We start from the raw sequence: 113,058 nt of genomic DNA, 5'->3' as shown, positions 1-113,058 counted from the left end.
TGCGGATTGTTGGCGATCAGCGCGTTGGCGGCGCGCAGCACGCGGTTGGAGCAGCGGTAGTTCTGCTCCAGCTTGATGATTTCCAGCGTGGGGTAATCGCGCCCCATCTGCTGCAGGTTTTCGGGATTGGCGCCGCGCCAGGCGTAGATCGACTGGTCATCGTCGCCGACGCAGGTGAAGTTGCCCTTCTCACCGGCCAGCTGCTTGAGCAGGCGGTACTGCGCGTCGTTGGTGTCCTGGCATTCGTCCACCAGCAGGTAGCCGATGCGCTCGCGCCAGGCCAGCGCGATCTCCGGGTTCTCTTCCAGGATCTGCACCGGCAGGCGGATCAGGTCGTCGAAGTCGACCGCATTGAACGCGGTCAGCCGCAGCTGGTAGCGCTCGTAGACGCTGGCCGCTTCCTTCTCGCGGTTGCTGCGCGCGGCGGCCATCGCCTGTTCGGGCGACAGGCCAGCGTTCTTCGCGCGCGACACCAGGTTCTTCATGTCCTCGATGTCATCGGGCTTGGCGCCGTACATCAGGTCCTTGATCTGCGCGGCGGCATCATCGGCATCGAAGATCGAGAAACCGCGCTTCAGGCCCACGGCGGCATGTTCGATCTGCAGGAACTTCAGGCCCAGCGCATGGAAGGTACAGATGGTCACCTCGTCGGCGTCCTGCTCGCGCAGGCGCTTGGCCACGCGCTCGCGCATTTCCTTGGCCGACTTGTTGGTGAAGGTGATCGCAGCGATGCGGCGGGCCGGGTAGCGGCCACAGCCGATCAGGTGGGCAATCTTCTCCACGATCACGCGCGTCTTGCCGCTGCCGGCGCCGGCGAGCACCAGCAACGGGCCTTCGACGTGCAGGACCGCGGCAGCTTGGGGAGGATTCAGACCGTGCATGGGGACAGGATTGTAGCGGGGTGCCGGCAGCCCCACCTGACTTGCATGGCGCCCGCCCGTAAGGTATTGAATCGGCACCGGAACACAGGAGCGTGGTCCATGTCCCCGACTGTCATCGCCCGTCCGCTTGCGGCCGCCCTGCTCGGCCTGCTGGCCCTGCCTGCGGCCGGGTCCGGCCCGCCGCCGCGCACGGATGCCTATGAAGCGATCGTGCTGCAGTCGCACGAGTTCCTCATCTACCATCCGGACCTGCGCTTCCGTGGGCTCGGCATGCAGGCCCGCGAACGGGGCCGCCACGAAGAAGCCCGCATCGACTTCCGCAATGCCGCGCGCTACGGCGACAAGCTGTCACAGGCAGCGCTGGCCGACATGCTCTGGAACGGGCAAGGCGGCCCGGCTGACCGCGCCCTGGGCTACGCGTGGATGGACCTGGCGGCCGAGCGCGGCACCGAGTGGCTGGTGGTGCAGCGCGAACGCTTCTGGGAGGCGCTGTCCGCCGACGAACGCGAGCGCGCGGTGCGCGAGGGCCGCGCGCTGTATGCCGAGTTCGGCGACCCGGCGGCGACGCCGCGGCTGGAACGTGAACTGCGCGCCGGCAGCATGCAGCAGACCGGCAGCCGCGCCGGCTGGAACGGCGCCATGCGCAGCCAGGGCCGTGGCGATGCCGGGCCGCGCGTGCTGCAACCGGAGAAGCACCAGCTGGCCCGTTACTGGGATCCGGTGGCCTACCGGCAATGGCAGGACGAGGCGTTGGCGAAGTCGGGGCGATGACGTTGGTTTTTTCCATGGCCATGGCCAGGAGGGCGATCATGAAGGCGAAACACGCTCCACTCTGCCTGTTGCTGCTTCTGTCGACGGCCGCTGCCGTCGCCGCAAAGGAATGTCCGGTTGAGGCCCCGCGACGGATTCCGCCCACCGTCCTGACCGGAGGGTTTTTCGATTCGCACCCGGACCTCTTCTGGCGAAGCATGGCCCAACGGGCCGAACAGGATAAACAGCCCGCCAGGGCCCTGGTCTACTACAAACGCTCGGCACGCTACGCCGACAAGTTCTCCCAGGCAATGGTGGCAAGGCTGTACCAGGAGGGTATCGGCACTGCGCCGGACCCGGTGATGGCCTACATCTGGATGGACCTGGCCGCCGAGCGCATGTACCACGACTTCCTGGTCCTGCGGGAACACTACTGGGCACGCCTTGATCCGCTGCAGCAGGCACAGGCGATCGAGCGCGGCCAACAGGTATACGCCGACTATGGCGACCGCGTAGCCAAGCCCCGCATGGAACGGGCGCTCAGCGACGGGCGCCGGCAGATCACCGGCAGCCGCGTCGGCTACGTGAGCTCGGCCCTGGTCGTCGTGCAGCGCCGCGGCGACGAGCAGGGCATCGCAACACCAGGCAACATCGTCTACGACAACGACTACTGGAAGGCCGCCGACTACTGGTGCCTGCAGGACAACTACTGGCGGCCAGCGCTTGCGCCCAGCATCGAGATCGGTGCACCGCAGCAGATCCGCGACGGCGGGCCGGGTGGCGACTAGAATTGGCCGATGGCCAAGCTCTACTTCTACTATTCGGCGATGAACGCCGGCAAGACCACCACTCTGCTGCAGAGCGCACACAACTACCGCGAGCGCGGCATGCGGGTGGCGATCCTGACCCCGCGCCTGGACGACCGCGCCGGCGCCGGCGTGGTCGCCTCGCGGATCGGCCTGCGCGCCGATGGCATGGCCTTCGACCGCGATACCGACCTGCAGCGCTGGGTGGAGCAGGATCTGGCGGCCAACGGCCCGATGGGCTGCGTGCTGGTGGACGAGGCGCAGTTCCTGACCCGGGCCCAGGTCTGGCAGCTCAGCGAGGTAGTCGACCAGCTGCGAATTCCGGTGCTGTGCTACGGGTTGCGTACCGACTTCCGCGGCGAGCTGTTCGAGGGCAGCCAGTACCTGCTGGCCTGGGCTGACGAGATGCAGGAAATCAAGACCATCTGCCACAGCGGCAAGAAGGCAACGATGACGGTACGCGTGGACGAACATGGCCATGCGGTGAAGGATGGCCCGCAGGTGGAGATCGGTGGCAACGACCGCTACGTGTCGGTCAGCCGTGCCGAGTTCAAGAAGATCACCCGCGGTGAAGGGCGGATCGATCCGGCGCAGGCGCCCCTGCCGCTGTAAGGGGTGTTCTTTTGCAGGGCTTGCAGCCCTGCACCCGCAGTAGTGCCGGCCGCTGGCCGGCAACAGCAACAGCAAGAGCTGGCATTGCGTGTGATGGCGGGGCGGTGTCGGAGTGCGGGGACGCTGCAAGTACGTCCCTGTAAGCTTGGCAGCTGCATCCATGCGGCTGACACCCCGCACTCCGACACCGCCCCACCTCTGACAGTTGGCCGCGGCTGTTGGTAGGTGTCGACCTTGGTCGACACATCTGTCAGATATCGAATGAAATTCCGGGGTCAGATCCGTTTTCCTTCGTAAAACGGATCTGACCCCATGAGCAATTCCGACAGATCGCGGAGGTCTGTCGAAGGCGGGGTGGGTCCGGTGGCGGGGGTGTTCGCGGCATGGATGCCGCGACCAAGCCCCCAGGGAAGGGTTTACGGCGTCTCCCGCCGCCGGACCCACCCCGCCTACCCTCAGGAAACCAGCTTCTGCTTCGGCTGTTGCTGTTGCTCTGGCCTCTGCAGGTGCAGGGCTGCAAGCCCTGCAAACCCAACCCTCTCTTAGTACAGCGTGCGCTCCGGCGCACCCGCCGGCGGCGGGGTGTACTGGTACAGCCAGGTTTCCGTAAGCGTCTTGCCGCCACTGCGCAGGAACAGGCGGATGTCGATCTGCTCGGTACTGCCTTCCGGCGGCACCAGGTCGAACATCGCGCGATAGCCGTTGATCTCGCGCAGCGGGCGCGCCGACACGATCTCGACCCGGCCACGGCTGGCTTCCACCACCGCCTCGACCTCACCCTTGTCGATCAGGCTGGCCAGCTCGCCCCCTTCGAAGTCCACCGCGAAGCGCCAGCTGAAGTACTCGCGCTTCTTGCCGACCACACCGCCCAGGCCGGTGCGGCTGGCCACGCAGTGCGCCAGCGGCGGGCGCGCCGGCGGTTCGGCGCCCCAGTACAGGCGGTAGCCGACCAGCAGCTCCTGGCCCGGCTGCGGCTTTTCCTTCGGGTTCCAGAACGCCACGATGTTGTCGAACGTCTCGTCCACGGTGGGAATCTCCACCAGCTGCACCGAGCCCTCGCCCCATTCGCCCTTCGGCTCCACCCACAGGCACGGGCGCTTCTCGTAGAACACGCCGTCGTCCTGGTAATGGTCGAAATTGCGGTCGCGCTGCAGCAGGCCGAAGCCGCGCGGGTTGCGGTCCACGAACATGTTGAAGCGCAGGTTGCGCGGGTTCAGCAGCGGCCGCCAGATCCATTCGCCAGCGCCGGTCCACAGCGACAGGCCATCGGTATCGTGGATCTCCGGGCGCCAGTCCCATGCCATGCGGCGGTCGTTCTCGCCCACCTGGTACATGCTGGTGCACGGTGCGATGCCGAGCCGCTCGATCGGCTTGCGCGGGTACAGCGCGCTGTCGATGTCCATCAGCAGCACGTCGCCATTGGTGATCGCGAAGCGATAGGCGCCAGCCACGCTGGGTGAATCCAGCAGGCCGTAGACCACGATCGTGTCCGAATCAGCCGATGGCTGTTCCAAGTAGTAGGCGATGAAATCCGGGAATTCCTCCGGCTTGCCCATCCCGGTGTCGATCGCCAGGCCGCGCGCGGACTGGCCGTACTGGCCTTCCTTGCCGACCGCGCGGAAGTAGCTGGCGCCGAGGAAGGCGGCGAAGTCGCGGTCAGTGTCCTTGCGGGTGTTCAGGCGGAAGCCGGCGAAGCCGAGGTCGGCCGGCAGCTCGCCATCCTTGATGCCGCTCTTGCCGTAGTTGAACGCCGCGCCGTCATAGGCCAGCTCCTGCGCCTTGCCGTCGACCACGTCGAACATGCGCACCGGCGAATGGAAGTACAGGCCCAGGTGGAAGAACTTGGCCTGGAACTTGCCGGGCTGGTCGGCCCACAGCGCATGGTCCTGGCGGTAGCCGATCGACTGGTACTGGTCCCAGTCCAGTCCTTCCAGACGGCCCGGCAGCACCCGCTTGTGGCTCTTGTAGGGCGCCTGCGCCAGCGCGCGCGCCTGGCCCTTCAGGGTGGCGAAGTCGAACGGTTGCGGCTGGCCGAGGCGGCGCAGGCCCATCTGGCCGCTCCTGCTGGCCGCGCACGCGGGCAGGGACGGCAGGCCGAATGCAGCCAGGGCGAGGGAGGCATTGCGGATGAAGTCGCGTCGTTGCATGCAGGCGCGTCAGGCACAGGGAGGAAGGTCGGCCATCATAGGCAGACAAACGTTAACGGGCAGCGGAGACGCGCCCTGCCCGTTCAGCTGCCGCTGGCTGCCGGCTCAGCGCTGGCAGTGGCTGCACCAGACGCTGGCGCGCTGGCCGATGGTGGCGTGCTTCAGCGCGCGGCCACAGTTCGGGCAGGGCAGCCCGTCACGGCCGTACACCAGCAGTTCCTGTTCGAAGTAGCCCGGCGCGCCATCGGGGCTGATGAAATCGCGCAGGGTGGTGCCGCCACGGGTGATGGCATAGCCCAGGATCTCCTTCACCGCGTCGGCCAGCCGCTGGTAGCGTTCGCGCGAGATCTTCCCAGCCTCGCGCAGCGGACTGATGCCGGCCTTGAACAGGCTCTCGGCGGCGTAGATGTTGCCCACGCCCACCACCACCGCCTGGTCCATCAGGAAGGTCTTCACCGGCGCACTGCGGCCACGGCTGCGCGCAAACAGGTAGTCGCCGTCGAATCCCTCGTCCAGTGGCTCCGGGCCCAGCCCCTGCAGCAGCGGGTGGATCTCACCGGCGGGCTGCCAGAGCAGGCTGCCGAATCGGCGCGGGTCGTTGAAGCGCAGCAGGCGGCCGTTGTCCAGACTGATATCCACATGGTCGTGGGCGCGCAGCGGTGTGTCACCGGGCAGCACGCGCAGGCTGCCGGACATGCCCAGGTGCAGCACCGCGCTGCCGATGGCGGTATCCATCAGCAGGTACTTGGCGCGCCGGCGGATGTCCTCGATGCGCTGCCCCGGCAGCAGCTCGGCCACTTCCGGTGGAATCGGCCAGCGCAGGTCGGCGCGGCGCAGGATCACGCCATGCACGCGGCGGCCCTGCAGGTGCGGCGCCAGGCCGCGGCGGGTGGTTTCGACTTCGGGCAGTTCAGGCATGCAGGGATTCTATCCCCGCTCTGCGGCCGGCACCTGGCCGTCGATGCCGGGGAATGATCCCCGGCATCGACCGGTGTCAGGCGCCCTGGCCGGCGCGCACAGGCTCCGCCGGAACCGGTGCCGCAGCGGCGGAACGGTCCGGGAACAGCGACGGCAGCGTTTCCACGAACCGGGCCAGGCACTGGTCGCTGTAGCGCTCGGCCGTCTGCTTGACCAACGCATAGTCGTCGGCCTGCCAGGCTTCCAGGGGTGCGGCCACCGGTGCGTCGACCTGGCACTGCACGCCTTCGCCACCGACCAGGCGCAACAGCTTGCGGGTATACGGGAAGCCGACGTGCTGGGTCTGGCGCAGCTCGTACTGGGTATCGGCATCGCCCAGTTCCTTGTAGATCAGGGTGAAGCCATCGGCGGTGATCTGCACCGGCCGTACCTCTGCCGGCACAGCGCCCGGATGCGCGGTGAAGTACTCGGCCAGGCGCATGCGCACCTGGTCCTGCAGGTAACCGAAGGCCGGGTTCGGAACGGTCTCCACCCGGGTTCCCTTCAGCTGGTCCTTCTTGAACGAGCTGCCGCCGAGCGTGCCGGAAAACAATGACACGGCAACCTGCGCGGCCACCAGCTTGCCGGTGGTGGAACGCTGCACCAGGCGCAGCGTCTTGTCGCCGACTGGCTGGCCATCCGCGCCCATCTGCAGCTTTACGCTCACCGGCACCCGGCTTTCCCAGGCAGGCAGCTCCGCCACGGCGGCGACAACGCCGGCATCAGCGGCGGGAACGTCTGCAGCCGTCGCCGTGTCGGACGGGGCGGTCGGGGGTGGCTCATTGGCCAGCACAGGCGAGGCGATGACGAGGCTGCCGAGCAGCGCGGCCGCCAGCAGGGGTGGGTTCGATTTCATGGGGGATCCTTGGGTCGTGTCGGGCCAGTGCAGGCGATTCCGTTCGGCATCGATCATCGCAATGGCACCGCACTCCCTTCCATGTCCTTCCCCCTACCGCGATCCATCGCGGTCGACATGCCAGATCGCCTTACCCGTGCGGATCGACCGGTACCCGGGATCGCGTCGAACCCACCATCGGCAGCACGCCGGGAATCTTTAGCGCGGAGGCGCCGCCAGTTCGCGCGCGTCCAGGAAACCATCACCGTTGGCATCCTGCTTGTGGAAGCGCTGCACGATCACCTGCCGCTGCTGCTCGCGGCTGATCGCCCTGCCCTTGCCACCGGGCAGCTCCTCGGCCGTCAGCACACCATCACCGTTGCGGTCCATGCGGTCGAAGGCATACAGCATCCACTGCACGTACTCGGCCTCGCTGACCCTGCCGTCGCCATCGCTGTCCATCCGCTGCAGATAGCTGGCGGTGTCGGTGACCTGGGCCAGCGCCGCGCCCGGCAGCAGTGCCGCCAGCAGAAGCCCGTACCCTGCCCTCACGCGCCCACCAGGCTGTAGCCCTTCAAGCGTGCGGCGTAGGCCTGCAACGCCGCGATACCGCTTTCCTCGGCCTCGCGGCACCACGCCTGCAACTGGTGCAGGCGCTCGGCGGCGTCGTGGCCTCGGGCTTCCAGCAACGCCGCCAGCCGCGCGCGGTACTCGACCAGGGTGCGGATGCGCGGGCGCTGTGCCACCCATGCGCTGAGCTGGGCACGGCTGTCCGGCTTCAGCCAGCGACCATCGTTGACCAGTCCACGGCGCAGCCGGCGCGGCAGCAGGCGGCGCAGCTTGGCTCCGGCCTGGGCGGCTTCCTCGCGCAGGGCCGGCATGAACACATTGCGCTGGTAGTCCGTCATCGCCTGGAACCGGTGCGACAGCAGCGCCTTCAGGGTCTCGGCATCGGGCACGGCGATGTTCGGACGCACGTCCATGGCCGGTGCCACCCGCAGCACCTTGGCCAGGCGCAGCGCCTGCAGCAGGCGGATCGCACTCCAGCCGATGTCGAATTCCCAGCGCCGCATCGCGAAGCGCGCCGAGCTGGGGAAGGCATGGTGGTTGTTGTGCAGCTCCTCGCCACCGATCCAGAACCCCCACGGCGTGAGATTGGTGGAGGTATCGGCAGACTCGTAGTTGCGGTAGCCCCACCAGTGGCCCAGGCCGTTGACCACACCGGCCGCCCAGAACGGGATCCATGCCATCTGGATCGCCCACAGGGCCACGCCGGGCAGGCCGAACAGCACGCTGTTGATCACCAGCAGCAGCACCGGGCCCAGCGTGGCGTGCGGGGTATACAGGTGGCGCTCGATCGCATCGTCCGGGGTACCGCGCCCGTACTGTTCGATGTCCGCGCGCATGCCGCGTGCCTCCCGGTACAGCTCCACGCCGTGCCAGAACACCCTGCCGATGCCGCGGGTGACCGGGCTGTGCGGGTCGTCCTCGGTCTCCACCTTGGCGTGGTGCTTGCGATGGATGGCCACCCACTCGCGGGTGATCATCGAGGTGGTCAGCCACAGCCAGAAACGGAACACGTGGGCCAGCGCCGGGTGGAAATCGACCCCGCGATGGGCCTGGCTGCGGTGCAGGTACAGGGTCACCGAGAAGATGGTGATCTGGGTGAAGACCAGCAGCACTGCCAGCATGGCCCACCACCCCAGGCCGAGCACACCACCTGTCAACAGGGACATCAGGGCATCAGGCATGACGGCTCTCCGGATCGACGCGGGGATGGCAGACATGATGGCCGCTTGCGTTGCAAACTGCATCCCTGCGGCGATGTATCGCATCGCCATCCGTGGCACCGTTCACAGTTGGGGACCTGAGTTGTCGAGCCTTGATCCACGCGCCAGCGCCATGACCGCCGCCCCGCCCGTCGCGGAGCTGCCCCCCTTGATCGAACTGGACCGCGCCACCGTGGTGCGCGGCCAGGTGAAGGTGCTGCACGGGCTCAGCCTGCGCATCGCGCAGGGCCAGCACACCGCCCTGCTCGGCCCCAACGGCTGCGGCAAATCCACCTTCATCAAGCTGATCACCCGCGAACTGTATCCACTGGCCCAGGGTGACGGCACGGTGGCGGTGAAGGTGCTGGGCCAGAACCGCTGGCAGGTGGACCGGCTGCGCTCGCAGCTGGGCATCGTCACCGGCGACCTCAGCAGCAACCTGGCCGACATGCCCGGCCTGACCGTGGAACAGGCGGTGCTGTCCGGCTTCTTCGCCAGCTACGTGGTGCCGGCCTTCCGCGAGGTGACCGCCGACATGCGTGCACGCGTCGGTGAAACGCTGGCGATGACCGGCGCCCTGACGCTGCGCGAGCGCGCCTATGCCGAGCTGTCGGCCGGCGAGACCCGCCGCGTGCTGATCGCCCGCGCGCTGGTCAATCGACCGCAGGCACTGCTGCTGGACGAACCCTCCACCGGGCTGGACCTGGTCGCCCGCGAGCAGCTGGTGGCGACCATGCGGGTGCTGGCGCAGCAGGGCATCACCCTGGTGCTGGTGACCCACCACATCGAAGAGATCATTCCCGAGATCGAGCGCGTGGTGCTGCTGCGCGATGGTCGCGTACTGGCCGACGGCACCCGCGCCGAGCTGCTGCGCAACGAACCGCTGTCGGCGGTGTTCGGCGGCGCGATCACCGTATGCGAGCAGGAAGGCCGGCTGACCGCGTACGCGGGGTGATCGACATGCCACTGTAGAGCCGAGCCGATGCTCGGCTGCTCCTGATCACGACAAACAGTAGCCGGGCATCGGCTCGGCTCTACAGGATGCAATGCAGCGGGCCGGATATCCCGGCCCGCCACCGCCGTGCTCAGAACCGCAACGCCAGCGCGCGCGACTCGATCGGTGCCATCCGGCTCTGGTCCTGCAGCTGCAGGTCGCGCAGTTCGTACGGCGCACCGAAACCGGCCGGCAATGCGGCCTGGTCGAACGGCAGCACCAGCTGGCCTGCACCGGGGCCATCGAACCACGCCGCCGCATGTGCCTGCGCGACCGGCTTCAACTGGCCATCGCGGGCCGTGGCGTACAGCGTGCCGCGTGCTTCGTAGCGGCCAGCGGCGGCCACCTGCAGCGGCAGTGCCACCTGGCGGCTGGACGGGTCCGGTGCCGCCTGGCCACTGAAGCGCGCGGTCGGCCGTGCCACCGCGAAAGCCACCTTGCCGTCGCGCAGCACGCCATCGGCCTGGGCGAACACCTGCAGTTCCCACAGCCCCTGCACGCTGCCGAGATCGGCGGGGATGCGCACCTGCGCGCGCAGGCTGCCGTCGGTGGTGCGCAGCAGGCGCTGCGGCCAGCTGCGGCCATCCGGTGCGACCAGCAGGGCTTCACCGCCCAGGCCGCCACGGCGCGATGCCAGCTGCGCGGTGGTGGCGCCGTCTTCCAGCAGGCGTGCCTGCAGCTGCACGTTGCCACCAGCCAGCACCTGCGCCTGGTTGGCCTGCACTTCCAGCCGCAGCGGGCTGTTCGGCTCAAGCACCTGCACCACATAGCGGCCCTGCGCCTGCGTGCTCTGCAGCGTGTACGCACCGGCCGAACTGGTCGCGCCGGTGCGCAGCATGCTGCTGCCATCACTCACCGGCATGCCGGCATCCTGCAGCGCGCGCGCATCGACACTGCGGGCCACGCTGCTGCGGCCGGCCGGGTCGCGCACCTGCAGGGTGTTGGCAGGCAGCGCGCGGGCACCTGCGGCCGGGCTCAGCTGGATCACCGCATCGGGCGCCGTCAGCGGCAGGTCCAGGCCGCGTTGCAGCTGCGTGCCATCGACCTGCTGCCAGTAGCTGCGGCTGACCGAGGCATACGGCGTGGCCGCCTGCAGCGGTTGTGCCGGGTCCAGCGCCCAGGCAAAGGACAGCGGCGCGTGCTCGCTTTCATCGGCGGGCAGCGGCGCGGCCACCAGTGCGGCAGGCACCTGATCGCCCGCGCGGGCGGCCTGCAGCGGCTGCGCGGCCTGCGCTGCGGAAAGGGACAGCACGGCCAGCAAAGCACTGGCCAGCAGGGTGGAATGGTTCGTCATGGTCATCTCCCTCACTGGTTCAGGTCGTTGCGCAGCAGGGTGCCGAGGCCGAAGCACTCGCGCCGGCTCTGGTTGTGGCTGAGTGGTTCGGCGCCCTGGGTGCGTGCCTTGTCGGTGAACCAGGTGGTGCCGGCAGCCTTCTGGCTGCTGCACTCCAGGAAGCCATCGGAGCAGGACGACAGCCAGTTCTGGGTGAACTCCAGGCCGACATTGGCGGCGTAGCCACCGCAGTAACTGTTGCTGTCCCACACCGCCGATTCCACATCGCTGCCGACCACCGCACGGAACGGTTTGGGCAGCGCCGGGCGACCGGCCGTGCCGTACAGGTTCTGCGCGTTGTAGGTGGCCATGCTTGCCACCTGCTGCTGGCGTACCGCGTCGTTCTTGTAGCCCAGCAGCCAGCCCAGCGACGTTTCGAAGGTATTGCCGTTGAGCACTGCATCGGCCAGCGGTGTACCGGCCGAGGACGGAGCCAGCGCATTGACCTTGCGCACCGTGCGGATGATCTTCGGATAGCGGCTGTCGTAGGTCGGGTTGGACAGGATCCAGCGCATGACGTTGCCGCCGTTGGAGTGGGTGATCACCACCAGCTGGGTGATGCCACGGCTGTCGATGAAGCCGGTCAGCTGGTTGGCCAGGCAACCGGCCGCTTCCGGTTTCCACATGTACTGGGTGAAGTCACAGTTGATGACGACGTAGTTGCTGCTGTTCGGCAGACCCTGGCGCACGGTGTCGATGATCGCCGGCTGCCAGTAGTCCTGGGTGGCATTGGTCTGCGCGCCGGTGCCATGCACGAAGGCCACGCCGACCACGTCGGCGGCCTGCGCCGGGGCGGTTGCCAGCCCGAGGAGCAGGGCCAGGACGGTACTTCCTGTTGCGGTGCTGCGCATCGCGTCTCTCCCTCTGTCAGTGGATCCCCCCGACCCGGCTGGAACTGGACGGCCTCTCGACCCCGTTGTGTCGATGCTCGCGGCGCAGGCGCGTGAAAGTCCGTGCGCTGCGCCCGGATTCAGGAGACTGACGACACTCGATGACGTTTTTCATACTGCCCCGATGACCATGCCGGGTCTGGCCGTATGACCGATGGCCACTGCGGTGTCGCATACGGGCTGCGATCATGACGCGATGTTTTTCCTCTGGAGCCGTCCATGTCGCTGATTTCCCACACCGCCCGCCCACTGCTCGGTCTCACCGTTGTCGCGGTCCTGGCTGGCTGCGCAGCCACCGCCAGCAAGCCGACCGCCGTCGAAGCCAACATCACCACCAAGGCGGTGGGCTATCTGGACACGAGCGCGGTTCCGGCCAGCCTGGACCTGGTGCCGGCACCACCGGCGGCCGGTTCGGCCGCCCTCGCCCTGGACGAACAGGTCAGCCGTGAAGCCCGCGCGCTGCGTGGCAGCCCGCGCTTCGCCCAGGCCGGCGTCGATGCGGAACTCGGCTTCCCCGAAGGCGCCAACCACTTCTCCTGCGCCGCCGACATCGACGTCGATGCAGTGAAGACCCCGGCGCTGTACCGACTGCTGGAGCGCAGCCGGATCGACGCCAGCGCCGCCACCAAGGCGGCCAAGAACCACTACCAGCGCCCGCGCCCGTTCATGGTCAACGGTGAGCCGACCTGCTCGCCGAAGGACGAGGACGGCCTGCGCAAGAACGGTTCCTATCCGTCCGGCCACACCTCGATCGGCTGGGCCTGGGCCCTGATCCTGTCGGAGATCGCGCCGGACCGCGCCGATGCCATCCAGGCCCGCGGCCGCAACTACGGCGAGAGCCGCCTGGTGTGCAACGTGCACTGGCAGAGCGACATCCTCGAAGGCCGCTTCATGGGCGCGGCCGCCGTGGCCCGCCTGCATGACAACGCTGCCTTCAACAAGGACCTGCTGGCCGCACGCAAGGAGATCGAGGCGGCGCGCAAGGCCGGTCGGCACTCCAGCCGCGACTGCGCCACCGAGAATGCGGTGCTGAAGGTGCGCCCGCAGAGCGCGCTGTAGGCCACGCCTCTGTAGAGCCGAGCCATGCTCGGCTCAGAGCAGCCGAGCGCAGGCTCGGCTCTACACGAAGCAGGAAACCAGAAGGGCCGGCATTGCGCCGGCCCTTCTGCATTGCATCAACGCAGCCACCGCATCAGAACTTCGCGGTGAACTCCACGCCCCAGGTACGCGGCTCGTTGAGGAAGCCGGTCAGGTTGTTGAAGTCGATCGCGCCGACCACGCGGGTCTGGTTGGTCAGGTTGCGACCGAACACCGCCACGTCGTACTGGCCGTAATCCCAGTTGTAGCCCAGGCGCAGGCCGCCTTCCAGCGAACTACGGCCGCGGAATTCCGGCGACTCGTAGATGAAGAAGTTCACCGCACTGCGGTAGGCCCAGTCGGTGTAGGCGTACAGCTCGCTGCCATCGCTGAGCGGGAAGCCCACGCGCAGGGTCGCGTTGTGGATCCACTTCGGCGCCTGCGGCAGCGGGTTGCCGTTCACCAGCGCATAGGTCTGGCCGTTGATCACCGTGGTCGGGTCGGTGATGGTGCAGCCACCGCCGCAGATCGCCACCGCCAGGTTCTTGTCCTTGATCTCGGTGTCGTTGTAGCTGCTGCCGAAGGTCAGCAGGACGTTGTCGGCCAGGTAGGCCTCCAGGTCCAGCTCGACGCCCTGGCCGATGGTCTTGTCGGCGTTGAGCAGGGTGGCGATGTTGTTGCTGCCGCCCACCGCGATCAGCTGCTGGCCATCGACGTTGTAGCGGAACACGCTCAGGCCCAGGCGCGCGCGGCGCTCGAACAGGTCGGCCTTGATGCCGGCCTCGTACGAGATCACCTTCTCCGAATCGGCCTGCGACAGGCCTGGCGCGAAGGCCAGGCGGCCCTGGATCGACGGCGCGCGGAAGCCCTTGGCCACACGGGCATAGGCGTTGATGTCGTCGGTCAGCTTGTAGACGCCGCTGAGGTCCCAGCTGACGTCGTTGACGTCGGTGTTGGCCAGGTACGGGCCACTGACCGGGGTGCCGAACGGAACGGCCTGCAGCACGCTGGCGCTGAAGTCCTTCTTGTCCTGGGTGTAGCGCACGCCGGCACGCAGCTTGAAGCGGTCGGTGACATCGAAGTCACCCGAGGCGAACACCGCCCAGGCCTTGTTGCGCTGGTTCTGCACCACGTGGCCGGTCTGCGGATTGCCCGGGGCCAGCGAGTCGTAGTTGAAGTTGTTGATGGTCACGTCTTCATCGAAGTAGAAGACGCCGGCCTGCCAGTCGAAGCGGCCCCACTCGTTGGACTCGATGCGGACTTCCTGCGTCCACTGGCGGTGATGCGGCAGGCCGTCAGCCGACTCCGACGAGAACGGAATCAGGCCGGGGCCGTAGTTGCCGGCGCCAAGGAACGCCGCGCCGTAGCCACCGTCAATGTCACCGCGGTTGAGCGATTCGGCGGTTTCGTAGCCGGTGATCGAGTGCAGCGTCACCGAGCCGAGGTTCCACTGCAGGCGCGCGCTGCCACCCCAGGTCTTCAGGTCGGAGAAGTTGACGCCGTCGTTGGCCACCTTGTCGCGGTCGAAGTTCTCGACCAGCGAGTTGCCACCCTTCTCGATGATGTTGGCGCGGAACAGGCGGGCGGTGCCATTGAGCTTGCGCTTGTGCAGGTTGAACAGCGCTTCGAAGTCATCGCCTTCGTACAGGAACTGCACGCGGCCGGCGGCTTCGTCATAGCCTTCGAAGCCACTGTTGGGAGCGCCGACGCGGGTGTTGTCGACCCAGTCATCGCGGCGCTGGTAGATCGCCGAGACGCGTGCCGACCAGCGATCGGTCAGCGGGCCGCCGTAGGCGCCCTGCACGTTCCAGCTGTTGTAGCTGCCGTAGCCGACGCGGATGTAGCCATCGGCATCCTGCGACGGACGCGCCGAATCGAATTTGACCACGCCGGCCGGGGTGTTGCGGCCGAACAGCGTGCCCTGCGGACCACGCAGCACTTCCACGTTGGCCAGGTCGAACAGCGGGAAGCCCTTCAGCAGCGGGCTTTCCTGCACCACGTCGTCGTACACCAGCGAAACCGGCTGCGACGCATTGAGGTCGAAGTCGGTGTTGCCCAGGCCGCGGATGTAGAAGCGCGGGAAGGCACGGCCGTAGGACGACTCGATGTTGAGGCTGGGCACGCGTGCGGCCAGGAAACGGATGTCATCGCCGGCCGAACCGAGCACATCCAGCTTCTCGCCCTGGATCGCGGAGAGCGCGACCGGCACGTCCTTGGCGTTCTCGACACGGCGCTGCGCGGTCACCTGCAGGGCGTCGAGGGCAACCGGATCCTTGGCAGCGGGGGTTTCCTGGGCGGCTGCTACCAGCGGCAGCAGGGCGGAAAGAGCGGCAACGAGGGGGCGCGCGACCGGAAATCGGCCACGGGAAGTGCGGGTCGGGGACATGGCGGTAGGCTGTGTTTGGAGGGGTGGTAAAACGGCGCTACCAGATAATTGTTGCAATACAGCACCTACGCCGCAAATGCCTGCCGTTCATGGCCCCGTCGCCGGCACCCCCGGGCGCTCGCTAGACTCGGGGTTTCCACGCGACGGACCCGCCGCCATGACCCAGTGGTACTTCCATGCCTCCGCCCAGGCCGAGCGAATCGGCCCGCTTGATGACGGGGCCGCACGCCGCTACGCCCAGGCCAATCCACGCGCCCTGGCATGGTGCCAGGGCATGAGCGGGTGGACGCCGATCGCCGAGGTGGCCGAGCTGCAGGCTCCAGCCCCGGGCATGCCCAACACACCGCCGCCGGTCCCGGTCGCCGCCGGCGCCAGCGGCCGCGCCGATGACATCGAGTTCCGCATCGTCGGCCATGAAATGCAGTTCGTGGAGCTCGAGCTCGACCCCGGCGAGAGCGCCATTGCCGAGGCCGGCGCCTTGATGTTCAAGGACGCCACGGTGCAGATGGACACGGTGTTTGGCGCTGCCAACGGTGACCAGGGCGGCTTCATGGGCAAGGTGATGGCCGCCGGCCGCCGTGTGCTGACCGGCGAGAGCCTGTTCGCCACCGTCTACACCCAGAGCGGCCATGGCAAGGGCAAGGTCGCCTTCGCCGCGCCCTACCCCGGCACGGTGCTGGCGATGAAACTGGACCAGCACGGCGGCCGCCTGATCTGCCAGAAGGACAGCTTCCTGGCCGGCGCGCGCGGCGTGCAGATCGGCGTCCAGTTCCAGCGCAGGATCATGACCGGCCTGTTCGGCGGCGAGGGCTTCATCATGCAGAAGCTGGAAGGCGACGGCTGGGTGTTCATCCACGCCGGTGGCTGCGTGATCGAGCGCGAGCTGGCCGCCGGCGAGCGCCTGGACGTGGATACCGGCTGCGTGGTGGCCTACCACTCCAGCGTGGACATGGACGTGCGCCGGGTGGCCGGCATCAAGAGCATGCTGTTCGGCGGCGAAGGCGTGTTCCTGGCCACGCTGACCGGCCCCGGCAAGGTCTGGCTTCAGTCGCTGCCGTTCTCGCGCCTGGCCGGCCGCATGTGGATGGCCGCACCGCAGGGCGGCGGCCAGAGCCGCGGCGAAGGCTCGGTGCTGGGCGGCCTGGGCCGGATGCTGGATGGTGACAACCGGTTCTGACCCACTCATTTGGTAGGTGCCAACCTTGGTTGGCACATTCCTTCAGCGCGCGACCAGGCATTTGTGCGGACCAAGGTCCGCACCCACCAGAAGCGATTCACGTTTTTTTTGCTGAATAGGGAGTTCCCCCCACCCTGCCCGCCCCGCCACGGCTTCGGTATGCTGGCGCCCTTTCCTGAATCCAGCGCCGCGAGCGCACTGCCGATGAGCCTGTTCCGCCCCCGCATGCTGCTGTCCGTCGCCCTGATCGGCCTGCTGGCCGGCTGCGGTGGCGACCCGGTCCGCCCCACGCCGCCGCCGGCGCCGACCGTGGTGCCGCAGGCCAAGCCGATCAGGATCGGCATCGCCCTCGGTGGCGGCGCGGCCAAGGGCTTCGCGCACATCGGCGTGATCAAGATGCTGGAAGCCAACGGCTTCGAGCCGGCCGTGGTCTCCGGCACCAGCGCCGGCAGCGTGGTCGGTGCGCTGTATGCCAGCGGCATGGACGCCTTCCAGATGCAGAGCAAGGCAGTCGCGCTGGACGAAGCCAGCATCCGCGACGTGCGCCTGTTCTCCGGTGGCCTGGTGCAGGGCCAGAAGCTGCAGGACTACGTCAACGAGCAGGTCGCCAACCGTCCCGCCGAGCGCCTGAAGAAACCGTTCGCCGCCGTTGCCACCCAGCTGGAAACGGGCGAGCGCGCGATCTTCGTGCGCGGCAACGTCGGCCAGGCGGTGCGCGCGTCGAGCAGCATCCCCGGTGTGTTCGAGCCGGTGAAGATCGGCGGCCGCAATTACATCGACGGCGGCGTGGTCAGCCCGGTGCCGGTGGATGCCGCGCGCCAGCTCGGCGCCGACTTCGTGATCGCCGTGGACATCTCCAGCAAGGCCAGCGGCAAGGCACCGACGGACATGCTGGGCATCGTCAACCAGTCCATCTCGATCATGGGCCAGCGCCTGGGCGAGCAGGAGCTGGCGCGCGCCGACATCGTCATCCGTCCGAAGGTACTGGACATCGGCGCCGCCGATTTCAGCCAGCGCGGCACCGCGATCCTGGAAGGCGAGAAGGCCGCAATGGCGGCCATGCCGCAGATCCGCGCGAAGATCCAGCAGTTGCAGCGCGCGCGCGCCGCCGCGGCGGCACCCGCGCCGGTGGCCGCACCAAAGTGCGAGGAAGCCTCGCGCCTGGGCAAGCTGATGGGCCGCAAGGACAAGTGCTGATCCATTGATGCCAGGCCACCGGGCACGCCTGGTGGCTGCTCAGGGCTCCAGCTGCGACAACGGCAACGCCTGGAAACCCTTCACCGTTCGCAGCACGAAGCTGGAATTGGCATCGGCCACGCCGCCGGCGTTGAGCAGCCGGTCCAGCAGGAAGTGCGAGAAGTGCTCCAGGTCGCGCACGTAGACGTGCAGCAGGTAGTCCATGTCGCCGGTCAGCGCATGGCAGGCCACCACCTCGTCCCACGCTTGCACGCTGTCCACGAAGTGGCCGATGGCGGCCTGGTCATGCTTTTCCAGCTGCACGCGCACGAAAGCCTGCAGGCCCAGGCGCAGCTGGCGCGGTTCCAGCCGCGCGCCATAGCCGACGATCACGCCCTCGCTTTCCAGCCGCTGCAGGCGGCGCAGGCAGGCCGAGGGCGAGAGGTTCACCCGTGTCGCCAGCTCGGCGTTGGTGGCGCGCCCATCCCGCTGGATTTCAGCCAGTAGACGTATATCCGTGCGATCGAACTGGACTTCTCCGGCCATTGTTGCCCCGCAACATGGTGAGTACGCAAGGATATTGCGCCAATAAGGCCAATCGACGCAACTTTTGCAACCCTGTTGCGCGCGCCCTGCCCTAGCATCGTGGGTATCCCGTCAAGGAGTGCCCCATGGACCTCGCCCAGCCCCGCCGCGTCGAACACCAGCAGACCGACAAGGGCTACGTGCCGGTGTATACCACCGCGCTCGTCGAGCAACCGTGGGACACCTACAGCGCCGACGACCACGCCACCTGGAGCACGCTGTACCAGCGCCAGCGCGAACTGCTGGTCGGCCGCGCCTGCCAGGAGTTCCTGGACGCGCAGGACGAGATGGGCATGAGCGCACACATGATTCCGCGCTTCGACCAGCTCAACGAAGTACTGGGCGCCGCCACCGGCTGGACCCTGGTCGGCGTTGAAGGCCTGCTGCCGGAACTGGATTTCTTCGACCACCTGGCCAACCGCCGTTTCCCGGTGACCTGGTGGATCCGTCGCCCGGACCAGATCGACTACATCGCCGAACCGGACCTGTTCCACGATCTGTTTGGCCACGTGCCGCTGCTGATGAACCCGGTGTTCGCCGACTACATGGAGGCGTACGGCCGTGGCGGCGTCAAGGCCCACGCGATCGGCCCGGATGCACTGCAGAACCTGACCCGCCTGTACTGGTACACGGTGGAGTTTGGCCTGATCGATACGCCCGACGGCCTGCGCATCTACGGCGCCGGCATCGTGTCGTCGAAGGGCGAGTCGCTGTACTCGCTGGAGTCGCCCGCGCCCAACCGCATCGGTTTCGACCTGCAGCGGATCATGCGCACCAAGTACCGCATCGACACCTTCCAGAAGACCTACTTCGTCATCGACAGCTTCGAACAGCTGATGCAGGCGACGTCGCCGGACTTCACCCCGATCTACGCGGCACTGGCCGACCAGGCGCATCTGCCGGCCGGTGATGTGCAGGACGACGACCGCGTGTTCCAGAAGGGCACGGGTGAAGGCTGGGCCGACGGCGGCGACGTGTAAGCGCGTAACGCACACCGCTTCGCAGTGGAAACGGCGCACCCTGGTGCGCCGTTTTCGTTGTTGCCTGCACCGTTCTGTCGCGACGGCGCAGGCGAGGGCAGGACACTCAGCCGTCCACGGCCCGGCAGGAACCGCGCACCATCAGCTGCGGATGCACGCTGGCCACAGCCGGCGCCTCCGGTACGTCGGTCTGCACCAGCATCGCGGCAGCCATGCGGCCGATGTCGGAGACGTGGCGGCGTACCGACGTCAGCGGCGGCCACAGGCGCGACGCCAGCGGGCTGTCGTCGTAGCTGACGATCGACAACTGCTGCGGCACCGCGATGCCCGCACGCAATGCCACCTGGTAGACGCCCGCGGCGATTTCGTCGTTGCCGGTGAAGATCGCACTGGGGCGTTGTCCGCCCATCAGCAGGCGTTCGGCGGCATGCACGCCGGACTCGAAGGTGTCGCCCGCTTCCAGCACGCGCTCGCCCGGCAGGGTCACGCCGACCTGGGCCAGCCGATCAAGGAAGCCGTGGGTCCGCTCGCGGGCAGCGCGCCGGTCACCGGGACCGGCAATCACCGCGATGTCGCGGTGGCCGAGCGAGAGCAGGTAGCCCGCAGCCGCCGCCGCACCATCGCGATCGTGGGTGACCACCGCCTGCACGTCTTCTTCCGACGCATGCGCGTTGATGCGGATGTGGCGGCAGTCGATCGCGTCGAGCATCTGCGCCAGCGCCATCGATTCGGAGGCGCGCGGGCCGAGGATCACGCCATGCAGTTTCTGCTGCTGCACGAAACGGCGCACGCCGTCCGCACAGTCCGGATCCTGGCTGTTGCACGGGTGCACCACCAGCTCATAGCCGGTGCCGCGCAGCGCTTCCAGCGCGCCGTGCTGCAGGTCGACAATGCATTGGGCGCCGGGGTCGTCATACACCAGGCCGATCAGGAAGGAGCGGCGGAACGCGAGTCCGCGCGCCAGCGGGTCGGGCACGTAACCGACCTCGCGCATCAACGCCTCGACCTTGTCGCGGGTGTCTTTGCGCACCAGCGGCGAGTTGTTGATGATTCTTGAAACCGTTTTCTTGGAAACTCCCGACAGTCGTGCGATGTCGTTGATCGTGGCAGCCTTGCCTTTCGATGCCGGCAACGCGGCATCGCTCATATTTCGCACTGACATGTATAGAACCAGGTAAGTCGGAGAATTCTAGCCTTGCACCCGTCGGATGCGAAGTTGCGGAACGTCGCAGCGGATCTGAATCGCGTCGTGTTCGACACGTTTTGCTGCGCGAGGTTCCCTTGTGATTGCTCTAGTGCCTCTGCATCTGAACCGTTCTTCTGCGCGTGTTCACCCTGAATGCGGACGCGACGCGCGCGAACGCCAACATTCCCTTAACCATGCTCCGCTACAGTCAGGTGCATGGACCTGCAGACCTCTCCGTTTCCGCCGTTCCGTGGCCGCGACCGGTTGATCGCTGCGGTCGACGCGGCGGTGACCGCCGGTGATGCCGGGCGCATCACCGCTGACCTGCAGCTGGCGCTGCAGGAAGCCATAACCGACAGCCGCATCGAATTGCCCGAATGCGTGCATCGGCCGGTCAGTGATCATTACGCGCGACGTCCGCTGTACCACAGCCGCGAACACGGCTACAGCGTGATCGCCATGAGCTGGGGCCCAGGGCAGGGCACGCCGCTGCACGACCACGATGCCATGTGGTGTGTGGAGGGAGTGTGGTTGGGCGAACTGGAGATCACCCGTTACGAGCTGCTGGAGCGCGCCGGCGAGCGCTGGCGTTTCCACCGCCACGCCACGCTGCGCGGAGGCTGCGGCAGTGCCGGCAGCCTGATCCCGCCGCACGAGTACCACACCCTGCGCAACGCCAGTGACGACGCATTGGCGATTTCTGTGCACGTGTACGAGTCGCAGATGGAGCGCTCGGCGGTGTTCGATCCGCTCGGTGGCGACTGGTACCAGCGCCGCATCCAGGCGCTGCAGGCCGACCCGGCCTGACCGGGGCAGGGCGGGGCGACGCTGCCAGCACCTTCGTGAGCCACGTGGCATCATGCGCCGCTGCGCTGCCGTACCCGGCGGCGATCCGCGATGCCCCGTCGGGCAAGGAGCAAGACCATGTCCAGCGCTGATCCGCGCCTGCGCGCGCTGTTGAAGCTGGCACCGGTGATCCCGGTGTACACCCCCGAAGATGTGAATGAAGCGGTCGACGTCGCCCAGGCACTGTTCCGCGGCGGCCTGCCGGTAATCGAGGTGACGCTGCGCACGCCGCAGGCGCTGGATGCGATCAAGGCGATGGTCGAGGCCGTGCCGGACGCGGTGATCGGTGCCGGCACCGTACTCGACGCCGCGCAGATGCAGGCAGCAAAGCAGGCCGGCGCGCGATTCGCGGTGTCCCCCGGTGCCACGCCGGCGTTGTATGCGGCCGCGCGTGATGCCGACCTGCCGTACCTGCCCGGTGCCGCCACCGCCTCGGACCTGATCCTGGGCCTGGAGCATGGCCAGGACACCTTCAAGTTCTTCCCGGCGGTACAGGCCGGCGGCGCCGCGCTACTGGCCGCCTGGCACGGTCCGTTCGCCGATGTGCGCTTCTGCCCGACCGGCGGCATCAGTGCGCAGACCGCGCCGCAGTTCCTGCATCTGCCCAACGTGCTGTGCGTCGGCGGTTCGTGGCTGACCACCCCGGCACTGCTGCAGACCCGCGACTGGGAGGCGATCGAACGCCTGGCCCGCGAGGCGTCCGTGCTGGCCAGCTGAACCTGCTCCGCGAATCTTCAAAGGTTTGATCGTGATCAAAGCGCCGGCCTCGTGCCGGCGTCATTCTGTGGGCAAGCGCACTACGGAGATCCGAACATGAATTCGACCATGAAGGGCGCTGTCGTGCGTGAGTTCGGCAAGCCACTGGTGATCGAGGAAGTCTCGGTACCACGCCCGGGGGCGGGCGAGGTACTGGTCAGGATCGAGGCCTGTGGCGTCTGCCACACCGACCTGCACGCCGCCGAGGGCGACTGGCCGGTGAAACCGAACCCGCCGTTCATCCCCGGCCACGAGGGCGTGGGGCACGTCGTGGCCGTGGGAGGCGGGGTAGGGCACGTCAAGGAAGGCGACAGGGTCGGCATCCCCTGGTTGTACTCGGCGTGTGGCCATTGCGAACACTGCCTGGGTGGCTGGGAAACGCTGTGCGAGACACAGCGCAATACCGGTTACTCGGTCAACGGCGGCTTCGCCGAGTACGCACTGGCCGATGCCAACTATGTCGGCCTGCTTCCGAAGGACGTGGGCTTCGTCGAGATCGCACCGGTGCTGTGCGCCGGCGTGACCGTCTACAAGGGCCTGAAGGTCACCGACACCAAGCCCGGCGACTGGGTGGCGATTTCCGGCATCGGTGGCCTGGGCCACATGGCGGTGCAGTACGCCCGTGCGATGGGCCTGAACGTGGCTGCGGTGGACGTGGACGACAACAAGCTGGCATTGGCCCGGCAGCTGGGTGCGCAGATCACCGTGAACGCGCGCACCACCGATCCGGCCGCCTTCCTCAGGAAGGAGATCGGCGGCGCGCACGGCGCCCTGGTCACGGCGGTCTCACCGAAGGCGTTCGAGCAGGCGCTGGGCATGGTCCGCCGTGGCGGCACCGTCTCGCTCAACGGACTGCCGCCCGGTAATTTCCCGCTGGACATCTTCGGCATGGTGCTCAACGGCATCACCGTGCGCGGCTCGATCGTCGGCACCCGGCTGGACCTGCAGGAGTCGCTGCAGTTCGCCGCCGAAGGCAAGGTCGCGGCCACGGTCAGCACCGACCGCCTGGAGAACATCAACGACGTGTTCGCGCGCATGCACGCGGGCACCATTGAGGGCCGCGTGGTACTCGACTTCGCCGCCTGACCGCCTGTGCATGGCCGTCGTCGCTCCGTCCCCCTCTCCCACGGACGCGGCGGCCATGCCGATTCATCGGTAGTGCCGGCCGCTGGCCGGCAAACCCCAGGCGGTTCGGTAGTGCCGGCCGCTGGCCGGCAACGCGGGCACTCTGTGGCCGCCGTACAATGCGCGCATGCCCGGCCTGCTCAAGACCCTGTTCCTGTCCATCGTCGCCCTGATCGGCGGCGTCCTGTCGCTTGCGCTGGTCAGCAGCGTCGCCAGCTGGCTGCCCCCGTTGCTGGGCCTGTCGCCGGACAACAACAGCGTGCAGCTGGGCTGGGACCTCACCTTCAGCGTTCTTGGTGGCATCGCGGGCGTTTCCTTTGCCACCTATTACGCCCCCTGCTGGCCGCGTTCGCATGGCTTCTCGATCTGGTCGCTGATCGCGCTGGGCTGTGGCTACGCGATGTGGACGGCCGGTGCGGATTTCCCGTTCTGGTTCGTCATTTCGCTGCTGGCATCGCTGCCGCTGCAACTGCTGGCCGGTTGGTGGTTCGGCCGGCGCGCCTCGCGCGACGCAGGGTAACGCCGCCTTTGTAGAGCCGAGCCCATGCTCGGCTTTCATGCACATCGACACAGGCAGCCGAGCATGGGCTCGGCTCTACAGGTCCATGCGCGGCAGCCTCTGCTTCAACTGCGCGATGCCCTGCCATGGGTCACTCTTCAGGCGTTGCGCCCTCGCCAGCGCCTTGCCCATGGGAAAGGCGTCGGCAGCACTGATACGCGCCAGTTCCTCCCAGCGCAGCGGCACTGCCACACCGGCGGAATCGCGCGCGCGCAGCGACCACGAGCACACGCTGGTGGCCCCTCGGGTGTTGCGCAACCAGTCGATGAAGATGACGCCACTGCGCTTGGCCTTGCTCATCGTCGCCACATAGCGATCAGGTTGCTCCTTTGCCATTGCCTGCGCAAAGGCCTCGCAGAACGCCTTCGCCTCGTCCCAGCCAGCCTTGGGCTGCAGCGGTACCACCACATGCAGCCCCTTGCCGCCAGACAGCCGCACGAAGCTCTCCAGGCCCACCTGCTGCAGACGATCACGCACATCACGCGCACCCGATTTCACCTGTGCCCAGCTGACGCCGTTGCCAGGATCGAGATCGAATACCAGTCGATCCGGATGCTCGGTGTCTGCTACGGTCGCACCCCACGGATGCAGCTCCAGCGTGTTCATCTGCACCAGCTGCAGCAGGCCCCGTGCGTCGTCGATATAGACGTAGTCCTCGCGGCCGCTCTTCTGCTGCAGGGGCACCGCGTGCACCGCGTCGCCCAGGCCGGGGCCATGATGCTTCTGGAAGAAACAGGCCTTGCCCACCCCATCGGGGCAGCGCAGCAATGACAGCGGCCGTCCGGCAATTTCGGGCAGGATCCAGCGCGCCATGCGCCGGTAATAGTCGGCCACGTCGCCTTTGCCCAGTCCCTGACCGGGAAACACCACCCGCTCCGGATGCGTGATCTGGACCTCACCCCCGGCTTCAGCAACTGCTGTTGCGTTGCTCATTCCCAGGTCCTCCTTCTGCTTGTCGCTGCGCAGCCGCTTGAAACTGGCCTGGCGCAGCAGGCCTTCCTTGCCCCAGCCACGGAACGCCACTTCCGCCACCGTCACCGGCTTCACCCAGCGCACGCTGGCGGCGCGGAACGGCACATGCGCCGGAAGCTGCAGCACGGGCGTCTTTACTGCCAGTGGCTGCAATGCCTTGAGCAGCGCGCGCAGGTTCTCGTCGTCGAAGCCGGTACCGACGCGGCCCACATAGCGCAGACCCTCCTTGTCCGGCGTTGCCAGCAACAATGATCCGAAACCCACCCGCGAGCCCCTGGGGGCCGTGTAGCCGACAATCACGAACTCGTCGGTGTCTTCGTGCTTCACCTTCACCCAGCTGCGCGCGCGGGTATTCACGTACGGGGCATCCACCTGCTTGCTGACGATGCCTTCGAATCCGGCCTGACCACTGGCATCGAACACCTGCGGGCCCTGGTCGATCACATGTTCGCTGAAGGCCAGGATGCCGGGCACGGGTCCGATGAGATCCTTCAGCAGCGCTTTGCGTTCCAGCAATGGCGCACGACTGATGTCCGCGTTGGCCACACCCGGAAGATCGAACACGATGTAGCGCAGCGGTTGCTTCGAGCTTCCATCGATCACGCGCTGCAACGCTGCGAAATCGCTGCGCCCTTCCTTGTCCAGCACCACCAGCTCACCGTCCAGGCGCGCATCGCGCACCGGCAGCGCCTGCACGGCCTGCACGACCTCGGGGAAGTCATCGGTCCAATCCAGGCCATTGCGGGAGCGGAGCTTCACCTCGCCGTCGTGCAGATCGGCCAGCAGGCGATAGCCGTCCCACTTGATCTCGTGCAGCCAACGCGCGCCGTCCGGCGCGCTGTCGCGATGATCGGTCAATTGCGGTTTGAACCCATGCGGGTAGGGCGTGTCACGTGCGCCGTCCAGTTTCAGCGCGCGCGCATGCCAGCGTGCATCGGCCTTGCGGGTAACCGTGCGTGCGGCGGGCACAGCACGCCCTGCCTTCCCCCCAGTGCGCTTCATCACGGTGGATGCGCGCTTGGGCACGTGCGCGTCCAGCAGATCGTCTGCTTCGGCATCGCGCGCCTGCTCGTCGTCGCGCTTGATCAGCAGCCACTGCACCTGGCGTCCCTTCATTGCCGTGCGCACCAGCTTCCAGCCACCGGCCAGGCGTTGTCCATGCAGTACGAAGTCGATCTTTCCAGCTGCCAGCGCCTGCAGTGGATCGCCTTCGCAGGCCCAGGTGCCCTGATCGAACACCTCCACGTGCCCCGCGCCGTAGTGGCCTTCGGGAATGTCGCCCTCGAAGCCAGCGTAGGACAACGGGTGATCTTCCACTTCCACGGCCAGCCGCTTCTCGCCGACGCGAAGCGAAGGACCTTTCGGCACCGCCCAGCTCTTCAGCACGCCGTCCATCTCAAGGCGGAAGTCATAGTGGCGCGAACTGGCATGATGCAGCTGGATGACGAAGGTTGGCCGCCGCTGCGGATCACCGCGTGCGGGTGTGTCGTCAGGCTCCGGCGTCTGCCCTGTGCCTCCGCCAAGCCGGCGCTTGCGCCGGTACTGGTGCAGCGACATGGTTCAACCTGCCTTGCGCCGTGGTGCGGCCTTCTTCGCAGCCTTCTTCGTTGTCTTCTTTGCGGCCTTCTTCACCGTCGACTTTGCAGCTGCCTTGCGCGTTGCGGCCTTCTTCGCCGGCGTGCGCTTGTTCGCATCCAGGCTCTTCTGCAGCAACGCCATGAAGTCGACAACGTTCGTTGTCGCATCCTCGTGTGGTGCGGGCTCATCTTCCACCCGCGTGGTGCCGCCCTTGGACTTGATGCGCTTGTTCAGCACCTGCTGCAGGCGCTCGCGGAATTCATCGTGGTAGTGCGATGGGTCCCAATCGCCGGACATCGACTCGATCAACTGCTCGGCCATCGCCGTTTCCTTGCTGGTGATGCGGTAGTCGGACAGCTTGCCGGCAGGCAGCTTGTAGTCCTCGGGATCCACCAGTTCCTGCGGATAGCGCAGGATCATCAGCACCAGCGCGTCCGCATGCGGCATCACCGCACACAGGTACTCGCGCGTGCGCACCACCACCCGGGCAATGCCTACCTTGCCGGTACTGCGCAGCGTTTCGCGCAGGAGCACGTAGCCCTTTTCGGCCTTCTTGCCGGGCACCAGCAGGTACGGCTTCTCGTAGTAGCGCGGGTCGATCTGCGCTGCGTCCACGAAGGATTCCACCTCCACCGCTTCGTGGCTTTCCGGCGCCGCCGAGCGGATGTCGCCTTCCTCCAGCACGACATAACTGCCCTTGTCGTACTCATAGGCTTTGACGATGTCCTTCCAGGGCACTTCCTCGCCGGTGTCGGCATTGACCCTTTCGAAACGGATCGGCTTGCGATCGCGCGAGTCGAGCATGCGGAACTGCAGGTCAACCTTGCGTTCGCCGGACATCAGCGACACCGGCACATTGAGCAGTCCGAAGGACAGCGTACCGGTCCAGATCGGGCGGGCCATGGACGCACCTTTGATGGGGCAGGGCACCCAGCTTCGGATGGGCGGTGTAAACCACCCGTGTCGATACCGTGCACGTGGGTTCCACGCAGGTGCGGTAGTGCCGGCCGCCGGCCAGCAGAGCTCGCGGCCTGAAGTGTCCTGGGGTTTCCGGCCAGCGGCCGGCACTACTGCAGCAACGGCCTCACCGCCGCCGCCGGAATATGGTCCAGCGCGCGCCAGGCGTCCTCCACCACCGGCCGCGCCTGCGACCAGCCCAGCCGCGACTGCCCGCGCATCTGTTCCCAGTGCTCGGCCAATTCCTCGCAGGTATCGGCAGCGTCGCCGCGCGGCCAGTCGGCAGCATGGGTTGTCAACGCGAAGGCATAGACCGGGCACAGGTCACGCCAGTTGCGATGACTTTGCCCGCGACGTTCCTCGTAGTCACTGAGCATGTACTGCAGATAGTCCTGGGCCACCGCCTGCGGATCCTCATGGCGGCGCGTGCGGCGCTGCGCGGTACGTTGGCCGAGCGGATCGAGCAGGGCGTTGAACACGGACGGTGCGGGTCGTTCAAGACGGGGCATGGCCGGCTCCTGCAGCGGGGGCGGGTGGGCAGGAATACGCGCGGTGCCGTTACCAGCGGGTGAGCGAGATGTTCATGACGCCAGGTTCGCGGCGGCTTTACCTGCGTCGCGGTGTAGTGGGAACCCCGAGCGCAGGTAGCCAGACCATGAGCCGAGAGACCTCCCGCGACCCGCTGCGCGCAAACCACCCGCCCATGCCGGGCGAGCAGCGCGGCAAACGCGATGCCGACAACGCCGACTACCGTGGCACCGGCGCACCGTTCTTCGATGCCGAGCACGGGAGCGACCATCTGCCGGTGAAGCACGAGGCTGAACAGGCGGCGCAGGACCGCAAGGATGGCGGTGACCGCCATCGCGGTGGCCAGGAAAGCCCGCTCAAGCGCCGCGAACGCAAGCAGCGCGCCAGCGACAACCAGGACGAAGCGCTGGAGGAGACCTTCCCGGCCAGCGACCCGACATCGCCGTTCGTGCCAGCCAAGGCCCCCGACTGACGGGTAGTGCCGGCCGCTGGCCGGCAACCTCCTGACGTCCTGCACGGCGCGATGCCGGCCAGCGGCCGGCACTACCCCTTCAACGCCACGACCATTGCAGGCCGACGTTGGCCCGCCGTCCCGGTCCCGGTTCGTAGAAGCGCCCGTTGCCATCGTTGACGATCACCGAGCCTATGTAGGCCTGGTCCAGCACGTTCTCCATCCGGGCGAAGGCGCGCAGCTCGCCACCCGGCAGGGCCCAGCGACGGCCGCCTTCCAGATGCAGCAGGGCGAAGCCGGGCGCGCGTTCGGTCGCCACGTCGTTGACTACGGTATCACTGCTGGCGGAGGCCTCCAGCGCCCACTGCCACTGGCCGGGCGACCATTGCAGCCGGGCAAAGGCCTGCTGGCGCGGTACCCCGGGCAGGCGGCTGCCGGCGGCAACCAGGGTGTTGGAGGTGAGGTACGGCGAACGCGCCTGCGCCTGCAGCCAGGTCCACGCCAGCTGCAGCTCCAGCTGCTCGGCCAGCGGCTGGCGATACTGCAGTTCCACACCCTGGCGGCGGGTGCGGCCGATGTTGCGATACGTGCTGCGACCGCCGATATTGCTGGCAACTGCCAGCTCATCGTCGGTATCTGCACGGAACAGGCTGACATCGAGCTGGGTTCCATCCTGTGCGTGCCACTTGCTGCCTAGCTCCAGGCTGCGGCTGCGGGCGGCCGCCAGATCCAGCGCCAGACCCGCCTGACCATCGGCGCGATACCCCAGCTCGTTGAAGGTGGGGGTCTCGAATCCACGCCCCACGGCGGCATGCAGGCGCCACTGCGGGCTGGCCTCGAAGCTGACGCCTGCCACCGGCGTGGTCGCCTGGTAGCGCCGGTGGCCACTGTCATCCGGGTTGCGGGTGGTGATGTAGCGATCGTCCGAGTCGAAACGCACCGCGCTGTGGCGCACCCCGGCCAGCAGCGACCAGCGCGGACTCCATTGCCACCAGGCTTGGGCGAACTGGTCCACGTTCTGCACGGTATCGATCTGGTCACGGCGCAGGCGCCCGCGCACCCCGAGGGCGCTGCCCACGAAGTTCTCGTAGCCGGTGCGGTGCTGGCGCTGGCGGTCGGCGCTGAGCCCGGCCACCAGGTCCAGCGGCCGGCCGGCGAGGTCGCCGTGCCAGCCCCAGCGCGCGTCCAGCCCGCCATACCCGCCCTGCAGATCGATCACGCCGCCGGCATGCAGCGGGCTGTTGGTCTGGGGTGCCGGCGGAATCGGCAGGTATTGGGTCACCGTGCGTTGGCCGGCATAGCCCATCAATTGCCAGCGCTGTGCCCCGGTCTCCCGGGTCCAGCGCAGGCCAGCCTGCTGCTGGCGCACCGATTTGCGGGTGTTGTACTGGTGCGCGACTGCCGTGGCCTGGCGCGGATCAGCCGCCACCTGGGCACGGCTCAGGCCCAGCGGATCCTGCGCATCGGGGGCATCCAGCGCATTGAGCAGCAGCTCCAGCCGCCCACCGCCCAGATCACCACCAATGCGTGCGTTGAGCGATTCGCGGCGCGCACGGCTGTGGTCCCGCCAGCCATCGGTGCGGAAGTGGTTGGCCGCGATGTTGTAGTCCAGCGCTGGGCCGGCACCCTTGAGCTGTGCGCCGACACTGAGCGTGTTGTCGGCGCCGGCATTCACGCGCAACCGCCACGGGTCACCGGCCTGGCCCTGCGCGCTCCAGACCTGCAGCACGCCACCGGAGGAATTGCCGTACAGCGCCGAGAACGGCCCGCGCAGCACCTCGATGCGCTCGGCGCCCAACAGGCTGGCATGCGACAGCTGGCCCTGGCCGTCAGGCATGGTGGCCGGCACGCCGTCGATCAGCACCCGCACCCCGCGCACGCCGAAGGTCGAGCGTGCGCCGAAGCCACGAATCGACAGCTGCGTGTCCTGGGCGAAGTTCTGCCGGTCACGTGCCAGCAGTCCGGGGACCCCGGCCAAGGCCTCAGACAGCTGCGCACCGGTGCCCGCGCGGCTGGCGTCGATCCAGACCGTGTCCTGGCTGGCCGGCAGCGCGAACGGATCGATGCCCGGCACCCGGGCGGCCTGTACCTGCACCGCAGGCAGGGCGGTGGGCGCAGGCTCGGCCACCGCCGTCCAAGGCGACAGCAGCAGGGCGGACAGCGGCAGGCAACGGCGTCGTGCGGCGGGATTCATGATTCAGGTTGATGGATCGGGCGGCAACGCACGCCATGGTACGGGGCCGCGGATGACGATGGCGGCGGCCAGCCCCGGCAGGCTTTGTTACGATGGGCTGTTTCCGGCCGAAAAGCCGCGGACCGCGTAGCGCACTTCCTCCCCCTTTCCGTCTACCGAACGAGTACCGCCGTGTCCTTCTTTGCAAACGTGGAACTGGTCCCAGGCGACCCGATCCTGGGCCTGACCGAGGCGTACAACGCCGACAGCCGCCCGACCAAGGTCAACCTGGGTGTGGGCATCTACTACGACGAGAGCGGCCGCATTCCGCTGCTGCGCGCCGTCAAGCAGATCGAGCAGCAGCTCGCCGCTGAAGCCAAACCGCGCGGCTACCTGCCGATCGATGGCCTGCCGGCGTACACGCAGGCGACGCGTGAGCTGGTGTTCGGCAAGGATTCGCCGCTGCTGGCCGCCGGCCGCGTGACCACCGCGCAGACCGTTGGTGGCAGCGGTGCGCTGCGCGTCGGCGCCGACGTGCTGAAGAAGCTGCTGCCGCACGCCACCGTTGCGCTGAGCAACCCGAGCTGGGAAAACCACCGTGCGGTGTTCAGCGCCGCCGGTTTCGAGGTGCTGGATTACACCTACTTCGACCCGGGCACCCATGGCGTCGATTTCGACGGCATGCTGGCCGACCTGGGCAAGCTGGAAGCCGGCACCGTGGTGCTGCTGCACGCCTGCTGCCACAACCCCACCGGCGCTGACCTCACGGTCACCCAGTGGAAGCAGGTCGCGCAACTGCTGAAGGACAAGCAGCTGTTCCCCTTCATCGACATGGCCTACCAGGGCTTCGACAAGGGCATCGAGCAGGACGGCGCAGCGGTGCGCATCATCGCCGAAGCCGGCATCGACAGCTTCATCGTCGCCAACTCGTACTCCAAGTCGTTCTCGCTGTATGGCGAGCGCGTGGGTGCGCTGTCGATGGTGGCGCCGACCGCCGCTGACGCCAAGGCCGTGCAATCGCAGGTCAAGCGCGTGATCCGCACCATCTACTCCAGCCCATCCACCCACGGCGCTGCACTGGTGGCCGGCGTGCTGACCAACCCGGAACTGCGTGCGATGTGGGAGCAGGAGCTGACCGAGATGCGCGAGCGCATCCACGCCCTGCGCCACGGCCTGGTCGAGAAGCTGGCCGCTGCCGGTGCACCGCAGTTCGGTTTCATCAACGAGCAGGCCGGCATGTTCTCCTACTCCGGCCTGAGCCGTGAGCAGGTCGAGCGCCTGCGCGACGAGTTCGGCATCTACGCCGTCGGCACCGGCCGTATCTGCGTGGCCGCGCTGAACCAGAACAACCTGGAATACGTCGCCAAGGCCGTGGCCACCGTCGCCAAGGGCTGAAGCAACGCTCCAGTAGCTTGAGGACAAAGGCGCCGAAAGGCGCCTTTGTTTTTTGCGCCCTGGTCTCTGTAGAGCCGAGCCTACGCTCGGCTTGTGCGGCATGAAGGACGAAGAGCAGCCGAGCGCGGGCTCGGCTCTACAGAAGGAAGGCGCCACGAGCGCAACGCATCTGGAAACGATTACGCCTTCCCGCGCTCACGCACGCCCCCGCCAGACGGGCGACAATAGGCGTTTTCCCGCTGCCGAGACCTGCCCGCTCATGTCCCGTACTTCGTTGACCCGCTTCCTGATCCAGGAACAGCACGCCGGCCGCATCAATGCCGACCTGCGCCAGCTGATCGCGGTCGTCGCCCGCGCCTGCACCAGCATCTCCATCGCCGTCAGCAAGGGCGCCCTCGGTGGCGTGCTCGGCGACGCCGGTACCGGCAACGTGCAGGGTGAAGCGCAGAAGAAGCTCGACGTCATCAGCAACGAGATCCTGCTCGAAGCCAACGCCTGGGGTGGCCACCTCGCCGCCTGCGCCTCGGAGGAAATGGACCACAGCCAGCCGGTGCCGGACATCTATCCCCGCGGTGATTTCCTGCTGCTGTTCGATCCCCTCGATGGCAGCTCCAACATCGACGTCAACGTCTCCGTCGGCACCATCTTCTCCGTGCTGCGCTGCCCGACCAATGTCGAGCTGCCGGGCGACGACGCCTTCCTGCAGCCGGGCAGCAAGCAGATCGCCGCCGGCTACTGCATCTACGGGCCCAGCACCCAGCTGGTGCTGACCGTCGGCCATGGCACCCACGCCTTCACCCTGGACCGCGAGAAGGGCGAGTTCGTGCTGACCACCGAGAACATGCAGATCCCGGCGACCACCCAGGAATTCGCGATCAACATGTCCAACCAGCGCCACTGGGAAGCGCCGATGCAGGCCTACGTCGGCGACCTGCTGGCGGGCAAGGAAGGCGTACGCGGCAAGAACTTCAACATGCGCTGGATCGCCAGCATGGTGGCCGACGTGCATCGCATCCTGACCCGCGGCGGCATCTTCATCTACCCGTGGGACAAGAAGGACCCGTCCAAGGCCGGCAAGCTGCGCCTGATGTACGAAGCCAACCCGATGGGCCTGCTGGTCGAGCAGGCCGGCGGTGCCGCCTGGACCGGCCGCGAGCGCATCCTCGACATCCAGCCCGACCAGCTGCACCAGCGCGTGCCGGTGTTCCTCGGTTCGCGCGAGGAAGTGGCCGAGGCCGTGCGCTACCACCACGCACACGACGACGCACAGGGCTGACAACCGATCGCCTGACAGCGGTCATGGCAGATCGATGACATGACCGTGGGGTGACACCGAGGGCGGCAAACGGCACCATCAAGCCGTTGCCGCCGAAGGAACGCACGCATGCACGAGCAGGGCCCGGTCGATTTCATCGAAGTCATCCACAACGCCGTCCCCAGCGAGGTCTGCGCGGCGATCGTCGAGCGCATGCGTGCGACGCGTGGCCTGCTGCCCGGTGCGGTGGGCAGTGGCGTGTTCCCGGAACTCAAGCACAGCAAGGATCTGCGCATCAGTGGCCTGGACGGCTGGCAGGATGTTGATCAGCAGCTGCAGATTGCGGTGTTCAACGGCCTGCTGACTTATCTACGCCGTTATCCACAGGCGTTGATCGCCCCACTGATGTTGCAGATCCAGGACAGCAACGGCCAACCGCGACGCCTGTCTGCCGAGGACTTCCCCGACATGCCGCAGCAGCAGCTGGCCGACCTGGCCCGCACCTGCCTGCGCCCGGGTGCGATCAACCTGCAGTGGTATGCGGCGGGCGAGGGCGGCTACCCGTACTGGCACTGCGAGCTGTACCCGAAAGATGCGCAGGCCGAGACCCTGCACCGGCATGTGCTGTGGACGCTGTACCTCAACGACGACTTTGACGAAGGTGAAACCGAGTTCCTGTTCCAGGGCCGCAAGATCGCGCCGCGTACCGGCAGCCTGCTGATCGCCCCGACGGCGTTCACCCACACCCATCGTGGCAACCGGCCGCAGGGTGGCGACAAGTTCATCGCGACGAGTTGGATCCTGTTCCAGAGTGCGCAGAAGTTGTTTGGAGGAGGGTGAAGCAAACTGGTCACTCGATGTTCTCAGCATCTTGTCCGGATCAAGAAGCGGGCCCCCGAGATCCTGTGCTGTCGTGCGGGCAGTTGGTGCTATCTCCTAAGGCAATCCGCTACTCGGGCTGCCCTCGCTGATAAGAGAATCTCCAGGGGCGTGCACGCCTTCCCAGGCGCCCACCTGACCCAGCGGTCTCCGGATGGCATTCAGTTCATAGCTGAGCTCGCGCATCTTGCAGTGGTCCTTCCAGCCCGCGGGGCTATCGAGATCAAAGCGTGCGTTGATGCGAAGCTGCATCAGATCATTGGATTTCCTGAGGATTTCGACGCTGCCTGAAACGGCCTTTCCGTAGCATCCAGTGCTGCCAGGTCTCAGGCTAAGGCCAGTGCTGTAGAACGCCCTGATATCACCCTCCGTCAAACTGAAGACATCGCCCTCCGCCAGATTCGGGGGAAGGATCAATGTCAGCTTCCTGTATCTTTCATTCTCAATCTTGGTCGCTGTGTACTCGCGCAATGCCACTACGACATTGTCGCCATCAACAATCCGATGGCACGCAAGTGAAATTTCCCTGTAGTCAGACCTTTCGCAGCCGGTCACATCAGAGTTGGCGTTAGACACGTAGAAGGCGCTGATCTTATGGCTACCAGGAAGCGACGCGCACGCGCTGCAGCTCAAGCCTAGAACAAGCGCAATCAACAATCTCGTTCGCACAGTCGCGCTCCCCAGAAACAACTACTTGTACGGTGCGAATTTTTTATATCGCTCGCGTCGTAACCACGGCGGTCGACACCGACCAGCTCGCCCGGAACCACCGGCTCAGAATCAGGGTCTCGGCTTCCTACCTGGCCTGATCAAGGTCTTGTGCATGACCCAGGCGATCCAGCCGCAGACCAATCCGATCCCCGCGACAATGATTTCCTCTTCCTCGAAGGCAGTTCCATTTAGCCCTTGATAGGCGACGAACGCGATTGCTCTCAATGACAGCAAAGCAAATAAACCAACAGGTACCCAAAGTAGAATCTTCATCACTCTCCAAATCGCGATCGCACAAACCAGTGCTGGACGACTGGCAATCCTGGATCTCTTTTCCTGCTTTTTCGCGGTGCCATAAGTTCCTCGCACAGTCGCCTTACCGCGGATGATGTACCCAGTGCCTTGAATCCGCCGCGAGCGGTCGTCCAGTCAGAAATGATTCTGACTGCCTTGGCTCTGTGATGCCCCAGGAGAGCTCCGCCACTCTTCAAGGCTGTCATGCCAGGACCTCCAGTCAGTGCTTTCTCAGCAATGGACCCGGACCACGGTCGAACGAACTCACCTCTACCGAGGGCGGCGGCGATAGAGAATCCCTCCCGCCATCAGACCAAAGAGGGCGACGCCGAAGCCCACGAGTTCTTCGTTCCCAAGCGCGTTTCCTGACATCAGCTTGGCAGTCGTCAGCAGAAGAAAGTTCAGTGGAAGCATCCAAAGGAACGCGATGCCGAGCCGGTGGATGATCTTCATTTCAGTTATCGCATTGTTCCAGATACATCGAAATAAGCCAGTATTGGGTAAAGGTTGATCCGCTCGATTATCTGGCAGGTCCAAAGGATCCCAAGAGGTTGCCGTTGCCGCCTTGCCAGGCACTGAGCTTCTCGACGGGGATCTCCTCGAGTTGACAGGTGAACTGGAGATAGAAGGAACGGTCCTCCTTTCGATAGCTGTTCCACCCAACAGCCGTCACTTTGACTTCGATCCGACTGTCGCCCTTGTGCGGCCGATGTAGTTCGATATCCGCTGAATCGGACAACCAGTAGTCTCCCTTGTGCGCGAAGCCCGCGCTGCCACTGCTCAGGCGTGCGCCGAGCACGGCCGGAATCCCTTCAGAGGACGGAGTGTATCCAGACAGGGTGCCGGTGACCTTGGTGAACTCTTGGGAATCCATCACGCCCGGTGATTCCGAGAACAGGCGAAGCAGAAGAAGGGTGTCGGTGCCCTTGCTGACCACCTGACCTGCATTTGCTGTCCACAAACGTTGTTCGAACTCGTCCAGGCCAGCCGGCATTTCAGTGACGACCGCGGCCTGCGGAACGACGATGCATTCGTGCAGGGCGCGGGCCTGGACTTGCAGGGTCGCAAGGCAGAGAAGAAGACCACTGGCACGGAAGCAGTGACTGCATTTCATCATGTACAACACCAGGCGATGCGGCAGGGTGTGGATTGTTACCGGTGGATCGCGCTGCGGTCCAGAGCCCTAGAACAGACTGCCCTGCGGCGACTCCTTCTTCGGCGGCAGCGGCTTCTGGAACCGGCTGCAATCCAGCTTCGGCCAATGGCTGTTCTGTGCATTGAAGCCCAGACGCTTGCGTGCCAGCTTGAACCGGTTGTTCAACAGATCGGCATACACGCCCTGGCCACGCATACGCGTGCCGAACTGGCTGTCGTAGTCCTTGCCGCCGCGCAGCTGCTGGATGGTGCTCATAACGTGCGCAGCGCGATCGGGATGGTGCGTATCCAGCCAGTCGCGGAACAGCGGTGCCACTTCCAGCGGCAGGCGCAGCAGCACGTAACCGGCGGTGCTCGCACCTGCGCCGTGCGCAGCCTCCAGCACGGCTTCCAGCTCGCTGTCGTTGATCCAGGGAATCACCGGCGCCACCATCACACCGACCGGAATGCCGGCGTCATGCAGGCGCTTCATCGCGCGCAGCCGTGCATGTGGCGCTGATGCACGCGGTTCCAGCTTCGCGGAAAGATGCGGGTCCAGCGAGGTCACCGAGAAGTGCACGCTGACCAGGTTCTCCGCGGCCAGCGGCGCGAGCAGATCGATGTCGCGCTCGACCAGTGCGTTCTTGGTGATCAGTGAGAACGGATGCCGGGTCTCCAGCATCACTTCAATCAGCTGGCGGGTCAGCTTGAACTTGCGTTCGATCGGCTGGTACGCATCGGTGTTGATGCCCAGTGCGATCGGCTGCGGCACATAGCCCGGTTTCGACAGTTCCTTGCGCAGCAGCTGCGGCGCATTGGTCTTGGCGAACAGCTTGGTCTCGAAGTCCAGCCCCGGCGACAGGTTCAGATAGGCATGCGAAGGGCGGGCGAAGCAGTACGAGCAGCCGTGCTCGCAACCGCGGTAGGGATTCACCGATTGACTGAAGCCGACGTCGGGCGAGTTGTTGCGGGTGATGATGCTGCGCGCGGTTTCGGCGCGTACTTCGGTGCGCAGGCGCGGGGCGAGGAACTCATCGCTTTCGTCGACCGCCCAGCCGTCGTCCACCGCCTCGCTGACGGTGCCTTCAAAGCGCCCGGCAAGGTGGGACGTGGAACCTCGGCCCTTGATCGCAATACCCATTGCGGCAGGGTACGTCGTGGCCGTCTCAATGGCTGCGACGGCCGCCTGAAGGGTTCAGGGCGAGGCTGAGCCGAGCATGGACTCGGCTCTACAGTTGATGCAGAGACCTTGTGGAGCCGAGCCTACGCTCGGCTGCAATGCATCAGAGCAGCGCCAGGTACCCGCGCACGGTGGCATCCAGCCCATCATACAGTGCCTCGCCGATCAGCGCGTGACCGATCGACACCTCCAGCACCTCCGGCACGTGGGCCAGGAAGTCGCGCAGGTTGTCCTGCGACAGGTCGTGGCCAGCATTGACACCCAGGCCGACGGCCTGCGCTCGTCGGGCAGCAGTTGCGAACAGCGCCAGCATCGCATCGGCATCGCCCGCCGCATGCGCCTCTGCATAGGGCCCGGTATACAGCTCGATGCGGTCCGCCCCCACCTCAGCTGCCTGCTCCAGCAATGGGTTGCCCGCGTCAACAAACAGGCTGACCCGACACCCCATGGCCTTCAGCGCAGCCACCAGCGGACGCAGGCGCTCGGCATCTCGTTCGAAGTCGAAACCGTGGTCGGAGGTGATCTGGCCGTCATCATCGGGGACCAGGGTGGCCTGCGCCGGACGGGTCTGTTCGCACAGCGGCAGCAGCCCCGGGTAGCCCTCGCGCGGCGGCGCGAACGGATTGCCTTCGATGTTGAATTCAACGCCACGCGCGCGGGTCAGCGTGGACAGGGCCAGCACGTCCTCGGCGGTGATATGCCGGCGGTCCGGCCGCGGATGCACGGTGATGCCATGCGCGCCGGCATCCAGGCAGGCCTGGGCGGCGCGCACCACGTCCGGTTCGGCGCCGCCGCGCGAATTGCGCAGGACGGCGATCTTGTTGACGTTGACGCTGAGCTGGGTCATGGAACGGGACTACTTGGAAAGAGGGGACGGGTCGTGGTCGTTGTGGTCGTCAGTGCGGCGGGCCTGGGCCTGTTCGCGCAGGCGGCGCAGCTCCTCGGCATCGATCAGCGTGGCCGGGTCGCGCTGCAGGTCACCGAAGCGGGCCACGTAGCGGCCGCGCACCCAGGCCAGCAGGAAGCCGAGCGCCGCCAGCAGGCACAGGGTCATCAACCCCGCGCTCGGGGTCTTCAGGGCGAAGGCAAAGCAGCCCAGCGCCAGCAGCAGGTACAACCAGTACATAGTCGGGCTCCCCGGATGATCGCCGCAGTGTAGCGCTGCGTCAGAGCAGCGGCGAGGCCAGCCGGGCGAAGGCCTCGGGCAGGCGGTGCAGCCACAGCGAGCGGCCGGCCTGGTCGTGCACCCGCGTGGAACGGTCGAATTCGCCCTGCAGCAGTTCGGCCAGTGCAGCGACGCGGTCACGGTCGCTGATCATCATCGACAGTTCGAAGTTCAGCCGGAAGCTGCGGTGGTCGAAGTTGGCGCTGCCGACGATGCAGACATCGTCGTCGGCGATGAACGCCTTGGTATGCAGCATGCGCGGGCCGTACTCGTAGATCTTCACGCCCGCGTGCAGCAGTTCGTCGAAGTAGGACCGTGCGGCCTGGGTGACGAACCAGGAGTCGCTCATCTTCGGCACCAGCAGGCGCACGTCCAGGCCGCCCAGCGCGGCCGAGGTCAGCGCCATCCTCGCTGCTTCACCGGGCACGAAGTAGGGCGTCACCAGCCACACGCGCTCGTGTGCTTCCTGGATCGCCGCCACGTGCAGGCGGTGGATGGTCTCCCAGCCCGAGTCGGGCCCGGACACCAGCACCTGGGCGCTGATCGATCCATCCGCACGCAGCGGCATGTCGGCCGGCCACAGGCGGGCGATGTCGAAACGCGAGTGGTCCTGGCCACTGGCATAGAGCCAGTCCTCGGCGAACACCAGCTGCAGGCTGCGCACCACGTGGCCGCGGATACGCATGTGCAGGTCGCGGTAAGCGTCGGGCCTGCGGCTCTCGTCTTCCTCGTCAGTGATGTTGATGCCGCCGGTGAAGGCGAGGCGACCGTCGACGATCACCAGCTTGCGGTGGGTGCGCAGGTTCAGCCACGGGCGCTTGAACGGCTTCAGCAGCTGTCGCGGATGGAACCAGATCGCTTCGCCGCCGGCGTCCAGCAGTGGCTGCAGGAAGCGCCGGGGCAGGGCGGAAGAGCCCACCGCATCCAGCAGCAGGCGCACCTGCACACCGGCCTGCGCACGTTCGACCAGGGCATCGCGCAGTGCGGTGCCGGCATGGTCGGGGTTGAAGATGTAGTACTCCAGGTGCACGTGGTCGCGCGCCTGCGCGATCGCGTCGAGCAGCGCGGCATAGGTGGCTGCGCCGTCGACCAGCCAGGTCACCTCGGTGGCACTGCTGGGCGCCAGTCCGGTGGTGGCCTGGGCAACCTTGGCCAGCTCGGTGCAGTCCGAATCGGGCGGGCAGACATCGCTGTAGTGCTCCATGCCCGAGCGTGCACGGCCACGACGCAGCCGTTGCCGCTTCACCTTCTGCGGCCCCAGCAGGTAGTAGATGAAGAGCCCGAGGTAGGGCAGCAGTGCCAGCGAAAGGATCCAGCTCAGCGTGGCCACCGGCTCGCGCTTCTGCAGCATGATCCAGCCCGCCAGCGCGAACAGGTAGAGCAGGTAGGCCACCGCCAGGATCGTGCCGAGGTGGGCGATGCCGTCGAGCCAATGGCGCAGGGAGTCGAAGAGGGCGAGCATCCGCCGATCATAGCGGCGCCTGCTGCCGGATGGGGTCGGATGGGCTCAGATCCCTTTCCTCAGGAAAAGGGATCTGACCCCAACCCGTGCGCCACGACGAGAACACAAAAAAACGCCCCTGTTTCCAGGGGCGTCTGCAGTCGCGTCATGACTGTTGTATTGCGGTGTAGCGTTTACTGCTGCACAAATCCGATCTTCTTCATCTGAGCATTCTTCGCGGCGGCCAGAACCTTGGCCATCACGTCGTACTCGGAATCCGGGCTGGCGTCGATGCGCAGTTCCGGCTGGTTGGTCGGGTCACGCTGGACCTCCTGCTCCATCCGCTGCTGCAGCTCGCTGGTATTGATCGGGCTGTTGTTCCACGAGACCTGGTTGCTGGCGTCGATCTTCAGCTCGATCGGCGGCGGCGGTTCGACCAGCTGCGGCGGTGGGTTGAGCACGCGCTGCGGCAGGTCCACGGCGATCGGGTACGTCATGATCGGCGCGGTCACGATGAAGATGATCAGCAGAACCAGCATCACGTCCACGAGGGGCGTGACGTTGATGTCTGCCATGGGGCCCTTGCCACCACCACTACTGAATGCCATGGCTTATTGCCCCTTTTCTTTGGTCGCAACGAAGCCGACGTCCAGCATGCCCTGTTCCTGCGCGACCTTGGTCAGGTCGTTGATGACGCGCATCTTGGTGGTGCGGTCACCACGCAGGTTCAGCGGCGGCTGCGGGGTCTGCTGTGCGGCGGTCGCCAAGCGGGACTCGAGAGTCTGCTTGTTGATTTCTTCGTCGTTCCAGTAGATCGAGCCGTCTTCCTTGACTGCCAGCGTGATCGGGTTCGGACGCTTTTCAGCATCTTCCGGCTTCTGGATCAGGTTGGCTTCCGGCAGATCCACCTTGACCTTGTGGGACATCAGGGGCGCCGTGATGATGAAGATGATCAGCAGCACCAGCATCACGTCCACGAGGGGCGTAACGTTGATGTCGGCCATGGGGCCGCCGCTGTTACCACTACTGAAAGCCATAACGGGCTCCGTCTAGATCTTGGTGACTACTTACTTCGTCGCTGGGTGACGCGCGCCGCAATTAGCGGACGCGCGAACCGGTGGCGAAGAAGTCGTGCAGGTCGTGCGCGAAGGTATCGAACTTGCTGATGGTCGCGCTGTTGATCTTGCTGAAGAAGTTGAAGGCGAACACGGCCGGGATTGCGACGAACAGACCGATCGCGGTCATGATCAGCGCTTCACCCACCGGGCCGGCAACGGCGTCGATCGAAGCGGAGCCGGTGGCACCGATCTTGATCAGCGCGCCGTAGATGCCCCACACGGTACCCAGCAGACCGACGAACGGAGCGGTCGCGCCGACGGTGGCCAGCAGGGTCATGCCCGACTGCAGCTTGTTGCTTTCGCGGGTGACGGCCTGGCGCAGAGCGCGGTCGACGAACTCCGAACGGCTCAGGTTCTCACCGACGCCGCCGGTAGCACCGCCTTCAGCGCGCTGGTGGTGGGCAGCGGCCTGGGCAGCGTCCAGGGCGATCTTCGAGAACGGCTCCGAAGCCGGCTGCTCTTCCATCGCACGGATGGCGTCCTGCGCGTTCGGGGTGTCCCAGAACAGGCTGACGACGCGGTCAGCGGCGCTCTTCAGGCGGGTGGCACGGAAGATGTTGATGACGGTCCAGTACCAGGACATGGCCGACATGGCGATCAGGGTCAGCAGCACGACCCAGGAAACCGCGAAATCACCCGGCTTGGTGGTCATTTCGTGGATCAGGTGCTCGAAGCCCATCTGCGACAGGGCGTTGGACGGATTGCCCCCGGCAGCAGCGGCGATGAAAATTTCCTGCAGCATGACGCTTACCTTTGTTGTGTGTGGTGATAAAGGGTGTAGCTAAGCTAAACAATCGAACCGGGAGCGGGGGTGGCCGGAGGGCCACCCGGACGCATCAGTTCAGCGCAAAGTTGACCGGGACGCGAACGCGACCTGCCGCCTTCTTACCGCCAGATTCAGCGGCGTTGAAGCGCCACTTGCGAGCTGCTTCCATCGCAGCACGGTCCAGGTCGCGGTTACGGCTGGACTTTTCCACCGTGACATTGGTGACGTTGCCGTTGGCATCGACATCAATGATCAGGATCACTTCGCCCTGGATGCCCGCGCGGAAGGCGGCCGGCGGATAGCGCGGCGGATTCATGGCCTTCGACGAGATGTCCACGCTGGCCTCGATCGAGGTCGGCGGAGCCGGCGGCGACGGGGGCGACGGCGGGGTGACGATATCGTTCGGGCGCGGCTCCGGCACGTCCACGACCGGCGCCTGCGGCGGCGGCGGTACGGGCGACGGCTTCGGCGGCGACAGATTCTTCACCGGCGGTGGCGGAGTATCCTGCGGCGGCGGCGGCGGCGGCGGCGGTGGGGGCGGCGGCGGCGCGTCGACGATGGTCACCATGACGTTGCGCTCCTTCTCCGCGACGGCCTTGGGAGCCACGGCGGGAATGAGGAGCATCATGAAGGCGGCCAGATGCAGGGCAATTACAAACGCGATGCCGACGATGCGAGGCCAGCTCAGCCCCTTGTCATCGGGTTGTTCGTACCGGTGAACGACTAGTTGTTCCGTCATGCGCCAAGAGCTCAATAGTGGGGCCGGAATCCCGGGGGCGGGATCCCTGATCAGCGGTGCATGACACCGCAGGAACCTCCAAGCTTATACCAATCCTGAGCGCCTGCGCATCAACTGAGCAGGCATTCAGGCGTTATTCCTACTTACTTCAGGTTGATGATTTTTTTGGCATCCGCCTGGTTCTTCACGCCCTTCGCCAGCGCCTGCTGGGCGGCCTGCTTGGCCTCGGGGACGCGACCTTCGGCATGCAGGACGCGTGCCAGGTTCAGGTAGGTCTCACCGTCCTTGGAGAGCGGGGCAGCCTTCTGCCACGCATCGATCGCCTGCGGCACTTGGTCGGAGTAGTAGTAGGACTGGGCCAGCGCCAGGTAGACCTGGTAATCCGGCTTCAGGATGCCCTTCTGCAACCCTTCGTTGATGACCGCGATGACGTCCTTTTCCTTGTTCTCGGTGTTGGCATAGATCGAGTACAGCTGCTTGTACTCGCGCTCTTCAGTGAGCTGGCCGCTGCTGCGCAGCTTGTCCATCACCGCGGCGGCCTTCGGCATCTGGTCAGCCTGCATGTACATGTTGGCCAGATTCAGCTGGGCCTTCTTGTCCGTCGGGTTCTTGGCCGCCAGCGCTTCTGCGGCCTGCACGGCCTCACCGGTCTGGCCGGCTTCGGACAGGGCCGCCATCAGCAGCTGGTTCCAGTTGTCCTTCGGCTCGGCGGCGCCGGCGATGGCCTGCTTCAGCACCGGGATCGCTTCCTGGTAGCGCTCCAGCTGGTACAGCGCCTGGCCCTTGGCGATCAGCTCTTCCGGCTTGGTCGACTTGCTCTCTGCGAAGTACTTGTCCAGGGTGGCCAGGCCTTCGGCGGTCTTGTCTTCCTGCAGCTGCAGCTGGCCCAGCATCAGCATCGACTGGAAGTGGCCGTTGTTGTCCAGGCCGTTGAACTGGATCACCTGCTTCAGATACGCGATGGCGCCCGGCACGTCGTCGGTCTGGTAGGCGGCCTGCGAGGCCAGCTGCGCGGCCAGCGACTTGTCGTACTCGTTGGAAGCGCTGTCGGCCAGGATCGCGTCAGCCTGTTCGCGCGTCTCCGGGAACTTTTCCTTGTTGTAGCTGTCGATCATTTTCTGCAGCTTGCTGCCCATCTTGGCCGAGGCCTTGGCGGTCGGCTCCTGGCGGGTCGCATTCGGGTACAGCGGTTCGGCCTTGGCCTGCTTGCTGCTACCGCCGCGGCTGCCACGGTCGGAGGAACGCGAGGACTGCGCAAAGGCATCGGTGACCACGGCGCCGGTCAGGGCGGTCGCGACGAGGACGGAAAGCACAGCTTTGTGGTTACGGAAAATCATCGTTCACCTCGATCGAACCGCCGGATAGCGGCAAAGTCGGACTGTCAGAAAAATCTGAGCCGCCAAACGTATCAGAAACAGATGGCGTGAGAAATCGTTTTATGTGCTGCAATACAGCATAGAACTGCGCACTCATCCGCACTTTGGCCGCAGCCCGGCCGCCTGCGCCTGCTGGTAGACCGGCGTCAGGCCCGGTGCATCACGTCGCAGCTCCTGGATCCGGTTGGCCGGATCGGGGTGGGTGGACAGCCATTGCGGGCTGCGACCGCCGCTGGCGGCCATCATGTTCTGCCACAGGTCCACGGCCTGGGCCGGGTTGAATCCAGCCTGCGCCATCAGCCGCTGGCCAATCACGTCTGCCTCGCTTTCCTGCGTGCGCGAACCCGGCAGCAGGAAGGCCGCCTGCGCGCCCATCCCACCCAGCTGGTTGACCGTGCTGGCGGCGCCATCGCCATAGGCGGCACCGGCCAGCGCGCCCAGCACGGCCAGGCCGGTCTGCGCGCCCATCTGCCGGGTGATGCGTTCTTCGTGGTGACGCGCGATGACATGGCCGATCTCATGGCCGATCACGGCAGCCAACTGGTCCTGGTTCTTGGCGACGGTGAAAATGCCGGTGTTCACGCCCACTTTTCCGCCGGGCAGGGCAAAGGCGTTCGGTTCCTTGTCGACGAACACGGCGGTCTCCCACCGTACGCCACGGTACTGAGGCGGCAACTGCGCGACCAACGCGTTGACCACGCACTGCACGTAGCCGTTCTGGCGGCCATCGGTGCTGATCTTCTCTTTCTGCTTGGTCTCGGCAAACGCCTGCGCGCCGAGCTGGTCAAGCTGTGCCTGCGATACGCCGCCCACCATCTGCCGTCTTCCGGTTGGCGAGGTGGTGGTCGCACAGGCACTGACCACGGTGGTGATGACTAGAGCCAGCAGCAGTTGTTTCATGGGTCCGCCCCCGTGTTCATGTGCGCAGTGTGTAGCGTACCTGCTTAATCTTTCGTCAAGCGGGCACGGCGTTACGTTGACCCCAGGAACACCATTGCGGCGAGCGCCACCGCGTTGTTCAGCGCATGCGCCGTGATCGCCGCCCACAGGGTGCCGGTGCGGCGGTACAGCCAGCAGAAGGCGGCACCCATGCCGCCGTAGACCAGCCACAGCTGCGCCATGCCCAGCAGCGAGTTCTTGCTGACACCGGGCACTTCATGGACCAGGGCGAACGCCAGGCTGCTGAGGATGAGGCCCAGCCAGGGGCGGCCGGCCTGCCACAGGCGCCCGAACAGGACACGACGGAACAGCAGCTCTTCGTAGGCGGGGGCGAGAACGACCGCAAACAGCACCAGGAACAACGGGAAGCGCGCGATCGCGCTCTGCATCAGTTCCACGTTGGTCGGCACCGGCTCGATGCCGAACTGCTTGGAAAGGAAGGCGACGCCGTTGCTGCCAACCACGATCAGCGTGGCCACCAGCAGGGTCCAGCCCCAGGTGGAAGGACGCTGCAGCGCCTGTCGCGAGGCCAGGCGTTCGCCGGCGTTCGCCGGGCGCCGCCAGAAGTACAGCAGCAGCGCGGCACCACCGGTGGCGATCAGGGCCATCAGGATCTGGGCCAGGGCCCCGGGCTGGCCCACTGCCGCGCCGGCGCTGTCAGGTGTGAGTGCACCGCCATTGGCCGCGACGTTGGCGCGGCTGACCACGATCGCACGGTAGAAGCCCCAGAACAGTCCGGTGACCATGCTCAGGCCGACCAGGGTGACGGCGGCGATGCCCAGGTCGATGAAGAAACCTGCCAACGGTGCCACGGCGCGCGGCGGGGTAGACGGCGGCGGAACCGGAGGCGGAGCGGCGGAGACCGGGGCGGATGCGGACATCAGGTACCTGCGTTCAAGGGACGAAGGCCGGTGCAGCTCCCCGCGCACCGGCCAGGTCCCGATTGTGTCAGATATCCAGGTTGGCGACCTTCAGCGCATTGTCTTCGATGAAGTCACGACGCGGTTCGACCACATCGCCCATCAGGGTGCTGAAGATCTGGTCGGCAGCGACCGCATCCTCGATGCGCACCTGCAGCAGGCGACGGGTCTCCGGGTTCACCGTGGTATCCCACAACTGCTCCGGATTCATTTCACCCAGACCCTTGAATCGCTGGATCTGGCGGCCGCGCTTGGCCTCCTCGAGCAGCCAGTTCTGCGCCTTCGCGAAGCTGTCGACTTCGATCGACTTGGCGCCGCGGGAAATCGTTGCACCTTCGCGCACCAGCCCGTGCAGCAGCTTGGAGGCCTGGTGGATCGCACGCAGTTCGCCACTTTCGAACGCCGACAGCGGCAGCACCTGGATGTGCTCCTCGCCCATGTGGCGACGGGTCACCAACACGGCGGCGGGGCGCTCCTCGTTGGCCTCCTGCAGTTCCAGGCTGAAACGCGGGCTGCCCAGGCTGCCCTGGTTGAGGCGCTTGGCCAGCGCATCCAGGCCTTCGCCTTCGCCCGCATTGCGCAGGCTGTCCATGTCCATCGGCACGAAATCGACCAGCGCTTCGAGCAGGTTGCGGTCATAGCGGTGGGCATTGCGTTCGATGGAATCGAGCGCGGCGGCATAGGCCAGCAGCAGCTTTTCCAGCGCCAGGCCTTCGATGCCCGGTTCGCCGGTGGCCGGCACCAGCGCGGCGTTTTCCACCGCACTGCTGGCCAGGTAACTGTCCAGCGCCGGGTCGTCCTTCAGGTACAGCTCCTGCTTGCCCTGCTTGATCTTGTACAGCGGCGGCAGGCCGATGTAGACATAACCGCGCTCGATCAGCTCCGGCATCTGACGGTAGAAGAAGGTCAGCAGCAGAGTGCGGATGTGGGCGCCGTCGACGTCGGCGTCGGTCATGATGATGATCTTGTGGTAACGCAGCTTGTCCGGGTTGTACTCGTCACGGCCGATGCCGGTGCCCAGGGCGGTGATCAGCGTACCCACCTGGTCGGAGGACAGCATGCGGTCGAAGCGTGCGCGTTCCACGTTGAGGATCTTGCCGCGCAGCGGCAGCACCGCCTGGTTCTTGCGGTTGCGGCCCTGCTTGGCCGAGCCACCCGCCGAGTCACCCTCGACGATGAACAGTTCGGACAGCGCCGGGTCCTTTTCCTGGCAGTCGGCCAGCTTGCCCGGCAGGCCGGCGATATCCAGCGCGCCCTTGCGGCGCGTCAGGTCGCGGGCCTTGCGCGCCGCTTCGCGTGCACGCGCAGCGTCGACGATCTTGCCGGCGATCGCCTTGGCTTCGTTCGGGTTTTCCTGCAGGAACTCTTCCAGGCGCGCGCCGAAGGCGTTTTCCACCGCCGGGCGCACGTCGGAGCTGACCAGTTTTTCCTTGGTCTGGCTGGAGAAGCTCGGGTCCGGCACCTTCACCGACAGCACCGCGATCATGCCTTCGCGCATGTCATCGCCGGTCAGGTTGATCTTGGCCTGCTTGGCGATGCCGTTCTGCTCGATGTAGTTGTTGAGCACACGGGTCAGCGCACCGCGGAAGCCGGCAAGGTGGGTGCCGCCGTCCTTCTGCGGAATGTTGTTGGTGAAGCAGTACATCGTCTCCTGGTAGGAGTCGGTCCACTGCAACGCCACATCCACGACGATGCCGTTGTGCTCGCCGGTGACCGAGATGACGTTCGGGTGCAGCGGGGTCTTCAGCTGGGCCAGATGCTCCACGAAGCTGCGGATGCCGCCTTCGTAGTGGAAGTCATCACGACGGCCATCGCCACGTTCGTCGGCAAGGACGATCTTGACGCCGGAGTTCAGGAACGACAGCTCGCGCAGGCGGCGAGCCAGGATGTCGTAGTGGAATTCCACGTTGTCGTGGAAGGCGACGGTCGACGGCCAGAAGCGCACGGTGGTGCCGCGCTTGGTGGTGGTTTCCAGCTTGGCCAGCGCGGTCACGGCGGCGCCGTTGCTGAATTCCTGCTGGTAGTGGAAGCCGTTCTGGAACACGTCCACCAGCAGCTTCTGCGACAGCGCGTTGACCACGCTGACGCCGACGCCGTGCAGGCCGCCGGACACCTTGTAGCTGTTGTCGTCGAACTTGCCGCCTGCGTGCAGGACGGTCATCACCACTTCGGCAGCCGACACTTCGCGACCGAGCTTGGCGCTCATCTGCTCGTGCTTGCCGGTCGGAATGCCGCGACCGTTGTCGGATACCGAAACCGAGCCATCGGCGTGGATCGTCACTGCAACGTGATCGGCGTGGCCGGCCAGCGCTTCGTCGATCGAGTTGTCGACAACCTCGAACACCATGTGGTGCAGACCGGTGCCGTCATGCACGTCGCCGATGTACATGCCGGGTCGCTTGCGGACAGCCTCCAGGCCTTCCAGGGCGGTGATGCTGTTGGCGTCGTAATTGCCGTTGTTTGCCGGGGTGTTCTGTTCGTCGCTCATTGCGCTTGCCGTAGGCTCCGCAGGTCGGCCACCGCTTGGAGCGATGCGCCGAGAATGAAAGGATTTCAACCCGAATTATACCAGCCGGGGTCGAGCGGCCCTGGTGTGCCCACTATGGCACAGCCACGATCTGTGCATGTTCCACGTGGAACCGGGCGATGTGGGTCAGTTCCTGCAGCGCCGCCGGCGTTTCGGTGGCGGTGATGAAGATCTGCGCCGGCCCACCGAGCAGGCGCTGCAGAACCCGCGCCTGGTGGGTGCGATCCAGCTCCGAGCCCAGATCGTCCAATGCGATCACCGGCCATTCGCCGCGCTGTTCCGCGTAGTCCTCGGCCTGCGCCAGCAGGCAGGCCAATGCCGTCAGCTTGGCCTGGCCGCGGGACAGCGCATCGCGACCCGGAATGCTGTGGAAATCCACGCTCCAGTCTGCCCGGTGCGGACCGACCGAGGTGTATCCGGCCTGGCGGTCACGTTCCCGGGCCAGAAGCAGCGCATCGGCCAGAGGGAGCTCGTGCCGACGCCAGCCCGGGCTGAGTTCCAGTGCCTGGATGCCGAGCTGCGGGGCCAGGCTGGAAGCCAGCGCCACGGTGCGCTGCTGCAGACGCTCCAGGTAGTGCTGCCGACGGCTGGTCAACGGTTCGCCGGCTTCAGCCAGTTCGTGATCCCAGGTATCCAGCATCCGCGACGGGCCACCTTGCTTGAGCAGGGCATTGCGCTGTTTCAGTGCCCGCGAATACCGGCGCCACAGGGACAGGAAATCAGGTTCCACGTGGAACAAGCCCCAATCGAGGAATCGGCGGCGGGGTTCACCACCACCGCTGACCAACGCATGGCTGCCTGGCTCGAATGTGACTACCGCAAGCGCTGCGCACAGATTGCCGAGCTGGGCCACGTCTTCGCCGTCCAGGCGCCCCTTCCAATCCTGACCACTGTGCCGCAGGCCGGCCTTTCGGCGGTGCGGCGGGTGATTGGCACGTTGTTCGTCCCATTCCACGAAGATTTCCAGCGCTTCCTGGCCCTGGCGCACCAATCCATCGCGGACACGACCACGGAAGCTGCGCCCATAGGCCATCAGGTGCAGGGCCTCGAGCACGCTGGTCTTGCCGGCACCGTTGTCGCCGGTCAGCAGGTTCAATCCCGGCTGGGGCGACAGCTCCACCGCATTGAAGCGACGCAGTTGGTGCAGGGCGAGGCGGCGGATAAGCATGGGGCGCGAAAGACCATCCGCACGGGGCGGCAGAGGGGCAGGGAATTCATCAGCTTACTGCATCGGTCAAGCCGGACGTGCCCGGCCAGCTATCCGGCCAGCTATGGAGCAGTTACCGCAGGTCTGCCTGCGCCCTGACCGCTGGTTCCACGTGGCGCTGTTTCCTCATCCCAGCAGATGCGGGTCTCGGCAAGCCCGGAAATCCTTCGATTCTGCGAAGGGTAGCGGGGGTGTGAGCCTTGGATTTCGCCGATTTCAGGCGATGCCGTGGACAGCGCTTGCCTCGTCGCCGACGAGTACCAGCGGATGAACCTGCAGATTCCTTGAAATCTACGGTCCCATGCCCTGGGCGGTTCCACAGATTTCAAAGAATTCAGACCGATCGTTCCACGCTGTCCACAGCTGCCCTGTATGACTTATACACAAGGTATGGGCAATCTGTGGATAAAAAAGCCCTTTTGCCATGCCTTCGAAACTATCCACAGGTTCCACCCCAGGCTGGGAGGCCGATATACAGGGGGTTTCAGGTGCATAAATTTCTTTTAAATCAGTCAGATAAGGTGTTTTTCCACGAGATCTGGCTCTACCATCACCACCATGCTTTAGATTTATACCCAGATTTAGAAGCTAGGCTTGCCCCAATCTGCATCGAATCTTCCCTGTGGACAGCGGCGTTTGCAGAGGGAAGTCCATCGCGCCGCGATGCAGGATCATCGGTCCCTGTCTGGCCAGATCTGGGGACAGGCGACGAGTATCGGTTCCTGCACCTGGACTTTCGATCAATCGCGACTCGTCATTGCTACGATCCAGCGATCCTGTTTTCAACGATCGAGACGAACATCCCGGAAAGGCAACGGATTTCAACCGAGCCCATCGACGGAAGTGACGTCGTCCGGAAAACCGCGTCTTCTCGATGCTCCACGTGGAACCTGCAAAAAAAACGCCCGGGAAGATCCCGGGCGTCGTTCGGTTCCACGTGGAACAGCAGCTGTCAGAGACGCAGCGGCATCACCACGTGGCGCGACTTCTCGCTGCTGGACTCACGTACAAGCGCCGAGGAGTTGGAATCGCGCAGCTGGATGATGACTTCCTCATCGCGCAGGGCGGAGAGGGCATCCAGCAGGTAGTTCACGTTGAAGCCAATGGCCAGGTCGCTGACCGTGGTATCCGCTTCGATCTCTTCCTGGGCTTCTTCCTGTTCCGGGTTGTGCGCGCTGATCTTCAGGTTGCCCGGCGAGACTTCCACGCGGATGCCGCGGTACTTCTCGTTGGACAGGATCGCGGCGCGCTGAAGCGAGGCGCGCAGCGCTTCGCGATCAACCTTCACTTCACGATCGGCACCGATCGGAATCACCGCTTCGTAGTCCGGGAAGCGGCCGTCGATCAGCTTCGAGGTAAAGGTGACATCGTCGCGCTTGACGCGCACGTGGCTGCGGCCGACTTCCAGCTCGATCTCGCGATCGCCGCTTTCCAGCAGGCGCTGCAGTTCGGTCACACCCTTGCGCGGCACGATGATCTGGCGCTTGGACCCGCTGGGCTTGGCCAGATCGGTTTCACACAGCGCCAGGCGGTGGCCGTCGGTGGCTACGGTACGCAGGGCATCGCCGCGCAGGTCGAACAGCAGGCCGTTGAGGTAGTAGCGCACGTCCTGCTGGGCCATCGCGAACGCGGTGCGCTCGATCAGCTCCTTCAGGGTCGCCTCACCGATGGCCACGCGCTCGGTGGCTTCCACTTCATCCACCGACGGGAAGTCGTTCGAAGGCAGCGTGGCCAGGGTGAAACGGCTGCGACCGGCCTGCACGGTGATCTTGTCTCCGGTCTGCGAGACGGTGATCCGGCTGCCGTCGGGCAGGGCGCGGATGATCTCGAACAGCTTGCGGGCGGGAATGGTGGTTTCGCCGTCCTGGGCATCTTCAACCGCGATCCGCGACACCATCTCCACTTCCAGGTCGGTACCGGTCAGCGACAGCTGGCCGTTCTGCACCTGGACCAGGAAATTGGCCAGAACCGGAAGGGTCTGGCGGCGTTCGACCACGTTGACGACCTGTGCCAACGGCTTGAGAAAGGCTTCGCGCTGCAGTGTGAAACGCATGTGGTTCCGTGCCCCTATGCTTTAAAAAATGTGGAATAAATCAAAAGCTTGGTGGTGCTGGTAGAGACAGAATCGCTGGAAAACAATACTAAGTCTTTGTAATTAAAGGTATTTCAGACCTCGAAACCCTCTGCATTACCGACCCCCAAGGGGTGGGGAAAGCTGTGGATAAATCTGGCGCGATTTCAAACGGCATTTTTATCCACAACGTGTCCCGCGCTTGCTACCGGATTCTGCACCGTTTTGTGCGATGACGCCTCATCGGCATCCGTGCATCATTCGCTCAGCTTCCGGATCAGCTTGTCCCAGTCCTCGCGGAGCTTGCCGTCGGTCTCCATCAGGGTCCGGATCTGGCGGCAGGCATGCAGCACCGTGGTGTGATCGCGACCGGCAAAGGCGTCGCCGATCTCGGGCAGGCTGTGCTCGGTCAGTTCCTTGGTCAGGGCCATGGCGACCTGGCGGGGACGGGCCAGCGAGCGGGTCCGACGCTTCGACAGCAGATCCTTGATCTGCAGGCCGTAGTAGTCGGCAACGGTTTTCTGGATGTTTGGAATGCTGATCGCCTGCTGCTGGGCGCGCAGCAGGTCACGCAGGGTTTCCTGGGCGAATTCGGTGGTGATCGCGCGGCCGGTGAAGTTGGCGCGGGCGGTCAGGGTATTCAGCGCGCCCTCGAGGTCGCGCACGTTGGAGCGCATCTTCTTGGCGATCAGGAACGCAACATCATCGGGAATCTCGGCACCGCGTTCGCGCGCCTTGGCCAGCACGATCGCGGCGCGGGTCTCGAAGTCCGGCGGTTCGATCGCGACCGACAGGCCCCAGGCAAGCCGCGACTTCAGGCGCGCTTCCAGGCCCTCGACTTCGCGCGGATAGCGGTCGCAGGTCAGGATGATCTGCTGCTTGCCATCGAACAACGCGTTGAAGGTGTGGAAGAACTCTTCCTGGGTGCGGTCCTTGCCGGCGAAGAACTGGATGTCATCGATCAGCAGCGCATCCACCTGCTGGAACTGGCGCTTGAACTGATCCATGGTCTTTTCCTGCAGGGCCCGGATCATCGCGCTGAAGAACTGTTCCGAACGCAGGTACAACACCTTTGCACCTGGATTGGCCTGGCGCATGGCGTTGCCGGCGGCGAACATCAGGTGGGTCTTGCCCAGGCCCGTGCCTCCGTACAGCAGCAGCGGGTTGTGCGCCCGGTCGCCCGGCTTCTGCGCTGCCTGGAAGGCGGCGGCCAGGCCCAGCTGGTTGCTGCGGCCTTCGACGAAGTTGGCGAACGTGTAGTGGCTGTCCAGATTGCCGGCGAAGGGCACCTGCGGTTCGCTGGACACATGCGCCGACGGCGTGGAAACCGGCGCGTTCTGCGCCTCCACAGGGCGCGGGCGCGAGCCGATTTCAAGAAAAACGTCGCTGAAACCGGCGAAATGCGCCAGCAGCTCGCGGATCCGGGCCAGGTACAGCTCGCGGACCTGGTCGACGATGAAGGCATTCGGTGCATACAGCACCAGGCTGTCCACGCGCAGATCGGCCTGCAGCGGCTTCAACCAGGTATGAACGTCTTCCGGCGGGAACTCCGCTTCGAGGCGCTCGAGACTACGGGACCAGGCATCCATCAGCAATAATCGTCCGGTGGCCGGGGCATGGACGCGACAAGGCGCCCAAACACAGGCCGGAAAGGGGGGAAATGGATGGCTCAGACTACCACCGAGCGCCCGCCTTCGGAATGCTTGTCCCCTACTTATTCACAAAAACATCCACAGCTATTGCACAGCCCGGTGAATTCGCGTAGCTGCCAGGGGTTGACGCGGGGTAGGGTACCTCTCTAGAATTTCCGGTTCTTTCCGTCCCATTCATACGAGAGGCCCCCAATGGCCACGAAGCGCACCTACCAGCCCAGCAACCTCAAGCGTAAGCGCGACCACGGCTTCCGTGCCCGTATGAAGACCGCTGACGGCCGCAAGATCCTGTCGCGTCGCCGCGCCAAGGGCCGCAAAGTCCTGAGCGCCTGATTGCCATGCCGCACCCCGCGGCAGACGCAATCCCTTCGACAGTGAATACTGCAGACCCGCGCAAGCGATTCCCTCGCTCTGCGCGGGTTCGCACGCGTGCCGAATATTCAACGGTCTTCAACGGCGCCCGCCGTGTGTCCGATCCGCTGATGACCCTGCACTGGCTGCCGGCTGACCGGCCGGCCAGGCTGGGTCTGGCGGTTTCCCGCAAGGTTGATCCGAACGCCGTGGGGCGTAACCGGATCAAGCGCGTCCTGCGCGACATCCTGCGTCAGATACGTACCGAAATCCAGCCAGGCGACTTCGTCGTCGTGGCGCGTAGTGCTGCGCGTTCCGCCAGCAACGACGAGATCCGCCAGGCCTTCCTGCGCCTGCTGCGTCGCCTGCGTGCATTGCCCGCGCCGGGCGTGGACGGCACAATGCCGCCGCCTGATGGCATCGCAACTCCTTCTTTGACCGAGCCGGCATCGCGTCCCGGCCCCGCCGAGCCTGTCCGCTGATGAACCAGACCCGCGTATTCCTCATTTTTGCCTGGCTGATGGTGGCCGTGCTGCTGTGGATGGAGTGGAGCCGTGAAAAGGCTGCTCCGACCCCGGCACCGACGACCACGTCGGCCCCGGCTGCTGCACAGAGTGTTCCGGGCGCGACCCCGGGCAGCATCCCCAGCGCGCAGGTCCCGGGTGCGCCGGGCCAGGCCGCTGTGCAGGCCCAGGCCAGCGCCACCCCGGCCAGCCAGCGCGTGACCGTCACCACCGACGTGCTGCGCCTGGTACTGGACGGCGGCCGTGTGCTCGATGCCGAGCTGCTGCAGTTCCCGCAGACCAAGGACGAAGGCAGCCCGCCGGTTCGCCTGCTGACCGAAGACCCCGCGCATCCGTACAGCGCGATCAGTGGCTGGGCCAGCGAAGACAAGAACACCCTGGTTCCCGGCGCTGACGGCTTCAGGCTGGTCGGTGATACCAAGGACTTCGTGCTGGCCAAGGGCCAGAACGAACTGCAGATCCCGTTCGTGTGGACCGCCGACAACGGCGTGACCATCAAGCGCACCCTGACCGTCTCGCGCAACGAGTACGCCGTGCGCTTCAAGGACGAAGTCAGCAATGCCGGCGCCGCACCGTGGAACGGCTACGTCTACCGCACCCTGGACCGCACCCCGACCATCCTGTCGCGGAGCATGACCAACCCGGATTCGTTCAGCTTCAACGGCGCCACCTGGTACGACAACGACAAGAAGTACCAGCGTCGTGCGTTCAAGGATTACCTGGACGACGGCGCACTGAACCAGAACATCACCGGCGGCTGGCTGGCGATGCTGCAGCATCACTTCTTCACCGCCTGGATCCCGCAGAAGGACCAGACCGCGCACTACGTGCTGTCGCAGGTGGCCGGTCGTGACCTGATTGAAGCGCGTGGCCCGGCCTTCACCGTGGCCCCGGGCCAGTCCACCAGCACCGAGGCCCGCCTGTGGGTCGGCCCGAAGCTGGTCAACCTGATCGCCAAGGAAGACGTGCCGGGCCTGGACCGCGTGGTCGACTACAGCCGCTTCTCGATGATGGCGGTGATCGGCCAGGGCCTGTTCTGGGTGCTGAACCAGGTGCACAAGCTGGTCGGCAACTGGGGCTGGGCGATCGTCGGCCTGGTGGTGCTGCTGAAGCTGGTGCTGTACCCGCTGTCGGCGACCCAGTACAAGAGCGGTGCCAAGATGCGCCGCTTCCAGCCGCGCATCGCGCAGCTGAAGGAACGCTATGGCGATGACCGCCAGAAGTTCCAGACCGCGATGATGGAGCTGTACAAGAAGGAAAAGATCAATCCGATGGGCGGCTGCCTGCCGATCCTCATCCAGATGCCGATCTTCTTCGCCCTGTACTGGGTGCTGGTGGAATCGGTCGAACTGCGCCAGGCGCCCTGGTTCGGCTGGATCCAGGACCTGACCGCACGCGATCCGTACTTCATCCTGCCGGTCATCAACGTGGCAGTGATGTGGTTCACCCAGAAGCTGACCCCGGCACCGGGCATGGACCCGATGCAGCAGAAGATGATGCAGTTCATGCCGCTGGTGTTCGGCGTCATGATGGCCTTCATGCCGTCCGGCCTGGTCCTGTACTGGGTGGTCAACGGCGGCCTGGGCCTGCTGCAGCAGTGGTGGATGACCAAGCGCCATGGCGGCGAGCCGGTTGCGGCCACCACCGCTCCGGCCCCGGTCAAGAAGAAGTAATCGGTAGAGCCGGCCGCTGGCCGGCTGACCCCAGCAAAAGCCCGCCGCAAGGCGGGCTTTTCGCATGCGGCGGTAGAATCACCGGCACACCGTTCCTCCCACCTTCGAGTCCGCCATGCCGCGTGCGTCGTCGTTCCGCCTGTTCCTGCCCTCGCTGTTGTTGACCCTGGTTGTTGCCGGTTGCGGCGACAAGGACGCGAAGGCGCCGGCGACCACCGTCACCCAGCCAAGCGCGCAGGCCGCGGCCGCCGCCGATCCGGCCGCCGCGCCGTTGCTGGCGGCGCTGCAGAAGCAGCTCGACGGCTACCGCCGGATCATCGTGCTGCTGGCAGACGAGGAACAGCAATCGGCCGCCGACCGCGGCACCTCCACGCGTGTGGGCCAGCAGCTGTTCCACGATGGCCTGGAACAGCGCACGGCGATCGCCGCGCAGTTCGACACCCTGCTGCGCGGCTCCAGCCCGCAGCGCTTCGCCACCCTCGGCACCGTGCTGGATTACATCGAGTCGGCGCCGGAACTGTTCGACGCCGACCGCCTGGCCTTCCGCGAAGTGCTGCGTGATCTGCATGAGCGGGTCGGCACTGATTCGTCGCTGCCGGCGGTCAAGCTGCACCAGCGCATCGGCGAGGACCTGGAGGCACTCGACGAGATCGAGCGAAACTACAACCAGGAACTGACCCGCATCTTCAGCCGCTTTGAGCGCACCCGTGCCATCGGGCTGAAGCGTGAGAAGTGGGACGACTACATCGCCCACCTGCACAAGGACTACAGCCGCGAAGCGATCCTGCGCGACTACGGCGTGATCGAGCCCTACCCGATGTCGATGAAGGACAGCGACCGCGAGATCTTCGGCCGCGACCTGCCGGCCAAGACCGTGGTGCTGACCTTCGACGATGGCCCGCACAAGGCCTATACCGATGAAGTGGTGGCCATCCTCAAGCGCTACGACGTGCCGGGCGTGTTCTTTGAAGTGGGCCGCAACCTTGGCAAGGTCGAGGCCGATGGCAAGGTCAGCCTCGGCCCGATGGCGAAGATCAGCCGCAACCTGATGGAAGAGGGCTATGCGGTCGGCAACCACAGCCTGACCCACGCTCAGCTGTCGCGCACCACCGGTGACGCGCTGCGCCAGCAGGTGCTCGACACCGACACGCTGCTGAAGGATGTCGACAGCAAGCGCGCGCCGCTGTTCCGTTTCCCGTATGGCGCGCGCAATGCCGAAGGCCTGCAGCTGCTCAACGAGGCCGGGCTGAAGTCGATCATGTGGAACATCGACTCGATGGACTGGGCCGACCCGGTACCGGAATCGATCGTGCAGCGCGTGCTAGACCAGGTGAACAAGGAACAGCGCGGCATCATCCTGTTCCACGACATCCACGATCGTGCGGTGAAGGCGCTGCCGCAGATCCTCGACCGGCTGATCGCCGATGGTTACCAGTTCGCCGGCTGGAACGGCCGTGACTTCACTGTCGCCCGTGCGCGCAAGGGTGAAGCCGGTGCCGCCACGGTCACCACCGGCTACGAGAAGTCCTGGGCGATCGTGGTCGGCATCGACAACTATGCCAAGTGGCCGAAGCTGGAGTACGCCAGCCACGACGCGCAGGCGGTGGCCGATACCCTGACCGGGCAGTTCGGCTTCCCGTCCTCGCAGGTGATCGTGCTGAAGAACGAGCAGGCGACCCGCAACAACATCCTCGCGGCCTTCCACGATCGCCTGGCAGATGACCGCACCGGCAAGAACGACCGCGTGTTCGTGTTCTTCGCCGGCCATGGCGCGACCCGCCAGCTCGCTTCCGGGCGCGACCTGGGCTACATCATTCCGGTCGATTCGGACCCGAAGGAATTCGCCACCGACGCCATCGCGATGACCGACATCCAGAACATTGCCGAGAGCATGCAGGCCAAGCATGTGATGTTCGTGATGGATGCCTGCTACAGCGGCCTGGGCCTGACCCGCGGTGGCCCGTCGTCGTCGTCGTTCCTGCGCGAGAACGCGCGTCGCAGCGCGCGGCAGATGCTGACCGCCGGTGGTGCCGACCAGCAGGTGGCCGATGCTGGCCCCAACGGCCACTCGGTGTTCACCTGGGTGCTGTTGCAGGCGCTGGCCGGCAAGGGCGACCTCAACGGCGACGGCCTGATCACCGGTACCGAGCTGGCCGCCTACGTGGCGCCGGCCGTATCGGCGGTCTCGCACCAGACCCCGGCCTTCGGCAGCCTGCCCGGTTCGCAGGGCGGCGAGTTCGTGTTCCAGGTGCCGGATAGCCAGGAATTCCTCAACGCCGATACGCGCCAGCTGACCGCCGATGCGATCGCGCTGAACAACAAGGTGGATGCGGCCAGCGAGGCGAAGGGCAGCCAGGCGCCGGTGACGGTGGCCGACCTGCAGGGTGGCAAGGCCAAGCTGGTGGTGCCCACCGCTGGCCCGGCGTCAGACCGCCAGCGCGCGCAGCAGGCCAACGACCGCGGCCTGCAGCTGTACCGCGAGAAGCAGTACGACGAGGCAGCCGCGCAGTTCGCCGAAGCGCTGAAGCTGCGTCCTGATTTCGCCCAGGCCGCCAACAACCTCGGCTTCGTCTACTACCGCCAGCAGCGCTATGCGGAAGCCGCGCGCTGGCTGGAGAACACGCTGAAGATCGACCCGTCGCGCGCGGTGGCCCATCTGAACCTGGGCGATGCCTACTTCAACGCCGGCGACAAGGCCAAGGCGAAGCAGGCCTACACCACCTACCTGGCGCTGCAGCCGCAGGGCAGCGGCGCGGCCCAGGCGCGCGCGCAGCTGGAGAAGCTCTGAGCCATGAACGACGCGATCCGCACCGACACCATCGTGGCCATCGCCAGCGCCCCCGGCGCCGGCGGTGTCGGCCTGTTGCGCCTGTCCGGTCCGCGCGCTGCGGCGATTGCCAATGCGCTGGGGGCGCCTGCACTGCGCCCGCGCCACGCGCACTACGCGCGCCTGCGTGATGCCGACGGCGAGGTCATCGACGATGGCATCGTGCTGTGGTTCCCGGCACCGAACAGTTTCACCGGCGAAGAGGTGGTGGAACTGCAGGGCCATGGCAGCCCGGTGCTGCTGCAGCAGCTGGTCGCGCGCTGCATCGCGCTCGGTGCGCGCCAGGCGCGGCCGGGTGAGTTCAGCGAACGGGCGTTCCTCAACGGCAAGCTGGACCTGGCCCAGGCCGAGGCCATCGCCGACCTGATCGCCGCGGGCGACAACCGTGCCGCACGCGCGGCGCGTCGTTCACTGGATGGCGTGTTCTCGCGCCGCATCGATGCGGTGGTCGAGCAGCTGGTGCTGCTGCGCATCCACGTGGAAGCGGCCATCGACTTCGCCGACGAACCGCTGGATACCCTCGGTGGCGCGCAGGTGCGGCGTGGGCTGGAACAGGCGCGCAGCGATCTGGCCATTCTGCGCCGCGATGCCGAACGCGGCCGTCGCCTGCGCGATGGCCTGCACGCGGTGCTGATCGGTCCGCCGAATGCGGGCAAGAGTTCACTGCTCAACGCGCTGGCCGGCAGCGAACGCGCCATCGTCACCGACATCGCCGGCACCACCCGCGACACCCTGCGCGAAACCATCCGCCTGGATGGCCTGGAGCTGACCCTGGTCGACACCGCCGGCCTGCGCGACGGCGGCGACGCAATCGAACGCGAAGGCATGCGCCGCGCCCACGTGGAAATCGAGCGCACCGACCTGGCGCTGATCGTGCTGGATGCGCGCGATCCGGCGGCCGGTGAAGCGGCGCTGGGCGAGGCCGTGGCGGCGGTACCGCACAAGGTCTATATCCACAACAAGTCGGATCTGCTGGCGGCGTTGCCGTCGCTGGCTGATCCGGATCGGGTGTTCGTTTCGGCCGCCACCGGCGCCGGGCTCGACGACCTGCATGCGCGCCTGCGTTCGATTGCTTCGGCCGGTGCCGGTGAGCAGGTGGACGGCGAGTTCTCCGCGCGCACGCGCCACGTGGATGCGATTGAACGCGCGCAGGAACATGCGCAGCGCGCCGATGGCGAGCTGGCGCACGAGCACCTGGAGCTGGCCGCCGAGGAACTGCGGCTGGCCCACGATGCGCTGGGTGAGATCACCGGGCAGATGAGTGCCGATGATCTGCTGGGGAGGATCTTCTCCAGTTTCTGCATCGGCAAGTAACACGGGGTCAGATCCCCAAAGGGGCTCTGACCCTGCACGGTTCCGCCACGGGGTCGGAGCCCCTGCGGGGATCCGACCCCAGGTCCCCCACCTGTCACATTGCCGCCGCATACTGACGCCCATCACATACCGCTTGGGGAAGTCGCAGTGAAGTCGTGGGGTTGTGCGTTGCTGTTGTCGCTGGCCGTGGCACCATCGGTGGCCATGAGTGCTGAATCCTCCACCCCGGCCGTGCCCAAGGTGTCGGTCTACGGCCATCGCGGGGCAAGCGCCCTGCTGCCCGAGCACACCCTGGCCTCGTATGCGCAGGCCATCGCCGATGGCGCCGACTACATCGAACCGGACCTGGTGATGACCCGGGACGGGGTGATGGTGGCCCGCCACGAGAACGAGATCGGCGGCACCACCGACGTCGCCTCGCATCCGGAGTTCGCCAGCCGCCGCACCCGCAAGGTGATCGATGGGCAGCAGGTCGAGGGCTGGTTCACCGAGGACTTCACCCTGGCCGAGCTGAAGACCCTGTACGCCCGTGAGCGCCTGCCGGAACTGCGCAGTACCGCCTACGACGGCCAGTTCCGCATCGCCAGCCTGGACGAGATCCTGGCCTTCCTGGTGCAGCAGGCCGGGCGCGCCAACCGTGGCATCGGCCTCGTGCCGGAGATCAAGCACCCGACCTATTTCCAGTCCATCGGCCTGCCGATGGAAGACAAGCTGCTGGCCGCGCTGCGTGGCAACGCGTACACCAATGTCGGCCCGGTCACGATCCAGTCGTTCGAGACCGCCAACCTGCGCTACCTGCATGGCAAGATCGGCCGGGGCAGCAACATCCGCCTGCTGCAGCTGCTGTGGAAGGGCGATACCCAGCCGGCCGACATCGCCAAGGCCGGCGGCACGCTGACCTACGCACAGATGATGACCCCGGCCGGGCTGAAGGACATCGCCGCCTACGCCGATGGCATCGGCCCCGAGCTGCGCTCGATCATTCCGCTGGATGCCAAGGGCGCGCTGGGCACGCCGACCGCGCTGGTACGTGATGCGCATGCGGCCGGCCTGATGGTGATTCCGTACACCTTCCGCCCGGAGAACCATTTCCAGCCCAGCAACCTGCGCAAGGGCGCCGACAACGCGCGCAACGTCGAAGGCTCGATCGCCGAGATGCGCGCCTACCTGGCGACCGGCATCGATGCCTTCTTCACCGATGATCCGGCGCTGGGCCGGCAGGCGGTGGATGGCATGGGCGCAGCGGGGAACTGAGCGATCAACGCGCCGGGCATGGCCCGGCGCTACCCGGGGGCCGGTGTGCGCTGGTAGGTGCCAACCTTGGTTGGCACGCAACAACCGCGCCGACCAAGGTCGGCCACTACCGGTTCATGAGGTTGCCGGCCAGTGGCCGGCACGACCGTCACCTCAACCGCGCGGCTCGTCCGGGCGGCGGAACGGGATCACCACGTAGTCCTGGCCCTCGCGCGGCTGCCACAACACCGGCACGCGCTGCGGAGACGGCGGCTCCAGCTCGTCGTCGGCCAGCGGCTCGGCCTCGTCTTCTTCGTCTTCCCAGCTGTAGCGCTGGCGCGGCGGCAGCGGATCGGCGTTGCGGAACAGCAGCGCGGCGATGATGCCGGCGAAGGCGCCGCCCATGTGCGACTGCCAGGACACGCCATCGGCGTGCGGCAATACGGTCATCAGCATGCCGCCATAGAACAGCATGCCGATCAGGCCGGTGGCGATTGCCGCACGGTCGCGGCGCAGCAGGCCGAGGCTGGCCAGCAGGAACATCAGGCCATGGGTCACGCCACTGGCACCCAGGTGCACGCTGCCCGGATTGCCCAGCATCCACGCGCCGAGGCCCGAACCCAGCCACAGCAGGGGCAGGGCGCGCACGGTGGCTTTGGGATACACACTGCCGGCCAGGGTGCCGAGGATCAGGATGGCGATGCTGTTGGCGGCGATGTGCTCGACCGAGGCATGCAGCATCGGGCCGCCGATCAGACCGAGCAGGCCCTTGGCTTCCAGCGGCGCAACCGCCCACGGTCGCCAGTCGAACGTGCCCTGCAGGGCGAACACGGCCACCAGCACCAGCACGGCCGCCAGGCTGACATTGAACGCCCGCAGGATGCGCGAGCGGTCATTGCGGGGGGCCGGCACGTCGCCGGCGGGCAGGGGCGTGTTGTTGTCCATACCTCAGCAATGGCGGTGGCTGGCGCGAAACCAAGGCCACTGTTGCGGGAGAGTGGGTGCGGCCGGCGGGACAATCCCGCCGGCCGCGTCTTCCCACCGCTCAGGCTCAGGCGTGGCCCGAGCCTTCCTTCGGCGGGTACTTCAGGCTCAGCACCACGGTGGCGGCGATGATCACCGCGACCACGCCCAGCGACACCGGGGTCGGGATCTTGAACAGGTCGATGATCATCATCTTGATGCCGATGAAGGCCAACACCAGCGCCAGGCCGTACGGCAGCAGGTGGAAGCGGTCGGCCATGCCGGCCAGCAGGAAGAACATCGCACGCAGGCCCAGCACCGCGAACACGTTGGAGGTGAGCACGATGAACGGGTCGGTGGTGATCGCGAAGATCGCCGGGATGCTGTCCACGGCGAAGATCACGTCGGTGACCGCGATCAGGATCAGCACCGCGAACAGCGGGGTGAACCAGCGCACGCCATCGCGCTTCACGCTCAGCGCATTGCCGGCGTAGTCCGGCAGCAGGCGCAGGTGCTTGCGCATCCAGCGCAGGGCGGGGTTGGTTTCCAGATCCGGTTCCTGGCCGGCGGCGAACCACATCTTCCAGCCGGTGAACAGCAGGAAGGCGCCGAACACGTAGAGCAGCCAATGGAACTGGCTGATCAGCACGCTGCCGGCGAAGATCATGATCGTACGCAGCACGATCGCACCCAGGATGCCGATGATCAGCACCTTCTGGCGCTGCTCCTCCGGTACTGCGAAGTAGCTCATGATCATCAGGAACACAAAGATGTTGTCGACCGCCAGCGCCTTCTCGACCAGGTAGCCGGTCAGGAATTCGAGGCCGACCTTGTTGGCCACCACCTGGCCGGCGGTCTCATTCAGGTAGTACCAGAGGCCGGCGTTGAACAGCAGGGCCAGCGCGACCCAGCCGATCGACCACCACAGGGCTTCCTTGAAGGTGACCTTGTGCGGTCCACCATGGCGCATCAACACGAGGTCGACCAGCAGGGCGATGACCACCACCGCTGCGAAGCCGCCCCACAACCACACGTTACCGATCGTCTGCATTGGGAATGTCCGTTGGAAAGATGAATGCCAGGCCGGACGGCGAGGATCTGCAACGGAGGATCGGGAGGGGGATCCAGGGACAGAGCTTCGCCAGTACGGCGAAGGTCTCGCTCGCAGTTCCAGTCGGCTGGAACTGCCGTTGCACCGGAGCCTGCGGGCTCGAAATGACGGCGACAACGTCTGGGAGCTACTCCCCTTCTGGCGCCGATTCTGCCGTCTGGCTGGGCCGCCGTCAAATGGGGGACGAGGGGTCGGATCCCCGTAGGGGCTCTGACCCCATTCCCGAGCCCGTTCCGGCCTGGTGGGTGCCAACCTTGGTTGGCACGCCGGCGGGGGTCAGAGCCCCTGCGGGGATCTGACCCCGGCGCCCGGTTTACAATGGGTGGATGAATACCCCCCTTCCGATTGTCCGCCTCAAGAATGCGTGGCGCTCCAGCCACCCGTGGATCTTCCAGAAACTGGTCGAGAAGCCGACCGTCCGGCCCAAGCCCGGTTCCATCGTCGACGTGGTCGGCATTGATGGCGAGTTCGTTGGCCGCGGGTTCTACAACGGGCATTCGCGCATTGCCGTGCGCATCCTTGAGACCGACCAGAACGTGCCGGTGGATGCCGGCTGGTTCTCGCGCAAGATTGCCCAGGCGGTGTCGCTGCGCCGTGAGGTGCTCAAGCTCGACGCGGTCTCCGACGCCTGGCGCGTGGTGCACAGCGAAGGCGACGGCCTGTCCGGCCTGGTGGTGGATCGCTACGGCGACCTGGTGGTGGTCGAATTCTTCGCCGCCGGCATGTTCCGCCACCGCGAGTGGATCTACGACGCCCTGCGCGAGCAGTTCCCGGGTTGCCGCTTCCACAGCTTCGCCGATGAGCACGTGCAGAAACAGGAAAGCTTCGATTTCCACGGCAATACCACCACCGAAGCGTCGGTGATCACCGAGTACGGCATCAAGTTCCGCGCCGACCCGGCCGGTGCGCACAAGACCGGCTTCTTCGCCGACCAGCGCGAGAACCGCGAGTGGCTGAGCCAGCAGGTGGAAGGCAAGCGCGTGCTGGACCTGTGCTGCAACACCGGCGGTTTTGCGGTGTACGCGGCGGCGCGAGGCGCCTCGGAAGTGGTCGGCATCGACATCGATGAAGACGTCATCCAGATCGCCAAGGGCAATTCGCGCCTGAACAACGTGCGCCCGAAGTTCGTCCAGTCCGACATCTTCCCGTGGCTGCGTGATGCGGCCAATCGTGGCGAGCAGTACGACGTGGTGATCCTGGACCCGGCGAAGATGACCCGCGACCGCGACCAGGTCATCACTGCGCTGAAGAAGTACCTGGACATGAACAAGCTGGCGCTGGGCGTGGTCAAGCCGGGCGGCCTGTTCGCCACGTTCTCCTGCACCGGCCTGGTGGCCGAGGACCAGTTCCTCGACATGCTGCGCCGCGCGGCGTATTTCTCCGGCCGCACGATCCAGATCCTGAAGGTGGCCGGCGCCGGTCCGGACCACCCGTTCATGGCCCACGTGCAGGAATCGCGTTACCTGAAGGCCGTGTTCTGCCGCGCGGTGGACTGACCGCGTCACTGCCGATCTCTGTAGAGCCGAGCCCACGCTCGGCTGATCTGTCTGGCAGCCGAGCATGGGCTCGGCTCTACAAAAAGGCCGGGTGCGGCGCTATGGTCGGGCTCTTCCCAATGCCGGTGAGAGCCCATGCCATCGTTGCGCCACCTGTCCGTCGTGCTCGCCGTGGCGCTGTGCGCGCCGCTTTCGGCTCACGCCATCGAGTTCAGCGCCGAGGAACTGGCCCGTGCCAAGGCGCTGCAGCAGCGCCTGGTCACGCTCGACAGCCACCTGGATACGCCGGCAAATTTCGGCCGGACCGGCTTCGACATCGAGCAGCGCCACGACCGCAACGCGCTTTCGCAGGTGGACTACCCGCGCATGGTCGAAGGTGCGCTCGATGGTGGTTTCTGGGCGATCTACACCGACCAGGGCGATCGCAGCGCAGCGGCCCACCTGGTCGAGCGTGACCACGGCCTGCAGCGACTCCTGGAAATCCGCGAGATGCTGGCGGCCAATCCCGCGCGCTTCGCGCTGGCACTGACCGCCGATGATGCTGCGCGGATCAAGGCCGCCGGCAAGCGCGTGGTCTACATCAGCATGGAAAACGCCAGCCCGCTGGTGGAAGACCCGAGCCTGCTCTCGTTCTACCATCGCGCCGGCCTGCGCCTGCTCAGCACCGTGCACTTCGCCAACAACGAGTTCGCCGATTCGGCCACCGACCCCAAGGGCGCGGAGTGGAAGGGCCTGAGCCCGGCCGGCAAGGAGCTGGTGCGGCAGGCAGTGAAGCTGGGCATCGTGATCGACCAGTCGCATGCCTCGGACGCGGTGTTCGACGACCTGCTGGCGATGATGCCGGTGCCCTTCGTGCTGTCGCACAGCTCGGCCAAGGCGGTCTACGACCACCCGCGCAATCTTGATGACGCGCGCCTGCGCAAGCTGGCCAAGGCCGGCGGCGTGATCCAGGTGAACGCCTATGGCGGCTACCTGATCGACACCGCGAAGACGCCCGAGCGCACGCAGGCCGAAGAAGCGCTGAGCAGGCAGCTGGGCGGCTGGGAAGGCATGGGCATCGAGCAGGGCGTGGCCCTGCTGAAGGCCGAGCAGGCACTGGACCACGAGCACCCGGTGCGCCACGCCAGCCTGGATGATTTCTTCGCCCACTTCGAGCACATCCTCAAGGTGGTCGGCCCCGAGCACGTGGGCATCGGCCTGGACTGGGATGGCGGCGGTGGCCTGAGTGACCTGCCCGATGTCAGCCAGCTGCCGAAGATCACCGCCTGGCTGCTGCGCAAGGGCTATACCGAGCAGCAGATTGCCGGCATCTGGGGCGGCAACCTGCTGCGGGTGATGCGCCAGGCGCAGGATTACGCGGCAAAACAGGGCGGTTGAAACGCCCTGCGGTGGTGCCGGCCAGCGGCCGGCATTGCCCCTATCAACAGGATTCGGGTTGCCGGCCAGCGGCCGGCACTACCGGTGATCGGTCTATTTCGCGATCAGCGCATGGCGTCGGCTGTACAGGAAGTACAGCACCAGGCCGGCCACGTTCCACAACAGGAAGTACAGCTGGGTGGTGTGCGGCAGGCTGATGAACAGGTAGATGCAACCCAGCGCGGCCAGCGGGCCAACCACGAAGGCCAGCGGCGTGCGGAACGTGCGCGCGCGGTCCGGCTCGCGCAGGCGCAGCACCACCAGGCAGACGCCCACTGCAGTGAACGCGGCCAGGGTACCGGCATTGGCCAGCGCGGCGATCTCGTCCAGGCGGGCCACGCCGGCCAGCGCCGACACCACCACCGCAGTGAACAGTGTGGTCGCCACCGGCGTGCCGGTACGCGCGTTGACCTTGGACAGGCCACGCGGCAGCAGGCCGTCGCGGCTCATCACGAAGAAGATGCGGCTCTGGCCGTACAGGAAGGCCAGCAGCACGGTCGGCAGCGCGATGATCGCAATCACGCCGATCACCATCGCCGCTGTCGGATGGCCCAGCTGGCGCATGATCAGCGCCAGCGGCTCGGCGCTGTGCCCGAACACGGCGTAGCTCATCGCACCCACTGCGGCCAGCGCCACCAGCACGTAGACAATGGTGCAGCCGATCATCGAACCGATGATGCCGATCGACAGGTCACGGCCCGGGTTCTTGGTCTCCTCCGCAGCAGTGGAGATCGCATCGAAGCCGTAGAAGGCGAAGAAGATGATCGCCGCTGCCGCCATCACGCCGTGCTCGACGCCATCGGGGCCCATCGACTTGGCAAAGCCATACGGCATGAACGGCTGCAGGTTGGCGCTGTCGAACGCAGGCAGGGCCACGGCCACGAAGATCGCCAGCGCGATCAGCTTGAACACCACCAGGATGGCATTGAGCGTGGCGCTTTCCTTGGTCCCGGCCATCAGCATGCCGGCCACCAGCCAGGTGATGATGATCGCCGGCAGGTTGATCATGCCGCCTTCCACGTGCGGGCCGGCTGCCAGCCAGGCCGGCAGGTGCACGTTCCAGCCGAACTGGGTGTGGACCCATTCGAGGAAGCCGACGAAGTAGCCGGACCAGCCCACCGCCACCGTACTCACCACCAGCGAGTACTCCAGGATCAGGCTCCAGCCCACCACCCAGGCGAACACCTCGCCCAGCGCACTGTAGCTGTAGGTGTAGGCGCTGCCGGCGGCCGGCATCATCGTCGACAGCTCGGCATAGGACAGCGCCGCACAGGCGCAGACCGCACCGGCGATGGCGAAGGAGATCAGCACGGCCGGGCCGGCCAGATTGGCACCGACGCCGATCAGCGTGTAGATGCCGGTGCCGACGATGGCACCGATGCCCAGTGCGATCAGGTGCGGCCAGCTGAGCGTCGGGATCAGGCGCCTGCCGGCTTCGTGGACGGTGACGGAATCTAGGGACTTGCGCCGGAACAGGGACATGCAGGCCTCGGAAGGGGTGACTAAGAACGACAAGTTCCCGAGTGTGACCGAACGCAGCGCAGCATTACCACTGACGGGGGTCATGCATGGCGGGGCACGCGCTGCGCCCCGGCCAGGCTGCCGGAATCGGCACAATCCGGCGGAAGCCGTCGGTGTACGTTCGTCCCGGCCCCCGCTAGGACTCGATGTTGGCCATGCCGCTGTCCGAATAGCGTTCGCCGGCCGCGGCATGCAGCGGGAAGGCCGCATCCAATGCGTCCAGCGTGGCCGCATCCAGTTCCACCTGCAGTGCAGCGAGGTTCTCGTCCAGCCGTGCCCGCCGCGTCGTGCCCGGGATCGGCACGATGTGCCCGCCGCGCGACAGCACCCAGGCCAGCGCCAGCTGCGAGGCAGCGATGCCGCGCTCGGCGGCCAGCGCCTGCACGGTGTCCACCAATGCCAGGTTGCGCTGGAAGTTTTCGCCTTCGAAGCGGGGCGAGGTGCGCCGGTAATCGTCGGCGTCGAAGTCGTCCGGGCTGCGGATGGCACCGGTCAGGAAGCCACGGCCCAGCGGCGAATACGGCACGAAGCCGATGCCGAGCTCTGCCGTGGTGGCCAGCACTCCGTTCTGCTCCGGCTCGCGCGACCACAGCGAGTACTCGCTCTGCACCGCCGTGATCGGGTGCACCGCATGGGCGCGGCGGAGGGTGGCCGCCGAGGCCTCGGACAGGCCCAGCCAGCGCACCTTGCCCTGTTCCACCAGGCGTGCCATGGCACCCACGGTGTCCTCGATCGGCACGGTCGGGTCGACGCGGTGCTGGTAGTACAGGTCGATGTGGTCCACGCCCAGGCGGCGCAGGCTGGCCTCGCAGGCGGCCTGCACATAGTCCGGGTGGCCGTTGATCTGCCGCGCCTTCGGGTCAGCCGGGTCCAGGCCGATGCCGAACTTGCTGGCCAGGAACACCTGGTTGCGGCGGCCGGCAATCGCGCGACCGACCAGCACCTCGTTGGTGTGCGGGCCATACACATCGGCGGTGTCGAGCAGGGTCACGCCACGGTCCAGCGCGTGCCGGATGACGGCAATGCCGTCATCGTCACTGCCGCGGCCGCCGTAATACGCGCTCATGCCCATGCACCCCAGGCCGAGGGCGGACACGGTGGGGCCGGCGGGGCCGAGAGTACGGGTCTTCATGTGGATCTCCTTGGGGAAGGCGCCACGTCTGGATGGGCAGTGGCGAGGGGCACAGCATCCTCCACGCCATCATGTGGATAAACTGCGTGTCACCGGACTTACCTTGAAGGCTGCCTTCACAATGGATGCCTCCGCCCCGCTCACTGCTGTGGTCGCTTTCGTCCACGTGGCCGAGCACGCCAGCTTTACCCGCGCCGCCGATGCCCTGGGTGTGTCGACCTCGGCGCTGTCGCAGAGCGTGCGCGCGCTGGAAGCGCGGATGGGCGTGCGGCTGCTGCAGCGGACCACGCGGCGGGTCAACCTGACCGAGCACGGCGCGCGTTTCCTGCAGCGCGTGCGCGGCGGCCTGGACCAGATCGACCAGGCATTTGCCGAACTGGACAGCGCGCGCTCGGTGCCTGCCGGGCGGCTGCGCGTGACCCTGCCGCGCATCGTCGCCGATCGCATGGTGCTGCCGCGGCTGCCCGACTTCCTTGCGCGTTACCCGCAGGTGCAGGTGGAACTGTGCGTCGACCCCGCGCTGACCGATCTGGTGGCCGAGGGCTTCGATGCCGGCATCCGCCTCGGCGAATCACTCGCACAGGGCATGATCGCGGTGCCGGTCGGGCCACCCGAGCGGCAGGTGGTGGTGGCCACGCCGGCCTATTTCGAACGCCATGGCGTGCCGCAGACCCCGCATGACCTGCAGGGCCACGCCTGCATCGTGCACCGGCTGGCCAACGGCCGGCTGATGCCCTGGGAGTTCAGCCGCGACGGCCACGACCTGGACGTGCAAGTGAGCGGGCGGCTGGTGTTCAACGATGCCGGCGTCGCCCATGGTGCCGTGCTGGCGGGTCTGGGCATGGCCCAAGGCTTCGCCTCGCTGATGGCCGACGACATCGCCGCCGGGCGACTGCAGAGCGTGCTGCAGGACTGGCAGCCGCCATTCCCCGGCTTCCACCTGTACTACCCCGCGCGTGAGCAGATGGCGCCCAAGCTGCGGGTGTTCATCGACCACCTGCGCGCGGAGATGCACGACCGGTAGATGCCAACCTTGGTTGGCATGCTTCAATCGACCACGCGCGCCGCTACGCCTCCCGGCCAATGGCAGCCATCCTCCTGCCACGCCTCGCCGTCATCGTGGAAGGTGGTGCGACGGCCATCACGGGCGCGTTCGTAGCTCAGATCCAGTACCAGCGCGCCCTGCGTGCTCAGCAGGTAGCGGCCGTTGAGGCGCCCGTCGATGCGCTCTTCCCACACGCTGTCGAACTGGTACGGGCGATCTTCGGCCAGCACCGTGGTCTCCATCGAGATCCGGTGCAGGGGCAGGCGCTCGCGCTGGCCGGCGTAACGCACGTCGGCCCGGTCGTCTTCCAGCCAGCGCCATTCCAGGTGGATGTTGTCGTTGCGACCGCCCGTCAGGCAGCGATGGTCCTGCACGGTGCCGGCAGAGGCGGCACCGGCCAGCAGCAGGGTCATGCCGAGCAGTGGCAGCCGCCCGTTCATCCGTTCAGCCCCAGGCGGATGCCGAACCCCACCAGGAACAGGCCGGCCACGCGACGCAGCGCATCGCTGATCCGCGGGTGCTGGATCAACCGGCGGCGGGCCAGGTTGCCCACGCCGATCAGCATCGAGCAGTAGGCGATGCTGACCACCAGGATGATGCCGGCCAGCGCGGCGAAGGTGGCGATGCCCTGGTGCGCCTTCGGATCGATGAACAACGGCAGGAAGGCCATGTAGAACAGGATCGCCTTCGGGTTGAGCAGGCTGACCAGGATCGCCTGCTGGAAGTAGCGGCCGGGTTGCATGCGGATCGGGCCGGCGTCGCCGCCCTCGTGCTTGGGCGTGCGCAGCAGGCTGATGCCGACCCACACCAGGTAGGCCGCGCCGAGGTACTGCACGGCGTGGAATACCAGAGGATTGGCCTTCAGCAGTGCGGCCACGCCGGCCAGCGCCAGCCACATCAGGATCTGGTCGCCGACCAGCAGGCCGGCCAGTGCGGTGTAGCCGCCGCGCACGCCGCCACGGCCGGTGGCAGTCAGCAGCGTGAAGGTACCGGGACCGGGCAGGGCGAGAAACACCAGCACGGCGACCAGAAACGTCCACAGGTCCTGGATGCCCATCCACGGCATGGCGGTGCTCTTCTGTTACGGGGGGCCGCCATTGTCGGCCAGCGCTGCGGCGGGCGACAGGGGGCCGGTGGGGCCAACCGGCATCCCGGACAGCAGCGGTTGCAGGTGCTGGCGCAGCTGCGCGTGCAGCTGCCGCACGGCGGGTGAGAACTGCTTGCGATGCGGGCACACCAGCTGCAGCGGGATGCTGCTGCCAACGCCGTCCAGCAGCACCTGCAGGCGCCCGGCCAGCACATCCTCGCGCAGGTCCAGCCAGGACTTGTAGGTGATGCCTTCGCCGGCCACGGCCCAGCGCCGCACCACGTCGGCGTCGTCGCAGACCAGCGGGCCGCGTACCGGAACCACGCTGCGGCGCCCGTCCACCTCGAACGACCAGCGATCGTAGGCGCGGCCATTGAGTTGATAGACCAGGCAGTCGTGCTCGCGCAGATCCTCCAGGCGCGTGGGCGGGCCACGCCGCTGCAGGTAGCCGGGTGAGGCGGCCAGCACGCGCCGGTTGCCTTCCAGCAGGGGCAGGGCTACGTAGCTGGCGTCATCGAAGTGGCCGATGCGGATGGCCACGTCGACCGGTTCGCGGAACACGTCGGCGACCTCGTCGGACAGGCGCAGGTGCAGGCGCAGCCGCGGGTGCGCGGCGCGGAACGCGCTCAGCCAGGGCAACAGCAGGTTGCGGCCGAAGTCCGACGGCGCCGACAGCTGCAGGATGCCGTGCAGCTCGGTGTCCTCGCCCTGCACGCGGGCCTGGCCTTCGCGCAGGGTGGCCAGCACCTCCTGCGCATACGGCAGGTAGAGCGCGCCCTCGCCGGTCAGGCGCAGGCTGCGGGTCGTGCGCACGAACAGGCGCAGGTCCAGCTCGCGCTCCAGCCGAGCCACCGCCGCAGCGACCTGCCCGGGCAGCAGGTCGGCCTCGCGGGCGGCCTGCGAGAAGCTGCCCAGCGCGGCAGTGCGGACGAACAGCTGCAGATCGTCGAAGCGGATCATCTTCATCGCCAGAGTGAAAGTGCTGCCCGATTCTGCGCCTTTCCAAGGGAGCGCGCGCGGCGCAACCTGTCGCCTCCTTCCCCACTGGACCGCTGCCATGCGCGCCATTGCCTATACCCACGCCGGCCTGCCGATCGATGATGCCCGGGCCCTGATCGACATCGAACTGGAGCTGCCGCAGCCCGGCCCCCGCGACCTGCGCGTGGCGGTACGCGCGGTGGCGGTGAACCCGGTCGACACCAAGGTCCGCCGCGGCGTGGCCACCGATGGCCCGCGCGTACTGGGCTGGGATGCGGTCGGCATCGTCGACGCGGTGGGCAGCGAGGTGACCCTGTTCCAGCCCGGCGACGCGGTCTACTACGCCGGCGTCATCGACCGCCCGGGCAGCAATGCCGAGTACCAGCTGGTGGACGAGCGCAGCGTCGGGCGCAAGCCGGCCAGCCTCGATGATGCCGCCGCCGCGGCGCTGCCATTGACTGCAATCACCGCCTGGGAGCTGCTGTTCGACCGCCTGCGCATCCCCGAGGGTGGTGGCGAGGGCCAGACCCTGCTGGTGATCGGTGCTGCCGGTGGTGTCGGTTCGATCCTGGTGCAGCTGGCGCGGAAGCTGACCAGGCTGACCGTGATCGGCACCGCCTCGCGTCCGGATACCCAGGACTGGGCATACGCAATGGGCGCGCACCACGTGATCGACCACCGCCTGCCGCTGGCCGAGGGACTGGCGCGGCTCGGCATCAGCGAAGTGCAGCATGTGGCCAGCCTGACCCACTCCGACCAGTACTACGCGCAGATCGTGGAACTGCTGGCGCCGCAGGGCCAGCTGGGGCTGATCGATGATCCTGGCCAGGTGGACGTGATGGCGCTCAAGCCCAAGGCGTTGTCACTGCACTGGGAGTCGATGTTCACCCGGCCGCTGTACCGCACCGCCGACATGCAGCGCCAGCACGACCTGCTGAACCGTGTGGCCGAGCTGATCGACACGGGCGTGCTGCAGACCACGCTGGGCGAGCACTTCGGGCGCATCGACGCGGCCAACCTGCGGCGCGCCCACGCGCTGCTGGAGAGCCACCGCGCCAAGGGCAAGATCGTGCTGGAAGGCTGGTAACGCCGGATCGTTCCCGCGCCCTTGGGGTCAGATATCTTTCCCGGGAAAGGATCTGACCCCTGCCTCAGGCCACGCCGTTGTCGACGTGTTCGGCGAAACCGGGCTGCTGGCGCAGGCGCTCGAACCAGGCGCCCACGTGTGCCAGCGCCGCCTTGTGGCCCGGTGTGCTGCGCCAGCGCTGGGTCGACAGCCCGAGCACGATGTCGGCGAGGGTGAAGGTGTTGCCAGCGGCGTAGCCGCCAGCGGCCAACTGGGCATCAAGCACGCCCATCAAGCCGTTCCACTGGGCCAGGCTGGCCTCGGCGCGGGCATCGTCCGGGTAGTCCGGATGCTGGCGCACGCGTGCCATGAACACGTGCCGCCAGGCACTGTTGAGGTCGCTGGCCTGCCAGTCCATCCATTGTTCGACCCGCGCACGATCCTGTGCCGCGCGGGGCAGCAGGTCATCACGGCCAGCGCGTACGGCCAGGTAGCGGCAGATGCTGTTGGATTCCCACAGCACGAAGCCGCCATCGCGCAGCACCGGCACCTGCCGGTTCGGGTTCAGTGTGGCCAGCAGGTCCGCCGGCGGCGCTGGCTCGTGGTGAAGTGGCAGGTCGAGGCCGACGCACAGCCACAGCACCTTGCGCACGTTGATGGAGGTGGGCTTTCCGTACAGAGCGAGCATTGGGGGCTTCCGGGGCAGACCGACCCAGCCTAGCGCAGCGGGGCTAAACTGATCGCATGAATATCGAAGTCCTCATGATCCTGGCAGTGGTCCTGCTGCTGGCGACCCTGGTCGCGCTGGTGCTGCTGTGGCGTCGCAGTGCTGGCGGTGCACCCTCCGACGAACTGCAGCGGCTGCTGGACAGCGAACGCGAACAGCATCGCCTCGCCCTGGTCGATGCCGGCCAGCTGCGCGGCCGCCTCGATGCGCTGAGCGCTGAACTGGAGAACGAACGGAGCCGCAGCCAGCAGCACGCACAGGCCGTCACTACGCTGACCGCCCGGGTGGAGCGCGAAGCAGCGCTGTCGGCCAGTCGCGAAGCACAGCTGGCCGAACGTGAAGCGGCCCTGGCGCAGGCGCGCGCTGCCGTTGCGGAGACCAGCAGCGAGCTGCAGCAGGCGCAGCAGCGCTACCAGCAGTTGCACGGTGAACATGCCCGCGCGGTGGCCAATCTGCAGCACTCCGAACGGGCCAGTGCCGAACTGCGCAGCTATCTTGATACCGCCAAGGAAAAGCTGTCGGGCGCCTTCGCCGAACTGGCGGGCAAGGTGTTCGACGAACGCGGACAGCAGTTCGAGAAGAACGTGCGGCAGGCGACAGTGCAGTCACGCGCGGACATCGAGGGGCTGCTCAAGCCGTTCGCCGACAAGCTGGGCGATTTCCGCACCCGCGTCGATACGCTGTATGGCGAGGAAGCGCGGCAACGCGCCAGCCTGCTGGGTGCGGTGGGCGAACTGAAGACGCTCAACCAGGACATGGCGGCGCAGGCATCGGCGCTGACGAATGCGCTGAAGGGCAATGCCAAGGTCCGCGGCGACTGGGGCGAGCTGATGCTCGACAACGTACTGCGCGGATCGGGGCTGGAAGAGGGCGTGCACTACCAGCGGCAGAAGCATGCCGTGGATGACGAAGGTGCGCGCTTGCGACCGGACGTGGTGGTGCAGTTCCCCGACGAACGCAGCGTGGTGATCGACAGCAAGGTGAACCTGATCGCCTGGCAGGAAGCCATGAATGCCACTACCCCGGAGCAGTCGGAAGACGCGTTGCGCAGGCACGCGGTTGCGCTGCGCCAGCACGTTAAGGACCTGGGCGAGAAGAATTATCCGAAGGCGTTGGGCAGCGAGACGCTGGACATCACCATCGCCTTCGTTCCCATCGAGGGTGCCTTGTCAGCCGCACTGGGCGCCGATGGCAGCCTGCAGGCGTTCGCCTTCGACAACCGCGTGGTGTTCGCCTCGCCCAACACCCTGATGGCACTGCTGCGCGTGGCCGAGCGCCTGTGGACGCGCGACAAGGTGCAGAAGCAGGCGCTGAAGATCAGCGAGGCCGGCGGTCTGGTGCTGGACGCCCTGACCGGGTTCCTGCAGGACTTCACCGCCATGGGCAAGAAGCTGGACGATGCCGGCAAGGCCTACGCCGATGCGCGCAATCGCCTGATCGATTCGCCGCAGTCGGCCATCAGCCGCGCCCGTCGGCTTGCCGAACTGGGCAGCAAGGCCAAGCGCGCGCTGCCCCCGGAGCTGACCCCGGACCCGATGCAGCAGCTGGGCGCGCCGGAGGACGACGAGGACGGCAATGCGGGTTGACACGTCCCGTGCACCTGCGCCTGGCTATGCTGGGCACCCTGAGTCCGTGGCGGGTATCGACATGCGCTTGCGCTCCTGTGCCGTTCTTGTCCTGGCTGCATTGCTGGCTGCGTGCAGCAGCACGCCCCCGGTCGTCGACACGACTACGGCCGCTCCTGCGCCGGAAGCCAGCGAGGCCTACCGCGAAGCACGTGACGTCGACTGCCAGGCCGCTGGCGGCACGCTGCAGCGGCTCGGCCGCCTGCAGCGCGAGCAGTGCGTGATTCCCTATGCCGACGCCGGCAAGGCCTGCAGCCGCAAGAGCGACTGCACGGGCCAGTGCCTGGCCGGAGCCGAGGTGGCCGCCGGCAGTGCCGCCACCGGTACCTGCCAGCGTGATGTGCGCCAGAACTTCGGGTGCCGCCAGCGCATCGATGATGGCAAGGCGCATGGCACGATCTGCGTGGACTGAATCCTGCCTGTAGAGCCGAGCCCACGCTCGGCTGCCATGCCATCAGCCGAGCATGGGCTCGGCTCTACAACAGCGCGCGCGGCGCTATGCTGGTGGACCATTCCCCGCCGTAGCCGGAGCCCCCGCGTGAGCACCCCGATCCAGGACATTCCCCTCACCACCATCGACGGCCAGCCGTCCTCGCTTGCCGACTACCAGGGCAAGGTGCTGCTGCTGGTCAACGTCGCCTCCAAGTGCGGCCTGACCCCGCAGTACGAAGGCCTGCAGGCGCTGTATGCGGAAAAGCACGCGCAGGGCCTGGAAGTGCTGGGCTTCCCCGCCAACAACTTCCTTGGCCAGGAGCCGGGCAGCGAGGCCGAGATCCAGCAGTTCTGCCAGCTCACCTACGATGTCAGTTTCCCGATGTTCTCCAAGATCAGCGTGGCTGGCGAGGATACCCACCCGCTGTACCAGCAGCTGACCGCCGCGCAGCCGCAGTCGATCGGCGAAGGCCCGCTGCGTGAGCGCCTGGCCAGCAAGGAGATCCCGATCCATCCGGCACCGGCGGTGCTGTGGAACTTCGAGAAGTTCCTGGTCGGCCGTGATGGCAAGGTCGTCGCACGCTTTGCCCCGGACGTGGCCGCCGATGACGCGCGCCTGCGCGAGGCCATCGAGGCCGCGCTGGCGGCCTGAGCACGGCGTGCCAACCCAGGGTTGGCACCCACCGGAAAAGAAAAACCCCGCCGAGGCGGGGTTTTTCATGCACCGTCGCGCGGCCTCAGTGGGTCCACTGCGGCATCGGCATCGCATCGACCGGGATCGGCGAATTGGCATCGTCATGGCCGCGGTCGCGCTTGCTGCGCAGATCGTTCTCGATCTGGTAGTTGCGGCGCTGCATCCAGGCATCGCGGACCAGGGCGTATTCGTCCACTGCGGTGTCGCGCAGATCGTCGATCGCCAGCAGCTGTGCGCGGGTGTCGACCAGCTGCAGGCCCTGCAGGCCGATGCGGATCTTGTCTTCCTCGACGCGCCGGATCGGCGACAACGGGATGTCACCGGCCAGGCCGAACACGTCGCGTACGGTACGCGGGCCGAAGAACGGCAGTTCCACGTAGCGCGAACGACGCCAGCCCCAGGCACCCAGGGTCTGGCCGAAGTCTTCATTGCGACGCGGCACCATCGCCTTGCTGGCTGGATCGAACAGGCCACCGATGCCCAGCGTGCTGTTCATCAGGAAGCGGCCGAGGCTGTCCCACGCATCGGCACCACGGCCCTGCAGCAACTGGTTGGTGATGGTCACCGGCGCACGCAGGTTGCTGAAGAAGTTGCTGACGCCGGTGCGCGCGAAGCGCGGCACCACATGGGTATAGGCGGTGGCCAGCGGGCGCGCCACGCCGCGGTCGACCGCATTGTTGAAGGTGTGCACCTTGCGGTTGAACGGTTCCCACGGATCGTAGGCCGCCGCGTTGCCGGTGTTGCCGGTACCACCATAGAGGGCGTCGAAATCATCGTCGCCGGCGGCGGCGGTGGACGCTGCGGCCTTCGGTGGCCTGGCCTCTGCGCCCTGCGGCGCAGCCGTCGGCGCTGAAGCGGTGGGCTCGGCAGGGTTGGCCACGGAGGCGACCGGAGCAGCGTCGACCCCGCCGGTGTCGGCCGTTGCGGCCGGAGCAGCGGGGCCGGGCGCAACCACGGTGCTGGCGACCGGTGCATCGCTGCGCGCGGGCTTGCCGGCACAGGCGGTCAGGGCGGTGGCCAGGAGGATCAGGGGGAAAGTGCGTACGACGTTCATGTCAGCTCGCAGCAGAAGTAGCGTTGAAATCCAGGTCGGGCGACAGCCGGTAGGCTGCGCTCAGCTCGTTGAAGCCGGCGGGCGCGCCGGAAATGGCCAGCGCATGGCCCGCCTTGCGTGCACGGGCCGCCAGCTCGGCCAGCAGCGCCAGGCCGGCGCTGTCCACGCGCTCGACCTCACCCAGCTCCAGCCGCGCCAGCTTGGCCGGCAGGGCCTGCAGCTGCGGCCACAGTGCGATCACTGCGGCACGGTCAAGCACCCCGCGCAGGCGCAGGGTGTCGCCTTCCAGCAGCGCAAGTGCGTTACTTGCCATTGCCGGCGGGCCCGGCCTGCATGCTGCCGCTGTGCAGCTCGCTGGCCACCTGCTTGATGCCCTTCTGGCGCAGCGGGGTATCGAACTGGTTGCGGAAGGTCTGCACGTAGGAGATGCCTTCGATGTTGACGTCGAAGATCTTCCACTGGCCGTTCACGTTGCGCATCCAGTATTCGACCGGGGTCGGTTCGTTGCCGGCGCGCACCAGTTCGGTGCTCACGCGCACGCCACGGTTGCCCGGCAGCGGGCTTTCACCCTTCAGGCGGAAGCTCGGCTTGCCCTGGATGTTGAGCAGGGTCGAACCGTAGCGCTGCATCAGGCTGTCGGCCATGGCATCGGCGAACAGCTTGATGTCGGCATCCGAGGCGCCGCGGGCGTGCGGGCCCAGCACCAGGCGCGCGGCATAGTCGCGATCGAAGGTGCGGTTCAGTTCGCTGTCGATGTAGCTGCGCAGGCTGGTCGGGTTGCTGCTGAACTCGCTGCGGCGCTGCTGCAGGGTGGTGAGGATGCGCGTGCTGGCATCGATCACCACCTTGCCGGCCTGGCCCTGCGCCGCGGCAGCGGCGGGGGCGGGAGCGGTGGCCTGGGCCTGGGCGAGGAATGGAGTAGCCGCCAGCAGCGCCGAGGCGAGCAGGGCCGGGATCAGTTTCATCTTCATGGTTGCGGTTCCGTTGCAGGCGCCTGCGCGCCATCGTTGGGCTTTTGGCCTGCGCCACCACCGGCGCCGCCACTGAACATGTATTTGCCGACCAGCTGGATCAGGTCCACCGCCGGCTGGGTGAAGACGATCTCGTCACCGGCCTTGAGCACGTCCGGGTCGCCGCCCGGCTGCAGACCGATATAGCTCTCGCCGAGCAAACCACTGGTGAAGATGCCGGCCGAGGTGTCCGCCGGCAGGTCCTTGACCTTGCTGTCCATGCGCAGGGTCACGATGGATTCGAACTTCACCGGATCCAGGTCGATCGAGGCGACCTGGCCGACGGTGACGCCGCCGATCTTCACCGGCGCCTGCTTGCGCAGCTGGCCGACCTGGGAGAAGCGCGCCTTCAGCTCGTAGCCCTGGCTGCCCCAGCTCCAGCGCTGGTTGGTCGAGGCCACGGCCAGCACCATCAGCGAGGCCAGGGCCAGCAGCAGGAAGGCGCCGACGGAGAATTCGAGTCTGGGACCGCGGATGGCCATGTGGATTACCTGATCGAGTCGTGGTGGCCGCGCGCGCCTGCGCACCGCCTGTGGAGGGGTTAGGTGAACAACATTGCCGACAGCACGAAGTTGAACATCAGTACCAGCAGCGAGGCGTTGACCACCGCACGGGTGGTCGCCACCGAGGTGCCCTCGATGGTCGGCTCGGCGTGGAAACCAACGTAGGCGGCGACCAGCGCGGCGGTGCCGCCGAAGATCGCCGACTTCAGCATCGCCACGCCGAAGTCATCCCAGAAATCGACGCTGTTGCGCAGCGCCGACCAGAACACGCCATTGTCCAGGCCCAGCACGTGTACCGCTTCGAAGTAGCTGGCACTGATCGCCAGCGAACAGAAGATGCCGGTCAGCAGGGGCACGGTCAGCACCGCCGCCCAGAAGCGCGGCGCCACGGCCTTGGCCACCGGGTCGATCGCCATCAGCTCCAGTGCCTTGATCTGGTCGGTGGCGCGCATCAGGCCCAGTTCGGCGGCGATCGAGCTGCCGGCGCGGCCGATGAACAGCAGCGCGGTCAGCACCGGTGCCAGTTCGCGGTACAGCGACAGGCCGAGCAGGGTCGACAGCGCGTCGGCCGCACCGAAGGTGGTCAGCGTGCGGTAGCCCTGCAGCGTCAGCACCAGGCCGACGAAGGCGCCACCGACGGCGATGATCGGCAGCGAGCGCGCGCCGATCTTGTAGATCTCGCGGGTCAGTTCGGCCAGGAAATCACGGGTCGGCAGCGAACCACGCAGCACGGTCAGCGAGAACAGGCCGGCGCGGCCGAGCGAGCGGGTGGCTTGGACGAACGGCATCAGGCGACCCTCGCGCGCGGTGCGGCATCGAACGGGATGGGGCCATCAGGCTGGCCGTGCAGGAACTGCCGCAGCAACGGGTCCTGGCTGGACTGCAGCGCCTCGGGCGTGCCCTGGAACACGATGCCGCCATTGGCGATGGCGATCACCTGGTCGCAGATCGGCAGGGTCTCGTGCACGTGGTGGCTGACGATGATGCTGGTCAGGCCCAGGCTGTGGTTGAGGCGCTGGATCAGGCTCATGATCACGCCAGAGGCGATCGGGTCCAGCCCGGTCAGTGGCTCGTCGTAGATCATCAGCGGCGGGTCCAGCGCCAGCGCGCGGGCCAGCGCGACGCGGCGCGCCATGCCACCGGACAGCTCGCGCGGCCAGGCATCGGCAGCGGCCAGCAGGCCCACCGCATGCAGCTTCATTTCCACAAGGCGGCGCAGCACGGCGGTCGGCAGGCGGGTATGCGTGCGCAGCGGCAGCGCGACGTTTTCGGCCACAGTGAGGTCGGTCAGCAGGCCGTTGCCCTGCAGCAGTACCCCCACACTCTTGCGCATTTCCAGCAGCGCGCCGCTGTCCTGCGGAATCGGCTTGCCGAACAGGGTGACCTCGCCAGCCACCGGGCGCAGTTCGCCGGTCAGTGCCGCCAGCAGGGTCGACTTGCCGCTGCCGGACGGACCCAGCACGGCCGTGATGCTGCCTTTGGGCACCTGCAGCGACACGTCGCGCAGGATCGTGCGCCCGCTCCGGTCGATGCGGACGTTGGATAACTGCACCAGACTGGAGGTGGAAGCCGACATGGGCACCATTAACGTTTTTTAGACATCGAAGGATCGGGCCCGTCGGCTGAACATAAGCAGACTGGACGGTCCAGTATTGTGGCACGGCAAGATCCCTGCCAGGCCGGGATAATCGGCCGGCAGCCCGGAACAATCCGTACCGGCGATGGGCCGGCCATTGAATACTGCCTGCCGTGCTGCACACTGTGCATGATGAGTGACCCGGGCAGCGATTTCCGCCTCTACCATTCCAACTCCCTGGACGTGCTGGCCGCGCTGCTGGCGCGCAACGTGCGTGCGCCGGTTGCGGGTCAGCCGCTGCTGGCGCCGGAGGTGGTGCTGATTCCGCAGGTGGCGATGCGGCGTTGGCTGCAAGCAACACTCGCTGCCGAATATGGCGTGGCCGCCAATCTTGAGTTCCTGACCCCGGGCGAGTTCGTTGCCCGTGCACTCAACGCCAATGTGCCCGGCGAACGCGACGACCTGGACGCGGCCGGCCTGCACTGGAAGGTGTACCAGGCACTGCGCGACCCGGCGTTGCTGGCGCAGCCACCGATGCGCGCGCTGCAGTCCTATCTTGCCGGTAGCGATGCATTGAAGCCGTGGGCGTTGGCCGGTGAACTGGCGTCGGTGTTCGAGAAGTACCAGGCCTGGCGCCGCGACTGGCTGCTGCGCTGGGAGGCCGGCGCCGACCCGGCCGACCCGCAGGCCATCCTCTGGCGCAGCATCGCCGCTGGCCACGACTACCGCGCGCGCCGCATCCAGGCTTACCTGGACCGCTTCGAGGGCGCCGGCCAGCCGTTGCCGCAGGGCCTGCCACCACGCATGTCCGCGTTCGCGACGCTCAACATCTCGCCCGATGTGCTGCGGGTGATGGCCACCCAGGCGCGGGTGGGCGAGCTGCACTTCTATATGCCCACGCCGGTGCAGTCGTACTGGGGTGACCTGCAGACGCTGGCCGAGCGCCTGCGCAGCGGCGCGCCCGATCCCTTCGGTGAAGCGGCCGGTGAGAACCGCCTGCTGGAAGCCTGGGGCGCGGCCGGGCGCGATTTCATGGCGGTGCTGGGCAGTTACGAGGTGGTGCACCCGGCCGGCGAGATTGCCGCGTATTCGGATCCGGAGGACGACACCCGGCCGACGCTGGCCGAAGGTGGACTGTCCGACAGCCTGCTGCATCGCCTGCAGCGCGATCTGTTCCACCGCCGTGCGCTGCCCTCGGGCGAGCTGCGCGACGGGCTGCGCAGCGACGATCCCAGCCTGCAGGTGCATGCCTGCCATACCCGCCTGCGCGAACTGCAGGTGCTGCACGACCAGCTGCGCAGCCTGCTGCAGGACCCGCGCTTCGACCCGCCGCTGCAGGCGCGGGAGATCGCCGTGCTTGCACCGGACATCGACCCCTATGTGCCGTATCTGGAAGCAGTGTTCGGCGGCCGTGGGGGCGAGGACGAGCACATTCCCTATGCGCTGGCCGACAGCAGTCCGCTCGCCGGCGAGCCACTGGCCGACGTGTTCGTGCACCTGCTGGGCCTGCCGGTCTCGCGTTTCGGCCTGAACGAAGTGCTGGACCTGCTGGCCAGCGCGCCGCTGGCCGAAGCGGCCGGGCTGGAGGCGGTGGACTTTGATCGCCTGCATGGCTGGCTGCAGCAGGCTGGCGCACGCTGGGGCCTGGATGCGAAGCACCGCAACCAGCACCAGGCCCCGGCCGACGACGCCTACACCTGGCAGTTCGCGCTGGATCGCCTGGTGCTCGGTCATGCCACCGGCAGCGAGGCCGACCTGGCCGGTGTTGCCCCGTGGATCGAGCTGGAGGGCGGCGCATTGGACGCCCTGGACCGGCTGCTGCGCCTGTTGCGCGTGTTGGCGGTCTACCAGCGCCGCCTCGGCGAACTGCTGACGCCGGCGCAGTGGCGGCAACGCCTGCTGTCGCTGCTGGACGCGCTGCTGCCGACTGCGCCCAGTTCGCCCAACAGCCAGCGTGCCCTGGAGCGCCTGCGCAAGCTGCTCAACCAGTTCGCCGATGATGCCGCCAAGGCCGGCTTCACGGACGGGGTGCCGCCGGAGGTCGTGCGCGCGCACTTCGCCGGAGCACTGGGCGAGGCCGATACGCGCGCGCCGCTGCTGACCGGTGGCATCAGCTTTGGCCGCATGGTGCCGATGCGCCTGCTGCCGTTCCGGGTGATCTGCGTGCTCGGTCTCAATGATGGCGATTTCCCGCGCCGTGACCCGGCTGCCGGTCTCAACCAGCTCACTGCCGAGCTGGACACGCCGCGCCGCCGGCCCGGCGACCGCTCCACCCGCGAAGACGACCGCTTCCTGTTCCTGCAGCTGTTCGCCGCCGCGCAGGAGGTGTTCTACCTGAGCTACCTCGGTGCCGATCCGCGCGATGGCAGCGCGCGTGAGCCATCGGTGCTGGTCAGTGAACTGATCGATGCCGCCGCCGCGTATCACCTCGATCCGCCTGCGGCGGTCCGCGACTTCACCGTGCGCCACGCACTGCAGCCGTTCTCTCCGGCGGCGTTCGGTGACGGTGATCCACGCCGCTTCAGCTATCGCCGCCAATGGCATCCGGCCGCCGGTCGCCTCACCGGCGCGCGCGGAGGCCTGCAGCCGTGGTTCGATGCCGCGTTGCCGCCGCTCGACGATGCGGTGGAAGACGACGTTGCACTCGATACCCTGCGCCGCTTCCTGTGCGATCCGGCCGGGCAGTTCCTGGCGCAGTCGCTGGGCCTGCGCCTGGCCGACGATGTCGAGGAGGTCGATGACCTGGAACCGCTGGTGCTGTCCTCGCGCGGGCCGGAAAAGCGCAGCGTGCAGGCGGCGGTGGTACGCGCCACGCTCAGTGGCGATACCGAGCCGTTGTATCCGCGGCTGCGCGCGCGTGGCCTGCTGCCGTCGGGCCCCCTGGGTGAGCGCCAGTTCGAGGTGGAGCAGTTGAAGACCCGCCCGTATGCCAGTGCATTGCTGGGCTGGATGCGGGGCGAGCCGCTGGAAAGCCGCCGCTATGAAGTGGAGATCGATGGCGTGCGCCTGCATGGCCGTGTGGCCGATCGACACCCCGACGGGCTGGTGCGCCTGCGCGCTGGCACCCTCAATGGCACTGCGGTGATCCGCCAGGGCCTGGATTGGCTGCTGGCCAACGCTGCCGGCGATGCCCTGCCGCTGGTGCAGTTCCATGATGGCGGCGACGCCGGTCCCGGCCCGCATGTACTGCCGGCACTGAGCGCTCCTGCTGCACGCGCGGCATTGCGCGCATTGCTGCAGTTGCGCCAACGCGGACTGCGTGAACCGCTGCGCTTTGCCCCCTACACCGGCTGGGTGCTGTACAACGCGCCGGCCGAAAAGCAGCGCAGCGAAGGCTGGAAGCAGTGGCACGGCAGCGACCGCAGTTGGGGTGAATCCAGCAGCGACGCCTGGCAGCTGCTGCTGCGCGGTGCCGATCCATTTGCCACCGACGCCGGCTATGCCGATCTGCTGCGCAACAGCCAGATGGTCTTCAGCGCGGTGCGCGAAGGCCGCACCCTTGGCGCCGATGCACGCCAGGAGGGCAGCACATGAGCACCGCCATCGTCGATGAGGACTCCCAGCGCATGGCGGGCGATCCCTATCTGGCCCTGCCGCTGGATGGTATCCGCCTGATCGAGGCCAGCGCCGGTACCGGCAAGACCTTCACCCTGGCCACGCTGTTCACCCGCCTGGTGGTGGAGCAGGGCCTGCGCATCGGCCAGATCCTGGCGGTGACCTTCACCGATGCCGCCACCCAGGAACTGCGCAAGCGCATCCGCGAGCGCCTGTCGCTGGCCGCGCGCCTGGTCGATCTGGAACCGGCCGAGGGCGAAGCACCGGACACAAGGCTGACCCGCCAGGTGCTGCAGCGCCATCTGCAGGGGGGCACCGAGAGCGCCGCCGCACTGAAGCGCCGCCTGCAGGTGGCCGCCGATGAGATCGACCTGGCGTCGATCTTCACCATCCACGGCTTCTGCACCCGCGTGCTGCGCGAGCATGCGCTGGAGAGCGGCCATACCTTCGATCCGCCGGAACTACTGGCCAGCGACCGTGAGCTGTTGGAGGAACTGGCGGCCGATCTGTGGCGGGTGCATGCCAACGACGCGGCCACGCTGGAGCCGCTGACCTGGCTGTGGTCCAACCCGGACGCGCTGGCCACCGATCTGCGCGCGTTGCTGGCTGCGCCGCCTCTGCACCCGTTGCCGCGGCCGGTGGCGCTGGCCGATCCACAGCCGGCTTTGCAGGCCGCCGCCACCGAACTGCAGCAGGCGCTGCGCGGGCATGGCGAGCAGTTCTTCATCGACCTCTGCGATGCCGTCGACAACAAGTGGATCAACGGGGTGTCCTACAAGCTGGGTTGGCTGCACTCGCTGGGCCGGCAGCTGCTGGCCTGGGCCGAGCGCGGCGACCCGCGCGAGCTGCTGGCCAGCGAGCGCCTGCCGGCACTGCTGCCGGAGGTGCTGGCCGACAAGACCAACAAGAAGTTCCCCGACCGCACGCCGTCGTCGCCAGTGCAGGTGCCATTGGCGCGCTATGTCGCGCTGCTGGCCGAACGCGATGCCTGGCTGCGTGGTACCGCGTTGAATTTCCTGCACGCGCTTCGCGCCGAAGCCATGCAGCGCCTGCAGGCGCTGAAGCGCACGCGCCGGGTGCAGACCTATGACGATCTGATCGATGGCGTGGCACTGGCCCTGGAAGGCCCGCAGCGGCTGCCGCTGGTAAGGCAGCTGCGCGCGCAGTACCGCATCGCGCTGGTCGATGAGTTCCAGGACACCGATGATCGCCAGTGGAACATCTTCCACACCGTGTTCGGCAATTCGCCGGAGGTGCGCGAACTCGGCCTGGCACCGGCGCTGTTCCTGATCGGCGATCCCAAGCAGGCGATCTACGGGTTCCGCGGCGGCGACATCCACACCTACCTGAAAGCCAAGCAGGTGGCGCAGCAGGCGCCGGTGCTGGACCAGAACTTCCGCTCGCGACCGTCAGTGCTGCGCGCGTTGCAGGCGCTGTACGACAACGGGGGTGAGGACGCCTTCCTCGAGCGTGACATCCAGTTCGAGCCGGTGCGTCCCGGTGGCGTGCGCACCGATGAGGACTATCTGCACGACGGCCACGCCGCCAAGGCACTCACCCTGCGCGTGCTGCGCAGCGGGGGTGACAAGGCGATGAGTGCCGATGCCTCGCGTGAGGCAGCGACCCAGGCCTGCGTGGCTGCGATCCACCAGGCCCTGGTCGAGGCGCGTGCGGGCAAAGCGGTGTTGCGTGGGCGCCCGGTGCAGCCTGGTGATATCGCGGTGCTGGTGCGCTCGCATCGCGAGGCCACGCTGGTGCAGCGCGCGCTGGCTGCGGTTGGCATACCCGCAGTGGCGGCGGGCAAGCAGAGCCTGTTCGCCACCAGTGAGGCTCGTGATCTGCGCGCGCTGCTGCTGGCGCTGCTGCAACCGGCAGACGAAGGCCGCCTGCGTGCAGCGCTGGCCACGGTGTTGCTGGGCCAGCGGGCCAGTGCGATCGCGGCGATGGAGCGCGAGGGCGACCTGCAGCGCGGGTTCCAGGCGCAGCTGCTGCACTGGCGCGAGCGCTGGCAGCGCGGTGGTCCGTTCGCGGTGATCGCCGATGTCTGTGCCGCGCACGGCGAACGCCTGCTGGCGCTGATCGACGGCGAGCGCCGTCTGACCAACTACCTGCAACTGGGCGAACTGCTGCAGGAAGCCTCGGCGCAGGCGCTGGGCATGCATGGCCTGCTGGACTGGCTGCAGGGGCAGATGGCCAGCGCCGACCAGGATGACGAGCAGCAGTTGCTGCGCCTGGAATCGGATGCGCGCCGCGTGCAGATCATCACCCTGCACAAGAGCAAGGGCCTGGAGTATCCGCTGGTGTTCCTGCCCTTCGTCGGCATCGACGGCGGCGCACCGAACACCGCCTCGCACTGCACCGTGCACGTCGATGGCCAGCGCCAGCTGCACTGGAAGCTGGACAGGGACGAGGCCTGGGAAGCGGCCAGCACACAGCGCGAGCGTGAGCAGCGGGCCGAGGATGCGCGCCTGCTGTATGTGGGACTGACCCGCGCCGAGCATGCGCTGTGGATCGCCGTGGGTGATCTGGCCGGGCTTGGCAAGACGCGCCTGGCGCCGCTGCTGGGCGACCTGCAGGCGCTGCGCGCGCACGCCGACGTGCACATCGATGACAGTGAGACAGTGGCCGCGCTGCCGCAGCTGGCGGCCGAAGTGGAAGGGGATCTTCCGGCAGTGCGTGCACTGACCCGGCGCGTGCCGCACGACTGGTGGGTATACAGCTTCACCCAGCTGGCGCATGCCGACGCGGGCGCTGGCAGTGATATTGAAGCCGCCGCCACCGAGCTGCCGGCGCCCGCCGCCGACGAACCCGCGGGCCCGGAACTGCCGCTGGAGCCCGCGCTGCCGGAACCCGCCGCCGTCGAAGACAGCCCGCCGGTCGACCCGCGCTTCATGGGCAGCCGCTTCGGCAACGTGCTGCACGAGGCGATGGAGAACGTCGACTTCGCTGCGTGGGGGGGCTGGCAGCCGGGCCTGGAAGCGCCCGAGGGCCAGGCCGAGGTGCTGCGCAAGGCGCTGCACGATGAAGGCTATGCCGACGTCGACCTGGACGATGGCGTGGCGGTGCTGGTGCCGTTGGTCGGCCACACGCTCACCGTGCCACTGCCCGAGGGCGGTGCGCTGCACAGCCTGGGCGAAGGCGAGCGGCGCGCGGAAATCGACTTCCATTTCGCCATCGAACCGACCACGGTACCGGCGCTGTTGCAGCTGCTGCATGCACATGGGGTTTCCAGTGCGCGTCGCGGCTTCGGCCAGCGCCGCCGCCTGGAAGGGCTGATGACCGGCATGATCGACCTGACCTACGTGCGCGACGGGTGCTGGTACGTGCTCGACTACAAATCCAACCGGCTGCCCGGCTACAGTCCGGACCTGCTGGCCATTGCCATGCGCCACAGCGAGTACGACCTGCAGGCGCTGATCTATACCGTGGCCTTGCATCGCTGGCTGCGCTTCCGTCTGGGCGCGGCCTACGATTACGAGCGCGACATGGGGGGCATCCGCTACCTGTTCTGCCGCGGCCTGGATGCAGCCGGCAACGGCGTGCATGTGGACCGCTTCCCGTTCGCGCTGGTGGATGCACTCGACGCGCTGTTCGCAGGTGGCGAGCAGGCCCAGGCCGAACTGGCCGCACGTGCCCGTGGGGCCAGCGCATGAGCCTGCTGAAGGAACTGCACCAGAAGGGCCTGCTGCGCACCCTCGATCACGCGTTGGCGACCAGCCTGCAGCGGTTGCGCGGCGACACGCCGGACAGTGTGGCGCTGGCGGCCGCGCTCGCCTCGCTGGCGGTGTCGCAAGGCCACGCCGGGTTTGATCCGGCACAGCCGCAGCGGTTGCTGGACGGCGTGCCCGAGTGGCCTGCCGCGCAGGACTGGCTGGCGCAGCTGCGCGCATCGCCCTGGGTAGCGACGCCGGAGCAGGCCGATGCCATCGCCGAGGATGCGCCGCTGGTGCTGGAGAACGGCCTGCTCTACCTGCGCCGCTATCGCGAGTACGAGCGGCAGTTGGCGGCCGGGCTGCAGCGCATCGGCCGGCATCCGCTGCCGGCACCGGACATGGCCGCGCTGGCACCGTTGTTCGCGCAGCTGTTCCCGCAGGCACTGGGCAGCGAGGATCACCAGGCACGCGCCGCCGGCGTGACCCTGCGCCATCCGCTGGCGCTGGTCACCGGCGGTCCCGGCACCGGCAAGACCACCACCATCGCGCGGCTGTTGCTGCTGCTGGCCGCACAGGCCCGGCACGCTGGCCAGCCGCTGCCCGAGGTGGCGCTGGCCGCGCCCACCGGGCGCGCCGCCGAACGCATGGCCGAGAGCCTGCGGCTGGCCGTGCAGCGCCTGCAGGAGCACGGCGTGGACCCGGCGCTGTGCGCGGCACTGCCCAGTTCCGGCACCACCCTGCATCGCCTGCTCGGCGTGATCCCGGATTCGCCGCGCTTCCGCCACCACGCCGACAATCCGCTGCCGGTGGACGTGGTGGTGGTCGACGAAGCCTCGATGATCGATCTGCCGATGATGGCCAAGCTGGTCGATGCGATCGCCAGCGGCACGCGGCTGATCCTGCTCGGCGATCCCGACCAGCTGCCGTCGGTGGAGGCCGGCGACGTACTCAGTGCGATCCTGCGTGCCAGCGGTGATGGCATCGGCACCCGCGCCGATGACGCGCAGGCGCTGCGTGGATTGCTGGCGCCGTCCACGCTGCAGCCCCAGGCCGAACCGAACACCTTCGCCGGCCGCCGCGTGCAGCTGCAACGAGGGTACCGGCAGAGCGATGCACTGGTGCTGGCCCCGTTGGCAGATGCCGTGCGCGAGGGTGACGCCGTCGCCGCTTTGCAGCTGCTGCGCGGCGGTGAACTGGCAGGCGTGCATTTCCATGAAGGCGAGGCCGATCCATTGCGCGGCCAGCGCGAGCACCTGCTGGGCCACTGGCGTGCACTGGCCGACGCGGCCGATCCAGCGCTTGCCCTGCAGCAGGCCGGGCGCCTGCGCGTGCTGACCGCGCTGCGCGAAGGCCCGCAGGGTGCGCGCGGGCTCAACAGCCGCATCGAACAGCTGCTGGCCGGCAACACCCCGGGCTACTTCCAGGGCCGCCTGCTGCTGGTGACCGAGAACAGCTACCGGCACCGCCTGTTCAACGGCGATATCGGCATCTGCCTGCGCGATGGCAGTGGCGCGATGGTGGCCTGGTTCCCCGGCGACACCGTCGAGCAGCCGCGCGCCTTCCACCCGGCGGCACTGCCCGCGCACGAAAGCGCCTTTGCGATGACCGTGCACAAGGCACAGGGCTCGGAGTTCGATGAAGTGTGGTTGCAGCTGCCACGCCAGGACAGCCGCGTGCTGTCGCGCGAACTGGTCTACACCGGCCTGACCCGCGCCCGCCAGGTGCTGCATGTGGCGGGCAGCGCAGAGGTGCTGCAGGCCGCATTGAAACGCCACGCCAGCCGGTTGGGTGGCCTGGCCTGGCGGCTGGGTGCGGAAGCGGTGGCCGAAGCACCGGCGCGCCTCGAACAGCCCACGGTGCAGGGCCAGTTGTTCTGAATCGGGGTCGGATCCCGGTCCCACCGGGAACGGGCTCTGACCCCTTCACCTGATCGCCAGGCAAAAGCAGTCGAGCATGGCTCGACTCTACAAAAGCGTACTTCGATCATTCCGACGTTCATCCACGCATGGCGTGGACCCACCCCGCCAACCCACGGATAGCACGCATTTGACGTTGCTGTTGACGTTGTTTCGGCAGGTGCAGGGCGCAGCCCTGCCGCCACACCTATTCCGCGATCAACACCAGCCCATCCGGGAACACGATCGCCGCTTCGTCGGCACTCACATCGAAGAAGCCCACGCCGTGCTTTTCGGCCAGGTCCTGCACGCGGCCATGCGCACGCTCGGCCACCGAATAGGCAAACGCACCGTAGATCACCTGCTGGCCGATGCTGTACTCGGTCACCTCGGCGCGGTCGTCATCGTCGTTGCTCAATGGGCCGTTCAACGGCGGGAAGTCCTGCGCCATCTCCGCGAACCACGCCTGCAGCGCCGCGCTGCTGACTGCCGGGTCGTCGTATTCGTGGCGCTCGTTCCACTGCGTCTGCTTTTCGAACCAGGCGATGAACGCTGCCGCCTCGCGTGGCGCGGCGCTGGCCTCGAACACCATCATGTCGTAACTCATTGGAGCTTCCTGGGCAGAGCAGGGGTCAGAGCCTTCGCTCGCGGCGAAGGATCCGACCCCGGCAACGGGGTCTGTGGACGCACAGGGTATCGCGCTACGGCTGTTCGGCTGCACTCATGGCCAGGCCCGGCGCCAGCGCCTTCGCCTCCGGAAACAGCGCGAAGCGCAGGCCGATCAGGCCCATCAGCGCCTCGTCGCGTGCCTTGCAGGCGGCTACGCTGCCGACCCGTCCCAGCGAGGTATCCAGCCGCTCGCGCAATGCGTCGGCCGCCACCATCGGCTTGCGTGCGGCAATCTGCCGCCGGTAGTGCGCGGCGATCTCCTCAAGAATGTGCTCGACCGCTTCGCGGCTGCGCTCGGGCAGTTCCAGCCGCGCGCGGCGCAGCTGCAGGATGTTCAGGCCGATGCGCGCTTCGTTGAGCATATCCACCGAGGCGATGTCGCTGCCCTCCGGGGTTGCCGCCAGGCGCGGCGCGAGCAGGCCCAGCAGGTCGAGCATGCGTGCGGCGAAGCGCTGGCGGTCCTGCTGGCCGCGCCCTTCGGCGGCCTCGGCCAGCGTAGTCCAGCCCTGCCGCACCAGCCGGCGCGCGGTCCACTCGGCACCCACCGAACGGAACAGGCGGGTCATCACCACCGCAAAGCCAATGCCGATGAACATCGCGATCGACGAGTTGAGGAAGGTCTGGATGTTGGCGCTGTAGGTGTTCTGCAGGCTCAGCAGCGCGGCCAGGTTCACCGTCAGCGGCAGTGCGAACAGCGCGCTCTTGGGGTGGTGCAGCATCAGCCCCAGCGGCAGGAACGCCACCGCCAACACCAGCGCCAGCAGGCCGAAGTCGTGCACGGCCGGGAACACGCCGAACAGGTACACGCCGGCCACCACCGAGGCGACCATGGCCCACACCAGGAACGACACCATGCTCGGTGCCGGGTCGTCCTGCGCGGCGAAGAACGCCGCCGTCACCGCCGCCATCATCGCGCCGTTGCCACCGCCCTCCCAACCCAGCGCGATCCACAGCACGCAGTAGCTCATCAGTGCCACGCCGGCACTGAGCGCGGAGAACAGCGCCATGCCGTAGTCGACGTGCTTGTCGGCGGCCACGCGTTCGGTACGGATGCGGTAATGCGCGCGGTCCAGCGGCGCGGTGCCGTGGTCGATGGCGTGCTGCAGGGTGCGGCAGTCCTGCCACAGGTCCACCAGTTCCTCCAGGCGCAGCAGCAGGCTGGCCAGCTGCAGATGCTGCAGGTCGCGGTCCACCTGCGGCTTCAGCGCGCTGATGCGCGCGCGCAGGCGGGCGTATTCACTGGCGTTGGTCGGGCCATCCAGCCAATCGTGGATGTCATCGACCAGCGCCGGCAGCCCTTCGGGCAGGGCTTGGCCGTCGCTGCGCAGCGCACTCAGGCGATCGGCAATCGAGGACAGCACTGGCAACAGCAGCAGCATGCGCTCACGCAGGCGCTCCATCGACACCGCAGACCCGGCATGGCGCGGATCATCGCGGCGCAGGAATTCGATCAGTGCCTCGAACTGCACCAGGTCGGCGGCCAGCCGGTTGCGCGGCGCGTGCGCGCGTCCACGTTCAAGGATCTGCCGGCACCACTGCGCGGCGTCCTCCATCCAGTTGCCGATGCGCGCGCGCAGCATCGGGCGTACCGAGGCCGGGAACAGCAGCGAAGCGGCCAGCACCGCCACGACCGTGCCGAGGATGATCTCCTCGCTGCGTGCCACCACCGTGTCGAAGATGGTCTCCGGCGAAGTCACCGCAGGGAAACCGATGAAGGCGGTGGTGTAGCCGGCCAGCAGGAACGCGTAGCCGCGCGGGCCGCGGTTGAGCAGGGCCATGAACAGGCAGCCGGCCAGCCAGATCGACATGGCCGCGCTCAGCACCAGCGGCGTCTCCACCAGCGCCGGCAGCACCAGCAGGGTGGCCAGGCCGGCCACCAGGGTGCCGACGATGCGGTACACGCCCTTGGCCCGGGTCGGGCCCAGCAGCGGCTGGCTGACGATGTACACCGTGCCCATCGCCCAGTACGGGCGCGACAGGTTGCCGGCCATGGCGATGTACAGCGCGGCCACTGCGGCCAGGTAGGTCTTGATCGAGAACAGCCAGGCCTGGCGGTCGGTCAGCGCGTTCATGGTTTACTTCGCTGCGGTCGAGGCGTTGGGCGCGGTGGCGCTTGCCTGCCAGCCACCGCCCAGCACCAGGAACAGATGGATCTGGTCGCGCGAGACCTGCGCTTCGGCGGCCGCCAGGGTGGCATCGCTGGTGGCCAGGCTGCGGTCGGCATCCAGGCTGGACAGGTACGGCGTGCGGCCGCCCTGGTACAGCCGGCGGTTCTGCTCGGCGGCCAATGCGGCCTGTTCCTGCGCAGTGCGCAGCGACTGCAGTCGGCGCAGGTCCTGCGCGTAGCGGTCCAGCGCGGTCTGGGTCTCGCGCAGCGCTTGCAGCACGGTGTGGTCGAACTCGGCCAGGGCCGCATCGGCGCCCGCTTCGGCAGCGTGGATGCGTGCGTGCGTGCCGGACGACGGCAGCGTCCACGAGATCAGCGGGCCGATCGACCACTGCTGGGTCATCGGCGTGCCGAAATCCTCCAGCAGGCCGGCGGCACCGAGCGAGGCCCCCAGGCGGATGTCCGGATACAGCTCGGCGGTGGCGACGCCAATCCGCGCGGTGGCCGAAGCCAGCTTGCGTTCGGCCTGGCGCACGTCCGGGCGGCGCTGCAGCAGTGCACGGCCATCACCGACCGGCAGCGGCTGCGCCAGGCCGGGGGCGTGTGCACAGTCGATCACGCCGGCCGGCAGCTGGCCCGGGGTCTGCCCGAGCAGGGCGGCCAGCGAATAGGCGGCCGCGGAACGCTGCGCGCGCAGCGGCGGCAGCGCGGCTTCCAGCAGCGCGACCTGGGCATTGGCGCGGGCCAGTTCCGGCGGCGTGCCACGGCCAGCCGCGATCAGGCGCTCGGTGACCGTACGGCTGCGTTGCTGCAGCTGCAGCGAATGTTCGGCCACGTGCAGCTCGTGGTTGGCGTGGCAGATTTCCAGATAGCTGTCGGCCACCTGCGCGACCACGCTGACCTGGGCCAGGTCGCGCGCGGCAGCAACGGACTGCTCGTCGGCACGCGCTGCCTCGGCGCCGCGCTTGAGCTTGCCGAACAGGTCGAACTGGTAGCTGACCGCGAACTTGCCATCGGCCAGGTTGATCACCGGCAGCTCGTGCTCCTGCAGGAACGATTCGGCCGACAGCTGCGCGCGGCTGACCCCGGCCTCGGCCTCGTACTCGAAGCCACCGGCGTCCAGCGCCTGCTCGTACACCGCCGCGGCACGGCGCAGGTGTGCATCGGCGGCCTTCAGCTCGACGTTGTCACGCAGCGCCTGCGTGATCAGGCCGTCCAGCACCGGGTCGTTGTACAGCGACCACCAGCGGTCGGGCAGCGCCTGGTTGGCGGCCACCTGCGGGTTCTGCGTATCGATGAAGGCCGCATTGGCCTGCGGGCGCTTGAAGGCCGAGCCTTCCGGCAGGGCGTAATCCGGGCCGACGGTCTTGCAGGCCGCCAGGCTGGCCAGCGCAACGATCAGGCCGAGACGGGGCAGGGCGGCGTTCACAGGCCCGCCTGTGTCGGCGCAGTGCCGGCCTTGTCGTTGTGCGGATGGCGGCCGGTGTCCACGGTCACCGTGGCGGTACGGCCGGCGATCAGTTCCACGCCCTTGGGTACTTCGTCGATGGCGATGCGCACCGGAATGCGTTGTGCCAGCCGCACCCAGTCGAAGGCCGGGGTCACGTTCGGCAGCAGGGTGCTGCCGTTGCTGCGGTAGCGGTCTTCGATGCCGGCGGCGATGCTCTCCACATGGCCACGCAGCGGGGCCGACTCGCCCATCAGGCGGATGTCCACGCGCTGCCCCGGGGCCACGCCGCGCAGGCGGGTTTCCTCGAAGTAGCCATCGATGCGGAACGAGCCGGTATCCAGCAGCGCCAGCACCGGCTTGCCAGCTACCACGTAGTCGCCCACGCGCAGGGTGCGGTCGTTGACCCGGCCATCGGCCGGTGCGCGCACTTCGGTGCGGCCCAGGTTGAGCTCGGCCAGGTCGACCGCCGCCTGTGCGGTGGCCAGCGCAGCCTGTGCGGCCTGCAGCTTGGCGCGGCGCACTTCGGCGTCCTCGGCGGCGACCAGGTCCTGCAGGCTGCGGTCACGGCCGATCTCGCGGCGCAGCTGCGCCACCGATGCCTGGCGCTCGGCCAGGTTGGCGCGGGCCTGCTCCAGCGCGATGCGGTAGCGGGCGCGGTCGACCACGAACAGCAGGTCACCCTTCTTCACCGCCTGGTTGTCGGCCACCTGCACCGTTTCCACCAGCCCGGACACGTCCGGCGCCACCTGCACCACGTCGGCGCCGACATGGGCATCGCGGGTCCACGGCTCATCCATGTAATAGACCCACAGCTGGCGCAGCACCAGCAGGGCGATGATCACGGCTGCGCTGGTGAGCAGCACCGGCAGGGTCTTCTTCACGATCTTGTTCACGATTGCATCCAACGCAGGAGGTGGAACAGCAGGCCAAGCACGATCCCGTACAGGGCCAGGTTGAACAGCGCCGGGTGCCATACGTGGCGATAGGCGCCGGCACGCTGCAGCAGCGCGTGCAGGCCGCTGTTGACCAGGTAGGCCAACAACATCAGCCCGAGCAGGGTCGGGACGAACACTCCGTGGAGACTGAATTCACCGGGCATCGGTAGGGGCGGGGGCGAGGTGGGGGAGGGGAGGAACAACGAAACAACGGCAACGGGTAAAAGCCGCTGGCGTGTGCACGGCAGCGGCGGTATTCGGGGGCAGCGGTCTTACGTGATGCGGTCGGCGGCCTCGGCCAGCAGGCGCCATGCCTTCAGCACGGCGTGCAGTTCATCCATGGAAAGCTCGCCGAACACGTCCTGGCGCAGGCCGATCAACTGGTCTTCCAGCTCGCTGACCAGCGCATGGCCCGCGTCGGTCAGCCACAGCAGGTTGGCGCGGCGGTCGCTGGCGTCGCTCTCGCGGCGGACCAGGTCGCTGGCGCACAGCTTGTCCAGCAGGCGCACCAGGGAAGGACCTTCCATGCCCAGCTGCTGGGCCAGCGCCACCTGGCGGATGCCACCGCCGGAGCGGCCGATCATCAGCAGGGGCATGGTGCAGGCGGTGGAGATGCCGTAGCTGCCGAGCCGGCTGTCGGCCAGGCGCTGCCACTGCCGCCCTGCGTACAGCAGGCCGGAGCTGAGCTGCATCTGCAGCACGGTGCGCTCGTCGAGGGGTCGGTCCATAAGAGATAGATAGGATACTACTAATTTCATTCCTATCAATAGGTATTGCTGAATGGGTGGGCAGGAATACTGAGGAAAGCGTTGCGCCCGCTTGGTGTCGGGTGGGGCAGCGGGGGCCGGACGGTGCAGGACACGCCGCAAGTACGTCCCTGTAGGCTCGGCCGCGGCATCCATGCCGCGGACGGTCCTGCCCCGCCCGGCCCCCGCTGCCCTCCCATCACCCCGCGAGCGCGGTGGGTTGGCTCTTTAAAGGCAGGAGCAGTGCGGACCAACGGCCCGCACCCACCGCAGCAACGGCCCGCGGTGCTTCCGAAGCCATGAACCCCCGCTTTTGCCCCCGCTTTCGGGCGGTCCGGCCGCGCCCGCAGGAAACCGTCGGAGAGGGGGAGGGGCAGGCCGGGCAGGACCGTACACGGCATGGATGCCGTGGCCGAGCCTACAGGGACGTACTTGCGGCGTGTCCTGCCCGGCCTGCCCCTCCTCCTCTCGCTCAGCAGCACCGAGGCGCTGCAAGAGACCCCCGATGAACCCGACCAACAGGACGACCCACCCCCCGGTCGGGTACGATGCTCGCCCCCCGTTCGGGACGCTGTACGCAATGAGCAAGAACAACGAAAAGGCCGCCCCACAGGGCGACGTGACCCAGGACCAGGCCGAGGATGCCGTGCGCACCCTGCTGCGCTGGGCCGGTGAGGACCCGTCCCGCGAAGGCCTGCTGGATACCCCCCGCCGTGTCGCCGAAGCCTATGGCGACTGGTTCAGCGGTTACCGCGACGACCCGCGCGCCTACATGGAGCGGACCTTCGAGGAAGTGGCCGGCTACGACGAACTGATCGTCCTGCGTGACATCGAGTACGAAAGCCACTGCGAGCACCACATGGCGCCGATCATCGGCCGCGTCCACGTCGGCTACCTGCCGGCCGGCAAGGTGGTGGGCATCAGCAAGCTGGCCCGCGTTGTCGAAGCCTACGCCCGCCGTTTCCAGGTGCAGGAGAAGATGACCGCGCAGATCGCCCAGTGCATCCAGGATGTGCTGCAGCCGATCGGCGTCGGTGTGGTCGTCGAAGGTGCCCACGAATGCATGACCACCCGCGGCATCCACAAGCGAGGCGTCAGCATGGTCACCTCGAAGATGCTGGGCAGCTTCCGCGACGACGCGCGTACCCGCGCCGAGTTCCTGCGCTTCATCGAAGTGGGCGGCAAGCGCTGAGCCGCTTGACCGCACTGCGCCGGCCTCTGCGGGCCGGCATGCCCACGGCTGCCCGCGCGGCCGCCGCGGGCGGCTGCTCGTCCCCGCCAGCCCTCATGACTCCTTTCGCTGCATGAAGCACCGCGAACGCATCTCCCGTTACCGCCATCTGCGCGAACAGCCCCAGTGGAAGCTGCTTGCCGCCGACCACGCCCCGGAAATCATCGGCCTGCTGCAGGGGCTGCTGATGGACGGCGAGCGCACGCTGCCGTCGTCGGTGCTCAACGAGCGCCTGCAGCGTGCGCTGGACCAGCTCAACGGCGACGAACTGTCGCGTGAGCTGCCGCGTACCGCGCAGGCCTACATCGCGCACTGGCTGGCCCAGGGCTGGCTGGAACGCCGCCTGCCCGAAGGCGCCGACCAGGAGCAGTACGAGCTGTCGACTGCGGCACTGCAGGCCATCCGCTTCGCCGATGGTCTTGAGCAGGCGCGCGTGGCCGCCACCGAAAGCCGCCTGGCGCTGGTCATCGAACAGCTCTCGCAGTTGGCCGCGCAGACCGAGTCCGACCCGGATGCACGCCTGTCAGCACTGCGCGACGAGCGCGACCGCATCGACGCCGAGATCGCCCGCGTCGGTGCCGGCCGCGTGGTCGCGCTGGATGGCAAGCGCGCGCTGGAGCGTGCGCGCCAGATCATCGGCCTGGCCGACGAGCTGACCGAGGATTTCCGTCGCGTGCGCGACGATTTCGAGCAGCTCAACCGCGACTTCCGCGAACGCATCATCGACGACGAGGGCGAGCGCGGCGATGTGCTGTCGCAGCTGTTCGAAGGCGTGGATGTGATCGGCGAGAGCGATGCCGGTCGCAGCTTCCAGGCCTTCTGGCGCCTGCTCAACGACGCCGAACAGAGCGCCCAGCTCGATGCCGCGCTGGAAGCGGTGCTGGCGCGTGGCTTCGCCCGCCGCCTGGACCGCAATGAACGCAACTTCCTGCGCGGCTTCACCAGCACCATGCTCGAGCGCGGTGGCCAGGTGCACGACGTGCTGCAGAATTTCGCGCGCAGCCTGCGTGGCTTCGTGCAGAGCCGTGGCTATCTGGAACAGCGCCGCCTCAACCAGCTGCTGAAGCAGGCGCAGTCCGAAGCGCTGGCCCTGCGCGACGAATTCCCCGCACAACGCGGCATCGGCCGCGACCTGCAGCTGACCACCAGCCGCCTGCGCTCGTGGTCGCAGTGGAAGCTGCACGATCCGCGCAGCGCCCAGGTCGATGGCAACGTCGAGTACAACGACGCCGCAGCCATCAGCCTGGAGAGCGTCGGTGATCTGGTCGCTTCGTCTGAAATCGACTTCCGCACCCTGCGCCGCGACCTGCACGACCTGCTCGATGCACAGCCGCGGCTCAGCATCGCCCAGGCACTGTCGCAGCGCGAAGCGCCGCAGGGTCTTGGCAGCGTCATCGGCTACCTGTCGCTGGGCACGCGCTTCGGCAACGTGATCGCTGGTGAGCAGGAGCTTGCCGAATGGCGTGGTGGCGACGGCCAGGTCCGTCGCGCCCGCATCCCGCTGGTTTGGTTCACCCAGGAGAGACGCCATGAGCTGGCATGAAGATCCCATCGACGCACCGCAGGCCGACGTGGCGGAAGACGCCTACGAAGCCGAACCGGTGGCGGCCGTGGCGCAGCCCCGCCGTGGCAATGACGTGTATTACCTCGGCGACACCGGGCGCCTGCCGCTGGATGCACGCCGCGCGCTGTGCCAGCTGCTGATCGGCCCCAGCATCGACCAGCTGCGCCACGCCAAGCTGTGGCCGGCACTGATCCGCAGCGAGGCGGCCATCCGCTCCTCGCTGGCGGACCTGTTCCTGGAACTGGTGCTCGACCGTGACAGCGGCGTGGCCTTCACCCGCCAGGCCGATACCGAAGACGTGGATGCGCCGGTGCTGCTGCGCACCTCGCCGCTGACCTTCATCGATTCGGTGCTGCTGCTGTACCTGCGCCAGCAGCTGGCCGAGGCCGATGCGCGCGGCAACCGCGCGGTGGTCGCCGACGCCGAGATGGCCGAAGCGCTGGCCATCTACGAGAAGAACCTGTCCACCGACCGCGCCGGCTTCAACCGCCGTGTCGCCTCGGCGGTGCAGAAGATGAAGGACAACCACATCCTGACCCGCCTCAGCGGCCAGGAAGACCGCCACGAAGTCTCGCCGGCGCTGAAGCTGCTGTTCTCCGCCGAAGACGTATCCCAGCTTTCGGCGGTCTACCGCCAGCTGCGTGAAACCCCGGCCGCCGAGGCCTGAGAGACCCGACCATCGCATGGCTATCTCCAAGCACACTCCCGCCCTGTTCAACGAAGGCCTGCCGGACCCGCGCCTGCAGCAGTTCCGCATGCGTCGCCTGCAGGTACACAACTGGGGCACGTTCAACGGACTGACCGAAGTACCGATCGCCGAGCGTGGCTTCCTGTTCGTCGGCCGTTCCGGCTCGGGCAAGTCGACCCTGCTCGATGCCATGTCCGCGCTGCTGACGCCGCCGGCCATCGTCGATTTCAACGCCGCCGCGCGTGAAGCCGAGCGCAGTGGCCGCGACCGCAACCTGGTGTCCTACGTGCGTGGCGCGTGGGCCGACCAGCAGGACAGCGGCACCGGCGAAATCGCCACCCAGTACCTTCGCAAGGGCGCGACCTGGACTGCGCTGGTGCTGGAGTACCGCGCCGGCGATGGCCGCGTGGTCAGCCTGGTGCGCCTGCTGTGGATCTCCGGCAACGGCACCTCGGCTGGCGATGTGCGCAAGCACTACATGATCGCCGAGCGTCCGTTCGACATCGCCAAGGATCTTGGCGGCTTTGACCTGGACCTGCGCAAGCTCAAGCAGAAGCTGTCCGACCTGCACCACTTCGACACCTTCTCCGGCTACGCCGAGCGCTTCCGCGACCTGCTCGGCATCGACAACGAGATGGCGCTGCGCCTGCTGCACAAGACGCAGTCGGCGAAGAACCTGGGCGACCTCAACGTCTTCCTGCGCGACTTCATGCTCGACACGCCGAAGACCTTCGACGCCGCCGAGCGCCTGGTCAGCGACTTCGCCGAACTCGATGGCGCGCACCAGGCCGTGGTCACCGCCCGCCGCCAGGTGGAGACCCTGCTGCCGGCACGCGCCTACTACAACGACCTGAAGGAAATGCACCGCCGGCGCGGCGACGACGAAGCCCTCAAGCTTGGCGTCGACAGCTTCCGTGAAAGCCGCCGCCAGGCGCTGATCGAGGCGCGCCTGCGCGAGATGGACGTGCGTGACCGTGGCCTGCTCGGGGAAGAAGCCCAGCGCCGTGCCGCACTGGACAACCACACCGAGCGCCTGGCCGAACTGGAACTGCAGCGTCGCCAGCAGGGCGGTGAGCGCATCGAGGAACTGGAACGCGAGCAGGGCCGCGCCGAAGCCGAGCGTGACCGCCGCCAAGCCAAGCGCGAGCAGGCAAGCTTGGCCGCGCAGCAGCTCGGGGCTGAACTTCCGGACGACGCACACGGCTTCGCCGAGCTGGTCGAGCGTGCGCAGAACGAACTGCAGGACCGCCAGCGTGCCTCTTCGGCGCTGGACGATGCGATCAGCGATCGCCTGGGTGGCAAGCGCGATGACGAGCGCCGTTTCGGCGAAGTCCGTGCGGAACTCGAAGCGATGCAGCGCACGCCCTCCAACATCCCGGCGCCGATGCAGAAGCTGCGCGCGCGCCTGGCCGAGGAAACCGGCATTGCCGAGGCGGCGCTGCCGTTCGTCGGCGAGCTGATCCAGGTCCGCTCGGAAGAGCAGGGCTGGCAGGGTGCCATCGAGCGTGTGCTGGGTGGCTTCGCGCTGTCGCTGCTGGTCGATGACAAGCACTACAACGACGTCGCCGAGTGGGTGAATCGCACTCACCTGGGCATGCGCTTCACCTACTACCGTGTGCGCCGCAACGATGATGCGTTCGCGCGCGAGCCGTCGGCGAAGTCGCTGCTGCACAAGCTGGAGCTGCGCGAGCACGTATTCGAAAGCTGGCTGCGCCGTGAGCTCGGCAAGCGCTTCGACTACGAGTGCGTGGATGCCAAGCAGCTGCGCAACGTCGACCGCGGCATCACCCGAGAAGGCCAGGTCAAGCATCCCGGCGACCGCTTCGAGAAGGACGACCGCAGTGCGGTGGGCGACCGCCGTCGCTGGATCCTCGGCTTCAACAACCACGACAAGGTGGGCGCCTTCGAGCGCGAAGCCCAGGAACTGGCCAAGCGCATCGCCAGCTGCGAGACCGACATCGCGCGCCTGCGTGGGCAGCGTGACCGCGACAACGAACGTCGCCTGGCCTGCCACGAGCTGGTCAGCATCAGCTGGAACGAGATCGACATCGCCGCCCCGCAGCAGCGCCTGACCGATATCGAGGCCACCCTGCGCGACCTGCGCGAAGGCAATGCCGACCTGGCCAAGCTGGCCAAGCAGATCGACGCCGTGCGCGCCGACATCGAGCAGGCCCGCCGCACCTATGAAGACGTCCGCGTCGAGCGCGGGCAGCTGGTCAAGGAACGCGATCGCCTCGACCGCGCTCGCCAGCAGAGCCGTGCGCTGGTGCTGCCGAGCCTTGGCCAGGAGCAGGAAGCCGGGCTCGCCGAGCGCCTGCAGGAGCAGGGCCCGCTCAGCCTGGAAACGCTGGAGGCGCACATGCGCCAGGTCAGCAACGCGCTGAACGAGCAGCTGTCGACCTCGCAGCAGGACCTCAACCGCATCGAGAACCAGCTGATCGGTTGCTTCCGTCGCTTCATCCAGCAGTGGCCGGAGGAATCGGGCGACTTCACCGTATCGGTGGCCTCGGCCGAGGATTTCCTTGCCCGCCTCGAGCGCCTGGAGCGCGACGGCCTGCCGCAGCACGAAGAGCGCTTCTTCGATCTGCTGCAGAACCAGAGCAAGAACAACCTGCTGGCCCTGCAGCGCCACAGCGCCGAGGCCCGCAAGTCGATCGGCCAGCGCCTGGACGAAGTGAACGCCAGCCTGGAGCAGGTGCCGTTCAACCGTGGCACGCTGCTGACCATCGAACTGAGCGACCGCCGCCTGCCGGAAGTCGGCGAGTTCCACCTGCAGCTGCGCGAGGTGCTGGCGCAGCAGCAGACCGAGCAGCGAGAGCTGGCCGAATCGCAGTTCACCGTGCTGCGCCAGCTGGTCAACCGCCTGGGTTCGCAGGAAGGCGAGGACAAGCGCTGGCGCGAGCTGGTGCTGGACGTACGCATGCACGTGGAGTTCATCGGCGTCGAGCTGGATGCGGAAACGCGCCAGCAGGTCGAGATCTACCGCAGTGGCGCGGGCAAGTCCGGTGGCCAGCGCCAGAAACTGGCCACCACCTGCCTGGCTGCGGCACTGCGCTACCAGCTCGGCGGCGCCGACAGCCAGCTGCCCAGCTACGCCGCCGTCGTGCTCGACGAAGCCTTCGACAAGGCCGACAACGAGTTCACCGCGCTGGCGATGAACATCTTCGACAACTTCGGTTTCCAGATGGTGGTCGCCACTCCACTGAAGTCAGTGATGACGCTGGAGCCGTTCATCGGTGGCGCCTGCTTCGTCGAGATCAGCGGCCGCCACGACTCCGGCGTGCTGCTGATCGAGTACGACGAAGAAGGCAAGCGCCTGAAGCTGCCCGAGCGCAGCCGCCAGCAGGCCAACGAACCGGAAGAAGCCGAAGCCTGACCCGGTCGATTGAATGGGGATGCCGGCCAGCGGCCGGCACTACCCATGGGCGGGGTTCACGACCCGATCGGATGGGGATGCCGGCCAGCGGCCGGCATTACCCATGGGCAGCGTTCATGACCCGGTAGTGCCGGCCGCTGGCCGGCAACCGCATTCACGCACCGCGGAAGGTATCCCACGCCATCCGCGCGATCAGTACCACCACCAGCCCCACGAACAACTTGCGGATGAACGGCGTGCCGCCCTTCAACGCCAGGCGCGTGCCCACCACCGAGCCGATGATGTTGGCCGCCGCCATCGGCAGCGCGAACAGCCACAGGATGTTGCCGGTCGGTACGAAGAACGAGATTGCCGCCACATTGGTCGCCAGGTTCACCACCTTCGACGCCGCTGACGCACGCAGGAAATCCAGGCCGAAGAAGCGCACGAACAGGAAGATCAGGAAGCTGCCGGTGCCCGGCCCGAAGAAGCCGTCGTAGAAGCCGATCGCCGCACCGATCGCCAGCGCGATCGCCAGTTCGCGGCGGCCGATCTCCTGCGGCCGGTGCAACGCGCCGAAGTCCTTCTTCCACAACGTGTAGGCCAGCATCGCGATCAGCAGCACCAGCACCAGTGGGCGCACCGCGTCCTTGGGCAGCAGGCTCACTGCGGTGGCCCCGGCGAAGGAGAAGATGAAGGCGGTACCGGCCGCGAACAGTACCGGCTTCCACGGGAAGCGCACGTTGCGCGCATAGCGCCAGGCGGCCGCACCGGTACCGAACATCGAACTGAACTTGTTGGTACCGAACAGCATCGCCGGCGTCTGCTGCGGCAGCACCGTGAACAGGCCGGGCAGCTGCACCAGGCCACCGCCACCGACGGCGGCATCCACAAGGCCGGCGATGAAGGCGATCACCACCAGCCACCACAACTCAGGGGGAACCAGTTCCAGCACGGCGATCAATCAAGGAGGGGGCGCGACAGCATACGCCTGTCCTGCTCCGGGCGACTGCGGCCCCGCGTGGATCAATCCCGGCAACCCGGCGACAATGCCGGCATGAGCCGAAAACCTGCCGATCCCTGCCCCTGTGGCCTTCCCGCCGACTATGCCGCCTGCTGTGGCCGTTTCCATGCCGGTGAAGCCGCGCCTGATGCAGAGCACCTGATGCGTTCGCGCTACAGCGCCTATGTGCGTGGCCTGGCTGACTACCTGCGCCAGTCCTGGCATCCGGACACGCGTCCGGCCGAGCTGTCGCTGGACGATGCCCCCGGCCAGCGCACCCATTGGCTGGGCCTGACCGTGCACGAGCACACTGTCACTGGTGCTGACAGCGCCGAAGTCCGCTTCACCGCGCGCTACCGCATCGGCGGCGGCAGCGCGGTGAGGATGACCGAGCACAGCCGCTTCCAACGCATCGACGGCCGCTGGTACTACCTCGACGCGGTCTGAGCACTACGCGCTGTGCGCTGCCAGAACGCGCTGGCCGCCGTGCGCGCGCACCTGGTTGCGGCCCCCGTCCTTGGCCACATACAGGGCCTGGTCGGCGGCCTTGACCACGGCCATCGGCCGCGGATCCACGCGGCTGTCGGCCAGCCCGATGCTCACCGTTACCTGCACCACCTGGCCGCTGCCACCGCGTCCGCGCCGCTGGCGGCCGGCTTCGTCGTCACGGCTGCGGGTGCTGCGGTCGCGAAGCTGCATGCGGGTGTCCTCGACGCTCTGCCGCAATGCTTCCACGGCATCGACACAGGCTGCCGCCGGCCGGTCCAGGAACACCACCGCGAACTCCTCGCCGCCATAGCGGAACGCACGGCCACCGTCGCCCACCCGCGCCAGCCGCGACGCCACCAGGCGCAGCACATCGTCGCCGGTGTCGTGACCATGGGTGTCGTTGAATGACTTGAAGTGGTCAACGTCCACCATCGCGATGCTGTAGGTACCGCGTGCCCGCTGCAGGGTCTCGTTGAACGCCCGTCGCCCCGGCAGGCCGGTCAGCTCATCGCGGAAGGCCATGTGGAAGGATTCCTGCAGCATCGCGCCCAGCATCAGCAGCAGGGCGGCACTGCTCAGCGCCGGCAGCAGCACCGGCTGCAGGAAGATCCGCGGCAGCATCCACCACAGGCACAGCAGGGCCAGCAGCATTGCCGTGTGCAGTGGCCGCGGATGCCGCCAGGCCTGCCAGCCCAGCGCTGCGGTCGCCAGCAGGAACAGCAGCGCCGGCAACTGCGCCAACGCGTTCCAGTTGGCGGGAATCCAGGCCCAGTGACGGTTCGACAGCAGATCGTGCATCCCCCGCGGCTGCTGTGCCGCCAGCAGCAGGAAGACCAGCAGCGCCGCGCCGCACACTACGCTGCGCAGCAGCAGGTCCTGGCGTCGGCGTCCGCGTTCCGGCCATCGTGCCAGTCCGGCGAACAGCAGCGGCACCCACGCCGAGATCGCGTGGAAGCGCAGCGGGGTCAGGGCGTCGACATGGCCGCTGCGCAGGTAGCCACCGACGTCCCCGTGCAGCAGGGCGAATACCACCGCCACCACCAGCAGCAGGCACAACGCGCGCATCTGGTGGTAGAGCAGGGCCAGGCCTGCACCGAGACAGGCCAGCAGCCAGGGCAGGATGCGCTGCGCCGGGCTGGCGACATCCTCGGTGCCCAGCGCCATCCACAGCACCAGGACGACCAGCACGGCGGGCAGCACGAACAGGTAATGCGCAGGCTGGCGGAGCGGATGCAGGGGCACGCGGTAAGTCCAGTGCGGTGACGATGCGGCCGCAACATTGCCGTTAGCGGCGTCCCCACGCGCTTCTTGAATGCGCGTGCCCGCTGTCATGTGAACGTGGTGATGTGGTGCCATGACGTTGCGCTCACCGTCCTGCGCCGATGCTTCCGGCATGGACAGCGTACCCACCGCCGTCGCTGCCCCGCAGCGCGATCTCGCCCGCCGCTTTGCACAGGTGCGGGCGCGCAGCCTGCAGCTGGCCGCGCCGCTCAGTGCCGAGGACGCCATGCTGCAGAGCATGGCCGACGCCAGTCCCAGCAAGTGGCACCTGGCCCATACCACCTGGTTTTTCGAACGCTTCGTGCTGGCCGGTTTCGCCACCACGCCCGCGCATGACCCGGCCTGGGACTATCTGTTCAACAGCTATTACAAGAGCATCGGCCCGGCGCATGCGCGGCCGCAACGCGGTCTGCTGTCGCGGCCCTCGCTGCAGCAGGTGCGCGACTACCGGCAACAGGTCGACATGCAGGTGCAGTCACGGCTGGCAGCCGGTGACCTCGACGCGCAGGCGCTGCACCACCTGCAGTTGGGTCTGCAGCACGAACAACAGCACCAGGAACTGCTGTTGACCGACATCAAGCATGCGTTCTGGTGCAATCCACTGCAGCCACCGTATCGCGACGACCTGCGGCCCGTTGCCAGCACCGCCACGGCGCAGGGCTGGATCGAATCGCCCGAACGCATCGTCACCGTCGGTGCCGCGGCATGGCCCCGGCACGCCGCCTTCGCCTACGACAACGAATCGCCGCCACACCGTGTGCTGCTGCCCGCGCATGCCCTGGCCGAACGCCCGGTCAGCAATGCCGAGTACCGCAGCTTCATCGAGGCGGGGGGCTACCGCGAGCCGCGCTGGTGGCTCAGCGAAGGTTGGGCGCTGCGTGAAGCCGAAGGCTGGCAGCACCCCCTGTACTGGGATGATGCCCTGCAGCGCGAGTACACACTGGGTGGTTGGCGCGAGCTGGATCCGCATGCGCCGGTCTGCCACCTCAGCTACTACGAGGCCGATGCCTGCGCCCGCTGGGCCGGTGCGCGCCTGCCCAGCGAGTTCGAGTGGGAAGCGGCCGCCGCGTCGCAGCCCCTGCGCGGTCATTTCGCCGATGACGATCACCTGCACCCGCAGGCAGCCGGGGGCAGTGGGCTGCGGCAGCTGTTCGGTGATGTCTGGGAATGGACCGCCAGCGCCTATGGTGCCTACCCGGGCTTCCGCTCTTTTGACGGCAACCTCGGCGAATACAACGGCAAGTTCATGTGCGGGCAATGGGTGCTGCGCGGCGGCAGCTGTGCCACGCCCCGTGGCCATGTGCGCGCCAGCTACCGCAATTTCTTCATGCCGCCGGCGCGCTGGCAGTTCTCCGGACTGCGCCTGGCCAGGGACCTCCTATGAGCACGGTGCATGACGCGCTGCAGGCGCTGACCGACCTGACCCCCAGCCGCCAGCAGATCCTGGCCGATGCGCTGGCCGGTCTGTCATGCGCATCGCGGCAGCTGCCTTCCAAGTACTTCTACGATGCCCGCGGCTCGCGTCTGTTTGAACAGATCACCCAGACCCGCGAGTACTACCCCACGCGCACCGAGCTGGCGCTGCTGGCGCGGGTGCTGCCCGATATCGCGCGCGTGGTCGGACCGCGCCTGCATGTGGTCGAGCTGGGCAGCGGCAGTGGCCGCAAGACCGCGTTGCTGCTTGCCGCGCTGCAGGATCCGGTGGCCTATACGCCGATCGAGATCTCGCGGGCCGCACTGCTGTCCAGCATCGACCACCTGGCGCCGGCGCTGCCCGAGGTCGAGATGCTGCCGGTCTGCGCGGACTTCACCCGCGCCGTCGCCGTGCCCATGCCCGAACGCGAACCCGCGCGACGGCTGCTGTTCTTCCCCGGTTCCACATTGGGCAATTTCGCCGAAGCGGAGGCCGTCGCCCTGCTGCGGGCGATGCGCCAGACGATGGGCCGCGACGGCCTGGCCCTGATCGGCATCGACCTGCACAAGGACACGGCGCTGATCGAAGCGGCCTACAACGATGCGCAGGGCGTCACTGCGGCATTCACCCTCAATCTGCTGGCCCGCCTCAACCGCGAGATCGGAAGCGATTTCGATCTCGATGGATTCCGCCACCGCGCCCGTTACAGCACCGCGCGGCTGCGCATCGAAACCGACCTGGTCAGCCAGTGGCCGCAGGACGTCCACCTCGGTGGCCGCACCTTCCACTTTGCTGCCGGTGAACCCATCCGCGTCGAGTACAGCCACAAGTACACCGATGACAGCTTCGAGGCGCTGTTGCAGCAGGCGGGCCTGCAGGTCGCACAGCGTTGGGATGCCGAAAGTCCCGCCTATGGCCTGCGCCTGCTGCGCGTTGCCTAGGGGGGACGGCCAGCCGGTGCCCCTTCAGGTTCGGCCGCACTGCTGCCCCTAAGATGGCCATGCAACGGCAACACGGAGGACGCCATGCCCATTCTGACCACGCTCGGCCTGGCGGCCGCCCTCGCGTCGACCCCGACGCTGCCTGCGGCCCCCGCCGCCAGCAACGATCCGGCGTTCAGCCGCTGCCTGGCGGGCTTGCAGGCCACCGCCGCAACCCAGGGCATCGGCGCCGACCGTTTCAACGAGATCACCACCGGACTCACGCCGGACCCGAGCGTGCTCGGACTGCTGGACGCACAGCCGGAATTCACCACGCCGATCTGGGATTACCTGGCCGCGCTGGTCGACCGTCAGCGCGTCGATGATGGCCGCACCCTGCTGCAGCAACATCGCGATCTGCTCGATCGCGTCTCCGCGCAGTATGGCGTCGACCCGGCCACCATCGTCGCGGTCTGGGGGGTGGAGAGCGACTATGGCCGCGTCTTCGGCAAGCGCCCGCTGCTGCAGTCGCTGGCCACGCTGTCCTGCGCCGGCCGCCGCCAGGCCTTCTTCCGTGGCGAACTGCTGGCGCTGCTCAAGCTGATCGACCGCGGCGACCTGCAGGCCCAGGGGCTCACCGGTTCCTGGGCCGGCGCCTTCGGGCATACGCAGTTCATGCCCAGCACCTACGCACGTATCGCGGTCGATGGTGATGGCGATGGCCGCCGCGATCTGGTCGGCAGCATTCCCGACGCGCTGGCGTCCACCGCCAACTACCTCAAGCGTGCGGGTTGGCGCAGTGGCGAACCGTGGGGCATGGAGGTCCGTGCTCCCCCCGGTTTCAATGCCAGCCAGGCGGGCCGCACCCAACGTAGAGCCCTCGCCGATTGGCGCGTGCAGGGCGTGACCGCGCTGGATGGCAGCGCGCTGGTGCCGCCCAATCTGCCGGCCGACGCGCGCGCCGCCCTGCTGCTGCCGGCCGGCATCAAGGGCCCGGCGCTGCTGGTGTTCCGCAACTACGATGCGATCTACAGCTACAACGCCGCCGAAAGCTATGCACTGGCCATCGCCACGCTGGCCGACCAGCTGCGTGGCGGCACCGGCCTGGCCACCGCCTGGCCGACCGATGATCCCGGCATCGGCCGCGATGAACGCCGCCAGCTGCAGACCCTGCTGCTGGCCCGCGGCCACGACATCGGCAGCGCCGACGGCATGATCGGCACCGCCACGCGCCGCGCGATCCAGGCCGAGCAGCAGCGCCTCGGCTGGGCCAATGCGGATGGGCGCGCCGGCCAGCGCATCCTGCGCGCGTTGCAGCAGGAGGCAGCCGCAGGGACGCCTGCCACCCGCTAGACCTTGCCGATCACAGGCTGGCCGCGACATCATCGCCGCGGTCTTCAAGGAGCGTCATAGCATGCAGTCGAACCCGGACATCAGCACCGGCCTGTACCACGGGCTCGAGGCCTGGCAGATACGCACGCCCAGCGCCACCGCGGTCATCAGCGTGTTCGGCGGACAGCTGCTGTCGTTCATCCCGGAGGGGCAGCCGGACCTGCTGTGGCTGTCGCCGAAACGGGCCGGGCTGCCCACGCCGATCCGGGGTGGCGTTCCAGTGTGCTGGCCGTGGTTCGGTCGCCAGGGCCAGGGTGATGACGTGCCGGCACACGGCCTGGTACGCACCGCGCGCTGGGAGCTGCTGCAGGCCCGCCAGGACGATGACGGTGAACTGGAGCTGCAGCTGGCGCCCCTGTCGATTGCCGAGTGTGGCCTGCGCCTGCAGATGCAGCTGCGCATCGGTCGCCAGCTGCGCCAGCAGTTGACCACCGAGAACACCGGCCCGTCCCCGGTGGCTTTCACACAGGCCCTGCACAGCTACTTCCGGGTAGGCGATGCCCGTCGTGTCGAGGTTGATGGCCTCGATGGCCTGCACTATCTGGACAAGTACGAGGATTACACGCAGCTGCGCCGGCAGCAGGGGCCCTGGTCGCTGCGTGACCCGCGCGATCCGGGGCGCAGCGACCGCATCTATACCGGTGCCGGTGGCCACTACGTGCTTCGCGATCCCGTCCTGCAGCGGCGGATCGAGATCCGCAGCGAAGGCAGCCAGACCCTGGTGGCGTGGAATCCGGGCGCGGAGGCGGCGGCGAAAATGGCCGATGTCGGCGACGGTTGGCACGATTACGTGTGCCTGGAAGTAGCCAATGCCGGGCCGGAGCAGATTGCCCTTGCACCCGGCGCGCGCCACCAGCTGGTGCAGGTACTGGCCAGTGAACCGCTGCAGGCCGTGGCGGGGTGTTCGGAGTAACCATGGGATCGACAGGAATGGATGGCATGCAGGACGCACAGTGGTGGTACGCCAACAGCAAGCAGAGCGAAGGGCCGGTGGACCTGGCCGGGCTGCGCCGTCTGCAGCAGGACGGCACGGTAACCGCCCGTACGCTGATGTGGCGGGAAGGAATGGCATCGTGGCGGCCGCTGGCCGAGCTGGATCCTTCGGTGGCGCCGATGGATCCGACCCCGCCGTCGATTGAACCGGCGCAGGCCGTCAGCGCCAACGGCGCATCGACCGCTGATCCGTCCGACCCCTATCGTGCGCCGGCAGCTTCGCCGGTGGCCGCGACCGCGCCGCAGCTGGAAGGCGACATCGCCTTGTACGCCGCCGTGGTCGGCGGCAACTTCCCGATCTATCGACAGCGCTGGCGGCTCGACCAGGGCATTGCCGACGGCAACGGCACCTGGCACTGGCCGGCGTTCCTGATCGGCGTGATCTGGATGGTGTACCGCAGGATGTACCGGCTGGCGGCGATCTGGGCCGGCGTGCTGGTGTTCTTCAGCATCGCCGAGGCGTTGCTGGGCGTTCCGGAAGGCGTGTCGACGGTCATCACCCTCGTCATCAACATCACCGCCGCGGTGTATGCCAACCGCTGGTACCTGGCGCATTGCCAGCGTGAGATCGCCCGCGCGCGCGCGTTGGTGGGAGATGACGAGGCGCGCCTGCGCAGCGAGCTGGCCAGACGGGGTGACACCAATGCCCTGGCGGCGGCGGTGGTGGCCATCGCCGTCGTTGCGGTGATGCTGGTGGGGCAGGCGCTGGCAGGCTGAGGCCGGGAAGGCTTCAGATCCAGCGGTGGCTGCCGCTACCGCGGGATCATCCTGGGCAAGGAATCGCCGACATGAATCATCTGGATACTCCGCCGGTTTCCCCGGCGGATGACAATCCCTATCTTGCGCCCGCCACAGAGGTGGACGACGCGCCCGCTCCGTCCGACGCGGACTACCTGAACCTCCTCGTCGGCCCCAACGCGGCGCTCTACCGCCAGCGCTGGCACCTGGGCAGCCCGGTGCCGAAGCCGCCGCGACCGTGGCACTGGCCCGCCTTCCTGGTGCCGACGTACTGGCTGCTGCACCGGAAGATGTACCTGGCAGCCATCCTCTTCGAGCTGGTCCTGATCGGCATCGCGCTGCTGGCGGCCCGCGCCAACCCGCTGCTCACGGTGGCGTTGCTGCGGTGCCTCGGTTCGCCATCGCGGTGACCGCCAATACCCTGTACCTGCGCTACTGCACGCGACTGCTGGGCAAAGTGAAGGCTGCCCACGCCGGGCAGCACAACCGCATCCGTGCCGACCTGCAGCGTCGTGGCGGCACCAGCGTGTGGGCGGTGGTGATCGGCATGGCGGCCAACGCGGTGATCAATACCGTCGCCCGCATGGCGGCCTGATCATGCCGGCCTGATAGGGTTGCTCAGGCCGCTGTCCGTGCCCGCAACACCAGCAGGCACAGCGCACCGGCCAGCAGTCCCCAGAACGCCGAACCGATCCCGGCCAGGGAAACTCCGGAGGCGGTAACAAGGAAGGTGACCAGCGCCGCCTCGCGGTCGCGCTCCACCGCCAATGCACTGGCCAGGCTGTTGCCGATGGTGCCGAACAGCGCGATACCGGCCACGCAGGCCACCAGCTCCCTGGGGAAGGCCGCGAACAGTGCGGCCACCGTGGCGCCGAACAGCCCGATGACAATGTAGAAGGCGCCGGCCGCCATCGCTGCGGTGTAGCGGCGCGCCGGATCCTCGTGCGCATCGCGGCCCATGCAGATGGCGGCGGTGATCGCCGCCAGGTTCAGTGCATACGCACCGAACGGCGCCAGCAGCGTATTGACTACACCGATCCAGCCGATCAACGGCGACACCGGGGCGTCGTAGCCGGACGCGCGCATCACCGCCACACCGGGAATGTTCTGCGAGGCCATGGTGACCACGAACAGGGGCAGGGCAATGCCGGCCACGGCCGTCCACGACAGCGAGGGCGTCACCCACTGCGGGATCGCCAGTTGCAGATGCACCTGCTGGGCGTGCAGCAGGCCACGGCTCGCGGCGACGGCGATGCCGACCAGCAACGTGGCGATCACTGCATAGCGCGGGAACAGCCGGCGCCCGGCCAGCCAGGTGGCGAACATTGCCAGCGCGAGCACCAGCTGGGTGTTCATGGCGACGAACACATCCAGCCCGAAGCGCAGCAGCACACCGGCCAGCATGCCGGCGGCCAGCGCCATCGGTACCCGTTGCATCAGTCGCGCGAAGACCCCCGAGAAACCCGCAAGCAGGCCCAGCACGGCGGCCAGCAGGAATGCGCCCGTGGCCTCGGAGAGCGAAGCACCGCCGGCACCCACCACCAGCATCGCCGCACCCGGGGTCGACCACGCTGTCACCACCGGCACCCGATAGCGCAGCGACAGGCCAATGCAGGTCACGCCCATGCCCAGCCCCAGCGCCCACATCCAGGAGGCGATCTGCGCCTGGTCGGCCCCGACGGCCTGTGCCGCCTGGAACACGATCACGGCCGAGCTGGCGAAGCCCACCAGTACCGTAATGAAGCCAGCGACGATTGCCGGCATCGAAAGATCGCGCCACCACGCGCGCCGCACCTGCATGCTCATTGTGCTGTCTCCACTGTGCATCCCTGCATTGTGCATCCCTGCATTGATTAGGGTTGCGGCGTTGACCGCGCAACGCGCGGGCAACGCCGCAGTGATCTTCGAGCGTACGTCATGCGTGATGGCGTGGTGCTTCTGTCATCACGCTGCAAAAAAAGCCTTGACGAAATCCGCAGGATCTCTAGAATTCGCTCCCTTGCTGCAGCGCATCGCTTCCCCGGAAACGACACGCGAACAGCGACGCCACCACCGGCGAACGAGTTGATCGAACGAAGGTGTTGACGGACTCGAAAAGTCCGGCATAATAGGCGGCTCGCAACGACGAAAGGCCCTCGGGTCCAACGACGAAGCAGCATCGGCAACAACGTCCACTCCGGTGAGACGGCCTTGAAAAAAGGTGTTGACGAAGCGGAAAAGCCGGCTATAATGGGCGGCTCGCTACGAAGGAAACTTCGCAGCACACGGGAACGGCGCTGAGGCCACTTCCCCGGATCTTTGAAAGTATGCGCAGGTATCTTGTGAAGGCGCCTGCAGGAAGGATGATTGTCCATCTTGCAGACGTTT

At 67.2% G+C, this 113,058-nt stretch carries 101 protein-coding genes (1 of these 101 only partly in view); 44 read left to right on the top strand and 57 right to left on the bottom strand.

What is annotated here, in order from left to right; genetic code table 11:
• On the bottom strand, window positions 1–881 hold the start of the coding sequence (locus AC5P8R_RS16375; RefSeq protein ID WP_197574340.1) for a UvrD-helicase domain-containing protein. It extends 1,096 nt beyond the left edge of the window; only the first 881 of its 1,977 coding nucleotides appear in the window; its start codon is at window positions 879–881; its stop codon lies off the left edge, out of view.
• A gap of 99 nt (window positions 882–980) precedes the next feature.
• Between AC5P8R_RS16375 and AC5P8R_RS16370 the strand changes: the two genes are divergently transcribed.
• The 3 genes from AC5P8R_RS16370 to AC5P8R_RS16360 all read left to right on the top strand — a co-directional run bounded on the left by AC5P8R_RS16370 (window position 981) and on the right by AC5P8R_RS16360 (window position 3,049).
• Window positions 981–1,652 (top strand): SEL1-like repeat protein, encoded by a 672-nt coding sequence (locus AC5P8R_RS16370; protein WP_495223633.1) that lies wholly within the window; start codon window positions 981–983, stop codon window positions 1,650–1,652.
• 197 nt (window positions 1,653–1,849) lie between these two features.
• A complete protein-coding gene (locus AC5P8R_RS16365; protein ID WP_014645442.1) occupies window positions 1,850–2,419 on the top strand; it encodes an SEL1-like repeat protein in 570 nt (189 codons plus the stop codon).
• A gap of 9 nt (window positions 2,420–2,428) precedes the next feature.
• Window positions 2,429–3,049, top strand: a complete 621-nt coding sequence (locus AC5P8R_RS16360) for a thymidine kinase (RefSeq protein ID WP_014645441.1) — start codon at window positions 2,429–2,431, stop codon at window positions 3,047–3,049.
• 542 nt (window positions 3,050–3,591) lie between these two features.
• Here the strand turns inward: AC5P8R_RS16360 and AC5P8R_RS16355 are convergent.
• The 5 genes from AC5P8R_RS16355 to AC5P8R_RS16335 all read right to left on the bottom strand — a co-directional run bounded on the left by AC5P8R_RS16355 (window position 3,592) and on the right by AC5P8R_RS16335 (window position 8,739).
• Window positions 3,592–5,196, bottom strand: a complete 1,605-nt coding sequence (locus tag AC5P8R_RS16355; protein WP_014645440.1) for an OpgD/OpgG family glucan biosynthesis protein — start codon at window positions 5,194–5,196, stop codon at window positions 3,592–3,594.
• A gap of 105 nt (window positions 5,197–5,301) precedes the next feature.
• On the bottom strand, window positions 5,302–6,114 hold the full coding sequence (mutM, locus tag AC5P8R_RS16350) for a bifunctional DNA-formamidopyrimidine glycosylase/DNA-(apurinic or apyrimidinic site) lyase (RefSeq protein WP_169412758.1): 813 nt from the start codon (window positions 6,112–6,114) through the stop codon (window positions 5,302–5,304).
• Between the two features lie 76 nt (window positions 6,115–6,190).
• Complete coding sequence (locus AC5P8R_RS16345; RefSeq protein WP_014645438.1) at window positions 6,191–7,009, bottom strand: hypothetical protein; 819 nt, start codon at window positions 7,007–7,009, stop codon at window positions 6,191–6,193.
• A 198-nt stretch (window positions 7,010–7,207) separates the two neighbouring features.
• Window positions 7,208–7,540, bottom strand: a complete 333-nt coding sequence (locus AC5P8R_RS16340) for an EF-hand domain-containing protein (RefSeq protein ID WP_014645437.1) — start codon at window positions 7,538–7,540, stop codon at window positions 7,208–7,210.
• Window positions 7,537–8,739 (bottom strand): DesA family fatty acid desaturase, encoded by a 1,203-nt coding sequence (locus AC5P8R_RS16335; RefSeq protein ID WP_014645436.1) that lies wholly within the window; start codon window positions 8,737–8,739, stop codon window positions 7,537–7,539. The genes AC5P8R_RS16340 and AC5P8R_RS16335 overlap by 4 nt, the downstream gene beginning before the upstream one ends.
• A gap of 151 nt (window positions 8,740–8,890) precedes the next feature.
• Between AC5P8R_RS16335 and AC5P8R_RS16330 the strand changes: the two genes are divergently transcribed.
• Window positions 8,891–9,712, top strand: a complete 822-nt coding sequence (locus AC5P8R_RS16330; protein ID WP_032962356.1) for an ABC transporter ATP-binding protein — start codon at window positions 8,891–8,893, stop codon at window positions 9,710–9,712.
• A 130-nt stretch (window positions 9,713–9,842) separates the two neighbouring features.
• On the opposite strand, the gene AC5P8R_RS16325 is transcribed toward AC5P8R_RS16330, so the two are convergent.
• On the bottom strand, window positions 9,843–11,045 hold the full coding sequence (locus tag AC5P8R_RS16325; protein ID WP_046427650.1) for a DUF4785 domain-containing protein: 1,203 nt from the start codon (window positions 11,043–11,045) through the stop codon (window positions 9,843–9,845).
• An 11-nt stretch (window positions 11,046–11,056) separates the two neighbouring features.
• Window positions 11,057–11,935: a hypothetical protein gene (locus tag AC5P8R_RS16320; RefSeq protein ID WP_032962353.1), complete on the bottom strand. Its 879-nt coding sequence runs from the start codon at window positions 11,933–11,935 to the stop codon at window positions 11,057–11,059.
• A gap of 258 nt (window positions 11,936–12,193) precedes the next feature.
• On the opposite strand from AC5P8R_RS16320, the gene AC5P8R_RS16315 reads away from it, so the two are divergent.
• Window positions 12,194–13,033, top strand: coding sequence for an acid phosphatase (locus AC5P8R_RS16315; protein WP_049408886.1), 840 nt, complete (start codon window positions 12,194–12,196; stop codon window positions 13,031–13,033).
• Window positions 13,034–13,166: 133 nt separating this feature from the next.
• On the opposite strand, the gene AC5P8R_RS16310 is transcribed toward AC5P8R_RS16315, so the two are convergent.
• Window positions 13,167–15,437 carry a TonB-dependent receptor gene (locus tag AC5P8R_RS16310; protein ID WP_495223632.1) on the bottom strand — a complete coding sequence of 757 codons (2,271 nt, stop codon included), beginning with the start codon at window positions 15,435–15,437 and terminating at the stop codon, window positions 13,167–13,169.
• A 157-nt stretch (window positions 15,438–15,594) separates the two neighbouring features.
• Here AC5P8R_RS16310 and AC5P8R_RS16305 point away from each other — a divergent pair, with 157 nt between their 5' ends.
• Together AC5P8R_RS16305 and AC5P8R_RS16300 are read left to right on the top strand one after the other, a co-directional pair.
• A complete protein-coding gene (locus AC5P8R_RS16305; RefSeq protein ID WP_164077262.1) occupies window positions 15,595–16,614 on the top strand; it encodes a TIGR00266 family protein in 1,020 nt (339 codons plus the stop codon).
• 204 nt (window positions 16,615–16,818) lie between these two features.
• On the top strand, window positions 16,819–17,811 hold the full coding sequence (locus AC5P8R_RS16300) for a patatin-like phospholipase family protein (protein ID WP_032958418.1): 993 nt from the start codon (window positions 16,819–16,821) through the stop codon (window positions 17,809–17,811).
• A 39-nt stretch (window positions 17,812–17,850) separates the two neighbouring features.
• Here AC5P8R_RS16300 and AC5P8R_RS16295 read toward each other — a convergent pair whose 3' ends face one another.
• Entirely contained in the window at window positions 17,851–18,336 is a 486-nt protein-coding gene (locus AC5P8R_RS16295; RefSeq protein ID WP_014645428.1) for an Lrp/AsnC family transcriptional regulator, read from the bottom strand.
• A 125-nt stretch (window positions 18,337–18,461) separates the two neighbouring features.
• Here AC5P8R_RS16295 and phhA point away from each other — a divergent pair, with 125 nt between their 5' ends.
• Window positions 18,462–19,355, top strand: coding sequence for a phenylalanine 4-monooxygenase (gene phhA, locus AC5P8R_RS16290; RefSeq protein ID WP_014645427.1), 894 nt, complete (start codon window positions 18,462–18,464; stop codon window positions 19,353–19,355).
• A 106-nt stretch (window positions 19,356–19,461) separates the two neighbouring features.
• Here phhA and AC5P8R_RS16285 read toward each other — a convergent pair whose 3' ends face one another.
• Window positions 19,462–20,517: a LacI family DNA-binding transcriptional regulator gene (locus AC5P8R_RS16285; RefSeq protein ID WP_032958408.1), complete on the bottom strand. Its 1,056-nt coding sequence runs from the start codon at window positions 20,515–20,517 to the stop codon at window positions 19,462–19,464.
• 240 nt (window positions 20,518–20,757) lie between these two features.
• Between AC5P8R_RS16285 and AC5P8R_RS16280 the strand changes: the two genes are divergently transcribed.
• From AC5P8R_RS16280 to AC5P8R_RS16265, 4 genes are all read left to right on the top strand, one after another.
• Complete coding sequence (locus tag AC5P8R_RS16280) at window positions 20,758–21,348, top strand: cysteine dioxygenase family protein (protein WP_014645425.1); 591 nt, start codon at window positions 20,758–20,760, stop codon at window positions 21,346–21,348.
• Between the two features lie 117 nt (window positions 21,349–21,465).
• Complete coding sequence (gene eda / locus AC5P8R_RS16275; protein ID WP_014645424.1) at window positions 21,466–22,104, top strand: bifunctional 4-hydroxy-2-oxoglutarate aldolase/2-dehydro-3-deoxy-phosphogluconate aldolase; 639 nt, start codon at window positions 21,466–21,468, stop codon at window positions 22,102–22,104.
• Window positions 22,105–22,200: 96 nt separating this feature from the next.
• A complete protein-coding gene (gene adhP / locus AC5P8R_RS16270) occupies window positions 22,201–23,229 on the top strand; it encodes an alcohol dehydrogenase AdhP (protein WP_495223631.1) in 1,029 nt (342 codons plus the stop codon).
• Between the two features lie 166 nt (window positions 23,230–23,395).
• Window positions 23,396–23,788 carry a hypothetical protein gene (locus AC5P8R_RS16265; RefSeq protein WP_014645422.1) on the top strand — a complete coding sequence of 131 codons (393 nt, stop codon included), beginning with the start codon at window positions 23,396–23,398 and terminating at the stop codon, window positions 23,786–23,788.
• Between the two features lie 75 nt (window positions 23,789–23,863).
• Here AC5P8R_RS16265 and ligD read toward each other — a convergent pair whose 3' ends face one another.
• The 3 genes from ligD to AC5P8R_RS16250 all read right to left on the bottom strand — a co-directional run bounded on the left by ligD (window position 23,864) and on the right by AC5P8R_RS16250 (window position 27,843).
• Complete coding sequence (ligD, locus tag AC5P8R_RS16260; RefSeq protein WP_495223630.1) at window positions 23,864–26,356, bottom strand: DNA ligase D; 2,493 nt, start codon at window positions 26,354–26,356, stop codon at window positions 23,864–23,866.
• A gap of 3 nt (window positions 26,357–26,359) precedes the next feature.
• Window positions 26,360–27,280 carry a non-homologous end joining protein Ku gene (gene ku / locus AC5P8R_RS16255; RefSeq protein ID WP_032958403.1) on the bottom strand — a complete coding sequence of 307 codons (921 nt, stop codon included), beginning with the start codon at window positions 27,278–27,280 and terminating at the stop codon, window positions 26,360–26,362.
• Between the two features lie 164 nt (window positions 27,281–27,444).
• On the bottom strand, window positions 27,445–27,843 hold the full coding sequence (locus AC5P8R_RS16250; protein WP_014035432.1) for a hypothetical protein: 399 nt from the start codon (window positions 27,841–27,843) through the stop codon (window positions 27,445–27,447).
• A gap of 146 nt (window positions 27,844–27,989) precedes the next feature.
• Here AC5P8R_RS16250 and AC5P8R_RS16245 point away from each other — a divergent pair, with 146 nt between their 5' ends.
• Window positions 27,990–28,334 (top strand): hypothetical protein, encoded by a 345-nt coding sequence (locus AC5P8R_RS16245; protein ID WP_197576148.1) that lies wholly within the window; start codon window positions 27,990–27,992, stop codon window positions 28,332–28,334.
• A 79-nt stretch (window positions 28,335–28,413) separates the two neighbouring features.
• Here AC5P8R_RS16245 and AC5P8R_RS16240 read toward each other — a convergent pair whose 3' ends face one another.
• Window positions 28,414–30,507, bottom strand: coding sequence for a TonB-dependent receptor family protein (locus AC5P8R_RS16240; RefSeq protein WP_197621039.1), 2,094 nt, complete (start codon window positions 30,505–30,507; stop codon window positions 28,414–28,416).
• Window positions 30,508–30,678: 171 nt separating this feature from the next.
• On the opposite strand from AC5P8R_RS16240, the gene AC5P8R_RS16235 reads away from it, so the two are divergent.
• From AC5P8R_RS16235 to AC5P8R_RS16225, 3 genes are all read left to right on the top strand, one after another.
• On the top strand, window positions 30,679–31,881 hold the full coding sequence (locus tag AC5P8R_RS16235; RefSeq protein ID WP_014645417.1) for an amino acid aminotransferase: 1,203 nt from the start codon (window positions 30,679–30,681) through the stop codon (window positions 31,879–31,881).
• Between the two features lie 259 nt (window positions 31,882–32,140).
• Window positions 32,141–33,157, top strand: a complete 1,017-nt coding sequence (locus AC5P8R_RS16230; RefSeq protein ID WP_197621040.1) for a class 1 fructose-bisphosphatase — start codon at window positions 32,141–32,143, stop codon at window positions 33,155–33,157.
• A 108-nt stretch (window positions 33,158–33,265) separates the two neighbouring features.
• A complete protein-coding gene (locus tag AC5P8R_RS16225) occupies window positions 33,266–33,976 on the top strand; it encodes a 2OG-Fe(II) oxygenase (protein WP_134966366.1) in 711 nt (236 codons plus the stop codon).
• A gap of 96 nt (window positions 33,977–34,072) precedes the next feature.
• Here AC5P8R_RS16225 and AC5P8R_RS16220 read toward each other — a convergent pair whose 3' ends face one another.
• The 19 genes from AC5P8R_RS16220 to dnaA all read right to left on the bottom strand — a co-directional run bounded on the left by AC5P8R_RS16220 (window position 34,073) and on the right by dnaA (window position 53,192).
• Complete coding sequence (locus AC5P8R_RS16220) at window positions 34,073–34,591, bottom strand: hypothetical protein (RefSeq protein WP_141098666.1); 519 nt, start codon at window positions 34,589–34,591, stop codon at window positions 34,073–34,075.
• Window positions 34,592–34,795: 204 nt separating this feature from the next.
• Entirely contained in the window at window positions 34,796–34,999 is a 204-nt protein-coding gene (locus AC5P8R_RS16215) for a hypothetical protein (protein ID WP_046427592.1), read from the bottom strand.
• A gap of 291 nt (window positions 35,000–35,290) precedes the next feature.
• On the bottom strand, window positions 35,291–35,473 hold the full coding sequence (locus AC5P8R_RS16210) for a hypothetical protein (protein ID WP_041863994.1): 183 nt from the start codon (window positions 35,471–35,473) through the stop codon (window positions 35,291–35,293).
• 67 nt (window positions 35,474–35,540) lie between these two features.
• Window positions 35,541–36,137, bottom strand: a complete 597-nt coding sequence (locus tag AC5P8R_RS16205; protein WP_249327337.1) for a hypothetical protein — start codon at window positions 36,135–36,137, stop codon at window positions 35,541–35,543.
• A 66-nt stretch (window positions 36,138–36,203) separates the two neighbouring features.
• Complete coding sequence (locus tag AC5P8R_RS16200) at window positions 36,204–37,295, bottom strand: PA0069 family radical SAM protein (RefSeq protein ID WP_495223629.1); 1,092 nt, start codon at window positions 37,293–37,295, stop codon at window positions 36,204–36,206.
• Window positions 37,296–37,437: 142 nt separating this feature from the next.
• Window positions 37,438–38,181, bottom strand: a complete 744-nt coding sequence (locus tag AC5P8R_RS16195; RefSeq protein ID WP_014645413.1) for a pyridoxine 5'-phosphate synthase — start codon at window positions 38,179–38,181, stop codon at window positions 37,438–37,440.
• Window positions 38,182–38,190: 9 nt separating this feature from the next.
• A complete protein-coding gene (locus tag AC5P8R_RS16190) occupies window positions 38,191–38,460 on the bottom strand; it encodes a hypothetical protein (protein ID WP_014645412.1) in 270 nt (89 codons plus the stop codon).
• A 40-nt stretch (window positions 38,461–38,500) separates the two neighbouring features.
• A complete protein-coding gene (gene cls / locus AC5P8R_RS16185) occupies window positions 38,501–39,961 on the bottom strand; it encodes a cardiolipin synthase (RefSeq protein WP_014645411.1) in 1,461 nt (486 codons plus the stop codon).
• Between the two features lie 173 nt (window positions 39,962–40,134).
• Entirely contained in the window at window positions 40,135–40,548 is a 414-nt protein-coding gene (locus AC5P8R_RS16180; protein ID WP_005411740.1) for an ExbD/TolR family protein, read from the bottom strand.
• A gap of 3 nt (window positions 40,549–40,551) precedes the next feature.
• Entirely contained in the window at window positions 40,552–40,977 is a 426-nt protein-coding gene (locus AC5P8R_RS16175) for an ExbD/TolR family protein (RefSeq protein ID WP_005421196.1), read from the bottom strand.
• 61 nt (window positions 40,978–41,038) lie between these two features.
• Entirely contained in the window at window positions 41,039–41,800 is a 762-nt protein-coding gene (exbB, locus tag AC5P8R_RS16170) for a TonB-system energizer ExbB (RefSeq protein WP_005411738.1), read from the bottom strand.
• A 94-nt stretch (window positions 41,801–41,894) separates the two neighbouring features.
• Window positions 41,895–42,563, bottom strand: a complete 669-nt coding sequence (locus tag AC5P8R_RS16165) for an energy transducer TonB (RefSeq protein WP_049408447.1) — start codon at window positions 42,561–42,563, stop codon at window positions 41,895–41,897.
• A 143-nt stretch (window positions 42,564–42,706) separates the two neighbouring features.
• Window positions 42,707–43,900 (bottom strand): tetratricopeptide repeat protein, encoded by a 1,194-nt coding sequence (locus tag AC5P8R_RS16160; protein WP_014035419.1) that lies wholly within the window; start codon window positions 43,898–43,900, stop codon window positions 42,707–42,709.
• Window positions 43,901–44,032: 132 nt separating this feature from the next.
• Complete coding sequence (locus tag AC5P8R_RS16155; RefSeq protein WP_014645409.1) at window positions 44,033–44,839, bottom strand: M48 family metallopeptidase; 807 nt, start codon at window positions 44,837–44,839, stop codon at window positions 44,033–44,035.
• A gap of 71 nt (window positions 44,840–44,910) precedes the next feature.
• On the bottom strand, window positions 44,911–45,759 hold the full coding sequence (locus tag AC5P8R_RS16150) for a CPBP family intramembrane glutamic endopeptidase (RefSeq protein ID WP_046433405.1): 849 nt from the start codon (window positions 45,757–45,759) through the stop codon (window positions 44,911–44,913).
• A 67-nt stretch (window positions 45,760–45,826) separates the two neighbouring features.
• Window positions 45,827–48,286, bottom strand: a complete 2,460-nt coding sequence (gyrB, locus tag AC5P8R_RS16145) for a DNA topoisomerase (ATP-hydrolyzing) subunit B (RefSeq protein WP_014645407.1) — start codon at window positions 48,284–48,286, stop codon at window positions 45,827–45,829.
• Between the two features lie 112 nt (window positions 48,287–48,398).
• On the bottom strand, window positions 48,399–49,493 hold the full coding sequence (recF, locus tag AC5P8R_RS16140) for a DNA replication/repair protein RecF (protein WP_014645406.1): 1,095 nt from the start codon (window positions 49,491–49,493) through the stop codon (window positions 48,399–48,401).
• Window positions 49,494–50,484: 991 nt separating this feature from the next.
• The gene (gene dnaN, locus AC5P8R_RS16135) at window positions 50,485–51,585 is read right to left on the bottom strand and encodes a DNA polymerase III subunit beta (protein WP_005411731.1); all 1,101 of its coding nucleotides are present in this window, start codon (window positions 51,583–51,585) and stop codon (window positions 50,485–50,487) included.
• Between the two features lie 275 nt (window positions 51,586–51,860).
• A complete protein-coding gene (gene dnaA, locus AC5P8R_RS16130; RefSeq protein ID WP_014645405.1) occupies window positions 51,861–53,192 on the bottom strand; it encodes a chromosomal replication initiator protein DnaA in 1,332 nt (443 codons plus the stop codon).
• A gap of 255 nt (window positions 53,193–53,447) precedes the next feature.
• Here dnaA and rpmH point away from each other — a divergent pair, with 255 nt between their 5' ends.
• From rpmH to AC5P8R_RS16100, 6 genes are all read left to right on the top strand, one after another.
• Window positions 53,448–53,588 (top strand): 50S ribosomal protein L34, encoded by a 141-nt coding sequence (gene rpmH / locus AC5P8R_RS16125; protein ID WP_005411729.1) that lies wholly within the window; start codon window positions 53,448–53,450, stop codon window positions 53,586–53,588.
• Window positions 53,589–53,593: 5 nt separating this feature from the next.
• Window positions 53,594–54,088, top strand: a complete 495-nt coding sequence (gene rnpA / locus AC5P8R_RS16120; protein ID WP_495223628.1) for a ribonuclease P protein component — start codon at window positions 53,594–53,596, stop codon at window positions 54,086–54,088.
• Complete coding sequence (gene yidC, locus AC5P8R_RS16115) at window positions 54,088–55,803, top strand: membrane protein insertase YidC (RefSeq protein ID WP_495223627.1); 1,716 nt, start codon at window positions 54,088–54,090, stop codon at window positions 55,801–55,803. Before rnpA ends, yidC begins: the two co-directional genes overlap by 1 nt.
• Window positions 55,804–55,918: 115 nt before the next feature.
• Entirely contained in the window at window positions 55,919–58,591 is a 2,673-nt protein-coding gene (locus AC5P8R_RS16110) for a polysaccharide deacetylase family protein (protein WP_495223626.1), read from the top strand.
• Between the two features lie 3 nt (window positions 58,592–58,594).
• Window positions 58,595–59,944, top strand: coding sequence for a tRNA uridine-5-carboxymethylaminomethyl(34) synthesis GTPase MnmE (mnmE, locus tag AC5P8R_RS16105; protein ID WP_014648953.1), 1,350 nt, complete (start codon window positions 58,595–58,597; stop codon window positions 59,942–59,944).
• 147 nt (window positions 59,945–60,091) lie between these two features.
• Window positions 60,092–61,198, top strand: a complete 1,107-nt coding sequence (locus AC5P8R_RS16100; RefSeq protein WP_169411744.1) for a glycerophosphodiester phosphodiesterase — start codon at window positions 60,092–60,094, stop codon at window positions 61,196–61,198.
• A gap of 153 nt (window positions 61,199–61,351) precedes the next feature.
• Here the strand turns inward: AC5P8R_RS16100 and AC5P8R_RS16095 are convergent, their stop codons facing one another.
• Window positions 61,352–62,122, bottom strand: coding sequence for a rhomboid family intramembrane serine protease (locus tag AC5P8R_RS16095; protein ID WP_069118211.1), 771 nt, complete (start codon window positions 62,120–62,122; stop codon window positions 61,352–61,354).
• A 106-nt stretch (window positions 62,123–62,228) separates the two neighbouring features.
• The gene (locus AC5P8R_RS16090) at window positions 62,229–63,191 is read right to left on the bottom strand and encodes a TerC family protein (protein ID WP_014648950.1); all 963 of its coding nucleotides are present in this window, start codon (window positions 63,189–63,191) and stop codon (window positions 62,229–62,231) included.
• A gap of 386 nt (window positions 63,192–63,577) precedes the next feature.
• Between AC5P8R_RS16090 and AC5P8R_RS16085 the strand changes: the two genes are divergently transcribed.
• Together AC5P8R_RS16085 and AC5P8R_RS16080 are read left to right on the top strand one after the other, a co-directional pair.
• A complete protein-coding gene (locus AC5P8R_RS16085) occupies window positions 63,578–64,747 on the top strand; it encodes a class I SAM-dependent rRNA methyltransferase (protein WP_495223625.1) in 1,170 nt (389 codons plus the stop codon).
• A gap of 135 nt (window positions 64,748–64,882) precedes the next feature.
• Window positions 64,883–66,124 (top strand): dipeptidase, encoded by a 1,242-nt coding sequence (locus AC5P8R_RS16080; RefSeq protein WP_075075950.1) that lies wholly within the window; start codon window positions 64,883–64,885, stop codon window positions 66,122–66,124.
• A 93-nt stretch (window positions 66,125–66,217) separates the two neighbouring features.
• On the opposite strand, the gene AC5P8R_RS16075 is transcribed toward AC5P8R_RS16080, so the two are convergent.
• Both AC5P8R_RS16075 and AC5P8R_RS16070 read right to left on the bottom strand, forming a co-directional pair.
• On the bottom strand, window positions 66,218–67,645 hold the full coding sequence (locus AC5P8R_RS16075) for an amino acid permease (protein WP_014648947.1): 1,428 nt from the start codon (window positions 67,643–67,645) through the stop codon (window positions 66,218–66,220).
• A gap of 175 nt (window positions 67,646–67,820) precedes the next feature.
• Window positions 67,821–68,816 carry an aldo/keto reductase gene (locus AC5P8R_RS16070; RefSeq protein ID WP_126411549.1) on the bottom strand — a complete coding sequence of 332 codons (996 nt, stop codon included), beginning with the start codon at window positions 68,814–68,816 and terminating at the stop codon, window positions 67,821–67,823.
• A gap of 121 nt (window positions 68,817–68,937) precedes the next feature.
• Between AC5P8R_RS16070 and AC5P8R_RS16065 the strand changes: the two genes are divergently transcribed.
• Window positions 68,938–69,840 carry a LysR family transcriptional regulator gene (locus tag AC5P8R_RS16065; RefSeq protein ID WP_495223624.1) on the top strand — a complete coding sequence of 301 codons (903 nt, stop codon included), beginning with the start codon at window positions 68,938–68,940 and terminating at the stop codon, window positions 69,838–69,840.
• A 23-nt stretch (window positions 69,841–69,863) separates the two neighbouring features.
• On the opposite strand, the gene AC5P8R_RS16060 is transcribed toward AC5P8R_RS16065, so the two are convergent.
• Genes AC5P8R_RS16060 through AC5P8R_RS16050 form a run of 3 tightly spaced genes read right to left on the bottom strand, consistent with a single transcriptional unit; the run spans window position 69,864 to window position 71,914 of the window.
• On the bottom strand, window positions 69,864–70,301 hold the full coding sequence (locus AC5P8R_RS16060; protein ID WP_495223623.1) for a hypothetical protein: 438 nt from the start codon (window positions 70,299–70,301) through the stop codon (window positions 69,864–69,866).
• A complete protein-coding gene (leuE, locus tag AC5P8R_RS16055) occupies window positions 70,298–70,927 on the bottom strand; it encodes a leucine efflux protein LeuE (RefSeq protein WP_005411716.1) in 630 nt (209 codons plus the stop codon). The genes AC5P8R_RS16060 and leuE overlap by 4 nt, the downstream gene beginning before the upstream one ends.
• A gap of 15 nt (window positions 70,928–70,942) precedes the next feature.
• Window positions 70,943–71,914, bottom strand: a complete 972-nt coding sequence (locus AC5P8R_RS16050) for a LysR family transcriptional regulator (protein ID WP_495223622.1) — start codon at window positions 71,912–71,914, stop codon at window positions 70,943–70,945.
• Window positions 71,915–72,005: 91 nt separating this feature from the next.
• On the opposite strand from AC5P8R_RS16050, the gene AC5P8R_RS16045 reads away from it, so the two are divergent.
• Entirely contained in the window at window positions 72,006–73,013 is a 1,008-nt protein-coding gene (locus AC5P8R_RS16045; protein ID WP_495223621.1) for a zinc-binding alcohol dehydrogenase family protein, read from the top strand.
• A 64-nt stretch (window positions 73,014–73,077) separates the two neighbouring features.
• Here AC5P8R_RS16045 and AC5P8R_RS16040 read toward each other — a convergent pair whose 3' ends face one another.
• The gene (locus tag AC5P8R_RS16040; protein WP_495223620.1) at window positions 73,078–73,680 is read right to left on the bottom strand and encodes a glutathione S-transferase family protein; all 603 of its coding nucleotides are present in this window, start codon (window positions 73,678–73,680) and stop codon (window positions 73,078–73,080) included.
• A 56-nt stretch (window positions 73,681–73,736) separates the two neighbouring features.
• Between AC5P8R_RS16040 and AC5P8R_RS16035 the strand changes: the two genes are divergently transcribed.
• The 3 genes from AC5P8R_RS16035 to AC5P8R_RS16025 all read left to right on the top strand — a co-directional run bounded on the left by AC5P8R_RS16035 (window position 73,737) and on the right by AC5P8R_RS16025 (window position 76,428).
• Window positions 73,737–75,305 (top strand): DNA recombination protein RmuC, encoded by a 1,569-nt coding sequence (locus AC5P8R_RS16035; protein WP_014648940.1) that lies wholly within the window; start codon window positions 73,737–73,739, stop codon window positions 75,303–75,305.
• Window positions 75,306–75,366: 61 nt separating this feature from the next.
• Complete coding sequence (locus tag AC5P8R_RS16030; protein ID WP_329890419.1) at window positions 75,367–75,756, top strand: hypothetical protein; 390 nt, start codon at window positions 75,367–75,369, stop codon at window positions 75,754–75,756.
• A 126-nt stretch (window positions 75,757–75,882) separates the two neighbouring features.
• Window positions 75,883–76,428, top strand: a complete 546-nt coding sequence (locus tag AC5P8R_RS16025; RefSeq protein WP_014648938.1) for a glutathione peroxidase — start codon at window positions 75,883–75,885, stop codon at window positions 76,426–76,428.
• Between the two features lie 85 nt (window positions 76,429–76,513).
• On the opposite strand, the gene AC5P8R_RS16020 is transcribed toward AC5P8R_RS16025, so the two are convergent.
• The 6 genes from AC5P8R_RS16020 to AC5P8R_RS15995 are packed head-to-tail and all read right to left on the bottom strand — an operon-like array spanning window position 76,514 to window position 80,613.
• On the bottom strand, window positions 76,514–77,524 hold the full coding sequence (locus AC5P8R_RS16020; protein WP_046433375.1) for an MlaA family lipoprotein: 1,011 nt from the start codon (window positions 77,522–77,524) through the stop codon (window positions 76,514–76,516).
• 1 nt (window position 77,525) lies between these two features.
• Window positions 77,526–77,837 (bottom strand): STAS domain-containing protein, encoded by a 312-nt coding sequence (locus tag AC5P8R_RS16015; protein ID WP_014648936.1) that lies wholly within the window; start codon window positions 77,835–77,837, stop codon window positions 77,526–77,528.
• Window positions 77,827–78,495 carry an MlaC/ttg2D family ABC transporter substrate-binding protein gene (locus tag AC5P8R_RS16010; protein WP_495223619.1) on the bottom strand — a complete coding sequence of 223 codons (669 nt, stop codon included), beginning with the start codon at window positions 78,493–78,495 and terminating at the stop codon, window positions 77,827–77,829. The genes AC5P8R_RS16015 and AC5P8R_RS16010 overlap by 11 nt, the downstream gene beginning before the upstream one ends.
• Window positions 78,492–79,016, bottom strand: coding sequence for an outer membrane lipid asymmetry maintenance protein MlaD (gene mlaD / locus AC5P8R_RS16005; protein ID WP_014039020.1), 525 nt, complete (start codon window positions 79,014–79,016; stop codon window positions 78,492–78,494). Before mlaD ends, AC5P8R_RS16010 begins: the two co-directional genes overlap by 4 nt.
• A 59-nt stretch (window positions 79,017–79,075) precedes the next feature.
• Window positions 79,076–79,825, bottom strand: a complete 750-nt coding sequence (locus AC5P8R_RS16000) for an MlaE family lipid ABC transporter permease subunit (protein WP_005414955.1) — start codon at window positions 79,823–79,825, stop codon at window positions 79,076–79,078.
• A complete protein-coding gene (locus AC5P8R_RS15995) occupies window positions 79,825–80,613 on the bottom strand; it encodes an ABC transporter ATP-binding protein (protein WP_014648934.1) in 789 nt (262 codons plus the stop codon). Before AC5P8R_RS15995 ends, AC5P8R_RS16000 begins: the two co-directional genes overlap by 1 nt.
• Window positions 80,614–80,802: 189 nt before the next feature.
• On the opposite strand from AC5P8R_RS15995, the gene recC reads away from it, so the two are divergent.
• The 3 genes from recC to recD are packed head-to-tail and all read left to right on the top strand — an operon-like array spanning window position 80,803 to window position 89,698.
• A complete protein-coding gene (recC, locus tag AC5P8R_RS15990) occupies window positions 80,803–84,147 on the top strand; it encodes an exodeoxyribonuclease V subunit gamma (RefSeq protein WP_495223618.1) in 3,345 nt (1,114 codons plus the stop codon).
• The gene (gene recB / locus AC5P8R_RS15985) at window positions 84,144–87,821 is read left to right on the top strand and encodes an exodeoxyribonuclease V subunit beta (RefSeq protein WP_495223617.1); all 3,678 of its coding nucleotides are present in this window, start codon (window positions 84,144–84,146) and stop codon (window positions 87,819–87,821) included. The genes recC and recB overlap by 4 nt, the downstream gene beginning before the upstream one ends.
• Window positions 87,818–89,698 carry an exodeoxyribonuclease V subunit alpha gene (recD, locus tag AC5P8R_RS15980; protein WP_495223616.1) on the top strand — a complete coding sequence of 627 codons (1,881 nt, stop codon included), beginning with the start codon at window positions 87,818–87,820 and terminating at the stop codon, window positions 89,696–89,698. The genes recB and recD overlap by 4 nt, the downstream gene beginning before the upstream one ends.
• A 226-nt stretch (window positions 89,699–89,924) precedes the next feature.
• Here recD and AC5P8R_RS15975 read toward each other — a convergent pair whose 3' ends face one another.
• From AC5P8R_RS15975 to AC5P8R_RS15950, 6 genes are all read right to left on the bottom strand, one after another.
• Window positions 89,925–90,323 (bottom strand): hypothetical protein, encoded by a 399-nt coding sequence (locus AC5P8R_RS15975; RefSeq protein WP_049405551.1) that lies wholly within the window; start codon window positions 90,321–90,323, stop codon window positions 89,925–89,927.
• 94 nt (window positions 90,324–90,417) lie between these two features.
• Entirely contained in the window at window positions 90,418–92,457 is a 2,040-nt protein-coding gene (locus AC5P8R_RS15970; RefSeq protein WP_014648929.1) for an FUSC family protein, read from the bottom strand.
• Between the two features lie 3 nt (window positions 92,458–92,460).
• Window positions 92,461–93,921: an efflux transporter outer membrane subunit gene (locus AC5P8R_RS15965; protein ID WP_126411544.1), complete on the bottom strand. Its 1,461-nt coding sequence runs from the start codon at window positions 93,919–93,921 to the stop codon at window positions 92,461–92,463.
• Window positions 93,918–94,835 (bottom strand): efflux RND transporter periplasmic adaptor subunit, encoded by a 918-nt coding sequence (locus tag AC5P8R_RS15960; protein ID WP_049442557.1) that lies wholly within the window; start codon window positions 94,833–94,835, stop codon window positions 93,918–93,920. The genes AC5P8R_RS15965 and AC5P8R_RS15960 overlap by 4 nt, the downstream gene beginning before the upstream one ends.
• The gene (locus tag AC5P8R_RS15955; protein WP_010487502.1) at window positions 94,832–95,041 is read right to left on the bottom strand and encodes a DUF1656 domain-containing protein; all 210 of its coding nucleotides are present in this window, start codon (window positions 95,039–95,041) and stop codon (window positions 94,832–94,834) included. Before AC5P8R_RS15955 ends, AC5P8R_RS15960 begins: the two co-directional genes overlap by 4 nt.
• Before the next feature lie 108 nt (window positions 95,042–95,149).
• Window positions 95,150–95,605, bottom strand: coding sequence for a MarR family winged helix-turn-helix transcriptional regulator (locus AC5P8R_RS15950; RefSeq protein ID WP_012481667.1), 456 nt, complete (start codon window positions 95,603–95,605; stop codon window positions 95,150–95,152).
• A 598-nt stretch (window positions 95,606–96,203) separates the two neighbouring features.
• Between AC5P8R_RS15950 and folE the strand changes: the two genes are divergently transcribed.
• The 4 genes from folE to AC5P8R_RS15930 all read left to right on the top strand — a co-directional run bounded on the left by folE (window position 96,204) and on the right by AC5P8R_RS15930 (window position 102,482).
• Window positions 96,204–96,815 (top strand): GTP cyclohydrolase I FolE, encoded by a 612-nt coding sequence (folE, locus tag AC5P8R_RS15945; RefSeq protein ID WP_004141296.1) that lies wholly within the window; start codon window positions 96,204–96,206, stop codon window positions 96,813–96,815.
• Window positions 96,816–96,927: 112 nt separating this feature from the next.
• On the top strand, window positions 96,928–98,397 hold the full coding sequence (locus AC5P8R_RS15940) for a DUF3375 domain-containing protein (RefSeq protein ID WP_032960145.1): 1,470 nt from the start codon (window positions 96,928–96,930) through the stop codon (window positions 98,395–98,397).
• A complete protein-coding gene (locus AC5P8R_RS15935; protein ID WP_005421303.1) occupies window positions 98,384–99,085 on the top strand; it encodes a DUF4194 domain-containing protein in 702 nt (233 codons plus the stop codon). The genes AC5P8R_RS15940 and AC5P8R_RS15935 overlap by 14 nt, the downstream gene beginning before the upstream one ends.
• 16 nt (window positions 99,086–99,101) lie before the next feature.
• On the top strand, window positions 99,102–102,482 hold the full coding sequence (locus AC5P8R_RS15930; protein WP_169412749.1) for an SbcC/MukB-like Walker B domain-containing protein: 3,381 nt from the start codon (window positions 99,102–99,104) through the stop codon (window positions 102,480–102,482).
• Window positions 102,483–102,636: 154 nt separating this feature from the next.
• Here AC5P8R_RS15930 and AC5P8R_RS15925 read toward each other — a convergent pair whose 3' ends face one another.
• Window positions 102,637–103,416 carry a sulfite exporter TauE/SafE family protein gene (locus AC5P8R_RS15925; protein ID WP_032960169.1) on the bottom strand — a complete coding sequence of 260 codons (780 nt, stop codon included), beginning with the start codon at window positions 103,414–103,416 and terminating at the stop codon, window positions 102,637–102,639.
• A gap of 102 nt (window positions 103,417–103,518) precedes the next feature.
• Between AC5P8R_RS15925 and AC5P8R_RS15920 the strand changes: the two genes are divergently transcribed.
• Window positions 103,519–103,911: a YchJ family protein gene (locus AC5P8R_RS15920; RefSeq protein WP_041863982.1), complete on the top strand. Its 393-nt coding sequence runs from the start codon at window positions 103,519–103,521 to the stop codon at window positions 103,909–103,911.
• A 3-nt stretch (window positions 103,912–103,914) separates the two neighbouring features.
• On the opposite strand, the gene AC5P8R_RS15915 is transcribed toward AC5P8R_RS15920, so the two are convergent.
• Window positions 103,915–105,195 (bottom strand): GGDEF domain-containing protein, encoded by a 1,281-nt coding sequence (locus tag AC5P8R_RS15915; RefSeq protein WP_495223615.1) that lies wholly within the window; start codon window positions 105,193–105,195, stop codon window positions 103,915–103,917.
• 151 nt (window positions 105,196–105,346) lie between these two features.
• On the opposite strand from AC5P8R_RS15915, the gene egtB reads away from it, so the two are divergent.
• From egtB to AC5P8R_RS15880, 7 genes are all read left to right on the top strand, one after another.
• A complete protein-coding gene (gene egtB, locus AC5P8R_RS15910) occupies window positions 105,347–106,618 on the top strand; it encodes an ergothioneine biosynthesis protein EgtB (protein ID WP_495223648.1) in 1,272 nt (423 codons plus the stop codon).
• On the top strand, window positions 106,615–107,589 hold the full coding sequence (egtD, locus tag AC5P8R_RS15905; RefSeq protein WP_049442561.1) for an L-histidine N(alpha)-methyltransferase: 975 nt from the start codon (window positions 106,615–106,617) through the stop codon (window positions 107,587–107,589). The genes egtB and egtD overlap by 4 nt, the downstream gene beginning before the upstream one ends.
• Before the next feature lie 84 nt (window positions 107,590–107,673).
• On the top strand, window positions 107,674–108,921 hold the full coding sequence (locus AC5P8R_RS15900) for a lytic murein transglycosylase (protein ID WP_495223614.1): 1,248 nt from the start codon (window positions 107,674–107,676) through the stop codon (window positions 108,919–108,921).
• Between the two features lie 61 nt (window positions 108,922–108,982).
• Window positions 108,983–109,873: a D-hexose-6-phosphate mutarotase gene (locus AC5P8R_RS15895; protein ID WP_046433327.1), complete on the top strand. Its 891-nt coding sequence runs from the start codon at window positions 108,983–108,985 to the stop codon at window positions 109,871–109,873.
• 26 nt (window positions 109,874–109,899) lie between these two features.
• Window positions 109,900–110,670: a GYF domain-containing protein gene (locus AC5P8R_RS15890; protein ID WP_197621804.1), complete on the top strand. Its 771-nt coding sequence runs from the start codon at window positions 109,900–109,902 to the stop codon at window positions 110,668–110,670.
• Window positions 110,671–110,741: 71 nt separating this feature from the next.
• Window positions 110,742–111,101 (top strand): DUF2628 domain-containing protein, encoded by a 360-nt coding sequence (locus AC5P8R_RS15885; protein ID WP_495223613.1) that lies wholly within the window; start codon window positions 110,742–110,744, stop codon window positions 111,099–111,101.
• Window positions 111,098–111,286 (top strand): hypothetical protein, encoded by a 189-nt coding sequence (locus AC5P8R_RS15880; RefSeq protein ID WP_495223612.1) that lies wholly within the window; start codon window positions 111,098–111,100, stop codon window positions 111,284–111,286. The genes AC5P8R_RS15885 and AC5P8R_RS15880 overlap by 4 nt, the downstream gene beginning before the upstream one ends.
• Window positions 111,287–111,309: 23 nt before the next feature.
• Here AC5P8R_RS15880 and AC5P8R_RS15875 read toward each other — a convergent pair whose 3' ends face one another.
• Window positions 111,310–112,497 carry a benzoate/H(+) symporter BenE family transporter gene (locus AC5P8R_RS15875; protein ID WP_046433322.1) on the bottom strand — a complete coding sequence of 396 codons (1,188 nt, stop codon included), beginning with the start codon at window positions 112,495–112,497 and terminating at the stop codon, window positions 111,310–111,312.
• Between the last annotated feature and the right edge of the window lie 561 nt (window positions 112,498–113,058).

It is taken from the genome of Stenotrophomonas sp. YJH_SMC_73 (genome assembly GCF_059370155.1).
The sequence above is the reverse complement of the archived record's forward strand: the minus strand, read 5'-3'. Positions and strand labels throughout refer to the sequence as shown.

Excerpts from the sequence above, each read along its gene's own strand:
- AC5P8R_RS16370 (WP_495223633.1), top strand. The coding sequence starts at position 981 with ATGTCCCCGACTGTCATCGCCCGTCCGCTTGCGGCCGCCCTGCTCGGC.
- AC5P8R_RS16365 (WP_014645442.1), top strand. The coding sequence starts at position 1,850 with ATGGCCCAACGGGCCGAACAGGATAAACAGCCCGCCAGGGCCCTGGTC.
- AC5P8R_RS16360 (WP_014645441.1), top strand. The coding sequence starts at position 2,429 with ATGGCCAAGCTCTACTTCTACTATTCGGCGATGAACGCCGGCAAGACC.
- AC5P8R_RS16355 (WP_014645440.1), bottom strand. The coding sequence starts at position 5,196 with ATGCAACGACGCGACTTCATCCGCAATGCCTCCCTCGCCCTGGCTGCA.
- mutM (WP_169412758.1), bottom strand. The coding sequence starts at position 6,114 with ATGCCTGAACTGCCCGAAGTCGAAACCACCCGCCGCGGCCTGGCGCCG.
- AC5P8R_RS16345 (WP_014645438.1), bottom strand. The coding sequence starts at position 7,009 with ATGAAATCGAACCCACCCCTGCTGGCGGCCGCGCTGCTCGGCAGCCTC.
- AC5P8R_RS16335 (WP_014645436.1), bottom strand. The coding sequence starts at position 8,739 with ATGCCTGATGCCCTGATGTCCCTGTTGACAGGTGGTGTGCTCGGCCTG.
- AC5P8R_RS16330 (WP_032962356.1), top strand. The coding sequence starts at position 8,891 with ATGACCGCCGCCCCGCCCGTCGCGGAGCTGCCCCCCTTGATCGAACTG.
- AC5P8R_RS16325 (WP_046427650.1), bottom strand. The coding sequence starts at position 11,045 with ATGACGAACCATTCCACCCTGCTGGCCAGTGCTTTGCTGGCCGTGCTG.
- AC5P8R_RS16320 (WP_032962353.1), bottom strand. The coding sequence starts at position 11,935 with ATGCGCAGCACCGCAACAGGAAGTACCGTCCTGGCCCTGCTCCTCGGG.
- AC5P8R_RS16315 (WP_049408886.1), top strand. The coding sequence starts at position 12,194 with ATGTCGCTGATTTCCCACACCGCCCGCCCACTGCTCGGTCTCACCGTT.
- AC5P8R_RS16310 (WP_495223632.1), bottom strand. The coding sequence starts at position 15,437 with ATGTCCCCGACCCGCACTTCCCGTGGCCGATTTCCGGTCGCGCGCCCC.
- AC5P8R_RS16305 (WP_164077262.1), top strand. The coding sequence starts at position 15,595 with ATGACCCAGTGGTACTTCCATGCCTCCGCCCAGGCCGAGCGAATCGGC.
- AC5P8R_RS16300 (WP_032958418.1), top strand. The coding sequence starts at position 16,819 with ATGAGCCTGTTCCGCCCCCGCATGCTGCTGTCCGTCGCCCTGATCGGC.
- AC5P8R_RS16295 (WP_014645428.1), bottom strand. The coding sequence starts at position 18,336 with ATGGCCGGAGAAGTCCAGTTCGATCGCACGGATATACGTCTACTGGCT.
- phhA (WP_014645427.1), top strand. The coding sequence starts at position 18,462 with ATGGACCTCGCCCAGCCCCGCCGCGTCGAACACCAGCAGACCGACAAG.
- AC5P8R_RS16285 (WP_032958408.1), bottom strand. The coding sequence starts at position 20,517 with ATGTCAGTGCGAAATATGAGCGATGCCGCGTTGCCGGCATCGAAAGGC.
- AC5P8R_RS16280 (WP_014645425.1), top strand. The coding sequence starts at position 20,758 with ATGGACCTGCAGACCTCTCCGTTTCCGCCGTTCCGTGGCCGCGACCGG.
- eda (WP_014645424.1), top strand. The coding sequence starts at position 21,466 with ATGTCCAGCGCTGATCCGCGCCTGCGCGCGCTGTTGAAGCTGGCACCG.
- adhP (WP_495223631.1), top strand. The coding sequence starts at position 22,201 with ATGAATTCGACCATGAAGGGCGCTGTCGTGCGTGAGTTCGGCAAGCCA.
- AC5P8R_RS16265 (WP_014645422.1), top strand. The coding sequence starts at position 23,396 with ATGCCCGGCCTGCTCAAGACCCTGTTCCTGTCCATCGTCGCCCTGATC.
- ligD (WP_495223630.1), bottom strand. The coding sequence starts at position 26,356 with ATGTCGCTGCACCAGTACCGGCGCAAGCGCCGGCTTGGCGGAGGCACA.
- ku (WP_032958403.1), bottom strand. The coding sequence starts at position 27,280 with ATGGCCCGCCCGATCTGGACCGGTACGCTGTCCTTCGGACTGCTCAAT.
- AC5P8R_RS16250 (WP_014035432.1), bottom strand. The coding sequence starts at position 27,843 with ATGCCCCGTCTTGAACGACCCGCACCGTCCGTGTTCAACGCCCTGCTC.
- AC5P8R_RS16245 (WP_197576148.1), top strand. The coding sequence starts at position 27,990 with ATGAGCCGAGAGACCTCCCGCGACCCGCTGCGCGCAAACCACCCGCCC.
- AC5P8R_RS16240 (WP_197621039.1), bottom strand. The coding sequence starts at position 30,507 with ATGAATCCCGCCGCACGACGCCGTTGCCTGCCGCTGTCCGCCCTGCTG.
- AC5P8R_RS16230 (WP_197621040.1), top strand. The coding sequence starts at position 32,141 with ATGTCCCGTACTTCGTTGACCCGCTTCCTGATCCAGGAACAGCACGCC.
- AC5P8R_RS16225 (WP_134966366.1), top strand. The coding sequence starts at position 33,266 with ATGCACGAGCAGGGCCCGGTCGATTTCATCGAAGTCATCCACAACGCC.
- AC5P8R_RS16215 (WP_046427592.1), bottom strand. The coding sequence starts at position 34,999 with ATGAAGATTCTACTTTGGGTACCTGTTGGTTTATTTGCTTTGCTGTCA.
- AC5P8R_RS16210 (WP_041863994.1), bottom strand. The coding sequence starts at position 35,473 with ATGAAGATCATCCACCGGCTCGGCATCGCGTTCCTTTGGATGCTTCCA.
- AC5P8R_RS16205 (WP_249327337.1), bottom strand. The coding sequence starts at position 36,137 with ATGATGAAATGCAGTCACTGCTTCCGTGCCAGTGGTCTTCTTCTCTGC.
- AC5P8R_RS16200 (WP_495223629.1), bottom strand. The coding sequence starts at position 37,295 with ATGGGTATTGCGATCAAGGGCCGAGGTTCCACGTCCCACCTTGCCGGG.
- AC5P8R_RS16195 (WP_014645413.1), bottom strand. The coding sequence starts at position 38,181 with ATGACCCAGCTCAGCGTCAACGTCAACAAGATCGCCGTCCTGCGCAAT.
- AC5P8R_RS16190 (WP_014645412.1), bottom strand. The coding sequence starts at position 38,460 with ATGTACTGGTTGTACCTGCTGCTGGCGCTGGGCTGCTTTGCCTTCGCC.
- cls (WP_014645411.1), bottom strand. The coding sequence starts at position 39,961 with ATGCTCGCCCTCTTCGACTCCCTGCGCCATTGGCTCGACGGCATCGCC.
- AC5P8R_RS16180 (WP_005411740.1), bottom strand. The coding sequence starts at position 40,548 with ATGGCATTCAGTAGTGGTGGTGGCAAGGGCCCCATGGCAGACATCAAC.
- AC5P8R_RS16175 (WP_005421196.1), bottom strand. The coding sequence starts at position 40,977 with ATGGCTTTCAGTAGTGGTAACAGCGGCGGCCCCATGGCCGACATCAAC.
- exbB (WP_005411738.1), bottom strand. The coding sequence starts at position 41,800 with ATGCTGCAGGAAATTTTCATCGCCGCTGCTGCCGGGGGCAATCCGTCC.
- AC5P8R_RS16165 (WP_049408447.1), bottom strand. The coding sequence starts at position 42,563 with ATGACGGAACAACTAGTCGTTCACCGGTACGAACAACCCGATGACAAG.
- AC5P8R_RS16160 (WP_014035419.1), bottom strand. The coding sequence starts at position 43,900 with ATGATTTTCCGTAACCACAAAGCTGTGCTTTCCGTCCTCGTCGCGACC.
- AC5P8R_RS16155 (WP_014645409.1), bottom strand. The coding sequence starts at position 44,839 with ATGAAACAACTGCTGCTGGCTCTAGTCATCACCACCGTGGTCAGTGCC.
- AC5P8R_RS16150 (WP_046433405.1), bottom strand. The coding sequence starts at position 45,759 with ATGTCCGCATCCGCCCCGGTCTCCGCCGCTCCGCCTCCGGTTCCGCCG.
- gyrB (WP_014645407.1), bottom strand. The coding sequence starts at position 48,286 with ATGAGCGACGAACAGAACACCCCGGCAAACAACGGCAATTACGACGCC.
- recF (WP_014645406.1), bottom strand. The coding sequence starts at position 49,493 with ATGCTTATCCGCCGCCTCGCCCTGCACCAACTGCGTCGCTTCAATGCG.
- dnaN (WP_005411731.1), bottom strand. The coding sequence starts at position 51,585 with ATGCGTTTCACACTGCAGCGCGAAGCCTTTCTCAAGCCGTTGGCACAG.
- dnaA (WP_014645405.1), bottom strand. The coding sequence starts at position 53,192 with ATGGATGCCTGGTCCCGTAGTCTCGAGCGCCTCGAAGCGGAGTTCCCG.
- rpmH (WP_005411729.1), top strand. The coding sequence starts at position 53,448 with ATGGCCACGAAGCGCACCTACCAGCCCAGCAACCTCAAGCGTAAGCGC.
- rnpA (WP_495223628.1), top strand. The coding sequence starts at position 53,594 with ATGCCGCACCCCGCGGCAGACGCAATCCCTTCGACAGTGAATACTGCA.
- yidC (WP_495223627.1), top strand. The coding sequence starts at position 54,088 with ATGAACCAGACCCGCGTATTCCTCATTTTTGCCTGGCTGATGGTGGCC.
- AC5P8R_RS16110 (WP_495223626.1), top strand. The coding sequence starts at position 55,919 with ATGCCGCGTGCGTCGTCGTTCCGCCTGTTCCTGCCCTCGCTGTTGTTG.
- mnmE (WP_014648953.1), top strand. The coding sequence starts at position 58,595 with ATGAACGACGCGATCCGCACCGACACCATCGTGGCCATCGCCAGCGCC.
- AC5P8R_RS16095 (WP_069118211.1), bottom strand. The coding sequence starts at position 62,122 with ATGGACAACAACACGCCCCTGCCCGCCGGCGACGTGCCGGCCCCCCGC.
- AC5P8R_RS16090 (WP_014648950.1), bottom strand. The coding sequence starts at position 63,191 with ATGCAGACGATCGGTAACGTGTGGTTGTGGGGCGGCTTCGCAGCGGTG.
- AC5P8R_RS16085 (WP_495223625.1), top strand. The coding sequence starts at position 63,578 with ATGAATACCCCCCTTCCGATTGTCCGCCTCAAGAATGCGTGGCGCTCC.
- AC5P8R_RS16080 (WP_075075950.1), top strand. The coding sequence starts at position 64,883 with ATGCCATCGTTGCGCCACCTGTCCGTCGTGCTCGCCGTGGCGCTGTGC.
- AC5P8R_RS16075 (WP_014648947.1), bottom strand. The coding sequence starts at position 67,645 with ATGTCCCTGTTCCGGCGCAAGTCCCTAGATTCCGTCACCGTCCACGAA.
- AC5P8R_RS16070 (WP_126411549.1), bottom strand. The coding sequence starts at position 68,816 with ATGAAGACCCGTACTCTCGGCCCCGCCGGCCCCACCGTGTCCGCCCTC.
- AC5P8R_RS16065 (WP_495223624.1), top strand. The coding sequence starts at position 68,938 with ATGGATGCCTCCGCCCCGCTCACTGCTGTGGTCGCTTTCGTCCACGTG.
- AC5P8R_RS16060 (WP_495223623.1), bottom strand. The coding sequence starts at position 70,301 with ATGAACGGGCGGCTGCCACTGCTCGGCATGACCCTGCTGCTGGCCGGT.
- leuE (WP_005411716.1), bottom strand. The coding sequence starts at position 70,927 with ATGCCGTGGATGGGCATCCAGGACCTGTGGACGTTTCTGGTCGCCGTG.
- AC5P8R_RS16050 (WP_495223622.1), bottom strand. The coding sequence starts at position 71,914 with ATGAAGATGATCCGCTTCGACGATCTGCAGCTGTTCGTCCGCACTGCC.
- AC5P8R_RS16045 (WP_495223621.1), top strand. The coding sequence starts at position 72,006 with ATGCGCGCCATTGCCTATACCCACGCCGGCCTGCCGATCGATGATGCC.
- AC5P8R_RS16040 (WP_495223620.1), bottom strand. The coding sequence starts at position 73,680 with ATGCTCGCTCTGTACGGAAAGCCCACCTCCATCAACGTGCGCAAGGTG.
- AC5P8R_RS16035 (WP_014648940.1), top strand. The coding sequence starts at position 73,737 with ATGAATATCGAAGTCCTCATGATCCTGGCAGTGGTCCTGCTGCTGGCG.
- AC5P8R_RS16030 (WP_329890419.1), top strand. The coding sequence starts at position 75,367 with ATGCGCTTGCGCTCCTGTGCCGTTCTTGTCCTGGCTGCATTGCTGGCT.
- AC5P8R_RS16020 (WP_046433375.1), bottom strand. The coding sequence starts at position 77,524 with ATGAACGTCGTACGCACTTTCCCCCTGATCCTCCTGGCCACCGCCCTG.
- AC5P8R_RS16015 (WP_014648936.1), bottom strand. The coding sequence starts at position 77,837 with ATGGCAAGTAACGCACTTGCGCTGCTGGAAGGCGACACCCTGCGCCTG.
- AC5P8R_RS16010 (WP_495223619.1), bottom strand. The coding sequence starts at position 78,495 with ATGAAGATGAAACTGATCCCGGCCCTGCTCGCCTCGGCGCTGCTGGCG.
- mlaD (WP_014039020.1), bottom strand. The coding sequence starts at position 79,016 with ATGGCCATCCGCGGTCCCAGACTCGAATTCTCCGTCGGCGCCTTCCTG.
- AC5P8R_RS16000 (WP_005414955.1), bottom strand. The coding sequence starts at position 79,825 with ATGCCGTTCGTCCAAGCCACCCGCTCGCTCGGCCGCGCCGGCCTGTTC.
- AC5P8R_RS15995 (WP_014648934.1), bottom strand. The coding sequence starts at position 80,613 with ATGTCGGCTTCCACCTCCAGTCTGGTGCAGTTATCCAACGTCCGCATC.
- recC (WP_495223618.1), top strand. The coding sequence starts at position 80,803 with ATGATGAGTGACCCGGGCAGCGATTTCCGCCTCTACCATTCCAACTCC.
- recB (WP_495223617.1), top strand. The coding sequence starts at position 84,144 with ATGAGCACCGCCATCGTCGATGAGGACTCCCAGCGCATGGCGGGCGAT.
- recD (WP_495223616.1), top strand. The coding sequence starts at position 87,818 with ATGAGCCTGCTGAAGGAACTGCACCAGAAGGGCCTGCTGCGCACCCTC.
- AC5P8R_RS15975 (WP_049405551.1), bottom strand. The coding sequence starts at position 90,323 with ATGAGTTACGACATGATGGTGTTCGAGGCCAGCGCCGCGCCACGCGAG.
- AC5P8R_RS15970 (WP_014648929.1), bottom strand. The coding sequence starts at position 92,457 with ATGAACGCGCTGACCGACCGCCAGGCCTGGCTGTTCTCGATCAAGACC.
- AC5P8R_RS15955 (WP_010487502.1), bottom strand. The coding sequence starts at position 95,041 with ATGCCCGGTGAATTCAGTCTCCACGGAGTGTTCGTCCCGACCCTGCTC.
- AC5P8R_RS15950 (WP_012481667.1), bottom strand. The coding sequence starts at position 95,605 with ATGGACCGACCCCTCGACGAGCGCACCGTGCTGCAGATGCAGCTCAGC.
- folE (WP_004141296.1), top strand. The coding sequence starts at position 96,204 with ATGAGCAAGAACAACGAAAAGGCCGCCCCACAGGGCGACGTGACCCAG.
- AC5P8R_RS15940 (WP_032960145.1), top strand. The coding sequence starts at position 96,928 with ATGAAGCACCGCGAACGCATCTCCCGTTACCGCCATCTGCGCGAACAG.
- AC5P8R_RS15935 (WP_005421303.1), top strand. The coding sequence starts at position 98,384 with ATGAGCTGGCATGAAGATCCCATCGACGCACCGCAGGCCGACGTGGCG.
- AC5P8R_RS15930 (WP_169412749.1), top strand. The coding sequence starts at position 99,102 with ATGGCTATCTCCAAGCACACTCCCGCCCTGTTCAACGAAGGCCTGCCG.
- AC5P8R_RS15920 (WP_041863982.1), top strand. The coding sequence starts at position 103,519 with ATGAGCCGAAAACCTGCCGATCCCTGCCCCTGTGGCCTTCCCGCCGAC.
- egtB (WP_495223648.1), top strand. The coding sequence starts at position 105,347 with ATGGACAGCGTACCCACCGCCGTCGCTGCCCCGCAGCGCGATCTCGCC.
- egtD (WP_049442561.1), top strand. The coding sequence starts at position 106,615 with ATGAGCACGGTGCATGACGCGCTGCAGGCGCTGACCGACCTGACCCCC.
- AC5P8R_RS15900 (WP_495223614.1), top strand. The coding sequence starts at position 107,674 with ATGCCCATTCTGACCACGCTCGGCCTGGCGGCCGCCCTCGCGTCGACC.
- AC5P8R_RS15895 (WP_046433327.1), top strand. The coding sequence starts at position 108,983 with ATGCAGTCGAACCCGGACATCAGCACCGGCCTGTACCACGGGCTCGAG.
- AC5P8R_RS15890 (WP_197621804.1), top strand. The coding sequence starts at position 109,900 with ATGCAGGACGCACAGTGGTGGTACGCCAACAGCAAGCAGAGCGAAGGG.
- AC5P8R_RS15885 (WP_495223613.1), top strand. The coding sequence starts at position 110,742 with ATGAATCATCTGGATACTCCGCCGGTTTCCCCGGCGGATGACAATCCC.
- AC5P8R_RS15875 (WP_046433322.1), bottom strand. The coding sequence starts at position 112,497 with ATGAGCATGCAGGTGCGGCGCGCGTGGTGGCGCGATCTTTCGATGCCG.